This is a genomic window from Variovorax sp. YR266, assembly GCF_900107295.1.
Lineage (GTDB): Bacteria > Pseudomonadota > Gammaproteobacteria > Burkholderiales > Burkholderiaceae_C > Variovorax.
On the sequence record NZ_FNPM01000013.1, the window covers coordinates 98,693 to 193,696 of the forward strand.

The following is a 95,004-nucleotide window of genomic DNA, read 5'->3' on the forward strand; positions in this document are numbered from 1 at the left end:
GGGGGGGGGGGGGGGGGGGGGGGGGGGGGGGGGGGGCGGTCAACAACCTCGCACAGTCCTGAAAACTCAGATTCAACCGGCTCGGCCGGAATTGCGAGAATCTCTTTTTGTTGGATTCCGCCGCTCTTTGACCCGAGGGGGGTTTAGGGGGTCAATTTTCGGCGGCAATCAACATGCCACCAAAGCTGATCGACAGACCGACGCCTATGAACTGCATCGTTGACATCAAAATTCACTAGTCGCGAAGAGAAATATTTAATTTCACGGTATTTTTCTGGATTGGCCCGGAAAAATTTCATTAAATATTTTCAAAACATTCCAAACGAACGCGACCTCAGCATCTTGACCATCCAATGGCTCGATTTGATAACGTCCTTCCGGAAAACTCACATATTGACCTGCATCAAGAATAATCGAAACTCCGTCATCAACTCCAAATCCGCATTTACATTTTCCGCGTAACACGAAGAGTAGTCCTGCGCGAACTGCACCGGGAGGTAGCACCTCACTGCTTCGATATTTTTTCGAACTTACTCGATACTCAGGCGGAGGAAAATCAACTCTAATTAAATCCTCAGAAATCTCCTGACCGAGTCCTTTCCAATTTAATACTTCGTAGTTATTCATATTTCTCCTTCAGTCTCCATTTGGAGGGAATTTAATACCAACTCTCTCAAAAGCGGCACGAGCCATTTGATCGGAAGTCTCAGTTTGTTTTTTCGTCGCCCCATTCAAGAAATGCCCCGAATGAGGATTCATAATTGTTCCAAAATAAAATCCTTTGAATCCAGAAATATCGGCCTCTCCCGCGGAAACAACTGGCTTTCCACCGGACAAAACGGCATGCGATATTTCAAATCCATTTATCGTGTGCGGTGCCAGGAAAATATTTCCATCTACAGTGACTACAAATTTTATCTTTCCTTGATTTACAACGGATTCAAAAGAAGGGTCACTCGGCGATATTGGCTTTACACCAGCAGTATTTGCGGCAGCTATCTCGGCTCGAAGCCTCTCCGGGAGTTGATTGCCAAAGACGGGTTGTCCCGAATTTGACTGACTCATCACGATGTTCGGCCCTGCCGGACCGTTGTTCGGTGTTGTCAGCGAGCCGCCATAGTTCGGGATTCCCCCCTCTCCATACCCTCCACTCGCGATGTCCGCATTTTGGTTCGCCTGAGCAATCCGGCCACCACCCGTGGTTGCGTCTATACGTGGCGGCGTTGTCGTGTTACCTGTGTGGGACGGTCCATAGTCCGGCAGCGGGCTGGTGTTGCCCGTATTGGAGGTGGCTGGCCTTTGCGTACCAATAAACCAGTCGTAGGTGCTTTTGACACCTTCAACCATCCCCCGACTCATTACCTCGGCAACTGCCGAGGCGTTGACCGTACGGTCGTTCCATTCGGGGTGTTCGGCGTGCGTCGATTGCACCTTGGCATCGATGGCCACAGCCGCTCCGGCCAGGAGCACAGAGTTGCGACAGAGCGCGACTGTTGCGCAAGCGGCGGCGCCACGAGCGACGGCTTGTGTGAAATTGTTCGCCGCTGCATTGCCGGCCGCCTGGCTGCCGATGTTGATCTGGCTCGCATTACCGCCCGCGATGGCCGCAGCGAGACCACCAAACATGCTGGCAAAGGCCGCCGTGTCGGACCGCAACCCCTCAGTCAGCACATTACGGCCATCGTTGTGCGCGATAGCGCTGGCTTCGCCCACCACCGCCCCGAGTGCCCCACTGCCGCAGCCGTTGCTGGCGCGGGCCGCTTCGACTGCACAGCCCGCAATGGCATGCGCCACGTAGTTGCTGAAGTCGCCGACCGGGAATTGCTTCCCTATCGCGACGGCACCCTGCGCGGCCACCGTGTCAAGGATGGCGTTCTTGAGGCCGTCCTTGAGACTGTCCTCCAGGCTGCCCCCATTGATCGCGGTGCCAATCACCGCACGGGCCGCGCCAGCCTTCAAGTTCTGTCCAAGCTGAGTGAAGAACTCCTGGCTGCCGGCACCCGCCGTCGGCAAGCCCGTCGGATTGAGATCGAGCCCGCCGAGTACGCCCCCTGTGATGATGGCCGTCAACAGGCTCTTTACATTGGCACTGCTTCCCAGGTCATGCAGAGCCTTGCCAATGTCGCCTTGGTTGTTGATCACCGCCACCCCTGCCTGACTGGCCAGCGCGGTCAACCCCGCCGTGACCGCGCCGCTGACCACCACGGCCGTGGTTCCGGTTGCGCCCACGCCTGATGCAACGGAGCCACCCACCCCCGAGGCCGCTCCCGCCGTGAAGTACGCCACGACGAGGGTCACCACCGCAGCACCCTCGGGTGTCAGGCCTTGCTTGTCGTAGTTCCAGTTCTTGTGGACTTCATCGACTCTCTGCCAATCGACCTTGTCGCTGAGCTTCGGATCGTTGGTCAACTGATCCACCCAGCCCATGCCCGGCTGTTTGGAGAGCTGCTCGATACTGTCCCGAGCACCGAGGCCGACCTGTACACGGCTCGCCGTGACAGACAACTTTCCTGCATTGATCAGGTTGTAGTTGGTCGTCTGATCGGTGGTCCCCTTGTCCCGGGAAACTTGGTACACCAAGTCGCGTCCCTGACTGGTGGTACGCATCGCCTCTTCGGTTGTCTGCGTCCCCATCAACCACATATCCGCGGCCAAGCTCAGCTTTCCCGGAGTGTTGATGGCCGTCCCCCTCAAAGCCAGCGTATCGTCGGCAGCGATACTGACGTTCGCGCCGCTGATGTTGGTTCGGGTCAAGGTCGTGACATCGACCTCGGTCGCCGTTGTCTCTCGCGCTTTGATCCCCTTGCCGACGTCCTTGAGAATCGCGGCGCTGCCGAAGTCGTACCAAGCGTTCTGGCTACCGGTTGTCCCGATTACCGACTGTCTGTTCATGGCCGCCTGGATGACCACGTTGCCGCCTTTGATCGCGACATCCTTGGCTGCATCTACCTGCACGCCCTGGAGGAAGACGCTGCTGTTTCCCTGCAGCAGGATGCCTCCGTTGCTGCTGGGCGCGGCGGTGTCGGAGCTGATCTCGCTGCCTGTGGCTGTCGCTCTTCCGGAGGGCATCACAAACCCCATGGCGGCACCGAGTGCGCTGATCCCTCTCTTCTGTTGACTCAGTTGATAGCCGGCGTTTGAGGTATTTCGTCCCTCGACAATCGTTAGATTGCCTTGCGCTATCACGGCAACGCCGTCCTTGCCGCTGAGGCTGGACCCGATGACGTTGATGTCGTTCTTCGCGCCAAGAGAGACAAGTCCGCCAGAGAACTTGCTGCCCACACTCGTCATCGCGTCGAAGCTGCGAAAGAGGTTGTTGTTTTTGCGACTGAAGGTTTTCTTGTCCGTCCATTGCGCGGAGTAACTGCCAGTAGCTCTGGTCTCGCCCGCCTCGATATTGATGTCGCGATCCGCGTGCACGGCCAGCAGGCTCTTGCCGGCATCCACAATAGCCTGCCGCGCGTTGACGTCACGCCCAGCCTTCAGCACCGTAGTGCCGTTCGTGGAAATGGTGCTCCCGAGCTCCTGTGAATTGGCCATCACCATCGACGTGCTCACACTGGAACCCAACATCACCCGCGTCTCGGTCACTGTTCCCAGGTTGATGTCGTTCTTCGCCGTGATCGAGGTGTAGCCGCCAGTGCCTTGATTGGAGATGATCCCGCCGATCAGATTCACATCGCGGCCTGCACTGGCAACCAGTGTGCCGCCCGGGTTCGTCACATAGAGGCCAGCGATACGGTCCGCGTTTTTGTTGGACCCATCGGTCTGGGTTGTGCTGCGAATGTTGATGTCGCGGCCGGCCGTCAAGGCAGCGACGTCGCCAGCCGTGATGCTTCCTCCGATGTTGTTGAGGTCGGTCCTGGCGTGAATGGCCAGGTCGCCACCCGCGATGCGTCCGCCGAGGTTGTTTACGTTGTCCTTGTCGATCCTGACCAGCGTGCGCCCGGCGATGGTGCCTGTATTCATGAGGTTGCCGTCGCCCTTGATGACGGTGGCATCGGCGCTCAGCAGCGCGCCCGAACCGTCGATGTCGCCGGGCCGTAAACGCGCGTACAGCTGCGGCGCCAGCACGTTCCGGGTGCTTCCGTCGGGCAGCGTCACGGTCTGTTCCACCAGCCAGACGATGTCGCTGGTGAGCTGGGCCATCTGGGCCTCCGACAGGCCAATGCCGGGGCGCAAGCCGTACTGCCCGGCAAAGGTTGCCCCGTTGTTCATGAGTGCCGTGTACTGCTCTTCGTCGCTGTAGTAGCCACCCAGGTAGCGATAGCCCGTGAGCTGTGCGACCTGCTCGCGAATGAGCTTTTGCTCGTAGAAGCCGTCGCCCAGGCGCTTGAGGGTGTTGTTGGGGTCGAGGCCAAGGCCGCTGAGCAGGTAGTCGCTGCTGAGCCAGTTGCGATAGTTGGCAAAGCGCGGGTCGGTCTCGACAAGATAGCCTTGTGGGCCGCCATTCAGGTTGAACAGGCTGGCCCGTGGGATGTCAACGCGAGGGGCGCTGGTGCGCACGACCATCGGGATGACTTGGCTGGCACCGACGCCGGGGTTGCTGCGGCCATCGGTTTTCACAACCGCACCGACGTTGGCCGGCACTTCGACGATGGTGACATTGCCGTTGCCGCCGTTCGCTCCGCTGGCGGGCTTGCCTGCGTCGTAACCCCGGGTGGCGTTGAGGCCGCCGGTTTTCTCGTAGGTACCGACGTCCTTGCTCACTCTCGACACGGGTTCGATGATGTCGGGTTCCCGTTTGGTGGCGCGCCAATGCACGATGGAGCCCGTCTGCGTCGTGACCTCGCCTTGCAATGCCTCGTTCCTGATGCCGGGCGCCGTCAGCACGCCGCCGGCTGTGATCCGGCTGTCACGGTTCAGCCCACCACCGTTGAGGGCCATGTCCCTGCCGGCGACGATGTCTGCGGGATCTGCATCGATGGCCGTGTCTGTCGTCGTGACGACGGTTTTGTCCCACAGGCCCCAGACATGGCCGTTGGCGGACCTCCAGCCGCCGTCGGGGTTGCGTATCGCGAGATTGGGCTTGCCCGGTGTGTAGGCAACATCTTCCGGCTTGAAGTGGCCGATACCCTCTACGCCGATGGTTCTGGAGAACTGCCTGGTCGTCGTCTGCGGCCCGAGCCTGATGTGCGTGTCGAGGTTGTCGATCTGTCCCATCGAGATGGTCATGCCGCCCAACGACTCGATGCGCGCGCTCAGGTTGCTCAGGACACCGCCGCTCGTCGTGGCTTCGCGGTTCCCGTCGAGCTTGCCGCCGATGCTCATGGCCTTGGTGCCCACGCCGCCGCTGAAGATCAGCGCGTGTTCGCGGTTGCTGACAGTGTTGGCGCCGATGTTCAGCGTCTCGCGCGCCGCGATGGTCCCGGCCCTGGTCACGCCGCCGACAGTCTCGGCGTAGTTGTCGAGCGTGCCGGACGCGACAGACACGGCGCTGCCGTATATGCGGCCCGCGCCGACGTTGTTCAGCGCGCCTGAGTCGATTTGCGTCGATCCCTGGCTGTCGATCAAGCCTCGATTGGTCAACGTTGTCGCGGCGTTGACGATGGTGTCGGCTCCCGACATCTCGGCGCCGGCGGTGTTGTCGACGCTGCTTCCGCCCACCGTGAGCGTTCTTCCTGCCAGCAGCTTCGTGTTGTTCGTGAACTTGCCGGCGGTGAGGTAGCTCAGGTTGCCATTGACGCCGATGCTTGCGTTGTTCGTGACGTCCTGCACAAGTGCAATGCCCAGGTCGTTGGCGGAAATGATCTGACCATCGCCGCTGAAAGACTTTGCGTTCAGGAACACGCCGCCTGTGCCACTGCGCATCTTGCCGTCTGCACCAAGAGCGGCGGGCTGGCCGCCCATGAGTACGCCATCGGTGTTCGTGAAGGCCTGGGTATCAGCCGTCAAAGCCCCCTTCGATCCGACGGAGCCCGCCACATTCTTGACGTCGCCTGTTTTCAGGTCGAGCGTGCCGCCGCTCACGATGCCTCCGGCCAGGTCTGCGGGTTGGGTCCGGTAGCCGGCCGCATTGGTGTTGGTCAGGACCTGGCTGTTCGTGTCGATGTGCAGCGAACCGCCCGACTGGATCAAGCCTGCATCGTTGTTTAGTGCTCCCGACCTGAGCACGACTGCTTCCATCGCGGCCATGGTGCCCTTGGCACTGTTGTCCAGTTCGCCTCCGCGGGTGTCGACCGACAGCGAAGTTCCGAAGACCTTGCCGCCCCGATTGCTCAACGAACCGGCATCGACGGTGATCTGCTTTGCGACGGTTCGGCCGTTGTCTTGTGCGAAGCCATCGCTCAGGTCGACAACCAGTGCGCCATTGCCGGTGATCTGGCCGCCCGCTCCGTTGTAGCTGCCGCCCGTCATGCGCAAGGTACCTGCACCCGCATGCTCGATCTTGCCGCCCACGCTGCTGAGCGTGGCCGCGCTCAGGCTCAAGTCGTGGCTGTTGCCGGCGATGCGCCCGCCATCGTTGTTCAAGGTGCCGGAGACGGCCACGGTGGTCGCATCGGCCCCCGTCTGCAAGATCTCGCCGCCATGGGTGTTTGCGATGCTCGAGGCCTGCAGGTGGAGCCGGCCAGCGTTGAGCGCACCGGCGTCGTTGACCAGGGTCTGGCCTGCCCGGGCATTGGCAACGATGCTCAGGGTGCCCGGCGTCAGTACCTTTGCCTTGTCGCTGGTGCTGACGTCGCCCTGCGTCGCCGTGATGGCGATGTTCGCCGCGCTAGTCTGGCTCTTCGACAGGTCGATGCTGGCGCCCTGCAACGCTGCATTGCCGGCAGCGAGGTTCATTCCATTCGCAGTCAACATGCCTGATGCCGTGACGCTCAGGTCGCCAGCGGCGCCCAGCTTGCTGTCGTTCAGCACGCCGGCACCGAGCACGCTGGCACTGCCCGACGCGAGGCTGCCGGCGCTAATTGCAGTGTTGCGGCCCGCGGTAATGCGGCCGTCGTTGACGAGCGCGCCGGCAACCGCGAGCGTGGCGTCGTTGCCGACGCGAATCATTCCACTGGTACCGATCGATCCCGCCTTCATGGAAAGATCCGCCGCCGCGCCGATCGCGCCGCCCGTATTGGCCAGCCGATCGGCGACATCGAGCTGCACACCCGCATTGACGGACTGGACGCTGCCCTTGCTGCTGTCTAGTGCAGTAGAGTCGATCGTCAGGTCCTGGTTGGCGACCAGCGTGCCGGCGCCGTTGTTCACCGTCTTCGCCACGTGGGCCGTCAAGCTACCTGCGGCCGAGACGGTCCCGTGCGTGTTGTCTGCATTACCACCGACCGTGAGGCTCACATCGCTGCCGCTGGTGAGCGTGCCATCCACGTTGATCAGATCGCCACCCGTGGCGATGTGCAGGCTACCCGCATTCAGCTTGCCGCCCGTGTTGTCGAACCGGCCGACGTTCGCACCGAAGCTCTGGCTGACGTTGAGCGTGCCGCCGGCGTTGCTGAAGCTGGAACCGGACACGGCCATGGTGGCCACGTTGAGCGTACCGCCCGCGTTGTTGATCTGCGGGGTCTTGAGCGTGATGGGGCCACCCGCGTAGATGCGCCCGCCGTCGTTCTGGATCGTGTCGGCGGCGGTGATGGTGCCGGGGGATGGCGGGACATAGGACGGGACCTGCGATGCGCCAACGCTGGCAGCATCTGCGCTCGGATTGGATGGATTCGAGGCGGCCGCCGTGCCACCGGTGCTTGCCGTACCGCCCGCGCCGGTTGTTGGTGTCAAAGGCTCCTCGCCGATCACACCGCCGTTCGTGTTGCTCAACACCGGTGAATCGATCGTGAGGCCGGCCATGCTGGTCTGCCGGATGGTGCCGCCGCGGTTGTCGATGCCCGCGCTGCTGTCGAGCTCGACCCTCGGCCCCTCGAACGTCCCTGTGTTCTCCAGTCGCCCTTGCGCCGTCACGACAAGACCGCCTGCACCCGCACCGACGTTGCCCGCATTGCGCACGCCAAGCCCCGCCTCGGTGCCGATGAGAGTGATTTTCTGGGCGTACATGCCGCCCAGCGCAGCGACATCGAGCGCGAAAGCAGGTGAGGGCCCAGTGCCTGCAACGGGTGTGACGCTGCCATGATCGGCGCTGACGTTGTTGGCACCCGTGACCACCTTGAGCTCGCTCGCCCAGATGCCCGCGTTGACCTGCACGGCCCGCGCAAGGATCGCCGCGTAGTCCGTCCTGCTTGCATCGAGCCCCGCGCCTTCGATGCCGACGGTGCCGTTGCGTACGAGGAAACTGTCGAGCCCACCCGACGCATTGAACTGCGGCACGCCTGTGGTCAGTGTTGCTCGCGATGCGTTGATGAATCCGCCGCCATTGACGGAGATGCCCGCCGGATTGGCAATGATCACCTCTGCCCGCGGTCCACCCACCTCCACATAGCCACGCAACTGCGTCGGGTTGCCACCATTGATTTCATTGAGGATGACGCGCGCAGGGCCCCCGGCCAGCCACGGGTTGCCCTGAACGATTCCGCCGAGCTGCGTCTGCACATTCACGCGGCTGTTGTTGAGAACGGCGCCATTGCGCATCACGTCGAACTGGTTGTAGACGTTGCGGCTCACGCCCGCAGCCGAAGGCGTCTGGATGTTGATGAGCGGCACGCCGTTGGGTGCCACCAACACGGTCGGTCGAAGATTGCCCGGGACGTTGGGCGCGCCGACTATTTGCGCGCGAACGGTTCCTGCAACCAGCACACCGAAGAGCGCTACTGCGGCCGCGGTACTTCCTGCGGCCTTGGGCGTGCCCTTGGAGGCGCCCTTGCCGATACTGGCCGCCGTTTCCTGAACCACCATGCGCATGCCGCGCGCGGCGTTGAAGATGATCCGGTAAAGATGCTTGTTCATTTTTTCTCCCTGGTGGCTCGGAAACCCAAACTCGAATCAAGGCCGGCGATAACCATCGCAATACGGTCACCCCGGCCCCGAAATCACGACCTCAAGCGCAGCGGAATTTCGCGACGCCCATGTACCGCGCGCCGGAAGGGAGCGTTGCCGCATAGCCCACCGCAATCGCATAGGCATTGCTGCCGTGATCACCCAACGTGATGCCGGCGCCCGGGCCAGCACTGAGGAAGCTGCCCGTAACCGCCGTGCTGGAAGGCGACTTGACCTTGGTGTCGAAATTCACCGTGCCGATGGCATCGCCGACCGTCACCTTCACAGCGCCCGTGACGGCTGCACCCTCGCTGCCGAATGCCAGGGTGGAAGACCCGGTTGCGGCACCGCTGTTGACTGCGGTCCCACTGCCGCCGCCCACATACGTGGGGCTGGTGAAGACGCCGGCGTCGCTGGTGGTGTTTCCGCTTGCAGGCAGCGCCTTCAGCTCGTTCAGGGCGACGTAGTGGTACGCGCGGTTGTCCGCCCCCGTCAGGGTCTCCGCGCCCGAGTTGCGCGTGACCATGCCGACGGCCCAGCGGCCGATTGCGAAGTTCGCATCGCCGTTGATTTCCTTCGTCGCGCTCGATCCCGTCAGCATGTTGTCGTTCAGGCGGGTCATCGCACCGCTGGCTGCCTGCTCGCTTTGCGACAGGACGCCGAACGACTGGGCGCCGACACCGAGCAGCAGATGGCGCGCGCGATCGCCGCGAGCGAACGGTGCCGATACGGAACCAGAGTCCGCATTTGCGGGAGCTGGGTCGGCCGAACCAGCCGCCCCCGATGCAGCGCCGAGCGGGGCGGCGGCCATTGGCGCGCCACCACCACCGCCGCCGCTGCTTCCACCGCACGCGTGAAGCAGGCCAAGTGACAGCAATGAGAGCGAAAGGAGAATCTTGTTTTTCATGAATCTTGTGTGATCTGTCGATTGGATTTACGGGGTGTGATGTCGGTCTTTCCCTGGTGGTGCGCCCTCCTCAAAAACTGAAGTTGAGGTTGCACCCCGTCGCTACATTGGCCGTGCGATATCCCTCGGGCTTGCTGATCGGTGCGCCGATGAAGACGTCGTAGTTCAGCCCCTTCCATGCCCCACGTACGCCGATCACGCCGCCCGCCAGGTGATTGCCCAACAGCCACTCGACCGACCTGCTGCCCACATGGCCGTAGTCGATGCCGACATAGAGCTCGGCCCCGCTCGGCCCCACAGCCCAACCGATGTCGTTGCGCAGCAACCAGCCCCGCTCGCCGAGCAGGCTGGTCTCGCCGTCGAAGCCGCGCACTGTGTAGCGCCCGCCAATGCCGAAGCGGTCCTGTGACGTGAGCTGGGTTTGGTTCCACTGCGCACGCCACTGGCCTGCGTAGCGCAGTCTCTGCTCGCCGAGCTTGAAAGGCGCGTTGAGGCTCACGTCGGCCGTCATGAGCCGAAAGCGGCTAGTGCCTTCGTCGAAAGCCTCCTCAGGTGCTCGCTTGGCACCGAAGGCACCGGTGCCCTGGCGGAACGCGAAAGTGCCATCCAGCGTGGCCTCTCCGATGAACTCCTTGTGGCTCAGGCTGGCCTCCCAGCCGCCGGCAACGCGATGCTGGTTCTCGATCTGGGTGTCGTCGATGAAGCTGCGTGACTCGCGCCGCAAGGCGCGGATCGCGAAAGTGGTCTTGCGGCGCTGGTCGCGGTGGATCAGGCGCAAAAGCTTGACCTCGGCGTTGTTGGTCTTGCCAGCGTAGATGTAGTCTTGATTCAAGCCGGCCACGGTCTGCTGGTACTGGCTGTTCGATGCAGTGAAGCCCAGCAGCCAGTAGCCCCAAGGCAGCGAGTAGTGGACGGTCTGGCCCTCGGTGCCGCGGCGCGGGTCGCCCAGGACATGCCCGTCGATGCTGTGGTTGGCGTTGACGTAGAAAAGGTCGTTGAAGCCGAAAAGGTTGTCGGCCGAGACGGTGGCGCCAGCCTGGTACTTGCCTGTGGGCTCGGTGCCGCTGTCGTCGGCGCTCAACGTGCCGCGAAGCATCCGGGCCTGCACGTACTTGACGACGAGGTCGCTATCGCCGGGACGGGCATCGGGCGCAATCGAGGGCTCGATCTTGATGTCGGCTTCGGCGGTGGGCGCACGCTTGAGGTTCTCCAGGCCCTGCTCGATATCGCGCAGGTTGAGCAGATCGCCAGCGCGGGCAGGGATCGCGCCCAGGAGCAGGAGACGGTTGCTGCCGAAGCGAATGCTCGAATCGGGTGTGGCGCGGATGGCTGCGATACGCCCCGGAACCAGGGTGAATGTCAGGGTGCCAGTAGCCAGATCTTGCGGCGCAGCCAGCACGCGGGTAGTGACGAAGCCCCTGGCGATGACCGCCTGCTGGAGGCGACCCATGACGACGTTGACGCCCTGCGTGTCCAGGCAGCGGCCGAGGGGGTCGTCGTTCGCCTCGGGGCCGGCGGCAGCATCCAGCGCCCACTGGAAATCTGCTGAACGCTCTCCCGCAAGCACGAGACGATCAATACGAAAGCATGGGGACTCTGCCTCGGGCACACGGCCTGACTCGATCTTCGGCGCCTCCTGCAGACGGCTGTCGACCGACTTCTCTTGCTGCTCACGCAAGGCACGCTCACGCTCTTGCTGACGCAGTTGCTCGACAAAGGGATCGGGAGCCGAAGGGTTGGCCTGCGCGAAGGCGCCTGACGATGCACCCAACAGCAGGCAGGCAACAGGCATGGCGCGCAACAATTGCGGTGCGCGAGAGCGTGGAAAAGAGAGCATGAAAATCCGGACGAATGCAACGAGGAATACGCTGCGGGCGCGGATTTTCATGCGGTGTTTGGCTGCACATATGTGGCCAAACGTGACTTAGAGAATTCTTGAAATTTCCGTTAGATATGCAACACCGTTGCATTTATTTTTGGCATCGAAGTTAACAAGAATCAGCCTCTTGTTATCGAAGTCGCACGGCCGAACACCCACGGCCGCCAATCACATTCACCCTATCGCGACTCGCGAAGCTTCAATTGCCGTTGAGTTGCCCATCGGCATAGAGCACACCGCGCGGCGCGCGGCACAGCCCCCAGAAACGCAAGCCGCAGAGCTCGGCCATGCGCACCCCCATCGAGGTTGGCGCAGAAATGGTCGCCATCGCAGCGATGCCCAGGCGCGCGCACTTGCGCACGAGCTCGTGACTGCCTCGGCTGGACATCAGCACGAAGCCCGGTTCTTCGAGGCGCCCTGCCAGCGCGAGCCTGCCGAGCAGCTTGTCGAGCGCGTTGTGGCGGCCGACGTCTTCCATCAGGTCGGTGAGTTCGCCGTCAACCGTGGCCCATGCTGCGGCATGGATCGCGCCGGCTTCGGCGTTGAGGACTTGGCGCGGCGACATGGCTGCGAAGGCGCGCAGCACTGTCACCAGGTCGACGCGTTCGATCCAGTCGCGTTGCGGCACGCGCTGCGGCGAGAGATCGAGCCCCGCGAAGCTCTCGACGCCGCACACTCCGCAGCCGGTACGGCCGGCAAGGCTGCGGCGGCGGTCTTTCAGGCGTTCAAAGCTGCGGGTGGAAATTTCAAGCTGCACCTCGATGCCGGGCATGCCTTCGGGCAATCCGGCATCGGAGGCGTCGACCGTATGCACTTCGATGCCGCGGCAATCGGCGGCGGTATCGAGGATGCCTTCGCTCAGCGCGAAGCCGAGCGCGAAGGCTTCGAGGTCTTGCGGCGTGGCCATCATCACCGCGTGCGAGACGCCGTTGAACACCAGCGCGACCGGCACCTCGGCCGCCAGGGTGTCGTCGCGCACCACGCCTTCGGGCCCAACGCCGCGCTCGCCGAAGACGTGCACGGCATGCCGGGAGAGCGGTGGCAGGGTGTCTTCGGAATCGGCGAGGTCTGGCTGCGACATGGTGGCTCCGGGTGGGCCTGCCATTGTCGGCTCAGTCGCCCATTTCGTCTTCAGGGGGCAGCGTTTGCACCTGTGCCCGTCCGGGCTCCTGGAGGTGTGCGACCCAGCGGCCGTCCTGCTGCTCCACGCGCACCCAGCCGGGGCCGCGCACGCCGCCGATGGCCGCATCGCCCATCAGCGTGAGCCGGCGCATCAGCACACTTGCGCCCTGCCCGAGCCGTTTGCCGAGGCGTGGCAGCGAAACGCCGGCATCATCCGGTGCCTGCGCGAGCATGCGCAGGATTGCCACGGAAAGGTCGTCCTGGAGCAAGGCGCTCATCTGATCGCCTGCGCAGCGGCCCGGTGGCTCATGCAGCCACCATCCCGTCCGCCTGGTCCTCCGCCAGCTTCTGGATCGGCAGCTCGTGCGGCACCAGCACCACGGGAATCGACTTGGAGGTCGGCGTGCCCGCGTTCTCGGCCACCGACGACAGCGGCACCAGCGGATTGGTCTCGGGGTAGTAGGCCGCGATGTTGCCGCGCGGAATGTCGTAGGCCACCAGCTTGAAGCGGTCGGCGCGGCGCTCCTGGCCGTCGTTCCACACGGTCTGGATGTCGACCCAGTCGCCGTCCTTCATGCCGAGCTTGTGGATGTCTTCCTTGTTGATGAACACCACGCGGCGCTGGCCGAACACGCCGCGGTAGCGGTCGTCCATGCCGTAGATGGTGGTGTTGTACTGGTCGTGCGAACGCGTGGTCAGCAGCGTGAAGACGATGGTGTCGCCCTTCTTCGCGAAGCGCGCGCGGGCGCGGTGCGAATGGGTGTCCAGCGGCACGGCGTGCGTGAAGAACACGGCCTTCTTCGACGCGGTGTTCCACACGCGCTCGCTTGCGGTGTTGCGCAGGCGGAAGCCACCGGGGTGCGCCACGCGCGTGTTGAAGTCCTTGAAGTCGTCGAACACGGCTTCGATCTTGTCGCGGATGCGTGCGTAGTCTTCAATGAGCCACAGCCACGGCGTCTTGCTGCGCGCGCCGATGGTGGCGGCCGCAAGCTGCGCCACGATGGCCGGCTCCGACAGCAGGTGCTGCGACGCAGGCGGGTTGATGCCCATCGAGATGTGCACCATGCTCATCGAGTCTTCCACCGTCACGCCCTGCGGGCCGGCAGCCTGCATGTCGATCTCGGTGCGGCCCAGGCAAGGCAGTATCAGCGCCTCGCGCCCGTGGACCACGTGGCTGCGGTTGAGCTTGGTGGTCACGTGCACCGTCAGGTCGCACTGCTGCAGCGCCTTCCAGGTCTGGTAGGTGTCGGGCGTGGCGGCCGCAAAGTTGCCGCCGAGCGCGAAGAACACCTTGCCCTTGCCCTCGAGCATGAGCCGGATGGCCTCGACCGTGTCGACGCCGTTCTGCCGCGGCGGCTCGAAGTCGAACACCTTCTGCAGGCGGTCGAGCAGCGCTGCCGGCGGCTTTTCCCAGATGCCCATGGTGCGGTCGCCCTGCACGTTGCTGTGGCCGCGCACCGGGCATGCACCCGCGCCTTCGCGGCCCATGTGGCCGCACAGCATGAGCCAGTTGCCGATCATCTGGATGGTGGCGACCGAATGCTGGTGCTGCGTGATGCCCATGCCCCAGCAGGCGATGACCCGCTTGGCGCCCAGGTACACATCGGCCGCGGCGCGGATCTGCGCTTCGCTCAGGCCCGACTCCTGCACCAGGATGTCCCACGACTCGGCGCGCAGGTCAGCCGCCAGCGCCTCGAAGCCAGTGGTGTGCGTGGCGATGAATTCATGGTCGAGCACCGAAGGCTCGCCGCGCGCGACCGCTTCGTCTTCGCGCTCGATGACGTGCTTCATCATCCCCTTGATGACGGAGAAGTCGCCGCCCACGCGCAGCTGGAAGTAGTGCGTGCTGATGGGCGTGGAGCCCATGGTCGCCATCTCGAGCTTGTCCTGCGGGTCGGCAAAGCGCTCCAGTCCGCGCTCGCGCAGCGGGTTGAAGCTCACGATGCGCGCGCCGCGCCTGGAAGCCGAGCGCAACTCGCCGAGCATGCGCGGATGGTTGGTGCCGGGGTTCTGGCCGAAGATGAAGATCGCGTCGGCCTTCTCGAAGTCGTCGAGCGTGACCGTGCCCTTGCCCACGCCGAACTGCGGACGCATGCCGCTGCCGCTGGGCTCGTGGCACATGTTCGAGCAATCGGGAAAATTGTTGGTGCCGTACTCGCGCACGAACAGCTGGTACAGAAAGGCCGCCTCGTTGCTCGCGCGGCCCGAGGTATAGAAGATGGCCTGGTTCGGGTCGGGCAGCGCGTTCAGATGCTTCGCGATGCGCGCGAAGGCATCGTCCCATTCGATGGGCACGTATTTGTCGCTGGTCGCGTCGTAGGCCATGGGGTGCGTGAGGCGGCCCTGGTCTTCGAGCCAGAAGTCGCTTTGCTCGGCGAGTTCGGCCACGGTGTGCTTGGCGAACAGCTCGGGGCCGGCGCGGCGCGCGGTGGCTTCGGCGGCCACAGCCTTGACGCCGTTCTCGCAGAACTCGAAGGTCGAGGCGTGGTTGCGGTCAGGCCAGGCGCAGCCGGGGCAGTCGAAACCGTCGGGCTGGTTGGCCGAGAGCAGCGTCTTCGCGCCCTTGATGGGAATGTCCTGCCGCAGCAGCGCGGTCGTCACGCTGCGCAGTGCGCCCCAACCGCCCGCAGGGCCCTTGTAAAACTCGATCTTCTGCTCACTGCTCATGCCGGCGAGTGTTCGCCGCGGGCCTGCAGAGCGTCAAATTGAATCGGGACATGCGGCGATTCAAAAAGGAAATGAAGCGAGATCTCAGGCGCCTCGCGTGTCCTGCATCAGCAGCCCGCGCAGCTTGCTGCGCAGCGGCGTCTCTTCAACAGCCTGCACGCCAGCGATATCGCGCAGCGCAAAGTCACGGCTTTCTGCGTTGTGCAGGTCGATCTCGCGCACCACCTGCCCATCCTTGTAGACGAAGGCCACGTCGGCCAGCGCGAGCACGTCCTCGATGTCGTGCGTGATCATCAGCACCGGAATGCCCCACTGCCTGCGCACCTGCGCGAGCTCGTTGCGCAATTCCGCGCGCAGCATGGGGTTGAGCGCGGCAAAGGGCTCGTCGAGCAGCAGCACCTGCGGCTCGCAGGCCAACGCGCGCGCGAGCGCCACGCGCTGCTGCTGGCCGCCTGACAGGTTCTGCGGCCGGCTGTCGGCCAATGCCGCGAGGCCGAAGCTTTCGAGCAGGGCGTGCACGCGTTCGGCGTCTTTCGCGGCCGGCTTGCGGCGGTGCCATGCGGTCAGCCCGAAGGCCACGTTCTCGCGCACGCTCAGATGCGGGAACAGCGCGTAGTCCTGGAACAGGTAGCCGATGCGCCGCGCCGGCGCGGGCACGTCGATGCCCTGGGCCGAGTCGTACAGCGTGCGGCCGTCGAGCCGCACGTGGCCCGCCGAAGGATGCAGCAGGCCGGCAATGGCCTGCAAGGTCAGCGACTTGCCCGCGCCCGACGGGCCGTAGAGCGCGGCAAAGGGCACGTCCGTCGCGAAACGCACCGCCAGATCGAAGCGCCGACGGCCGTCGGCCACCGTGAGCTTCAGATCGACATCGATCATGGCTTGCCGAATCCGTAGCGCGTGAGCACTTCCTGCGCGGCAGGCGTCGAGAGGAAGGCGATGAAGTCGCCGGCCAGCGCTTTCTGCTTGCTCTCGGCGACCACGGCGATGGGGTAGGTCACGGGTGTGTGGCCGGTGGGCGTGAAGGCGATCTTCACCTTGTCGCCGGCCACGGCTGCGTCGGTGCGGTAGACGAAACCGGCCTCGACTTCGCCACGGCTCACGTAGTCGAGCACCTGGCGCACGCTGTCGGCCTGCACGAACTTGGGTTCGAGCGTGGTCCAGAGGTTGGCGTTGTCCAGCACCTGCTTGGTGTAGCGGCCGACCGGCACGGTGGCGACCTTGCCGACGGCGATCTTCTTCACGTTGGCGCCGCCCAGGTCCTGCAGCGTCTTGAGGCCCACGCCTTCCTTGGCGGGCTCGATCAGCACCAGGCTGTTGGTGACGAAGTCCTTGCGCGTGGCGGCGTCGATCGCCTTCTGCTCGACGCCGCGGTTCATCGTTTCCTGGTCGGCGCTGGCGAACACGTCCACCGGTGCGCCCTGGCCGATCTGCTGCAGCAGTACGCCCGAGGCCGCGAAATTAAAACGCACCGTGGCACCCGCCTTGGCCGCCTCGAACTTGGGGCCGATTTCCTTGAATGCGTCGGTCAGGCTGGCAGCGGCGGACACGGTGATCTGCTGGGCGCTAGCGGCCAGCGGCAGGGCGAGTGCAAGAACCAACGACAGAAGGCGCAACGGACGCATGGGCAACTCCAGATTATTGAAAATGAAATCAGCGAAGAGAGAAGAAACGGTTCGACAGCACCAGCACGGTGATCGACAGCAGCGAAGTCACGATGACCAGCAGCAGCGCAAGGTCGTCGTGCCCTGCCTGCACCGCGTCATAGATGGCCATCGAAAGCGTCTGCGTCTGCTTGGGGATGGAGCCGGCCACCATCAGCGACGCGCCGAATTCGCCCATGGCGCGCGCAAACGCGAGCAGCGTGCCGGCCAGGATGCCGGGCCAGGCAAGCGGCAGCGTGACGCGCAGGAAAACCGAAAACGGCGACTGCCGCAGCGTGCTGGCCGCCGCTTCGAGCGAACGGTCGACGCCCGAGAACGCCGCGCTGGCCGACTTGAGCACCAGCGGCAGCGCAACCACGGCCGAGGCCACCACGGCGCCGTGCCAACTGAAGATGATGGTGTAGTCGAGGTGCTCGCGCAGCCACGCGCCCAGCGGGCTGCGGCGCCCGGCCGCCACAAGAATCGCGTAGCCGATCACCGTGGGCGGCAGCACCAGCGGCAACATGAACACAGCCTCGATCACGGTGGCGCCGAAGAACTTCTTGCGTGCGAACACCCAGCCCAGCGCCACGCCGACGATCAGTGCCAGCAGGGTCGCCACGGCGGCGACCTTGAGCGACAGCACCAGCGGAAACCAGTCGGTCGAAGCGATGAGCGAGTTCGTCGTGTTCATGAAAATACGGCGAGATTGTTACACGATGAGCCCTAAGGTTCTCACGGGGGTGCGCAAAGCCATGAGTCTTCATATACTGAGGAATACAGCGTAGGAGACATCCCACCCATGCGCCCTTCCATCCACGACACCGTTGTTCGCTCGATCTCCGGCCGGCCGGAGCTTCGCCACCATGTGACGCAGGTGCAGGAATGGCGCATCGAGCGCGCCATGGATGCAGAGGGCTTCGTGCTGTCCATCACCGGCCCCGACGGCGCGAGCCAGTCCTTCTTCGTGGCAACGGCCGACGCCGGCGACATCGGCGAGGTGCTGCGCCGCCAGGCGGTGTGGGTCGACCACCGGGAGCAGTGACGCGCATGTGGAGGCACATGACGGGTGCGGAGCGCATCCTCGAAGTTTTGCTGACGCGGCGCTCGGTGTCGCCGCGTCGCCTGCAGCCGCCCGGCCCCAACCCCGATGAACTCGACGCGATCCTCCAGGCCGGCCTGCGCGCGCCCGACCATGGCGGCCTGCATCCGTGGCGCGTGATCGAGTTCCGCCCGCAGAACCGCGAAGCGCTGGCCTGGTGCTTCGAGCAGGAAAAACTGCGGCGCGATCCGCTGGCCAGCCCCGCCGACCTGAAGCGCGCACGCGAACATGCCACTCGGCCGCCGCTGCTGCTGGGCTTCGTGGTGTCGCCGCGCGAACGCAGCAAGATCCCGGCGCGCGAACAGTGGCTGAGCGCGGGCGCGGCGCTCGGCAATCTGCTGAGCGCCGCGCACCAGCTGGGCTATGGCGCCATCGTGCTGAGCGGCGAACGCTGCTTCGACGAGACGCTGGCACGACAGGTGGGCGTGCTGCCGGGCGAATACCTCGCGGGCTTCATCAGCGTGGGCAGCATCGGCGAGGCGCCGCCGCAGGTGCGCGAGGTGCTGTCGCAGAGCGTGTGGTCGTGCTGGCAAGGCTGGCAGGACCCGCCGGAAAACGCTCCGCCCGATCAGCCCATCCTGCCGTCGGAGCGGGTGCGCGGCAGTTGATCGAGCCTGGCGCCGAACCAGCCGATGCGATCGGTCTCGCGCACGTCGAACTTCGGCACATAGGGCTTGATGTCGAGCACGGGCGTGCCGTCCATCATGTCGTTGCCGCTGAAGTGCAGCGTCGTGCCCTCCACCGAGGTGAGCCGCACGATCGACAGGCCCAGCCGGTTCGGCCTTGCGGGCGCGCGCGTGGCGAAGACGCCGTGCGATGCGTCGTCCAGAAAGGGCACCACCTCCAGCCGCTCGTGCGCGCACTGGTGCAGGTGGGTGACGAGGATCAGGTAGTCGAAGCCTTCGATGTCGCGCAGGCCCGGCGCGAACTCGGCGAACACTTCGACGCGCCCCGTTTCTTCGGGTGCGCCGGCCGTCTGGATCGGCATGCCGGTGGCCTCTGTGAAGCGGCTGCGCACCAGGCCGACCGGGCGGCAGACGACATCGGCGGCCTCGGAGCTCATGGCGCCAGCAGGCGCGTCAGCGCACGAATGTCGGCCGCCGTGGCAAGGCGCGCCGCGTTCTCGATGGCCCGGTAGTGCTTGACGATCTCCTCGCCCACCGGCGTCAGCGCCGTGCCGCCGCCGCGCGAGCCGCCGGCGGCGGTGTTCACGGCCGGCGAGGCCAGCGACTGGTTCATCTCGTCGATCAGCATCCAGGCCCGGCGATACGACATGCCCAGCAGTCGGGCGGCCGCCGAGATCGAGCCGGTCTCGGCCACGGCTTCGAGCACGGCGATCTTGCCGGGGCCGATGGCGATGGTGTCGTCCCGGTAGACGCGCAGACGGAACTGGACTTTGGATTTCATGTTGGCGCCAAGCGTAAACCAATGCGGGCCGCCATTGTCCGCCCGCGGTGGGCGGCCGTCGCTATGCAAGAATGAATACGACGCTACCCGCCCTGGGAAAACGAGGAGTTCCTGTGAAAGATCGCGCGCTATTCCTGTCCACGCCCCGGCTGCGCCGCGCTGCCGCCATGGCAGCCATCACGGCATTGACAGCTCTCGCAGGTTGCGCCGGCAGCCCGCCACAGGCAGCCGCCATGGCGCCGCATGCCGCGCACGCTACGGCCGCCACCAACGAAGGCATCTCGCCCTCCTTCACTGTCTCAGGTGCCGTCGGCAAGCGCGCCACCTTCGACCTCGCAGCCCTGCAGGCTCAGCCCGCCGTCACGCTGACTGTCGGCAGCAACACCTACACCGGCGTGAGCCTGTGGACCCTGCTGAACGATGCGTCGGTCGGCCTCAAGCCGGACACCGCGGTGCGCAACCCGGTGCTCTCGATGTATGCGGTGGTGGTCGGCAGCGACGGCTACCGTGCGGTGGTCTCGCTCGCGGAGATCGCACCCGAATCCGGCAACCGCATGGCGCTGGTTGCCTACAGCCTGAACGGCACGCCGCTGGGTCGCAACGGCATGGCGCGGCTGGTGGTGGCCGGCGATGTGAAGCCGGGCCGTTCGGTGGCCCGGCTGGCGGCGATCGAAGTGTTCGCCGCACAGCCCTCGGGCCGCTGATCGCTCGGAGGATCAGCCGAAGAACTTGGCCGCGCTGATCAGGGTCTTGTAGACACCCCAGGCCAGCGGAATACCCACCGCCACCCAGGCCAGCGCCACCACCGCCGGGCTCACCGTATCGGCACGGCCCGAGCCGCTGCCCACTTCGGCCGCCGAGGCCTTCTCGTGCGCCAGCTTCTTCTCGATGGCCAGTTCGTCGTCGGTCATGAAGTGCTTGTCGGCCACCGGACGCACCAGCAGGTTGGCGATGAAGCCGATCACCAGCATGCCCACCAGGATGTACATGGTCTGGTTGTAGACCTGCTCGCGCGGCAGGCCCAGGCCCAGCTGGTATTCGCGCATGTAGTTCACGACCACCGGGCCGAGGATGCCGGCCGTGGCCCACGCCGTGAGCAGGCGGCCGTGGATGGCGCCCACGAACTGCGTGCCGAACAGGTCGGCCAGGTAGGCCGGCACCGTGGCGAAGCCGCCGCCGTACATCGACACGATCACGCAGCAGGCGCCCACGAACAGCAGCTTGCTGCCCGCGCCGGCCGACGAGGGAATGCTCGCGTACAGGATGCCGCCGAGCACGAAGAACACCGTGTAGGTGAGCTTGCGGCCCAGCTTGTCCGACAGGCTGGCCCACACGAAGCGCCCGCCGATGTTGAACAGTGACAGCAGCGCCGTGAAGCCGCCCGCCACCACTGCGATGGCCGCGAGCTGGGTCTTGTCGAGCTGGCCGTACTTGGCCGGCAGGTCGATCAGCGCGCCGCCGAACACTTCCTGCAGCATGGGCGAAGCCATGCCGATCACGCCGATGCCGGCGCTCACGTTCATGCACAGCACCAGCCACACGAGCCAGAACTGCGGAATGCCCCAGACCTTTTTCACGTGCACGTGGCGCTGCGTGATCATGGTGTTGGTGGTCTGCGCCGGGGGCGGGGTCCAGCCTTCAGGCTTCCAGCCCGAGGGCGGCACGCGGTAACCCAGCGCGCCGGCCATCATGAACACGAAGTAGCCGAGCGCCATGACCACGAAGGTCTGCATCACGCCCACGTCGGTGGCGGTGCTGAAGCGCTTCATCAGGTCGACCGCCAGCGGCGAACCGATCATCGCGCCGCCGCCGAAGCCCATGATGGCCATGCCGGTCGCCATGCCGCGGCGATCGGGGAACCACTTGATCAGCGTGCTCACCGGCGAGATGTAGCCCAGCCCCAGGCCGATGCCGCCGATCACGCCCGAGCCGAGGATCATCAGCCAGAACTGGTGCAGGTGGATGCCCACCGCCGACAGCAGCATGCCGCCGCACCAGCAAATCGCCGACACCACACCGGCCTTGCGCGGGCCCGCGCGTTCGAGCCAGCCGCCCCACAGGGCCGCCGAGCAGCCGAGGAAGACGAAGAACAGGGTGTACATCCAGCCGAGCGTGGCCACGCGCCAGTCGCAATTGGTGGCGAAGAGCTCGGCGAAGAAGCTCATGTCCTTGGCGCAAGCTTGTGCGCCGGTGCCGGCAGTGCCGAGCGCCTTCGACAGCGGCAGCCAGAACACCGAGAAGCCGTACGCCATGCCAATGCACAGATGAATGGCCAATGCAGCCGGCGGAACCAGCCAGCGATTGAAGCCGGGGCCCGCGATGATGCGTTCTTTTTCCAGGAAGCCGGGTTGCGTCTGCGCCCCTCCCCCAACGACGCGTTCTCCATCGAGAACGCCTGCAGATGAACCTGCCATATTTCTCCTTGTTCGCCGGATGTGTAAGTTATTGCTAATCCGGGTCGCGGAGTGTGAGCTAACGGTTAAATCTCCGTCAAATTCGATCAGGGCATGGCCTGATTCAATAACTAAATGATTAGGCCTTTGGTTCCTGTCATTTGCCGAGCGCACCGCTGTGCTGCTGCAACTGCTCCTGCCACTCAGGCGTCTGCAGGAAAGCCAGCGCCGCTTCGAGCGCGCGCGAGGCGCGCACGCCGTCCTGCGTCATGAAGCCGATGGGCGTACGCACGTCCGGCGCCATCAGCGGCAGCGCTTCCAGCTCACGATGGCTTCGCACGGCCGCGACCATGCCGCCGGGCAGCACGCTGTTGACCGTGCCCGCGCTCACCGCCAGCGCCAGCGCGAGCACCGAATTGGTCTCGATGGCGGGCATCACAGGCACGCCGGCTTCGCGCAGCGCCTGGTCGACGATGGCGCGGTTGTGCATGTCGGACGTGAGCAGGCACAGCGGCAGCTTGCCCGCCTCGGCCCACGAGATGGGCTCGCCGATGCGCAGTTCATCGGTCGAGGCCTTTTTAGCGCGGCGCAGCAGGAAGTAGTGCTCGATGCTCTGCGGCCAGGCCGTGAGCTTGATGCCGGGCAGGTGCATGCGCTCGGTGTAGCCCAGCGCGAGGTCGATCGACAGGCTTTCGAGCCCCGTCTCCAGGTCTTGCGAACTCATCGACAGCACGGCCGGCACGATGCCCGGGTGCCGCTGCTGCAGCATGGCCGCAAAGCGCGAGAGCATCGGTATCGCCGTGGGCACTGCGGCCATGCGCAGGCGGCCGTGCGGGTTGTCCACGTCGCTGCGCAGTTCCTGCAGCAGCACTTCGTTGTCGCGCAGCATGCGTTGCGCCGTGGCGAGCACGCGCTCGCCCTCGTGCGTGAGGCCGACATACACGCGGGCGCGCTTGACGATGACGACGCCGAACTCGGTCTCCAGCGCACGCAGTGCATTCGACAGCGCAGGCTGCGTGATGTGGCAGGCCTGCGCCGCGCGGCCGAAGTGCTTGTGCTCGTTCAGCGCTACCAGATAGCGCATCGAGGCGAGCAGGTTCATCGAGACGCCGTTCCTCAGGTGTTCTTGCTGATCGAGATCGTCGGAAACTTCGCCGAAAAGTCCTTGGCCTTCTCCGCAATGCCGACGGCCACTCGACGTGCAACCGCCTTGTAGATGCCTGCCACGTCCCCTTCAGGATCAGACACCACAGTAGGCGCCCCACTGTCGGCCTGTAGACGGATCTTGATGTCCAGCGGCAGCGCGCCGAGGTATTCCATCTGATATTCAGCCGCCATCTTCTTGCCGCCGTCCGCGCCGAAGATGTGTTCGGCATGGCCGCAGTTCGAGCAGATGTGCACCGCCATGTTCTCGACGATGCCCAGGATCGGCACGCCGACCTTCTCGAACATCTTGATGCCCTTCTTGGCGTCGAGCAGCGCGATGTCCTGCGGCGTGGTGACGATCACCGCGCCCGTCATCGGCACGCGCTGGCTCAGCGTGAGCTGGATGTCGCCGGTGCCCGGGGGCATGTCGACGATGAGGTAGTCGAGGTCTTTCCAGTTGGTCTGGCGCAGCAGCTGCTCCAGCGCCTGCGTGGCCATGGGGCCGCGCCAGATCATGGCCTGGTCCTGGTCGACCAGGAAGCCGATGGACATCACCTGCACGCCGTGGCGCTCCATGGGCTCCATGGTCTTGCCGTCGGCGCTGTCGGGGCGGCCTTCGATGCCCATCATCATGGGCTGGCTCGGGCCGTAGATGTCGGCGTCGAGCAGGCCGACCGTGGCGCCCTCGGACGCCAGCGCCAGCGCCAGGTTGGCCGCCGTGGTGCTCTTGCCCACGCCGCCCTTGCCCGAGGCCACCGCGATGATGTTCTTGACGTTGGGCATCAGCTGCACGCCGCGCTGCACCGCATGGCTGATGACCTTGGTGACGATGTTGACCGACACGTTCTCCACGCCCGGCACCGCCTTGGCGGCAGCCACCAGCGCCTTGCGGATGGCCGCGTGCTGGCTCTTCGCCGGGTAGCCGAGTTCGAGGTCGAACGAGACGTCGCCCTCCGAGACCTGGAGGTTCTTGAGCGACCGGGTCGCCACGAATTGCTTGCCGGTGTTAGGGTCCGCGACGGCCTTGAGCGCGTCCATGAGCCCATCTGGGGTGAGTGCCATTGATCTAACTCCTGAATGGCGGGTAGTCTAGTGCGCTCTCCGAGCCAGCATCGAACAGCCTCCCAATAACCAAAAATGCCAGAGACAAGCCCCGTCGCCACCGGCCTCCTGCTCACCGGGGGCGGCGCCCGGGCTGCCTACCAGGTGGGCGTGCTGGAGGCCATTGCCGAGATCCGGCGCTCTGTCGGCCCTGCCGCCGGCACGGGCAACCCCTTCCAGGTCATCACCGGCACCTCGGCCGGCGCCATCAACGCAGCCGTGCTGGCCTGCGGCTGCGACAACTTCGACCACGTGGTGGCACACATCGCCGAGGTCTGGGGCCAGTTCCGCGCCGAACAGGTGTACCGCGCCGATTCGCTTTCGGTGATTGGCAGCGGCGCGCGCTGGCGCATGCTGCTCGGGCTCGGGCGCTTCGCGGCCAACTGGATGCGCATCAAGCCGAAGTCGCTGCTCGACAACACGCCGCTGGCCGAGCTGCTGCAACGCATGGTGCCGCTCGAGCGGCTGCCGCAGCTCATGAAGGAAGGCCACCTGCAGGCGCTGGCCGTGACGGCTTCGAGCTACAGCTCGGGCGAGCACGTCACTTTCTTCGAGGCGGCCGTGCCGATGGAGCCATGGGTGCGCTCGCAGCGCCTGTCGGTGCGCGACCGCATCACGCACACCCACCTGCTGGCGTCGTCGGCCATTCCCTTCGTGTTCCCGGCCACGGCCTTGCCGATGCAGGGGCACACCGAGTACTTCGGCGACGGCTCGATGCGCCAGTCGGCGCCCATCGCGGCAGCCATTCACCTGGGCGCGCAGCGCATCGTGGTGATCGGCGCGGGCCGCATGCACGAGCCGCGCGACGCCGATGCGCCCAACACCCACAGCGGCTATCCGACGATGGCGCAGATTGCGGGCCATGCGCTGTCGAGCATTTTTCTCGATGCGCTGGCGGTGGACATCGAGCGGCTGCGCCGCATCAACCACACGCTGGGGCTGATTCCCGAAGAGGCGCGCGCGGCGAGCGCGCTGCGCCCGCTCGACCTGCTGGTGATCTCGCCGTCGGAGCGCCTCGACGTGATCGCGGCGCGCCACGTCGAGGCCCTGCCCGGCGCGGTGCGGCATCTGCTGGGCGGCTCGAAGGTGGCGGCCGATGTGAAGGGCGGCGCGCTCGCGAGCTACCTGCTGTTCGAGTCGGGCTACACGCGCGAGCTGATGGCGCTGGGGCGCGCCGATGCGATGAAGCAGCGCGACGAGGTGCTGCGCTTTTTCGGCTGGAACGTGGCCTGAGGGGTCTGGCCGCTCAGGTGGCGGCCTGCTCGACCATGCCCTCGCGCGCCAACCACTGCCGCTGCGCCGCGACGACCTCCTCGCCTGATCGCCCCGTCAATGCGCGATACACACCGGGCGCGGTCGCGCCTTCGGTGCTGATCAGCAGCACGCGTGCATCGGGGCCCAATCCCGAGGTATCTCGGGCCGCGGGGCCGGCTGCCAGCACCTGCAACGCCGCCAGGCCGGCCGCGCCGGATTCACCGCTCAGCACGGGTACGTCGCCCGCCTCGCCGCTCGCGAGCGTGCGCATCGCCTGCTCGGCCTGCGCGTCGGTCACGGTCATGAACAGGTCGACGGCCGGTTGAAGAAAGCGCCATGCGAGCGGCGAGGTTTCGCCGCAGGCCAGCCCCGCCATCACCGAATCGACCGAGCCCGTTGCGCGATCGGGCCGGCCGCTGCGCGCGCTTTGCAGCAGGCAGTCGGCCTGCTCGGGCTCCACCACGATGAAGGTCGGCCGCGCCGCACCGTAGCGCTCCCAGAAATGGCTGACGACGCCCGCGGCCAGCCCACCCACGCCGCCCTGCACGATGACGTGGGTGAACGGGCATGGCGCACCGGCTGCAACGTCTTCGAGCAGCTCGTCGGCCAGGATGCCGTAGCCCTGCATCACATCGCGCGGCACCTCTTCGTAGCCGTCGTAGGAGGTGTCCGAAACCACCTCCCAGCCATTGACGCGGGCAAGGCGCGCGGCCTCCTCGACCGACTCGTCGTAGTTGCCGGCGATGCACACGATCTCCGCGCCGAGCGCGGCAATCGGCGTTTCGCGCTCCTCGCTGACCTGGGCATGCAGCACGATGACGCAGCGGCAGCCAATGCTCTGCGCAGCCGCAGCGAGCGCGCGGCCGTGGTTGCCGTCGGTGGCGCTGACGACCACGAAGTCGCGCAGCGCCGCTGCATGCCTGCCCGCCAGAAGCTCCGCGGGCGTCCATCCGCGGTCGGGCCATCGGCGCAGCACGAGCCGCAGCAGCGCAATGGGCGCGCCCAGCACCTTGAAGCTGCCGAGCGCCGAGCGCTTGGATTCGTCCTTGACGACCACCTGGCCGATGCCCAGCTGCGCCGCCAGCCGGGGCAGCGGCCATGCCGGCGTGGGGTGCGGCGCGAGCCGGTTCCAGTGCGACAGCCACTGCCGGCTCTCCTGGCCGCGCGCGATGTTCATCACCTCGCTCAACGATTCGTCATAAGCGCTACGCCGCGCCTGGGGGTTGGTGAACAGCATGCCGGTCAGTCTCTTGTTTCGTTGTGCCGGGGAAGGCGCAGGCGGACGATCTCCGCGAAATAGCGGGCGCCCGTTGCGAGCACCTCGTCGTTGAAGTCGTAGCTTCCGTTGTGCAGCGGCGTGCCGCCCGGCTCGCCTTCGGCGCCGTTGCCCAGGAACACGAAGGCGCCGGGCACGACTTTCAGGAACGCGCCGAAGTCTTCCGAAATCATCATCGGCGCCACGTTGGCATCGACGTTCTCGGCACCCACGATAGCCGTGGCGGCGGCAACCGCCGTTGGCACGCATTCGGCCCAGTTCACGGTGGGCGCGAACTCGTGCGTGTAGCTGAATTCGCATTCGGCACCATGCATGCGGCAGATGCCTTCGCTGATCTCGCGCATGCGCTTGGCCAGCATCTGCTGCACCGCCGGGTCGTAGCTGCGCGTGTCGCCCTTGATAACGACGTTCGACGGAATTGCATTGCGGATGCCGTCGGTGATGAACTCGGTGCACGAAACCACCGCCTGCGCGCCCGGGTCGAGCGTGCGCGAAACGATGCTCTGCAGCGCCAGCACGATCTGCGCACCGATGACGATCGGGTCAATGCCCATGTGCGGCCGCGCGGCATGCGTGCCGCGGCCCTTCACATGGATCACGAAGTTGTCTTCGCTCGCCATGAGGCCGCCCGTGCGCGTGGCGATGGTGCCGGCGCGCATGCCGGGCATGTTGTGCAGGCCGTAGATCTCGTCGACCGGAAAGCGATCGAACAGGCCGTCGTCCATCATCGCCTTCGCGCCGCGGCCGTGCTCCTCTGCCGGCTGGAAGATGAAGCGCACGGTGCCGTCGAAGTCCTGCCGCTCGCGCAGCAGCTGCGCCGCGCCGAGGATGATCGACATGTGGCCGTCGTGGCCGCAGGCGTGCATCTTGCCGGGCGTGCCAGAAGCGTAGGCGCGGTCGGTGGGCAGCTCGGTGATGTTGAGCGCGTCCATCTCGGCGCGCAGGCCGATCACGCCCTTGCCGCTGCCCACCTTCAGGTTGGCCACGAGGCCGGTGCCGCCGATGCCGGTGTGCACGTCGAGGCCCAGCGCCCTCAGCACCCGGGTGACGAAGGCCGAGGTTTTCGCTTCCTCGAAGCCGGTTTCGGGAATGGCGTGCAGTTGCCGCCGCCAGCCGGTGAGCGTTTCGCGCAGGGGTGCATCGGTGAGGTTCATGACGAGATGCTATTGACAATGCGGCGGTATGGGCGCGCAAAATCATCGCCTTCGACGCAACGTTTTTGCGTCACTTCCCACTTCATGACGCCGCTCGACACCCTCGACCTTCGCCTGCTGGAGCTGATCCAGGCGGACAGCCGCATGCCGCAGAGCGAACTGGGCGAGCGCGTGCACCTGTCGACCGCAGCCGTCAACCGGCGGCTCAAACGCATGCGCGACGAGGGCGTGATCCAGCGCTACGGTGCGGTGCTGTCGCCCGCCGCGCTGGGCCACCCGCTGACCATCGTGGCGGAAGTGGAAACGGAGAGCGAGCAGATCGAACTGCTCGACGCAATGAAGCAGAGCTTCAGAGACTGCCCGCAGGTGCAGCAGTGCTACTACGTGACGGGCGAGTGGGACTTCATCCTCGTCTTCGTGGTGCGCGACATGGCGCAATACACGGCGCTGACCCGGCAGCTTTTCTTCCAGAGCAACAACGTGAAGCGCTTTCGCACGCTGGTCACGATGGATGCGGTGAAGCTCAGCCTTGATGTACCTGTTGCCTCGGGCTGATCGCAATCCTTCCCGGCATCAGCATCGACCGCAACAGCAGCGCCATCACGCAGACGATGGGCCCCAGCGCCAGCAGCCGGCCGGGCTCGAACGCCAGCCCAGCCGCCGCGCCGACCGCGCAGCCGATCTTGATCCAGCGCGAGACCGCATCCCAACCACGCCGGTGCGTCACGGCAAACCCGATCAGCGCGGCCCAGCCCAACAGCCCGCCGAACACAGAGAAGACCCAGCTGAGCAGGTAATACGCCGTGTCCATGTCCCGGAACGCGAGTGCCGTGCCCAGGCCCTCCCAGGTATGGCGATGGCCCTCGAAAAAGAAGAAGCCGGTGGCTGACGCGGCCCACCAGAAAAACGCGTAGAGGCTCGCGACGCCCGCCACGAGGGCAAGACACGCAAGCGCGCGCCGGGTGATGTCGTCGAAGGGCATGTGGTCGCGCCACGCTGCGGTGTGTCCGATGGGTCCGTTGTCCATGGCTGGTGCTCCATTGATGTGTGCAATGGGGGCCGAAGTTAGACACCGAATGTGCGGGCCGCGTGAAGCCCGCGTGAAGTGGTGCGATCAACCCTCTTCGGAAATCCCCAGCTCGGAACACACACGCCCGAGCAGCGCCTTCAGCGACGCCACCTCGGCTTCGAGCCGCGCCACATTGGCTTTCAGCGCCGCGACCTCGCCCAGCGACACGTCGTGCGCGGCATAAGGCACATCGGAGGGCCCAGCCACCTCTTCCGCCGGCGCACCGCTCAGCAGATGCGCCCAGCGGCTCTCGCGCGCACCGGGCAAGCGCGCCAGCTTCACCACCAGCGCACCGGCCGGTCGTTCCGCGAGCTCATTCAAAAAGCCTTCGACCGACGAGATGTCGGCGAAGTTGTGCATGCGGTCGCAGGCGATGCGCAATTCGCCCGCCGTCTGCGGCCCGCGCAGCATCAGCACGGTGAGCAGGATGACCGACTGCGACGGGATGCGCAGCACGCGGTCGATGTTGTGCTCGTAGCGGAAGGCGCGCCCGCCGCTGGTTTCCGCGACGAGGCTGTAGCCCTTCAGGCTGTCGATGGCGGCCTGCACCTGCGACTCGGCGAGTTCGAGCACGGGGTTTCGGCTGGTCTTCTGGTTGCAGCCCGACAGCAGGGAATTGAGCGTGAGCGGGTAGCTGTCGGGCACGGTGCGCTGCTTTTCGGCCAGCACGCCGAGGACACGGGTTTCGAGAAGGGACAGAACGGGCAGCGGTGTGGTGGACATGGCTCGGGGATCGATGATGAAACGCAGAAGGCAGGCAGGCGCCGCACTCAGGGCGACGCGACGCCAAGGATAGGCCCCAGCTCCCGCACGAAATCGCTTCTGTGCAGCGCCGTCGAATGCAGTGCCGAAACCGTGCCGTCGAGATACAGCGCGTCCCGGCAGTGGAGCACATCGCGGAAGTAGAGCGCGAACTCGTAGAAATTCACCGGCGTCTCGCTGATGACGAAGATCGCCGTGTGACCGATCACACCGACGCCGTTGCGGATCTTGCGCGAATCGGAATGGGGAATGAAAGCGGGGTGCACGACGCCGCGGCGCAGCAGCAGCGGGCCCGACTGCGTGGCGAGGCGTACGCCCTGCGCCAGCGCCAGGTATTCCGACGACTCGACCACGCGCGGCCCCATGTCCGACACGAGGAACACACCGTTGGGCTTGAGGAAGAAATTGCCGGCACCGTCGGCCAGGTTGAGCGGTGCCTCTTCGCGGCCATTGCGCACCAGCAAGCCGACCGGGGAAAAGTCCTCGTGATACATGCCGGCGTTCACCGCGAAGCCCAGTTGGCGGTGACGCTCCTTCAGCCAGGCATCGAGCCGGTCGAAGCGCTTGAACGGCACGCCCGCGTCGTCGCGCAGGAACAGTTCGAGCCGCTCGGTACGCAGGTCGACCTTCACCACGGTGAAGCGCGGGTCGGCCGCAGCGAAGCCTGCGAACAACAGAGCCCCCAGGAGCAGCAGAAGCCTTCTCATGCAGCGCCCGCGAGCCCCGCTCCGGTCAACCGCCGTTGATGCGGCCGACCAGCGCCTTCGTGAACGCCGCCGTGCCCGCCGTGCCACCGAGGTCGCCCGTGCGCACCTTGTCGATGTTCAGCGTCTCGTCAATGGCCGTGCGCAGGCGCGTGGCCAGTTCGGGCAGCTTCACGTGGTCGAGCATCAGCGCGGCCGCCAGCAGCAGTGCGGTGGGGTTGGCAATGCCCTTGCCGGCGATGTCGGGCGCGGAGCCGTGCACCGCCTCGAAGATCGCGGCGTCGGCGCCGATGTTGGCGCCGGGCGCCATGCCAAGGCCACCGACCAGGCCCGCCACGAGGTCGGACAGGATGTCGCCGAACAGGTTGGTGGTGACCAGCATGTCGAACTGCCAGGGGTTGAGCACCAGCTTCATCGCGCAGGCGTCGATGATGACCGTGTCGAGCTCGAACTTGCCCTTGTACTTCTTCTCGTAGAGGTCCAGGCCGGTCTCCAGGAAGATGCCCGTGAGCGCCTTCATGATGTTGGCCTTGTGCACGATCGTGACCTTCTTGCGGCCCGTGGCCACCGCCGTCTCGAAGGCGTATTCGAGCAGGCGGCGGCTGCCCTGGCGGGTGTTGATGCCAGTGGCCATGGCCACGGCGTGCGGGTCGCCGTCGATGGGCACGTAGTGCTCGTGGCCGATGTAGAGGCCTTCGAGGTTCTCGCGCACGACGACCAGGTCGATCTTGTCGAAGCGGCCGCCGGGAATGATGGTGCGCGCGGGGCGCAGGTTGGCGTACAGCTGGAATTCCTCGCGCAGCCGCACGTTCGATGAGCGATACCCACCGCCCGAAGGGGTTTCGAGCGGGCCCTTCAGGGCCAGGCGGGTGCGGCGGATGCTGTCCAGCGTGGCTTGCGGCAGCGGATCGCCCGACGCCTTGACGCCGCCCAGGCCGGCGATCTGCGTGTCCCAGGTGAAGGGTGCCTTCAGCGCATCGAGCGCGGCCAGCGTGGCGTCGACGATTTCGGGGCCGATGCCGTCGCCGGGGATCAGGGTTGCGGGAATGGAGGGGGTGGTCATCGGCTGCGTCTCGCTTTCTGTATCGGGGGCTGGAGCATACGTCGCGCGCGAGACAGTGCCGAGCGCCCCCACGCTCAAGGCACCTTCTGCTTGAGGTGTTTGTGGTACGCGAAGGTGCCGATGACGCCCTGTACGTAGAAATAGAGGAAGAGCAGCGAAGTGAACACGTTGCCACCGCTGATACCGCCGATGCGCATCATCAGGAACTTGGAATAAATGAAGTAGAGCAGCATCAGTACCGCGCAAACACGACTCTTCCTGTAGATTCCGAAGGACAGCCCCAGGATCACCGCGACGTCCAGCAGTTGCGCGAGACCGAAGCCGAGCAGGCTCGTCCCCGAAACCGCGATCAGAACGAAGATGAGCGTCACCGCCGCCGAAACCAGGCCGGCGCCCCAGGCAAGACGGATCTTCTTGCGTATGGCATCTGGCACTTGCGGCGCGACGACAGGCATCAGCACTTCCGCGGTCGGTGGGGCAAAGCGATCGTCAGACATGGTCTTCTTCCTCCCTGTTTGTCGCCTCGACTTTATCGGCCGGGCAATTCCTCGTCCACCAGCGTCATGCGGTCCACGACGCGGCCCGGCACAAGCAGGGCACCGGGCGCGATCACCGCATTGGCGCCGATGCGCGCCCCATCTCCGACGAGCGCACCGAACTTGTCGCAGCCCGTGCCTTGCAGCGAGCCGCCCTCGCCGCTTCGCACGAGGATCTGCTTGTCGGCACGCTCGTTGCGGTGGTTGCAGATGATGCTGCCGGCTTCCATGTTGACGCCCGCGCCGATCACCGAGTCGCCGACGAAGTTGAAGTGCGCGAGCGCCGTGCCCTCGAACACGAAGGACAATTTCAGCTCCACGCCCGGCCCGATGGTGCAGCGGGCGTCGACCCAGTTGCCGCCCCGCAGGTAGGCGCCGGCGGCCACGAAGCAGTCCGCCCCGAGGATCAGCGGGCCCTTGAGCACCGCGCCCGGCTCGACCCGGGCGCTGCGGTGAACGGCGACTTCGCCCTCGACGACGTAGTCGCCGGCGGGCAGCCCGGCCAGCAACCGGCGCACGATTTCAGGGGCGCGCGGCGGCAGTTCCCAGGGCAGCGAGGCAGCCCATGGCGCCATAGGCGAACCGGTGAATCCGGCGATATAGGCGGCGAGTTCGATGGCGTGCGTCATGGGGTCGATGCTGCCATCGAACACCTCCCGGGACGCCGCCACCTAAAATGCCCGGTTCCCGTCAGTCAGTCCAGTCAGCCACTCCCGAAAGCGCCCTTCCCGATGTCCGCCCCGCGCAAGCTCTTCGTCACCACCGCCCTGCCGTATGCCAACGGCAAGTTCCATATCGGCCACATGATGGAGTACATCCAGGCCGACATCTGGGTGCGGAACCAGCGAATGAATGGCGCCGACGTCAACTTCGTCTGTGCCGACGACGCGCACGGCGCGGCCATCACCATCGCGGCCGACAAGGCCGGCGTGACGCCGCAGGCCTTCGTGGCCGAGATCGCCGCGGGCCGCAAGCCGTATCTCGACGGCTACTACATCTCCTTCGACAACTGGCACTCGACCGATGCGCCCGAGAACCACCAGCTGGCGCAGGACATCTACCGCGACCTGCGCGCCAACGGCCTGATTGCTACCAAGAGCGTCGAGCAGTTCTACGACCCCGCAAAGGGCATGTTCCTGGCCGACCGCTTCATCAAGGGCGAGTGCCCCAACTGCCATTCGAAGGACCAGTACGGCGACAACTGCGAGGTGTGCGGCGCCGTGTACGCGCCCACCGAGCTGATCAACCCCTACTCGGCCCTGTCCGGTGCCAAGCCCGAACTGCGCAGCTCGGAGCACTTCTTCTTCAAGCTCTCCGACCCACGCTGCGAGGCCTACCTGAAGGAATGGACCGCCGCCGCGGGCCATGTGCAGCCCGAGGTGCAGAACAAGATCCGCGAATGGCTCTACAAGGACGACGAAGGCAAGGGCGGCCTCGGCGACTGGGACATCAGCCGCGACGCGCCCTACTTCGGCATCGAGATTCCCGATGCGCCGGGCAAGTACTTCTACGTGTGGCTCGATGCGCCCGTGGGCTACCTGGCTTCGCTGAAGAACCTGCTCGACAAGCGCTGCATCGAACTCGGCGGCGACGGCATCTCGTACACCGAGTACATGGCCGACCCCGACCTGGAGCAGGTGCACTTCATCGGCAAGGACATCATCACCTTCCACACGTTGTTCTGGCCCGCGATGCTGCACTTCAGCGGCCGCAAGGCGCCCGACGCCGTCTACGTGCACGGCCACCTCACGGTGAGCGGCGAGAAGATGAGCAAGAGCCGCGGCACCGGCATCGACCCGCTCAAGTACCTGTCGATCGGACTCGATCCCGAATGGCTGCGCTACTACATCGCCGCCAAGCTCAACGGCCGCAACGAGGACATCGACTTCAATCCCGAGGACTTCGTCGCGCGCGTCAACAGCGACCTCGTGGGCAAGTACATCAACATCGCGAGCCGCGCCGCTGGCTTCATCGGCAAGCGCTTCGAGGGCAAGCTGGGCGAGGTGTCGGCCGACGGCGACGCGCTGCTGTTCGCGCTGCGCGATGCAGCGCCGCAGCTGCACTCTCTGTACGACGGCCGCGACTACGCCCGCGCGCTGCGCGAGGTGATGGCGCTGGCCGACAAGGTGAACGAATACGTCGACCAGAACAAGCCCTGGGAACTGGCCAAGAAGGAAGGCGCCGAGGCGCGGCTGCACGACGTGTGCACCGTGTGCATCGAGGCCTTCCGCCTGCTCACGCTGTACCTGAAGCCGGTGCTGCCGGCGCTGGCTGTGAACGTCGAGGCCTTCCTGAAGATTTCGCCGCTGGTCTGGGCGGACGCCGCGCAGTCACTGCCCGCGGGCCACGCCATCGGTGAGTACAAGCACCTGATGCAGCGCGCCGACGCCAAGCTGGTCGACAAGCTGTTCGACGCACCCGAGCCCGCACCGGTTGCAGCCGCGGCGGAAGAAGCGCTGCCGGGCGGCGAAGCCATCGCGCCCACCATCACCATCGACGACTTCGCGAAGATCGACCTGCGCATCGCGAAGATCGTGGCCTGCGAGAAGGTCGAGGGCTCGACCAAGCTGCTGCGCCTGACGCTCGACGCGGGCGAGGGCAAGACCCGCAACGTGTTCAGCGGCATCGCATCGGCCTACCAGCCCGAGCAACTCGTGGGCAAGCTCACGGTGCTGGTCGCCAACCTCGCGCCGCGCAAGATGAAGTTCGGCGTCAGCGAAGGCATGGTTCTGGCTGCGAGCCATGGCGACGAAAAGGCCCACCCGGGCATCCATGTGCTCGAGCCGTGGCCGGGCGCGACGCCGGGCATGCGCGTTCGCTGAAAGAGAAGAAGAAAAAGAAAAACAGGTCCGGCCGGGCGACTGGCCGGGCTAGCCGAACTTGTTGTTCAGCACGAGGTCGGCAAACACCTTGCCGCCCACCGAGATGTGGTCGCGCATCGCCTCCGCGGCGTTGTCCGCGTGGCCCTTCAGGATCCACTCCACCACCCGTTCGTGCTCCCGCTGTGAAGCGGCCAGGCGCCCGGGTTTCTCGAACATCCGCCCCCTGTAAGCCGCGATGCGCAGGCGCACCGTCTGCGCCTGCTCGACGATGAACGGATTGCCGCTGGCACGGTAGATCACGTCGTGCAGCACGGCGTTGGCCTGCTGGTAGGCCTCCGCGTCGTTCGCCTCCGCCTGCGCGGCGGTGCCGGCCAGCGCGCGCAGCAACTCGTCGCGCAACGCCGGGCCGATGCGCAACGCCGCCAGCCGCGCCAGCACGCCTTCAAGCTCGCCCAGCGCTTCCATCATCGCGACCAGTTCGTTCGCCCGCAGCTGGCGCACGTAGATGCCGGTGCGCGGAACGATGTCGACCAGGCCGCGCGCACTCAGCAGCAGCAGCGCCTCGCGCACCGGCGTGCGCGAGGTGTTGAAGCTCAGCGCCAGCGCCTTTTCGTCGATGGGCATGCCGGGCGACAGCGTGCCTTGCTGGATGTCTTTTTCGAGCCGGCCACGGATCTGGTCCTGCAGGCTGGGGGTGTCGAGGGTTTTCGCGGGTTGCATGGGAATCGCGATATTAGCTAACCTTACAGATATATCAATTCAGTCATTTGGTACATCAATGCTCCCAACACTCCACATCGAAGGCCCGGTCGCCTTCCTGACGCTGCGCCGCCCGCAGGCCGCGAACAAGCTCGTTCCGGAGGACCTGCCCGAGCTGGTTCGCCTCGTGGAGACGGTGAATCGCTCACCTGAAGTGCTGGTGCTGGTCCTCCGGTCCGAGGGCAAGTACTTTTGCAGCGGCTACGATATATCAGAGGTGGCCTCCAGCAGCCAGACCGAGGGGCGCAGCTTCGGGGACATGGTCGATGCGCTCGAAAACTGCCGCGCCGTCACCATCGCGGCGGTGCATGGCGGCGTCTTCGGCGGCGCCACCGACCTGGTGCTGGCCTGCGACTTCCGCGTGGGCGTGCGCGGCGCCGAGATGTTCATGCCCGCCGCCCGGCTCGGCCTGCACTACTACCAGAGCGGCATGGAGCGCTATGTGTCGCGGCTCGGGCTGGACACGGCCAAGCGGCTCTTTTTGACCGCCGAAAAGCTCGACGGCCCCGCCATGCGCGACTGCGGCTTTCTCACGCAACTGGTCGACGACGCACAGGCGCTCGACGCCGAAGTACTGCGCCTGCGCACCACGCTCGCCGGCATGGCACCGCTGGCGCTGCTCGGCATGAAGAAGCACCTGAACCAGATTGCGCGCGGCAGTGCCGACGCCGCTTCGATCCAGCGCGAAGTGGAGCGCACCGTCGCTTCCGAAGACCTGGCCGAGGGCGGCCGTGCCTGGCGCGAGAAGCGCCTGCCGGTCTTCAAGGGCCGCTGACCGGGCGCCGCCCTCCCCATCGATACGACAAGAAACCGGAGACAAAGACATGAAGCAACAACTTCGCGCCGTTTCATTCGCCGCCGCGGCGCTGCTGGCTTCGGCCGGCGCCCTGGCGGACAGCTACCCCACGCGGCCGATCACGCTGGTGGTGGGCTTTCCCGCCGGCGGCGGGGCCGACACGGTGGCACGCATCGTCAGCGACAAGATGGCCAAGCTGCTGGGGCAGCCGGTGATCATCGACAACAAGCCCGGCGCGGGCACCACCATCGCGTCGGACCAGGTGGCGCGCGCGGCGCCCGACGGCTACACGCTGCTGCTGGGCAGCGCCAACCTATACGGCAGCGACAAGCTGCTCTACAAAGCCGTGAAGTACGACGGCGCGAAGAGCTTCGTGCCCATCTCGCGCTGGAGCTCGGCCCCGATGCTGCTCGCCGTCAACAAGGACGTGAGCGCAAAGACCGTGCAGGCACTGATTGCCGAAGCGCGGCAGAACCCGGGCAAGCTGGCCTATTCGTCGTCGGGCACCGGCGTGGTGACCCACCTTGCGGGCCTGTCGTTCGAAAAGGCGGCCGGCGTGACGATGCTGCATGTGCCCTACAAGGGCGGCGCCCCGTCGATCCAGGCAGTTGCCGCGGGTGATGTGCAACTGACCTTCGGCACGCCGCCGTCGGTATTGCCGATGGCCCAGGGCCAGAAGCTGCGCGTGCTGGCCGTGACCTCAGGCCAGCGCTCGCCGCTCTTTCCCGATGTGCCGAGCATTGCCGAGGCCGGCGTGAAGGGCTACGACTACACCTTCTGGTTCGGCCTGTTCGCACCGGCCGGCCTGCCGCCTGAAATGGCGCAGAAGCTGTTCGACGCCAGCGTGGCGGCACTGAACGACCCCGACGTGAAGGCGCGGATGGAAAAGTCGGGCAACGAATCGGCGCCATCGAAATCGCTCGCCGAGTTCCGCAGTTGGGCCACGGCCGAAGGCGCGAAATCGAAGGAACTCACCGAGCGCTCGGGCGCGACCGTCGAATGATGCCGGGCACTTCTTCCAACGCGTCCGCAGCCACGGCGGGCCCGCTGCACGGCTTTACCGTCATCGACCTGACGCGCGTGCTCGCGGGCCCGTACTGCACGCTGCTGCTTGCCGACCTGGGCGCGCGCGTCATCAAGGTGGAGCAGCCGGGGCTGGGCGACGATGCCCGCCAGATCGGCCCGTTCGTCGAGGGCGACTCGGCCTACTTCATGTCGGTCAACCGCAACAAGGAGTCGATTGCGCTGGACCTGAAGGCGCCGGCCGACCGGGCGGTTTTCGAGTCGTTGCTGGCCACGGCCGACGTGCTGGTCGAAAACTTCCGACCCGGCACGATGGAAAAGCTGGGCTACGACTGGCCGACGCTGCATGCGCGCTTTCCGAAACTGGTGTTCACCTCGGTCTCGGGCTTCGGACAGACGGGGCCTTACAGCAGGCGCCCCGCCTACGACATGGTGGTGCAGGCGATGGGCGGAATCATGAGCCTGACCGGCCACCCCGGCGCGCCGCCGACGCGCGTGGGCGTCTCGATCGGCGACCTGGGCGCGGGCCTGTATGCGGCCATCGGCACGCAGGCCGCATTGCTGCAGCGCGGGCGCACCGGCCTGGGAGACAGGGTCGACGTGGCGATGCTCGACTGCCAGGTCGCGCTGCTCGAGAACGCGATCTCGCGCATGGAGGCCGATGGCCGCGCGCCGGGGCCCATCGGCTCGCGGCACCCGTCGATCACGCCCTTCGACGTGTTCCGTGCTTCCGACGGCTGGTTCGTGATCGCGGCGGGCAACGACGCGCTGTTCCAGCGCCTGTGCACGGTGCTGGAATTGCCGGCACTGCAGGACGACGAGCGCTTTGCCACCAACCCCGGGCGCTGCCAGCACCACGAGGTGCTGAAGCAGTTGCTCGAAGAGCGCCTGGCGTCGGCGACTTGCGCGCACTGGCAGGCGCTGCTGATGCAGCACAACATTCCCACGGGCGGCTACAACGACGTGGCCGCGGTGGTGAACGACCCGCAGGTGCAGGCGCGCGAGATGCTGGTGCAGGTGCGCACGCAGAGCGGCCGGCCGCTCACGGTGGCGGGCAACCCGGTGCACGTGGGTGGCCACCGCACGCAGGTGCTGCGGCAGCCGCCACGGCTGGACCAGGACCGCGAAGCGATTCTTGCGGAGCTGGCGCAACCCTGACGACGGAAGGCCGCGGCCTGCGCCCGCTCAGTCCGCGGCGAGCCCCAATCGGGCGACATGCGGCGGCGTGTGCAGCGCCTTCTCCTTGCGCACGAACGCGGACCGCAATGCGCGGTGCGGCTCGCTGGCATCGAAGAAATTGCGGCGCATGTGCGCCAGTTCTTCATCGCGGTACTGCTGCAGCGGCTTTGCGGCTTCGTCTTGCGCGCGCGCCGCCTGCTTCTTCGCGATGCGCGCGGCCAGGTCCGGCGAGGCGGCCAGTTGCGCGGCCAGCCGCGTCACTTCATCGCCCAACTCTTCCGGCGCGGCCTGCAGCACGCGCTCGGCCATGCCGAGTTCGACGGCGCGCCTGGCGCTCACGGGCAGGGCCGATTGGGTCAAACGCTGCGCCTCGGCGGCGCCGACGCGGCGCGGCAGGGTGTAAGTCCAGTATTCGGAGCCGTGCAGGCCCATCAGCGTGTAGTGCGGGTTGAGCACGGCGCCGTCGCGGCACCACACTTCGTCGGCCGCCAGCGCGAGCATCACGCCGCCAGCCGCCGCATTGCCGCCGAGCGCCGACACGGTGAGCCGGTCGGTGGTGCTCAGCACCGCCTCGACCAGGTCGTTCATCGCGTGGATGTTGGCCCACGACTCCTCGGCCGGGTCGTCGGCCGCCTCGATCACGTTGAGGTGGATGCCGTTGGAGAAAAAATCGCGCAGGCCGCCCAGCACCAGCACCGAGGTCGGACGGGTGCAGGCGAAGCGATAGGCCTGCAGCAGCCGGCGGCACTGCACGGTGCTCATCGCGCCGCCTGGGAATGAAAAGTTCAGCACGCCGACCGCGCCATGCTCGCTGTAGCGGATGTCGGACCAGGTGCGGCGTCCGGCCGGCAACTGCAGCGGTGCTGGCACCTCCGGCACTTCGAAGGGCAGCAGCTCGCCGAGCGCCTGCACGGCCGGCAGCTTGTAGCTGGGCAGCCGTGAGCCGGGCTCGCGCCAGGGGCGCAGTTGCGCGATCCATACCGCGCCGTCGACGGTGGCTCGGCAGACGGCACCGGCGCGGGTGGCGATCAGTTCGCCGGGCTTGTTGCCGCGCAGTTCGTCTTCGGGATGGCCGCCGTGCAGGTACCACTGCGCGCCCAGTAGTTCGTCGAGCACGCCGGGCTGCGAATCGGCCGCGCGCAACTGGCGCAGCACAAACTCGGTCGTGTCGGTCGCCCAGTCGATGCGGCGCTGCGCCTGCTTCATGAAGGGCCGCCAGCCGGCGGCAAGGGCTGCGGTCTTCTGCTTCTGGGGCTTGTACTTGCCCGAGGCGAAGCGCTCCACCGCCAGCAGCACCGCGTCGAGTGCGGCGTCGGCCACCTCGCCGCGGTAGAGGTCGCTCTTGCCGGCCAGCGGCGGCACCTTCAGCGGCGACCATGCCCAGACATCGCCCGCATCCATTTCGGCCACGGCCTCGAGCACGGTGACGCCCCAGCTTTCGAAGCCGCCCTGCAGCGTCCAGTCGAGCGACGAAGGCCCCCGGTCGCCCGGCGGGCCGGGATGCACGATCAGGCAGGTGTGGGCGGTCCAGATGTCCTGGGGAATGGCGGTGGTCAGCATCGGCGCCACGATGAGCTGGGGCGAATGCAGCCGCACGGCTTCGCGCAGGGCCAAGTCATTGCCGAGCGCCAGCTCCACCCCGACGGTGTGGCCGCGGTCCTGGAGTTCGGCGAGAACCCGTTGCGTCAGGCTGTTGAACGCGCTTGCGACAAGCAGGATGTGCATCGGACGGACCTCGGTAATTTCGGTGACCAAATGTCAATGAATGTCAAAAATGTATCGGGATCCTTTGTTCCGGATAAGTTGAGCGAAAGTTCGCATCGGCATGACCCACCCGTCTGCGGCCTGCCGCACGGCAGGGGGCAGTCCACAATGAACGACTCATGCATTCCCCGCTGAACCTCACCCGCTTCCGCCCACGCCTGATGGACGCGCTCGCGGGATACGACCGCGAGCGCTTCTTCAAGGACCTGGGCGCGGGCGCCACGGTCGGCATCGTCGCGCTGCCGCTGGCCATGGCCTTTGCCATCGCCTCGGGGCTCAAGCCCGAGGCGGGCATCTGGACGGCGATCATCGCGGGCTTCCTGATCTCGCTGCTGGGCGGCTCGGCGGTGCAGATCGGCGGGCCGGCGGGGGCGTTCATCGTGATCGTCTACGGCATCGTCGAGCGCTACGGCGTGGCGAACCTGCTGATTGCCACCGCGTGCGCGGGCGTGCTGCTGTTCATGGCGGGGTTGTTCGGGCTGGGGCGGCTGGTGCGCTTCGTGCCGCTGTCGATCGTGGTGGGCTTCACCAATGGCATCGCGGTGCTGATCCTGCTGTCGCAGCTCAAAGACCTGCTCGGGCTGACGGTGGCGAAGATGCCGGCCGACGTGTTCTCGCAGCTGCATGCAATGGCATTGCAGATCGGCACCTTCAACCCCTATGCGTTCGCGCTCGGCATTGCCTGCGTGGCGGGGCTGCTGCTGTGGCCGCTATTGCTAAGCAGTGACTCGAAGGTGGGCACCGCGGTGCTGCGCGTCGCTGGCCGGGTGGCGCGCACGCGCGCCGTGCAGGTGGGCTCGCGCATGCCGGGGCCCATCGTGGCGCTGGTCACGCTCACGCTGGTGTCATGGGGCTTCGAGCTGCCGGTGGAAACCATCGGCACGCGCTTCGGCGGCATTCCTGAAGGCGTGCCGGCCTTCGCGCTGCCCGATTTTTCGTGGGAGACGGTGAAGCAGCTCGTGACGCCCACGCTCACCATCGCGCTGCTCGGCGCCATCGAGTCGCTGCTGTGCGCGCGCGTGTCCGACCAGCTCAGCGGCCAGCCGCGCCACGACCCCAACCAGGAGTTGATGGCACAGGGCATCGCGAACATCGTCACGCCCTTCTTCGGCGGCATGCCGGCCACCGGCACCATCGCGCGCACCGTGACCAACATCCGCTCGGGCGGCACCTCGCCGATCGCGGGCATCGTGCATGCGATCACGCTGCTGGCGGTGGTGCTGCTGGCCGCGCCGCTGGCGCGCCACGTGCCGCTCGCGGTGCTGGCGGGCATTCTGGTGTTCGTGGGCCTGAACATGGGCGAATGGCGAGAGTTCACGCCCACGCAGTTGCGGCATTTCAGCCGGCACTACCGGCTGCTGATGCTGGGCACCTTCTTCCTCACCGTGGTGTTCGACCTGACGGTGGCGGTGCAGGTTGGCATCGTGCTGGCTTGTGCGCTCTTCATCCGGCGCATGAACGGACTGTTCAGCGTCGAACTGGTCACGCTGCAGCCGCCAGTGCTCACCTACAGCCTCTACGGCGCGCTGTTCTTCGGCGCGGCGGCCAAGCTCGACGAGGCGGTGAATGCCGCCGAGCGCGCGCCGCGCGGCATGACGGTGGTGCTGGACGCCACGCACCTGATCTACATCGACGCCACCGGTGTCGATGCGCTGCGGCAACTGCACCGGGCGGTGCTGGCACGCGACGGGTTGCTGCGCATCGAGTCGTTGCAGCCGCAGCCGCTCGAGGTGCTGGTGCGTTCGGGCTTTGCCGAGGAATTGACGACGGGCCAGCCCGGCGCGTCGCACGGCGCGTAGCCGCTAAGGAAGCTACGGGGCTTCGGTACCCCGGTCAGGCGAAGAGCCGCTGCGCACCACGCGCTGGTCGTCGTTCAGCGTGGCGGTGAAGACCATGGCCGAGTTCGGCGGCTGCACCCAGCGCCATTCCCATTCGGTCTCGCGCTTGAGCGCATAGGGCGTGACCTTGGCGGGCTTGCCCAGCATCTTGCGCAGGTCTTCCATCATCATGCCGGGCTGCACCTTGGCGAAGTTCTCGGGCGTGAGCACCTGGCGCAGCGCGCTCATCTTGCCGTCGGCACCGATGGTGATCATGTAGTTCTTCTGGCCCGCCGGCTGGCGGTTGTACTCGAACACCCGGCCACCGCCGGGGGCGTCCCAGACGTTCTCGGGCTGGCCGAAACGGGCCCGCACGTCGGCCTCTGTGGACACACCCTCTTCAAGCTCGGAGATGTTCTTCGAGTCGCATCCCACGAGAGCCATCACCGCCGCCAGAAACCCTGTTGCCATGCCGATCTGCCATCCTCGCCGTTGCTTCATGCCGTCCCCGGTAAAATTCGCGTCATAAAGGTCCAGTCTATGTCCATCTTCCGCCGCCCCCACTACACCTCCGAGATCACGAACTTCATCGAGGAGATGAAGGAAAAGAAGCCAACGTTGGAAGCCGAACAGCGCGCCGGCCGCGCCCTCCTCTGGGACAAGCACCTCGACCGCAGCCTGCTGGAGGAGTACAGCGAAGCCCGCGTTCCGATGCAGCCGTACGTCTACCAGACCCAGGCCAAGTAATTCCCCGATGCCGATTTCCCGATGCCGATTTGGCAGCACGCTCCCGTCCGCATTGCGCTGGTCGCTATTGAAACGATAGCAAAAGCCCAATGAAGAGCGACGAGGACAACGGCACGCTGGTGGTCGACATGCCCGACGTGGTCGACCAGGTCGCGCTCGCGAGGCTCTATGGCGAGCCGCTGTTCGCGATGCCGAAGGACCTGTACATCCCGCCCGAGGCGCTGCAGGTGTTCCTGGAGGCCTTCGAAGGCCCGCTGGACTTGCTGCTCTACCTGATCCGCAAGCAGAACTTCAACATCCTCGACATCCCGATGGCGGGGCTCACGCGGCAGTACCTGAGCTACGTCGACGAGATCCGCCAGACCAACCTCGAACTCGCGGCCGAATATCTGCTGATGGCCGCGATGCTGATCGAGATCAAGTCGCGCATGCTGCTGCCGCCCAAGAAGGTGGCCGACGGCGAAGAGGCCGAAGACCCGCGCGCCGAGCTCGTGCGCCGCCTGCTCGAATACGAGCAGACCAAGCTGCAGGCCGCCGCCCTCAGCGCCACGCCCACGTACGGACGCGACTTCTGGAAGGCGCAGGTCTACATCGAGCAGTCGCTGAAGCCGCGCTTCCCCGACGTGGACGTGGTCGAGCTGCGCGATGCGTGGGCCGACATCATGAAGCGCGCCAAGCTCGTGCAGCACCACAAGATCTCGCGCGAAGAGCTCAACGTGCGCGAGCACATGAGCATCGTGCTGCGCCACCTGCAGGGGCAGCGCTTCGTTGAATTCGAGAAGCTGTTCGACGTGTCGCGCGGTACGCCCGTGCTCATCGTCACCTTCATCGCGATGCTGGAGCTCGCGAAGGAAACGCTGATCGAAATCACGCAGGCCGAGGCCTTCGCCCCTATCTACGTCAGATTGGCTTATTCGCCAGCCTGACCCAACCGGTCCCCATATCCAGTGACTTCCGTCGTGCGCGACTTCGACGTCTTGATCGTCGGCAGCGGTCTGGCCGGCCTCTCGGCCGCGCTGCACCTGGCGCCCACGCACCGCGTGGCCGTGCTGACCAAGCGCGCGCTGAACGACGGCTCCAGCGCCTGGGCGCAAGGCGGCATCGCGGCCGTGCTGGCGGCGGGCGACAGCTTCGATGCCCACGTGGAAGACACGCTGGTGGCCGGCGCCGGCCTGTGCGACCCCGAGGCCACGCGCTTCGTGGTCGAGCACGCACCCGAGGCCATCGGCTGGCTGCGCGAGCTGGGCGTGCCCTTTTCCGAGGAAGACGGCGGCCTGCACCTGACGCGCGAAGGCGGCCACAGCCAGCGCCGCATCGTGCACGTGACCGACGCCACCGGCGCGGCAGTGCAGCAGGTGCTGATCGAGCGGGTGCGGCGCACGCCGAACATCACGCTGTTCGAGCATCACACGCTGGTCGACCTGATCACCGGGCCCAAGATCGGGCTCGATGACCCGGCCTGCCAGGGCCTCTACGCGCTGGACGACGAGACCGACGAGGTGCTGGCCTTCCGCGCGCCGCACACCATCTTGGCCACCGGCGGTGCGGGCAAGGTGTACCTGTACACCACCAACCCCGACACCGCCACCGGCGACGGCATTGCCGCCGCGTGGCGCGCGGGCTGCCGGGTGTCGAACATGGAGTTCATCCAGTTCCACCCGACCTGCCTGTATCACCCGCATGCAAAGTCTTTCCTGATCAGCGAGGCGGTGCGCGGCGAAGGCGGGCTGCTCAAGCTTCCCGACGGAACCCGCTTCATGCCGAAGCACGACGAGCGCGCCGAACTCGCGCCGCGCGACGTGGTGGCCCGCGCGATCGACTTCGAGATGAAGAAGCATGGCCTCGACTGCGTGCACCTCGACATCTCGCACCAGCCGGCAGCGTTCCTGAAGGAACACTTCCCCAATATCCTCGCGCGCTGCCTGGAGTTGGGCATCGACATCACGCGCGAGCCCATTCCCGTGGTGCCGGCCGCGCACTACACCTGCGGCGGCGTGCTCAGCGACCTGAACGGGCGCACCGACATCCCGGGCCTCTACGCCATCGGCGAGACCGCCTGCACCGGCCTGCACGGCGCCAACCGCCTGGCCAGCAACTCGCTGGTCGAGTGCATGGTGTTCGCACGCGCCGCTGCTGGCGCCATTGCCGCGGCTCCAGCACGCGAGCGCGCCGAGTTGCCCGCCTGGGACGACAGCCGCGTCACCGACGCCGATGAAGCCGTGGTCATCTCGCACAACTGGGACGAGCTGCGCCGCTTCATGTGGGACTACGTCGGCATCGTGCGCACCAACAAGCGCCTGGAGCGCGCGAGCCACCGCATCGCGCTACTGCAAGCCGAGATCCAGGAGTTCTATGCGAACTTCCACGTCACGCGCGACCTGCTCGAACTGCGCAACCTGGTGCAGGTGGCCGAGCTGATCGTTCGTTCCGCGCAGGCCCGCCACGAGAGCCGTGGCCTGCATTTCAGCCGCGACTATCCTTCGCTCGCCGAGCCCACCGCACCCACGGTGCTGGTGCCGCCGGACGACCGATAGCCCCACCCGCTTCGTTTTCTTCACTCAAGGATGCCCGGCCACCGACGCCCGCAGGGAGAAACCCAACCATGTCGAACACCACGCCCCCAATCACCGACACGCCGCCCGCTTCGCCCTACGGCACGCTGCCGCCGGCCTCCCCGCCTGCCTCGCGCAAGCCCGTGAGCCTGCCGCGCCTGGCCGACATGCATGCGCGCGGCGAGAAGATCGCGATGCTCACGGCCTACGACGCCACCTTCGCGGCCATGGCCGACACCGCGGGCATCGACTGCCTGCTGGTCGGCGATTCGCTCGGCATGGTCTGCCAGGGCCTGAACAGCACGGTGGGCGTGAGCCTGGACACCATGCGCTATCACACCGACAGCGTCTCGCGCGGCCTACGCCGCGTGCAGGGCACGACCTGGCTGATTGCCGACCTGCCCTTCGGCAGCTACCAGGAATCGCGCGAACAGGCGCTGCGCAGCGCCACGGTGCTGATGCAGGCCGGCGCCCACATGGTCAAGCTCGAAGGCGGCGGCTGGACCACCGACACGGTGCGCTTCCTGGTCGAGCGCGGCATCCCGGTGTGCGCCCACCTCGGCCTGACGCCGCAGACGGTGCATGCACTGGGCGGCTACCGCGTGCAAGGCAAGGGCGACGCCGCCGGCGCGCTGCTGAAGCAGCAGGCCCACGCGCTGCAGGACGCGGGCGCCGCAATGCTGGTGCTCGAAATGGTGCCGGCCGCGCTGGCTGCCGAGCTCACGGCCGAGCTGAAGCACTGCGCCACCATCGGCATCGGCGCCGGCAAGGCCACCGCCGGGCAGGTGCTGGTGTTGCACGACATGCTTGGCATCAACCTCGGGAAGATGCCGAAGTTCGTGCGCAACTTCATGGCCGACGCGCCGGGCGTGCTGCCCGCCCTCAAGGCCTACGTGCAGGCCGTCAAGGACGGCAGCTTCCCCGACGACCGACTCCACGCCTGGTAAGGAAGGAAACCCTCATGTACATCGCACACACCATCGCCGAACTTCGCGACCACCTGGCCGCCTTCAAGCGCCCCGCCTTCGTCCCCACCATGGGCAACCTGCACGACGGCCACCTGGCCCTGGTGAAGCAGGCCAAGCCACTGGGCGACGTGACGGTGGCCAGCATCTTCGTGAACCGCCTGCAGTTCCTGCCGCACGAAGACTTCGACACCTACCCGCGCACCTGGGACAGCGACTGCGAGAAGCTGCGCACCGCCGGCTGCAACGTGCTGTTCGCGCCCGACGAGAAGGCGCTCTACCCCGAGCCGCAGACCTGCAAGGTGCACCCCGACCCGGCGCTGGCCGACATCCTCGAAGGGCATTTCCGCCCCGGCTTTTTCATCGGCGTGTGCACGGTGGTGATGAAGCTCTTCCAGTGCGTGCAGCCGCGCGTGGCCGTGTTCGGCAAGAAGGACTACCAGCAGCTGATGATGATCCGGCACATGGTGCGGCAGTTCGCGCTGCCCATCGAGATCGTGGGCAGCGAGACCTTCCGCGCCGACGACGGCCTCGCGCTGTCGTCGCGCAACGGCTACCTGAGCGAAAGCGAACGCGCCGAGGCCGTGCAGCTGTCGAAGGCGCTGAAAGCGATGGCCGAGGCGGTGCGCGCGGGCGAGCGCGACCTGGCCGCGATCGAAGCGCGGGCCATGCAGATGCTCACGCAACGCGGCTGGCAGCCGGACTATCTTGTGCTGCGGCGCCGCGCCGACCTGCAGGCACCGGCCGCGGGTGAACCGCTCGTGGCGCTGGCTGCTGCACGCCTGGGCAGCACGCGGCTGATCGACAACCTCGAGATCGACACACCGGCCTCATGACTTACAGCGTCAAAGAAATCTTCTACACCCTGCAAGGCGAAGGCGGCCAGGCGGGCATGCCGGCCGTGTTCTGTCGCTTTGCAGGCTGCAACCTCTGGACGGGCCGCGAGGAAGATCGAGCCTCCGCCGTCTGCCGTTTCTGCGACACCGACTTCGTGGGCACCGACGGCACGCTGGGCGGCAAATTCAAGACCGCCGACCTGCTTGCCGACACCATCGCCGCGCAATGGCCAGCCGTAGATGCCGACCATCGTCTCGTGGTTCTGACCGGCGGCGAGCCGTTGCTGCAGGTAGACGCCGCGCTGGTCGACGCGCTGCACGCGCGGCGCTTCCGCATCGCAGTCGAGAGCAACGGCACGGTCGAGGCACCCGAAGGCATCGACTGGCTGTGCATCAGCCCCAAGGCCGGCGCGACATGGGTGCAGCAGCGCGGCCAGGAGTTGAAGCTGGTGTGGCCGCAGACCGAGTTCGACCTCGACACGATGGCGCGCACAGGCGAGTTCACGCACCGCTTCCTGCAGCCGATGGACGGGCCCGACCGGGTCGCGAACACCGAGCTTTGCATTGCCGAATGCATGAAGCAGCCGGTTTGGCGCCTGAGCGTGCAGACGCACAAGATCACCGGGATCCGCTGAGACTGCGGCCCTTTTTCCTCTGAGTTTCTTTTTTGACGATGCGATTCACCATCAGCCAACGCTTTTTCTTCGACGCCGCCCACACACTGAAGCGCGAGATCGAAGTCGAAGGCAGCCGCCGTATCCACGGCCACACGTACCACGCGGAGGTGTGGCTTGCAGGGGAGCGCGATCCAGTGACGGGGATGGTGATCGACCTGGGGTTGCTGCGTCGGCGGCTGGAAGATGTGCGCGAGAAGCTCGACCATCACCTGCTGGATGACGTGCCGGGGCTGCATCCGCCGACGCTGGAGAACCTGTGCGTGTTCATTGCGGATGCGCTGCCGGACTTGCGGCCCTCGCTGGCCCGCGTGCGTGTGTGGCGCGAGGCGCTGGGCGACAGCTGCACCGTGGACTTCTAGGTTCCCCCCAGAGCGGGAAGGAGCAAGACAGGGTCAGGCGGCGCCGATGCCTGCTACCAAGCTGCCGGGCGCCTGCCCGTTCTTCAGCCCGGCAGTAAACGCCAGCATCCGGTCGATCGGCACGCGCGCCCGCAGCCCCAGCACCGGGTCGACATGGATCTCGCCCGCGCCGGTCTCCAGCGCATTCGCCAGCTCGACCAGCCCGTTCATCGCCATCCACGGGCAATGCGCGCAGCTCTTGCAGGTGCCGCCGTTGCCGGCCGTGGGCGCCTCGATGAAGGTCTTGCCGGGGTTCAGCGTGCGCAGCTTGTGCAGCATGCCGCTGTCGGTGGCAACGATGAATTCGCTGGCATCCATGCGCTGTGCCGCGTTCAGGATGGCCGAGGTGGAGCCCACCGCGTCTGCCAGCGCAATCACGTCAGACGGAGACTCCGGGTGCACCAGCACCTTCGCCTTCGGATGCTCCTTCATGAGCAGTTCGAGTTCCAGCGCCTTGAACTCGTCGTGCACGATGCAGGCGCCGTTCCAGCTGACCATGTCCGCGCCGGTCTGGCGCTGGATGTAGTCGCCCAGGTGGCGGTCGGGGCCCCAGAGAATCTTCTGCCCCGCCGCGTGCAGCGCGTTCACCACGTCGAGCGCGCAGCTGGAGGTGACCAGCCAGTCGGCGCGCGCCTTCACGGCCGCGCTGGTGTTGGCGTAGACGACCACGGTGCGGTCGGGGTGCTGGTCGCAGAAGGCGCTGAACTGCTCGACCGGGCAGCCCAAGTCGAGCGAGCAGTTCGCGTCGAGGTCGGGCATCAGCACGCGCTTTTCGGGCGAGAGGATCTTCGAGGTCTCGCCCATGAAGCGCACGCCCGACACCACCAGCGTCTGCGCGGCGTGGTCGCGGCCGAAGCGCGCCATTTCGAGCGAATCGCTCACGATGCCGCCGGTTTCCTCGGCAAGGTCCTGCAGGTCGGGGTGCACGTAGAAGTGCGACACCATCACCGCGTTGCGTTCGCGCAGCAGGCGGCGGATGCGCTCCTTCAACGCGATGCGCTCGTCGGGCGAAGGCTCGGCCGGCACTCGGGCCCAGGCATGGCGCGTGTCGCAGACGGCGCCGGCCTTTGCGGCGGGCTGCTCGTAGTCGACGTCGATGACCGGAGACGACATGGGCGGATCAGCCTTCCTGGAAACGCATCGAGTAGTCGATGGCTTTGACATCCTTGGTCAATGCGCCGACCGAAATACGGTCTACACCGGTTTCGGCCAGTGCGCGCAGACCGTCCAGTGTGACGCCGCCGGATATCTCCAGCACGGCCTTGCGGTCTTCACCGGCTTCGTCGTTGATGCGCACGGCCTCGCGCAGCGTGGGCAGGTCCATGTTGTCGAGCAGCACCATGCGCGCGCCGGCTTCCAGCGCTTCGCGCAGCTGCGTCAGCGTTTCGACCTCGACTTCGACGAAGGCGGCTTGCGAGGCAACCGGCGCCACCGCGCGCAGGGCCGCGGCCACACCACCGGCTGCGGCGATATGGTTTTCCTTGATGAGCACCGCGTCGTACAGGCCGATGCGGTGGTTCAGGCCACCGCCGGTGCGCACCGCGTACTTCTGCGCGAGGCGCAGGCCCGGAATGGTCTTGCGGGTGTCGACGATGCGGGCGCGCGTGCCGCGCACGGCGTCGGCGTAGAGGGCGGTCTTGGTGGCGACCGCGCTCAGCAACTGCAGGAAGTTGAGCGAGGTGCGCTCGGCCATCAGCAGCGCGCGGGCGGCGCCTTCGATTTCGAGCACGGTCTGGTCGGCCGCGCAGCGTTCGCCTTCGGCACACAGCCAGTGGATGCGCACTTGCGGATCGAGCTGCCGCAGCGTGGCCTCGACCCAGGGCGCGCCGCACACAACAGCGGATTCGCGCGCCAGCACGCGGGCGCGGGCGGTGCGGGCCGGGTCGACCAGCGACGCGGTGAGGTCGCCGTCGGCGACGTCTTCCTGCAATGCGCGGGTGGCATCGGACAGGGCCAGCGCGGCCACGGCCGACGCTGAAAAATCAAAGCGAAGGCTCATGGCTCTTTGTCTCTGCATTTTTTTATTAAGAGGAATGGCGAGGAGAAGCCGCAGCGCCGGGCGGCACGGATTCCGGCACCGGGTCGCGGCCGGTCAGGGCGGCCACCGCGTCTTGCGGGCTCACGCGGCCGTCGAGCAAGGCGACCACGCCTTCGGCGATCGGCATCTCGATGCCGAGGCCACGCGCGCGCTGCACCACGGTGCGGGCGCAGTACACGCCTTCGGCCACGTGGCCCAGCGAATCGACCGCCTGCGCCAGCGTGCGGCCCTGGGCCAGCAGCAGGCCGACCTTGCGGTTGCGCGACAGGTCGCCGGTGGAAGTCAGCACCAGGTCGCCCAGGCCCGAAAGGCCCATGAAGGTTTCGGCGCGGGCGCCCAGCGCGAGGCCGAAGCGCGTCATTTCTGCGAGGCCCCGGGTGATGAGCGCCGCGCGGGCGTTGAGCCCGAGCGCGAGGCCGTCGCACAGGCCGGTGGCGATGGCCAGCACGTTCTTCACCGCGCCGCCCACTTCCACGCCCACGATGTCCTCGTTGGCGTAGACGCGCAGCGCGGGGCCGTGGAAGGCGTCGACCAGCGTGTCGCGCACGGCGGCATGCGGGCTGGCGGCCACCAGCGCGGTCGGGCGCCCTTCGGCGACCTCCTGCGCGAAGCTGGGGCCGCTGAGCACGCCCGCTCTCAAATCAGGAGCAACCTGCGTCCATATTTCGTGGGCGAGCAGGCCGAAGGATGCGGGTGAGGCGTCAAGTGCGGGCTCAACGCCCTTGCACAGCCACGCCACCGCCGCAGTAGTGCCACGCAGTGCAATGAGCTGTTCACGCAGGGCAGCCATGGGGGTGGCCACGATGACGAGGTCGGCGCCGGCCTGCGCCTGGCCGATGTCGCCCGCGCGCACGGCGAGCGAGGCCGGCAGTGCCAGCCCGGGCAGGTAGCGGGTGTTTTCACGCGCGGCCGACATGGCGTCGGCCTGGGCGGCATCGCGCGCCCAGAGCGTGACCTCGTGGCGAGCCGCCGCGTTGACAGCGACTGCCGTGCCCCAGGCACCGGCGCCATGAACGCAGATCTTCATCGGCGTTGGCGACATCGAGGGCGTTGGGCGCTGCTTACTGCGCCAGGGTCGGCGCAGCCTGGCCGGCGGCCTGCGCCTGCTGCTGCTCGTACATCGCCTGGAAGTTGATTTCGGCGAGGTGCACGGGCGGGAAGCCGCCGCGCTGGATCACGTCGGCCACGTTGCCGCGCAGGTACGGGTAGACGATCTGAGGGCAGGCGATGCCCAGGATGGCGCCCATCTGCTCTTCCGGCAGGTGACGGATTTCGAAGATGCCGGCCTGCTTGGCTTCGACCAGGAACACGGTCTTGTCGCCGATCTTGGTCTGCACGGTGGCCGACACGGTGATCTCGAAGATGCCGTCGGTCACGGGCTGGGCGTCCACGCCGAGCTGGATGTCGACGGTGGGCTGCTCCTGCTCCAGCAGGATCGCGGGCGAATTGGGCTGTTCGAGCGACAGGTCCTTGAGGTAGACGCGCTGGATCTGGAAAACGGGATCTTGGGCTTGCTGGTCGGCCATGGCTGAACTTTCGAGGATCAAAACAATGCCCGCCGGGGAGAGGTTCCCGCAGCGGGCTGCAGATGGATGAGCGAACGATTATCGCCCGGCGACCGCGCCACTTCCGTGACGCCGGTTGCTTTGTGTTTCAGGCGCTCTGCAGCAGGGGCACGAGGCCGCCGCGGCTGTCGAGGGCCATCAGGTCGTCGCAGCCACCCACGTGGGTGTCGCCGATGAAGATCTGCGGCACCGTGCGGCGCTGGGTGATTTCCATCATGGTGTTGCGGGCCTGGGGGTCGGTGTCGATGCGGATCTCTTCGATCTGCTCGACGCCCTTGGACTTCAGGATTTGCTTCGCACGCGTGCAGTAGGGGCAAACGGCGGTGGTGTACATCTTGACTGCTTGCATACGCTCTATCTCGGGGAGATTTCAGGCCTTTTCAACGGGCAGGTTAGCGTCTTTCCAGGCTTTCAGCCCGCCGGCCACGGCTTGGGCCTGCTCGTAGCCCAGCTTCTTGGCCATGGCCACGGCGCGCTGGGCGCGGGCGCCGGTGGCGCACACCAGCAGCAGCGGCACGGTCTTGTTCTTGACCGCGCCGGTGAGCTTTTCCTCGAGCTGGTTCAGGGGAATGTTCTTGGCGCCGATCATGTGGCCGGTGGCGAATTCTTCCGCCTCGCGCACATCGACAAGCACCGCACGCTCGCGGTTGATGAGCTGCACGGCACCCTGCGCCGTGAGCGTTCCGCCGCCCGCCCCCCGCACCAGCGGCCAGGCCAGCATGGCTCCCGAGCTGAGCGCGATCAGGATCAGCATCCAGTTCGCGGTGACGAATTCGATCAATTTCACGGGGGTTCCTTGAATGGCAAACCGGGGATTTTAGAATGCGAGGTTTCGCAAGCGCAGCCAAAGGCCTCCCACATGCACAAACTGGTATTGATCCGTCACGGCGAATCCACCTGGAATCTCGAAAACCGCTTCACCGGATGGACCGACGTGGACCTGACCGAGACCGGCGTGGAGCAGGCCAAGCAGGCCGGCCGGCTGCTCAAGGCCGAAGGTTACGACTTCGACGTCGCCTACACGAGCGTGCTCAAGCGCGCCACCCGCACCCTGTGGCACACGCTCGACGAACTCGACCGCACCTGGCTGCCCGTGGTCCATTCCTGGCGCCTGAACGAGCGCCACTACGGCGGCCTGCAAGGCCTGAACAAGGCCGAAACCGCCAAGAAATACGGCGACGAGCAGGTGCTGGTCTGGCGCCGCAGCTACGGCACCCCGCCCCCGCCCCTGGAAGCCGACGACCCGCGCAGCGAGCGCGGCGACGTGCGATACGCCAAGCTGGCGCCCGAACAGATTCCGCTGACCGAGTGCCTGAAAGACACGGTGGCGCGCGTGCTGCCCTTCTGGAACGAGTCGATGGCGCCTGCCATCCGCACCGGTCGCCGCCTGGTCGTGGCGGCCCACGGCAACTCGATCCGGGCGCTGGTGAAGTACCTCGACGGCATCTCCGACGACGCCATCGTCGGCCTGAACATCCCGAACGGCATTCCGCTGGTCTACGAGCTCGACGACGACCTCAAGCCCCTGCGCCACTACTATCTCGGCGATGCCGCAGCCGCCGAAAAGGCAGCCGCAGCGGTGGCATCGCAAGGCAAGGGCTGAAAAGACCGGTAAAGACCGCCCTGAAAGCCCCTGCCCGGCGCTCCATCCGTGGAACCCCGGCAAACAAATTGCTTCCAAGCTGTGTATATTGATTCGACAGCCGCCGACAAGGACAACCACTCATGATGGGCCAGAAACTGAAGATCACCGGCTGGGTCGCCGCCGGCGCCGTAGCAGGCGTCCTGACCACCGTCTCGTTGCAGACAGTCGCACGCGGTTCGCTTGCGCCACTGCCGCTCGAGGAATTGCAGCAGCTCGCTGCCGTCTTCGGCATGGTCAAGAGCGACTACGTCGAGCCGGTCGACGAGAAAAAGCTCATCTCCGACGCCATTTCGGGCATGGTTGCCGGCCTCGATCCGCATTCCCAGTACTTCGACAAGAAGTCCTTCAAGGAATTCAGGGAAGGCACCACCGGCCGCTTCGTCGGCGTGGGCATCGAGATTTCGCAGGAAGACGGCCTCATCAAGGTCGTCTCGCCCATCGAAGGCTCCCCTGCTTTCCGCGCCGGCCTGAAGCCCAATGACCTGATCACCAAGATCGACGACACCGCCGTGCGCGGCCTGTCGCTGAACGAGGCGGTCAAGCGCATGCGCGGCGAAGCCAACACCAAGGTGCTGCTGACCATCTTCCGCAAGGACGAGAGCCGCACCTTCCCGGTGACGATCACGCGCGAAGAAATCCGTACGCAGTCGGTCCGCGGCAAGATGATGGAACCCGGCTATGGCTGGATCCGCCTGTCGCAGTTCCAGGAGCGCACCGTCGACGACTTCGTCAAGAAGATCGACGACCTGTACAAGGAAGACCCGAACCTCAAGGGCCTGGTGCTCGACCTGCGCAACGACCCGGGCGGCCTGCTCGACGCGGCGGTGGCGGTGTCGTCGGCCTTCCTGCCCGAGAACGTCACGGTGGTCACCACCGACGGCCAGTTGGCCGAAAGCAAGTCGGTCTACAAGGCTGCGCCGGAGTTCTACCAGCGCCGTTCGGGCAGCGACCCGCTGCGCAGCCTGCCGGCCGCGCTCAAGAGCGTGCCGCTGGTGGTGCTGGTGAACGAAGGCTCGGCCTCGGCCAGCGAAATCGTGGCCGGTGCTCTGCAAGACCACAAGCGCGCCACCATCATGGGCAGCCAGACCTTCGGCAAGGGCTCGGTGCAGACGGTGCGCCCGCTCGGCCCCGACACCGGCCTGAAGATCACCACGGCGCGCTACTACACGCCGAGCGGCACCTCGATCCAGGCCAAGGGCATCGTGCCCAACGTGCTGATCGACGAAAGCGCCGAAGGCAGCCCGTTTGCCGCCCTGCGCATGCGCGAGGCCGACCTCGAGAAGCACCTGGCCAGCGGCCAGGGCCCCGAAGTCAAGGACCCGGAACGCGAAAAGGCCCGCGACGAAGCCCGCAAGCGCCTCGAGGAAGAAGCCAAGAAGCCGCCGCAGGACCGCAAGGTACCCGAGTTCGGCACCGACAAGGACTTCCCGCTGGTGCAGGCGCTCAACCGCCTGAAGGGCCAGCCGGTGCTGGTCAGCAAGACGCAGATCATCGTCGACAACAAGGAAGAGAAGAAAGAGAACTGAGAGCCGGTGGCGCATGGAAGATAGCCAGCTGCTGCGCTATTCGCGCCACATCCTTCTCGAGGAGTTCGGCATCGACGGGCAGGAGCGCGTCAGTGCGGGACGGGTTCTCGTCATAGGCGCCGGCGGACTGGGTTCGCCGGTGGCTCTGTACCTTGCGGCGGCGGGGGTCGGCCACGTCGTGCTGGTCGACGACGACGAGGTCGATCTCACCAATCTCCAGCGCCAGGTCGCCCACACCCACGCGCGTGTGGGCCTCGCCAAGGTCGAATCCGCCGCGCAGGCCATGCGCGACATCAACCCCGACATCGCCATCGAAACCCACGCCCTGCGCGCCGACGAGGCGCTGCTGTCGCGCCTGGCCGCGCAGGCCGACGTGGTGGTCGACTGTTGCGACAACTTCGCCACCCGACAGGCCGTCAACCGCGCCTGCGTGGCTCACGCCAAGCCGCTGGTGGCGGGCGCGGCAATCCGTTTCGATGGCCAGCTGAGCGTGTACGACACCCGCGACGCCGCCTCACCCTGCTATGCCTGCCTGTTCCCGCCCGATGCGGATTTCGAGGAAACGCGCTGTGCGGTGCTTGGAGTGTTCGGCCCCGTGGTCGGAACCATCGGCACGCTGCAGGCCAGCGAGGCGCTGAAGCTGCTGGCCGGCATCGGCCCGTCGCTGGCGGGCAAGCTGTTGATGTTCGACGGGCGCAGCACCTCTTTCGACACGCTGCGCGTGGCGCGCGACCCGCACTGCAGCGTCTGCGCGCAGCGCCCTCCTCTTCTTCCCGTCTAGGGCTGCTTTGCGCCCTTTGCGCGGGCAGCGCCGTTGGCGGCCGCCCCGGCCGTGGGCTTGTTGGCCTGCGCCAGCACGCCCTTGCAATCGGAATCCACGCCCGGGCCGGGCTCGATGGTCGCGGCCAGCGCCAGCAGCGGATTGATGGCGCCCAGCGCCAGCGCAGCCAGCCCGCGCCCCGCCAGGGGAACGACCTCCACGCCGCCCTTCGGATCGCCGAAGGTGCCGCTCACCACCAGCGGCGTACGAATCGACAGGATGCTCTTGCTCTTGGGCTCCGGCCGGACCACGAAATCGAGCCCCTCGGTCGCCAGGTTGGCCTGGCCGGTAGCGATGAATACGGCGTTGGTCGTGTCCACCACGAGCGTGCGCCCGGTCATCAGCCCCTTGTTCACGTCGAAGGCCAGGGCCGCGCAGCGCAGCTCGACGTTGCGGTCACCGCGCAGCATGAACTTGATGATGTCGCCGCCCACCAGCGTCGCGAACACCGGCAGCAGGTTGCCGAACTGGCCGCGCCCCGAAATGACCGCCACGTCGCCCGACGCGCCTCCCAGCCAGTTGGCCACGGTGCTGCCCGAGCCCGACAGGTTGATGCGCCCGTCCAGCCGGCCCACGCTGTTGCCCGTGGTCTCGAGCTTGGGGAACAGGCGGGCCAGCTGCATCGCCCGCACGTCGAGCGAGGCGCGGATGTCCGCCGGGTTCTTCGAGGCGTCGATGCGGATCGCACCGCTCAGTTTGCCGCCGGCCACACCCAGGTCGAGTGGGTCGAGCGTGAGCACGCCGTTGGCCAGCTTGACCTGCACGCTGCCGCTGTCCAGCGGAACGTCGCGCACGTTCCGGATGCGGTCTGCCGTGTATTTCACGTCGGCGTTCATGGCGCGCAGGCGTTCGAAGTCGAGCGGCGCCGTGGGCAGCACCTTGCCGCCAGGGCGCTTGACCTGGGTGATGGTCGGCGGCGGAGCCACTCCTTCCACGGTGGCGGCAGTGCGCGCCGTGGGCGGCAGGCCGATCAGCGGGCCGAGGTCGTCCATGTCCATCACGCGCGAGCGCAGGTCGCCCGCCAGATGTGGCAGCTGGCCGGCCTGGTCGAAGCGCATGTCGCCGGCGATGTCGGACAGGCCCAGCCTGCCCTTGAGGCCGGTGGCTTGCCACAGCTTGCCGCGCTTGCCCAGGCTGCCGCTCAGGGCGTAGGGCGAGGTCTGCGGCAGCGCGATGCCCAGCAGCGGGAACAGGGCGCCAAGCGTCTGGCCCTTGATTTCGAACTTCGCGTCGATGCCGTCGAGCCCCGACAGTTCGGCCACCGTGCCGGCCGCCTTCAGCTGGGTCTGCCCGGCGGCCGCGTTGATCTCCATCGGAAACGGCGGCGCACCCGCGGCGTTGATCTGCAGCACGTTGCCGGTGCGTCCGCTGGCGGTCAGCGGCTGCCCCTTGTAGCGACCCTTGATGCGGTAGCTGAGCGGCATCTCGCCGCGGCTGCTGTCGTAGCTCAGGTCGGCGTGCAGGTCGACCCCCAGGTGCTTGGCCAGGAAGTCGACCGCGCCGGTGTCGACCTGCATCAGGCCGATGCTGGGCACGGTGCCACCATCGGAGGTGTCCTTGCCGAGCGCCCAGGTGCGGCGCCCGTCCGCCTCCATCTGCAGGCCCAGCGTGGGCGAGAAGAGCGCGAGCCGCGGAATGATGATCTTGCTGGCGATCAGCGGCCAGATGCGGATGTCGAACTCGGCGCGATCCGCCTTGACCAGGTAAGGGTCGCGCGCCCACGAGGGGTTGGCGAACTCGATGCCGTCGAACTTGACCGTGGCCTGCTGCCAGCCAAGGCCCACGTCGAGCCGGCGCGTGATCTCGAACTTGCGCCCGGTCTTCTCACTGACATAGCGGTTGACCGGCTCGCGCAGCATGTCCCAGGGAAAGAAGGCAAGCCCGATGACCAGCGCCGCGAACAGCAGCACGACGCCGGCCACCAGCTTCTGCCAGAGCGGTCGGTTGCGCAGGATGTTCGTTGCGTTCGTTGCCATGGGTCCTTGTAACTCGAATGATCGCGCCGCCCGGGTCGGCGATGGGCCGCAGAAACCGTGAGGCATTGCCTACGAATGCACCTTGCAGGCTTCGACGGATGCACGCGTCGGACCTCGCCTACAAGAGCCACGCGCCGAAGCTTGCATGATCTGCCACCGCAACGCCTCAAAGTCCATGCTGGCAGGCATTTGCACCAGAGAGGCGCTGCAAATGCGTCTGCCAACCTCAGAGGAAGCGCGGTTCGGCATGGATTCCAGATTGCAGACCTACGTCGTCGAAGACAACCTCACGATCCGTGAAAACCTCATTGGCACGCTGGAAGAACTCACCTCCACCACGGTCGTCGGCTTTGCCGAAACCGAAAGCGGCGCACGCGCATGGCTGCTCGGCCACGATGGCGAGTGGGACCTCGTCATCGTCGATCTCTTTCTCAAACAGGGCAGCGGTCTGGGCGTGCTCCAGGCCTGCCAGTCGCGCAAGCCGCTGCAGAAGGTGGTGGTGCTCAGCAACTATGCGACGCCCGACATCCGGCGGCGCTGCGCCGAGTTCGGGGTCGACGCGGTGTTCGACAAGTCGAACGAAATCGACGCGCTGGTCGACTTCTGCATCATGCAGGCCAAGGCCTTGCACCCCGTGCCCGGGGCTCCCGGGGCGGGTTGAGGAAGAAGCCGCGTTGGGCCCCCTCCCCACTCTTTCCGCTCCCAGGCCGATCTCAGTCGATCAGCTTGTTCTTCAGCGCGTAGTAGGTGAGGTCGCTGTTGGAGGAGAGGTTCATCTTCTCCATCAGGCGCGTGCGGTAGGTGCTCACGGTCTTCACCGACAGCGACAGCGTCTTGGCGATGTCTCCGGCGGTCTCGCCCTTGGCGAGCTTCAGGAACACCTGGAACTCGCGCTCCGAGAGCTGCTCGTGCGGCGCGGCGTCGTCCTTGCGATCGAGCTGGCGGGCCAGCAATTCGGCCACTGCGGGCGTGATGTAGCGACGGCCCAGCGAGATGGTGCGGATGGCGTTGACGATCTCGATGGGATCGCACTCCTTGTTGAGGTAGCCGCTCGCGCCCTGGCGGATCAGGTTCATCGCGTAGTGCTCTTCGGGGTATCCGCTCAATATGAGGATGCCCACGTCCGGCGCCTTGGCGCGGATCATGGCGAGCGCATCGATACCGCTTTGACCGGGCATCGAAAGGTCCATGACCAGAACGTCCAGCTCCGTGGTGCGCACCAGCTCGATTGCCTCTCGGCCGCTGGCTGCTTCACCCGCCACGCGCAGGTCCACGTGCTCGGAGAAGAACTGCCGGAGGCCCGATCGCACGATGGCGTGGTCGTCCACAATTCCGATTTTGATCATCTGTTACTTTCTTCGTTGTGTTGCGGACATGCGGGTCGCAACATACCGGGTCCCTGATTGTTATCAATTATTCACGAACTTGCGTAGTACGCAGCCTCGAAAGTTTCATGCACTGGTTAGCCCCTCCAAGAATGGCCGTGAGCCTGCTGCTCGCGGCGCTGGCTGCGCTGGCCCTCGTCGGCATCAACGAGGCCGGCTACCGGCAGTCGAGCCGCGCCCTCGCCGACATCGACGAGGCGCAGCAGATGCGGGGCGCGCTCAACCAGATCCTGCAGAACATGCTGGATGCCGAGACCGGCCAGAGAGGCTACCTGCTGACCGGCGAGGCGAACTACCGAAAACCCTATGACGACGCGGTCAAGCAGGTCGACGGCCAGCTCGCGACCCTGCGCCGGCTGTACGCCGGCCGTCCGGCCGAACTCACCCAGCTGGCCGAGTTGTCGAAGCACGTGCTGCGCAAGGTGGCCGAGATGGACATGAGCGTGCGGCTGCGCCAGGACGGCAAGGAAGACGCCTGGAAGTTCGTCATCACGACCGACGTGGGCCGCGAGGAGATGGACTCCATCCGCGCGACGGCGGGCGAGCTGGTGAAGATCAGCAACGTCACCCTGCACCAGAGCCAGGAGCAGGTGCTGCGCTCGCTGCAGCTGGCGCGCATCGGCACCGCCATCGTGGCGCTGGCCGCGCTGTTCGCCTTCTTCCTGTACCTGCGCCAGACGCATGCGCTGCACTCCATCGGCGAGCGCCAGCAGGAGGCCCTGCAACGCGAGCGCAATGCGCTGGAAGACGAAGTACGCGAGCGCACCGCCTCGCTGGCCGAACTGGCCACCCACCTGCAGGACGTGCGCGAGACCGAGCGCGGCTATCTCGCGCGCGAGCTGCACGACGAACTGGGCTCTCTGCTCACCGCCGCCAAGCTGGACGTGGCGCGTCTGAAGTCGCGGCTGGCGGACTCGCCCGACGCGATCCAGCGGCTGCAGCACCTGACCGACCTGCTCAACAGCGGCATCGCGCTCAAGCGCCGCATCATCGAAGACCTGCGGCCGTCGTCGCTCTCCAACCTGGGGCTGGTCGCCTCGCTGGAGATCCTGGGGCGCGAGTTCGGGGAACGCTCGGGCCTGCAGATCGAGATGGCGCTGGAGCCGGTAACCATGGACGAGTCGCGCCAGCTCACCATCTATCGCATGGTCCAGGAAAGCCTCACCAACATCAGCAAGTACGCCGAGGCCAGCGAAGCCACCATCGTGCTGAAGAACTACGACAACCACGTCATCGTGGAAGTGGCCGACAACGGCAAGGGCTTCGACACGCAGCGCATGCGCCCGTCGACGCATGGCCTCGCGGGCATGCGGCACCGGGTGGAGGCAGCGCGCGGCAAGCTCACGGTCTCCTCGACGCCGGGCAAGGGCACCCGACTGAGCGCCATGCTCCCCGTCGTCAAGCCGGCCTGAGCTGCCTGCAGGAGCGGCACTTCTGCACGCGCGGGCGCAGAGCGACTCGGCCATCTCCTACGCACCCCGCCCCTGGCCGCTGACAGGTCGGGGGCATGCCCCCACTTAAGGTTGCACCCATGCCATCCGAAGCCTCTGCGCGAGGTTGCGGATGCGATGGTTTTTCATAACGACGAGGCAAGCCTCGAAGGAGTTCCACATGCTGCATTACGCCGTGGTGTTTCTGGTCATCGCCCTGATCGCGGCCCTGTTCGGGTTCGGCGGCATCGCCGCCAGCGCGGTGGGCATTGCCAAGATCCTTTTCGTGATCTTCGCGATCCTCGCGATTGCGAGCTTCCTTGCCGGCTTGCTTCGACGCAAGTAGCGTCGTTACGATCAACAGGCTTGCGCATTTCATTTTTCCGGAAAGGACCTCACATGAACACGACGACCAAGACTCCCTCGCAACTCGCCGACGACGTGCGCCAGACCGCGCGTGAAGCGGTCGAAACCACCCGCGCCTACGCACAGAACGCGGTGAATGCGGCGGGCGAAAAGGTCCGCGACCTGCAACGCGATGCCGAACCGGGTGTCGAGCAGCTCGCAGCCCGCGTGCAGCAAGCCGTTCAGCGCGGCCTGGACGCCGCGTCCACCACCAGCGCGCGTGCGCAGCGCCGCATCGAACAGGCTGCCGACGTCACCGGCCGCTACATCTCCGACCAACCTGTGCGCTCCGTGCTGCTGGCTGCAGCCGCCGGCGCAGCCATCACGGCACTCATCGTGCTGGCCAGCCGCCGCAGCCGGGACGACTATTGATTCGCCGCTGAATTCCCGTCGCTGCACCGGTTCCCGGCACCATGCTTCATCCGATTTTTTCCACGGTGCTCGGGCATCCGGATCTCGTTGCTGAACATCTCGCCAACTACGCCGCCCTCGTCCGCCAGGAATCCGCGCAGGCGGGGCGCGGCCTCGTCGCCCGGCTCGTGGCGGCCTTGCTGGCGGTGGCCAGCGCCACGCTGGCCCTCGGGCTCATAGGCGTGGCCGTGCTGCTCGGCGTGATGCACGGCAGCTTTCACTGGGTGCTGGTGGCCGTGCCGGCCGTGGCCGTGGTGATCGCGGCCATCTGCGCGTGGTATGCGACACGGCCCGTGCCGGGCCACGGTTTCGACGACCTGCGCTCGCAGCTCGACGCCGACCTGCAGGCCTTGCGCGACACCGGAGCCCGCCATGGCCAGCGCTGAACGTCATCTCCTCACCCCGCAGCAGCGCCTGGCCCTCTCGCGCCGCGCGCTTGTGCGGCAGCTGAACGACGGCGCGGACGCACCCGACAACGACGATCTGGAATACGCGCAGCACGAAGCCTCGGCTGCGCCGCCGGATGACCAGCACCCGCGCAACCCGCGAGGAGAAAGAGGAAGAAGAGAAGGAGGAGGAAGAAACAACGTGTGGCTCGGTGTGGGCCGCAGCGTGGTGGAACGCTGGTGGCGCCGGCACCCCGCGCATGCGGTCGGCCAGCTGGCGCGTCCGCTGCTCGAGCACTACGCGCGCAAGGAGCCGGCCAAGCTGATGGCCGCCGCCGCGGCCACCGGCGCGGTGCTGGTGCTCGTCAGGCCATGGCGACTGCTGTCGGCCACGGCCGTGCTGGCGGCGGTGCTGAAGACATCCGACGTGGCTGACCTGGTCAACACGTTGATGCAGAAGACCCCAAGCCCCCCACGAAAGGACCCTCCATGAAAGCCGATGTTTCCTCCAAGACCAACGGACACAAGCACCTGGTGCTCGACCAGGGCGGCCTCGATGCCGCGCGCAAGAGCCTCGACGACGGCGCCGTCACCCCCAGCTACGGCCCCTGGCGCGACGACGTCGTCCAGTTGCTGAACGACGCGCTGGCCACCGAGCTGGTCTGCGTGCTGCGCTACAAGCGCCACTACTTCACCGCCAACGGCGTCGAATCGCCCGCCATCGCCGACGAGTTCCTGGTGCATGCCAACGAAGAGTCGGGCCATGCCGACCGCATTGCCGAGCGCATCGTGCAGCTCGGCGGCGAACCCGACTTCGCGCCCTCGCACCTGCTGGAGCGCAGCCATGCGGCATACGACGAGTCGACCGACCTGCAATCGATGGTGCGCGCCAACCTGATCGCGGAGCGCATCGCAGTGGAGTCGTATCGCCAGATGATCGCGCTGATCGGCGACAAGGACCCGACCACGCGCCGCATGCTCGAAGACATCCTCTCGGACGAGGAAGAGCATGCCGACGAGTTGAAGGACTGGCTCGGTCACTGAACTGAACCAATCAGGGGCTGCGTGCCCCGCCCATGAAAAAGCCCGGTAGAACCGGGCTTTTTCATGGGTGAACGAGTAAAGCTCGCCAAGGCGATCAATCAGCCCTTCACTTCGAGCTGGTTGCTTACCGACGTCACGCCCTGCACGCCCTTGGCGATCTCTTCGGCACGCGCCTTGGCTGCCGCCGTGGGTGCCGGGCCCTTCAGGCTCACCGCGCCGGCCTTGGTGTCGACGTTGATCTTGATCGCGCTCAGGTCCGGATCCTTGGCCAGGCCCGCGGACACGGAAGCCGTGATGGCGGCATCGTTCACCGTCGCGCTCATCGCCGCGCCGGCATCCTTGGCCGCTTCCTTGGCATTGGCCATGCCTTCCTTCACCTCAGCAGTGGTGCTGGACGACTCGACCTTGGCCGTGGCGTCCTTGACAGCCTGGCCGGTCTTGGCGGCCGCGGTATCGGCGGCCTGCTCGGTTTTTGCCACCGCGCTGTCGAGCTTCTCGCCCGCGGTGCGGTTGTCGGATTTGTCGCAGGCGGCCAGCGTCAGCGCTGCGCCGGCCACGAGCACGGCAAGCCACGCGCGCGAATGCGGCATGGCGATGTATTGATTCGATTTGTTCATGGGAATCCTCCAGTCACTCACGGAGATGGAAAAGGGCTGCGGGGTGTGCCCGCCGCCCTGTTCGGTCACAACTTGTCGGCGCCCGACTTGATCGCGTCCTTGGCCTTTTCCTTGACGTCGCCGTAGGTCTTCTGCACCTTGCCGGCGGCTTGGTCGGCAATGCCCTCGCCCTCGAGCTTTTCGTTGCCGACGACCTTGCCGGTGACTTCCTTCAGCTTGCCCTTGGCTTCCTCGACGCGGCCTGCCACTTGGTCCTTGTTCATGTCGCTTCCTTCCTGTTCGGGTAGTGAAATCCGTGGGCCGGAATGACCCACTGATTTCAATCTAGGCCCCGGCCGGTGACGGCGAATGCCGACGGAAGCCCGAAGCGGTGTAGGACAACAAGGCTCAGGCGGTGACGATCCATCCTTCAAGCGGGTCGACGCTTTCCGGCAGGCCGTGGCCCGGACCGGGGCTGCCGGCGCGCTGCAGGCCCCAGGCCGCCTGCAGGAGGCACAGCACTGCGTCGATATCGTCGCCGCGGGCATCGGCCAGCAGTTCGGCGCGCTGCGGCTTGGTGATGGAGAGTCGCAGGCCGAGGCGAGTCGTGCCCGCTTCGAGCGCGGCCAGCAGGTCGGCGCGTGCGGCGTGCCGCTCGGGCGTCTGCTTCTGCAGGTCGTCGCTCTTGTAGCTGCGGCGCCCGATCAGCTCGCGCGCCAGCAGGCCGGGGTAGGCCTCCAGCGCAATACGGTCGGCACCGCTGCCTGCGTGCAGGCCTGGAATGTGCGCACCGGCTGCCAGCAGGCGCGGCACGCCCGCATGAAGCATGTAGGCCACTGGCGGGTTGACCCATTTCATCGAAGGACTGGAGCCCGCAGGCCCGTCCGTCGCACGGTGCGCGAACTTGCAGCCGACCGGGCGCGCCGCGCAGAACGCAGCGAAGGTCTCGCGGATTTCGGCACGGCTCAGGCTGGCGTAGTGGGCCATCAGCGGCTTCCACTGCAGCGGCCATCGCAGATGCTCGACGAGTTCGCGCGGCAGGCTGAACGGAAAGTCGAAACCACCGGTCCAGGACGGCGTGGTGCACAGCCATTCGCCCCACGCCTGGAGCGTCGCGAAGCGCTGCAGGCTGGTCAGCCTGACGCGGTCGGCACCGGCCAGTTCTCCGACAGCGATCACGATCGGCTTGCGTGCCGTCGGCGCGCTGGAGAAGTCGCAGCCGAACAGCACCATCGCCTCAGCCCATCGCGAGCGCCACCACCCCGGCGGCGATGAACAGCGCGCCGAGCAGCCGCAGCAGCCGGTCGCCTTCGCGCAGCAAGTGGCCGCCGATCAACGCGGCGAACAGCATCGACACCTCGCGCGCCGGCGCGACGTGCGAGATCGGCGCCTGCTGCACCGCGTACAGCACCAGCACATACGACACCGGGCTGACCGCCGCCACCAGCAGCGCGTACTTCCACTGCTCGCGCCACATGCGCGCGGTGGTCGCACGGTCCTTCAGCGCGACAGGCGCCAGCAGCACCATGCGCACGAGATTGCCGAAGTAGTCGAGCAGGATCGGCGACATCGCGAGGAACTTGACCGCGTAGCTGTCGGTCACGGTGTACGCCGCGATGAAGCCACCGGTCAGCACGCCGTAGCGGATGCCCTTGTGCACGCGCTCGCGCTGCGCCGGGTCATGCGCCTTGCGCCACAGCTTGGGCCCGCCGGCAACGAGGAACACGCCGCCCACCACGCCAGCGATGCCTGCCACGCCAACCAGGCTGATCTTCTCGCCCAGGAAAAGCACCGCCACCAGCGACGACAGCAGCGGCCCCGAACCGCGCGCGAGCGGGTAGACCACGGTGAGGTCCGACTTGCGATAGCCGCGCAGCAGCACGATGAAATAGAAGATATGCAGCACGCCGCTGAGCACGACGAAGCCCCACTCCGTCACGCCCCAGCCGGGCACTACGTTCCAGCCCAGCGTGATGCCCACGGGCGCCCAGATGAGCATGTTGAACACGCTGGTCTGGAAGCTGAAGCGCGCATCACCGTTCGCCTTCTTGGCGGCGATGTTCCAGCCTGCGTGAACGATCCCGGCGAGCAGGATCAGCGCGAATGCGGAGAGCGGCACCCCTGCCGGACTAGTGACGGCCGACGATGGCGGCGGTGGCCATCAGCTCTTCGAGCAGCGCCAGCGAAACCTTGCCCGACACCGCGTACGGGTTGAGCTCGGGCTTTTCGGAGTACTTCAGCAGCGTCGATGCGTTGAGCTTCGACAGGTTGACCTGCCCCATCGTCCAGCCGCCGAAGCGGCGCTCGGAAATCTCTTCGTAGTGCAGCAGCACCACGTCCTTGTGGCGCGCATCGCGCTGGATGTGGCCGTAGAGCTCGCTGATGGCCATGCGGCCACCCTCGATGGCTTGCAGGAAGGTGCCGGCACCGTAGCAGAGGATGCCGGTGATGCCGCAGGTCGTGTTGTGCGTGCGCGATTGCGCAAGGATCGCCTCGATGGCCTCGGGGCTGGTGTCGACGGCGCGGCTGGCGTAGAGAAGTCGGACCAGCATGGCTCAGCTCTTTCTTGGCAGGAGGGAGAGGAATTCGCGGCGCAGGCTCGGGTCTTTGAGGAACACGCCGCGCATCACGGAGTTGATCATCTTGCTGTCCATTTCCTTCACGCCGCGCCAAGCCATGCAGAAATGCTCGGCTTCCATGACCAGCGCGAGGCCGTCGGGCTGCGTCTTTTCCTGGATCAGGTCGGCCAGCTGCACCACGGCTTCTTCCTGGATCTGGGGACGGCCCATGACCCACTCGGCCAGGCGCGCGTACTTCGACAGGCCGATCACGTTGGTGTGCTCGTTGGGCATCACGCCGATCCAGAGCTTGCCGATGATCGGGCAGAAGTGATGCGAGCAGGCGCTGCGCACGGTGATCGGCCCGACGATCATCAGCTCGTTCAGATGCTCGGCGTTGGGAAACTCGGTGAGCGAGGGCGGCGCCACGTAGCGGCCGCGGAACACCTCGTTCAGGTACATCTTGGCGACGCGGCGCGCAGTGTTGTCGGTGTTGTGGTCGTTCTCGACGTCGATGACCAGGCTCTGGAGCACGCCCTTCATCTTGACCTCGACCTCGTCGAGCAAGGCCTCCAGCTCGCCGGGCTCGATGAACTCGGCGATGTTGTCGTTGGCGTTGAAGCGCTTGCGCGCCGCGGTGAGGCGCTCACGGATCTTCACGGAGACGGGCGTACCCTCGTCATCGTCGTTTCGATCGGGGCGCGGGTCGACGTCGGTTTTCCTCAGCATGGCGGGGATCGTACCAGTGAATGGCTCCAGACATTCGGGCCCGCAACGCCCGTCCCTTCTTGGAGCAATGCTATCAATTGAGGAGCGTGAAATCGGCCACCAGCGGCAGGTGGTCGGACATGCGAGCCCAGATGGGGCCGCGCGGCACCGTGCAGGCCAGCGGCTCCAGCCTGCGTCCGTAGACGAAGTCGAGCTGCGCCACCGGCAGGCGCGAGGGGTAAGTGAGCGTGCGCGGACCGCGCAGGTCGCTGGTGTCACGCAGGCCCATGGCGTTCATGGCGTAGCGCATGCGCGCGCCCCAGTCGTTGAAGTCGCCTGCCACCACAACGGCCTCGTCGGGCGGCACCTCGCGGTCGATGAACTCGCGCAGACGGGCAATCTGCCGAACCCGGCTGCCCTTGATGAGCCCGAGGTGCACCACGATGGTGTGCACCCGCCGGCCCTCCACGTCGATCACCACGTGCAACAGCCCGCGCTGTTCGAAACGGTGGTCGGAAATGTCCTGATGGTTGATTCGCAGCACCGGCCAGCGCGTGAGCAGCGCATTGCCGTGCTCGCCGTGGCGCGTGACGGCATTGGTCTCGTAGACGGCTGTGTAGCCCTCGGGCGCGAGGAAATCGGCCTGCGGCAGCTCGGGCCAGCGCGCGAAACGGGCGGCCGCCTGCCGGTTCATCTTGCGCACTTCCTGCAGGCAGACGATGTCGGCGTCGAGTTGCTCGATGGCGTGGCCGAGGTTGTGGATTTCAAGCCGCCGTGCGGGTCCGATGCCTTGAACACCCTTGTGGATGTTGTAGGTCGCGACCCGGAGGTTCTGCGTTGCTGCTACTGCTGCTGCCGGCTGGTTCATCGCGCAAATTCTGGCAGCAACAGAATGGCTTCGGCATTCGATGGGGAAAAGCAGGCATCTGCCGCTTCGTGGTACGGCAGCCAGCGCCAGTCGGTGTGCTCGCGCGGGTCTAGCGTGGGCGTGATGCGTTCGGGCACGCACAGGCCGAACAGGTGCTCGGTGTTGTGGGTGATACCGGGCGCGTAGCGGGCGCGCCAGCGGGGGTAGATCTCGTAGACGTTGCGCAGCTGCCAGTCGACCAGTTGCGAGGCCAGCGCCGTGCCTTCGCCGCACTGGATGCCGGTTTCCTCGGCCACCTCGCGCGCCGCGGTGAGCGCGAGCGGCTCATCGGCCGCGTCCTTGCTGCCCGTGACCGACTGCCAGAAGTCGGTCTCGGCATCCGCACGCCGGATCAGCAGCACATCGAGCGCCGGCGTGTGGATCACGACCAGCACCGACTCCGGGATCTTCCAGGGTCGAGGGCTGGTCGTCATGAGAGCCTCAGAGCATCAGGCAGCTTGAGGCGTGTTGCGCAGCTTGATGTGCAGCTCGCGCAGTTGCTTCTCGTCGACCGGGCTCGGCGCCTGCGTCAGCAGGTCTTGCGCGCGCTGGGTCTTGGGGAAGGCGATCACGTCGCGGATCGACTCGGCGCCGGTCATGAGCATGACGAGGCGGTCCAGGCCGATGGCAATGCCGCCGTGCGGCGGCGCGCCGTACTGCAGCGCGTCCAGCAGGAAGCCGAACTTCAGCTGCGCGTCTTCGGCGCTGATCTTCAGCGCGCGGAACACCTTGCTCTGCACTTCCTCGCGGTGGATACGCACCGAGCCGCCGCCCATTTCAATGCCGTTGAGCACCATGTCGTAGGCCTTGGCAATGCACTTCTCGGGAGCCGTGTCCATGAGGTCTTCATGGCCGTCCTTCGGCGCGGTGAACGGATGGTGCACGGCGCTCCAGCGCTGGCCTTCCTCGTCGAACTCGAACATCGGGAAGTCCACCACCCACAGCGGCGCCCAACGGTCCTCGAACAGGCCCGCCTTCTTGCCGAAGGCGCTGTGGCCGATCTTGACGCGCAGTGCGCCGATAGCGTCGTTGACGACCTTTTCCTTGTCAGCGCCGAAGAACAGGATGTCGCCGTTGCGGGCACCCGTGCGGGCGATGATCTCGGCCAACGTGCTGTCGTCGAGGTTCTTCACGATCGGGCTCTGCAGGCCTTCGCGGCCAGCTTGAGCGTCGTTGACCTTGATATAGGCCAGGCCCTTGGCACCATAGATCTTGACGAACTCCTGGTACGCATCGATCTCGCCGCGCGACAGGCCGCCCTCGGCGCCGCCGCCGGGCACGCGCAGCGCCACCACGCGGCCACCGGTCATGGTGGCGGCATTCGAGAACACCTTGAACTCGACGCGCTTCATCAGCTCCGTCAGTTCGGTGAATTCGAGCTTCACGCGCAGGTCGGGCTTGTCCGAGCCGTACTTGAACATTGCGTCGGCATACGTCATGGTCGGGAACACCGGCAGGTCGATGCCAGCGGCGTTACGGAAAACGTTGCGGATCATGCCTTCGAACATCTCGCGGATTTCCTCTTCGGCGAGGAACGAGGTCTCGATGTCGATCTGCGTGAATTCGGGCTGGCGGTCGGCGCGCAGGTCTTCGTCGCGGAAGCACTTCACGATCTGGTAGTAGCGGTCGTAGCCGGCCACCATCAACAGCTGCTTGAACAGCTGGGGCGACTGCGGCAGCGCGAAGAAGCTGCCGTCGTGCACGCGGCTGGGCACGAGGTAGTCGCGCGCGCCTTCGGGCGTGGACTTGCCGAGCATCGGCGTCTCGATGTCGATGAAGCCGTTGGCATCGAGGAACTTGCGCGTTTCCATCGTCACCTTGTAGCGCAGCATCATGTTGCGCTGCATGGCCGGGCGGCGCAGGTCGAGCACGCGGTGCGTGAGGCGGGTGGTTTCCGACAGGTTGTCGTCGTCCAGCAGGAACGGAGGCGTGACCGAGGGGTTCAGCACCTTCAGTTCGTGGCACAGCACTTCGATCTTGCCGCTCTTGAGCTGGTCGTTGGTCGTGCCTTCGGGACGTGCGCGCACCAGGCCGGTGATCTGCACGCAGAACTCGTTGCGCAAGTTCTCGGCCACGGCGAAGGTGGAGGCGCGATCGGGGTCGCACACCACCTGCACGTAGCCTTCGCGGTCACGCACGTCGATGAAGATCACGCCGCCGTGGTCGCGACGACGGTTGACCCAGCCGCACAGGGTGACGGTTTGGCCCAGCAGGGCTTCGGTCACGAGACCGCAATAGTGAGTACGCATGGCCATAGGAATCCATTCCGGCGCCTTGTCGGCGCGTTCGTTTTTTATGAGTTGGAAGATTTCACCGCCACCGTGGTGGGGCCGCCTGGAACGACCACCCCCATCGAGACGATGTACTTGAGCGCTTCGTCCACGCTCATCTTCAGTTCGATGCAATCGCTGCGCTTGAGCATCACGAAGTAGCCGCCCGTGGGGTTGGGCGTGGTCGGCACGTAGACGCTGAGGAATTCCTCTTCGCCGAGGTGTTCAGCGACTTCGTTGCCGGGCGCACCGGTGACGAAGGCGATGGTCCACACGCCTTCGCGCGGCCACTGCACCAGCACCGCGGTGCGAAAGGCATTGCCGTTCTCGGAGAACAGCGTGTCCGACACCTGCTTGACGCTGGAGTAGATCGAGCGGACCACCGGAATGCGGCGCACCACGGCATCGCCCCAGCCGAGCAGGCGCTTGCCGACGAAGTTGCTGGCGGTGGCGCCCACCACCAGCAGGATCGCCAGCGTAAGCAGCACGCCCAGGCCGCGCACCTTGTGGTCGCTGAGCCAGACCTGCCATTGCTCAGGCAGCAGCCACAGCGTTTGGTCGAGCGTGCCGATGATCCAGTTCAGCACGCCGAGCGTGATGACCAGCGGCACGATGACCAGCAGGCCGGACAGCAACCATTTGCGCAGGGCGAGCATGGTGATCGATCAGTCGCCGCTCTTGGCGGCAGCAGCCGGCGCGGGGGCCGGTGCCGCGGGCGCCGGAGCGGGGCTCGGCGTGGCGGCGGAAGAGGAAGATTCGGTGGACTTGGCACCGTCACTCGACACGGGCGCCGTGGCAGGCTCGGCCTTCTTGCCGCCGCCCTCACGGAAATCGGTCACGTACCAGCCCGAGCCCTTGAGCTGGAAGCCGGCGGCCGTGACCTGTTTTTCGAATGCGCTCGCACCGCACGCCGGACACACCGTCAGGGGCGCGTCGGACATCTTTTGCAGGGCGTCTTTGGCAAAGCCGCAGGCGCTGCACTTGTAGGCGTAGATGGGCATGGGAAATGAGGTCAAAAAGCGGCGCAGCTGCCGCTCGCAAAGCCCTCGATTATAGGGGCGCCCCTGCCAAAGGGCGCCCAGCCCGACCGCCGAGCCCGGGCTTCAGGCTGGCTCGGTGGCCAGCGGGCGGTGCGGCGTGTGAGTGTTCGCCAACCATTGCGGCAGCAGCGAGCCGGCCACCATGCCCACGAACGAGCACAGCACGCCCGCCAGTTGGGCCGGGAACGCGCTGCCCCAGGGCATCCAAAGGAACAGCAGCCACACGCCGATGCCCAGGACGATCGAGGCGACTGCCCCCTGGGTGCTGGCGCGGCGCCAGTACAGGCCGCACACCAGCGGCACGAAGGCCCCCACCAGCGGCACCTGGTAGGCACCCGACACCAATTCGTAGATCGGGGTGCCCTGCATGCGAATGGCGTAGGCCAGCACGGCGGCGCTGAACAGCAGCACTGTGATGCGCATCGTCATGAGGTTCTGGCGGTCGGTGCCGGCCGGGCGGAACTGGCGCCAGATGTTCTCGGTGAAGGTGACGCTGGGGGCCAGCAGCGTGGCCGAGGCGGTCGACTTGATGGCCGACAGCAGCGCACCAAAAAACAGCACCTGCATCACGAACGGCATCTTCTGGAGCACCAGCGTGGGCAGCACCTTCTGCGGATCTTCCTTCAGCAGCGTGGCGGTCTGCTCCGGCATGATCAGCAACGCACTGGCCACCAGGAACATCGGCACGAAGGCAAACAGGATGTACGCCACGCCGCCGATCACCGGGCCGCGCTGGGCCGCCTTGACGCTGTTGGCCGACATCACGCGCTGGAACACGTCCTGCTGCGGAATCGAGCCAAGCATCATGGTGATGGCAGCCGCGAAGAAGAACACCATGTCATGCCAGCTCGGCTCGGGCCAGAACTTGAAGAGGTCCTTGCTCACGGCAAAGGCCACCACCTTGTCGGCGCCGCCGGCCATGTTGCCCGCGAACACCGCGATGACGGCCAGGCCAGCCACCAGGATGATCATCTGCATGAAGTCGGTCACCGCCACCGACCACATGCCGCCGAACAGCGTGTAGGCCAGGATCGAGACCACCCCGATCACCATGCCCACCGGAATGCTGATGGCGTCGCCCGACAGCAGGTTGAACACCAGCCCCAGCGCCGTGACCTGCGCCGACACCCAGCCCAGGTAGCTCAGCATGATGATCAGCGAGCAGGCCACTTCCACCGTACGGCCGTAGCGCTCGCGGTAGTAGTCGCTGATGGTCAGCAGTGTCATGCGGTAGAGCTTGCCCGCGAAGAACAGGCCCACCAGGATCAGGCAGGTGCCCGCGCCGAATGGGTCCTCGACCACGCCGTTGAGCCCGCCCTCGATGAACTTGGCCGGGATGCCGAGCACCGTTTCGGAGCCGAACCATGTGGCAAAGGTGGTCGTGACGATCATGAAGAGCGGCAGGTGCCGCCCGGCAATGGCGAAGTCGGTGGTGTTTTTCACCCGCTTGGCGGCATAGAGGCCGATTGCGATGGTGACCAGCAGATAGACGATGACCAGCGTCAACAACACGGCGGAAACTCCTCTAGAACAAGCGCACGCGCACCAGCAATTGCATGGCGAGCAACCCCAATACAAAACCTATGCCACCGTAGACGATGGTCTGGAGCAACCGGTTGGTGCGCTTCTGCTCGGCCAGCAGTTCAAGCAGCTCGCGGCGGTTGTCGGAGGGGCGATTTTCCAGGAAATCGTGCAGCAATCGAGGAAGCTGGGGCAGCAGCTTGGCGTATCGCGGCGCCTCGGCCTTGAGCTGCTGCAGCAGCTTCTTGGGGCCGATCTGGTCGACCATCCACTTCTCGAGGAAAGGCTTGGCTGTGGCCCAGAGGTCGAGTTCTGGGTCGATGTTGCGACCCAGGCCCTCGATGTTGAGCAGCGTCTTCTGCAGCAGCACCAGCTGCGGCTGGATCTCGACGTGGAAGCGGCGCGAGGTCTGGAACAGGCGCATCAGCACCATGCCCAGCGAAATCTCCTTCAGCGGCCGGTCGAAGTACGGCTCGCACACAGTGCGAATGGCACCCTCCAGTTCGTCGATGCGGGTGCCCACCGGCACCCAGCCGCTTTCGAGGTGCAGTTCGGCCACGCGCTTGTAGTCACGCCGGAAGAAGGCCACGAAGTTCTGCGCGAGGTATTCCTTGTCCGACTCGGTCAGCGTGCCGATGATCCCGAAGTCCAGCGAGATGTAGCGCCCGAAGGTCTCGGGCTCCAGGCTCACCTGGATGTTGCCGGGGTGCATGTCGGCGTGGAAAAAGCCATCGCGGAACACCTGCGTGAAGAAGATCGTGACGCCGTCGCGCGCCAGCTTGGGAATGTCGACGCCGGCCGCGCGCAGGCGGTCCATCTGCGCGATGGGCACGCCCTTCATGCGCTCCATCACGATGACCTCGGGATGGCAGAAGTCCCAGAACATCTCGGGGATCAGCACCAGGTCGAGTTCGGCCATGTTGCGGCGCAGCTGGGCGGCGTTGGCGGCCTCGCGCACCAGGTCGAGCTCGTCGTGCAGGTACTTGTCGAACTCGCCGACCACCTCGCGCGGCTTCAAGCGCTTGCCGTCGGCCGAGAGGTTCTCGAGCCAGCCGGCCATCATGGCCATCAGCGCCAGGTCTTTCTCGATCACGCCGCGCATGTTGGGGCGCAGCACCTTGACCGCCACTTCGCGCACATCGCCCTGGTTGGTGCGGATGGTCGCGAAATGCACCTGCGCGATCGACGCGCTGGCAATGGGCGTTTCGTCGAACTGCACGAACACGTCGCCCACCGGGCGGCGGAATGCGCGTTCGATGGTGGCAATGGCCACCGCCGACGGGAACGGCGGCACGCGGTCCTGCAAAAAGGCCAGCTCGTCGGCGATGTCGGGCGGCAGCAGGTCGCGCCGTGTCGACAGCACCTGGCCGAACTTCACGAAGATGGGGCCGAGGCGCTCGAGCGCCTCGCGCAGCCGCTGGCCGCGCGGCGCGTCGAGGTTGCGCCCGATCGAAACGACACGCGCCACAACGAGCAGCCAGGGCTTCCGGAAGCTCGTGAGCACGAGCTCGTCGAGGCCGTAGCGCAGCGCGACCCAGACGATGAACAGTCCGCGGTAGAAGCGCCTCATTCGGCCGTGCTCGCCGAGCCGGCCGTCGAGCCGCCAGCCTTGGCCGTGCGGTCGCCGACGAACTGGCGCAGCGCGCCCACGACACGCCGCACGCCGTTGCCCAGAGTGTGCGCAGGCACGTCGCCGATCACGCGGGCTAGGTCGTCCTCGACGTCCCAGCGCACATGGTCGACCAGCCAGTTGACCTCGGCCGCCAGTTGTACGTCGCCGATGATCTGAACGGCCGGCTTGTCGCCGCGCAGCGTGGCGCGGGCGATGTCGAAGGGGGAATCGTCGGTGACGGTGAGTGTGAGCTCGGGCACCGAACCGGCAGGGGCCAGGTCGAGCAATCCGGCCGGCGTGGCCACCAGCTCCATGGTCACGAAGCGCCACTGGAAGCGCACCACCCGCCCCTGCTGGCGCAGCAGCCGCTGCTGGGCCTCGGGCTCCTGCTGCAGCACATGGTTCAGGAACAGGACCGCGCGGTGCTGGATCTCGTGAACGGCCCAGTCCGGCGGCTGCAGGCGCTCGCCGATGCGGTTGAAGAGGTCGCCGAGAAAAGAAAATGGGGACGATGGTGTGGCCATGTCCCCATTATCCCGTCACTGTAGCGCCCCGCGACTCATGGACCGCATGCCCTTTTCCAGAAACACCGCAGAACCGGCTTTGCCGGGCTGCTGGTGTGCCCCCGGCAGGGGGTAGGAGAAGCGACACGAAGTGCGCGAAGCCTGGGGGCGAGCCTTTATTTACTGCAGCGCTTGCACGCCAGCCACCAGCCAGCCGCTGTTGCCGCTGGTCGGCTTGGTCATGTTCCACACTTCGCGGAACGGACCCGGGCCGGCCGAGGCGTCTTCGCGGATCATGCCGGAGAACTCCACGCTGGCCATGTAGGCGTCGGGCAGCTCTTCGATGCCCAGCAACTTGGCGTCGAGCATCACGACTTCGGTCTTGTTCGAGGCACCGCCGGTGTGGCTGGCCCGGTCGGCCAGCTGCGCGCGGATCTCGTCGACCATGCCGTCGGTCATCATCGAACGCAGCATCGACACGTCGGCGCGGTCCCATGCGTCCTGCAGCGTCACGAAGTTGCGCTTGGCTGCGCCGAGGAAGCCGTCGATGTCGAAGCCCGCGGGAATGCCCCAGGACTGCGAACCGGCGAGTGCCGAACCGATCATGCTGCCACCGGCCGCGGCGCCCGCTGCCGAGAGGCTGCTGCCGTGAGGGGCTTCGTTTGCAGGCGCGGCGTCGAAGGCCGCTGCATTGCGCTCCCACGGACGTGCCGAGGCGTCGTTACCCACGTTGGCCGGGCTGTACTGCACCGGTGCGCTGGCATTGGCGGGGCTGCCGCCCGCGCCCTGGAACGCGAAGCCGCCCTGGCGATTGCCGGCAGGTTGCGAGCGCGACTTGATCATGCGCCACACCACCACGCCGGCCAGCACGAGCAGGCCGATCAGCAGGATGTTGCCGAAGCCGGCACCGAGGCCGAGCGAGCTTGCGAGCCATGCGAGGCCAAGGCCAGCGGCCAGACCGCCGAGCATCGCGCCCCACGGACGTTTCGGTGCAGCGGCGGCGGGTGCGGGCGTTGCGGGCTTCGCCGCCGCCGCGTTGGTCGCACTCTGCTGCGAAGGCGCGCTGGGCGATGCGGACTCGCGCTGCGTCACGTTGGACGACTGGCGCCCCACCGACTTGCCACCGCCCATGCGAGCAGCCTCGGCCTGGACACTGCCCAGCACCAATGCAGCTGCCAAAAACAAAGAACCCAAACTCTTCATGTCGTCTCCTCTTGAGCGAAAGATTCGCTTCATCAACATTTGATTCCAACATGGAGGGCGGCGATGCCACCCGTCATGTTGTGATAGTCCACATGTCCGAAACCGCCCTCTTTCATGAGGGTCTTGAGCTCCTCTTGCGAGGGGTGCATCCGGATCGATTCGGCGAGATAGCGATAGCTCGCGTCGTCGCCGGCCACGAGCTTGCCCAGGCGGGGCAGCACGTTGAAGGAGTACCAGTCATAGGCCTTTGCGAGCGGCTTCGCGACCTTCGAGAATTCGAGCACCAGCAACTTGCCGCGCGGCTTGATCACGCGGTTCATTTCCTTGAGCGCGATGTCCTTGTGCGTCATGTTGCGCAGGCCGAAGGCCACCGTGACAACGTCGAAGTGGTTATCCGGAAAAGGCAGTTTCTCGGCGTCGCAGACCATGGTGGGCAGCACCACGCCGGCATCGAGCAGGCGGTCTCGACCAGTGCGCAGCATGGCCTCGTTGATGTCGGTGTGAACCACTTGCCCGCTGGCGCCGACCTTCTTTGCGAAGGCCAGCGCGAGGTCGCCGGTGCCGCCCGCGATGTCGAGCACGCGCGAGCCTTCGCCCACGTTCGCGACCATCACGGTGTACGCCTTCCAGGCGCGGTGCAGGCCGGCCGACATCAGGTCGTTCATGACGTCGTAGCGCGAGGCAACTGAATCGAAGACACCGCGAACGCGGCGGGCCTTCTCGCTTTCGTCGACTGTTTCGAAGCCGAAGTGTGTGGTACTCATGCAACCGATGTTAGGCCGGAAGCCTTCACATCAAGCCGACGACCCCGCGCGCACGGCGGGCATTTGTTGCTTTTTTCGTCCCGCCCTTCCTGGGGGTAGGGCTATCTTTTCAATAGCGCGGCGCGGATTTCAGGCGAATTCGCGCGCTCAGTGGCTGCCGCAGGCGTGGCCGCTCTTGTCGATCATCGGCGTGTCGCGGTCGACGCCCGCTTCGAGCAGGCGGCGCTCGTAGGTGGCCCACAGCTCGGCCTGCTTCTCGCCCAGTTCGTAGAGCAGGTCCCACGAGTAGATGCCCGTGTTGTGGCCGTCGCTGAAGGTCGGCTGCACGGCGTAGTTGCCGACCGCTTCGAGGTCGACGAGTTCGACCTCGCGCTTGCCCGTCTGAAGGATTTCCTGGCCCGGGCCGTGGCCCTGCACTTCGGCCGACGGCGAGTAGATGCGCATCAGCTCGAAAGGGATTCGAAAGGTCGCGCCATCGGAGAAGCCCACTTCGAGCACGCGCGACTGGCCGTGCACGGTGATCGATTGCGGCGTCGGTGCGCCCGGTTTCAAGCCTGCCATCAGAAACTCCTGTTGCCCAAGCGTTCGATCATCGCAGCCTCGAGGGCTGGCAGGCGCTCGGCGATATCCGCTTCCTGCGCCGCATTGCGTTCGCGCTGCACCGGCGCCCACACCGAGCCCGGGAAATGGCTGTCGTCGGCGAAGCGCGCGATCACGTGCCAGTGCAGATGCGCCACCATGTTGCCGAGCGCCGCGAGGTTGATCTTGGCCGGCTTAAGATGCTCGCGCAGGCACCGCTCGACGACCGCCACTGCTTCCATGCACAGCGTGCGGTCCGCTGCATCAAGGTCTGAGAACTCCGCCGCATGGTCACGCCACACCACGCGATAGAAAGCCGGAAAGCCGGCCTCTTCCGCATGGATGACGCGCAGCTTCGCGCCCTCGAACACGAGGCGGCCACCCGGCCCCTCGCACAGCACGCAGCCCTGTACCCTCGTCACACCAGCACCCGCTCGATCCCGCCCTGATTGGCTGCGGCCACATAGGTCGGCATCCAGTCGGCACCGAGGATCTTGTTGGCCATCTCGACCACGATGTAGTCGGCTTCGAGCAGGCCGTTGTTCAGGTCGTTGCCGTAGCGCGAGAGGCCTTGCAGGCAGCTCGGGCAACTGGTGAGGATCTTCACGTTGTCCTGTGAGCCGACCTTGCCGGAGTCGCGCAGCGCGGCTTCACCCTTCTTCAGCTCTTCTTCCTTGCGGAAGCGGATCTGCGTCGAGATGTCGGGCCGCGACACGCCCAGCGTGCCCGATTCGCCGCAGCAGCGGTCGTTCTTGAGCACGTTGTCACCGACCAGCGCCTTCACGGTCTTCATCGGGTCCTGCAGCTTCATCGGCGAATGGCAGGGATCGTGGTACAGGTAGCCGCCACCGCCCGCATCGGCAAGCGTGATGCCCTTTTCGAGCAGGTACTCGTGGATGTCGATGATCCGGCAGCCCGGGAAGATCTTGTCGAACTGGTAGCCCTGCAGCTGGTCGTAGCAGGTACCGCAGCTCACCACCACCGTCTTGATGTCGAGATAGTTGAGCGTGTTGGCTACGCGGTGGAAGAGCACGCGGTTGTCCGTGATCATCTTCTCGGCCTTGTCGAACTGGCCGCTGCCGCGCTGCGGATAGCCACAGCACAGGTAGCCCGGCGGCAGCACGGTTTGCACGCCCGCGTGCCAGAGCATCGCCTGCGTGGCGAGGCCGACCTGCGAGAACAGCCGCTCCGAACCGCAGCCCGGAAAGTAGAAGACGGCCTCTGTCTCGGAGGTGGTCGCCTTCGGGTTGCGGATGATCGGCACGTAGTCGGCATCCTCGATGTCGAGCAGCGCACGCGCCGTCTTCTTCGGCAGGTTGCCCGGCATCTTCTTGTTGATGAAGTGGATCACCTGCTCCTTGATCGGCGCCGGACCCAGCGTGGCTGGCGGTGCGGCCGTCTGCTTCTTCGCGAGGCCGCGCAGCAGGTCGTTGGCCATGCGCTGCGCCTTGAAGCCGATGCCCACCATGCCCGCACGCACCGCCTTGATGGTCTGCGGATTGGTGGCGTTCAGGAAGAACATCGCAGCAGCGTTGCCAGGACGGAAGCTCTTCTGGCCCATCTTGCGCAGCAGGTTGCGCATGTTCATCGACACGTCGCCGAAGTCGATCTTCACGGGGCACGGCGTGAGGCACTTGTGGCACACGGTGCAGTGGTCGGCCACGTCCTCGAACTCTTCCCAGTGCTTGATGCTGATGCCGCGCCGGGTCTGCTCTTCGTAGAGGAAGGCCTCCACCAGCAGCGAGGTCGCGAGGATCTTGTTGCGCGGGCTGTAGAGCAGGTTGGCACGCGGCACGTGCGTGGCGCACACAGGCTTGCACTTGCCGCAGCGCAGGCAGTCCTTCACGCTGTCGGCAATGGCGCCGATGTCGCTCTGCTGCATGATCAGCGACTCATGGCCCATGAGGCCGAAGCTCGGCGTGTAGGCGTTGGTCAGGTCGGCGTGCAGCGTCTGCGCCTCGCCGGCAGGCGCGCGCAGCAGCTTGCCCTTGTTGAAGCGGCCTTCGGGGTCGACCCTGGCCTTGTATTCGGTGAACGGGCGCAGCTCTTCGTCGCTCAGGAATTCGAGCTTGGTGATGCCGATGCCGTGCTCGCCCGAGATCACGCCGTCGAGGCTGCGCGCCAGCGCCATGATGCGCACCACCGCGGCATGCGCGGTCTGCAGCATGTCGTAGTTGTCGCTGTTGACGGGGATGTTGGTGTGCACGTTGCCGTCGCCCGCGTGCATGTGCAGCGCGACCCACACGCGGCCCTTGAGCACTCGCTTGTGGATGGCCGTGCACTCGGCCAGGATCGGCGCGAACTCGGCGCCCGAGAAAATCTCCTGCAGCGGCTGGCGCAGCTGCGTCTTCCAGCTCGCACGCAGGCTGTGGTCCTGCAGCTGCGGGAACAGCGCATCGACGTTCTGCAGCCAGCCAGCCCAGAGCGTGCGCACTTCCTGCACCAGCGCCACGGCCTGTGCCACGCGGTCTTCGAGCAGCTCGGCCGCTGGAATCTCGTGCGCATCGTCGGTCTTGCCCAGCGGCAGGTTGCCACGCATGAGAAAGGCTTCGAGCTCGTCGGTGAGCGCGAGCTTGTTCTGCAGCGACAGCTCGATGTTGATGCGCTCGATGCCGTCGCTGTACTCGGCCATGCGCGGCAGCGGAATCACCACGTCTTCGTTGATCTTGAAGGCGTTGGTGTGCTTGCTGATGGCGGCCGTGCGCTTGCGGTCGAGCCAGAACTTCTTGCGCGCCTCGGGGCTGATGGCGATGAAGCCTTCGCCGCTGCGCGAGTTGGCGATCCGCACCACCTCGGAGGTGACGCGGGCCACCGCATCGGCATCGTCGCCGGCGATGTCGCCGAACAGCACCATCTTCGGCAGGCCGCCGTGCTTCTTCGACTTGGTGGCGTAGCCCACCGCCTTGAGGTAGCGGTCGTCCAGGTGCTCGAGGCCGGCCAGCAGCACGCCCGAGCGTTTCTGCTCGGCGAACATGAAGTCCTTGATCTCGACGATGCTGGGCACCGCGTCCTTGGCGTTGCCGAAGAATTCGAGGCACACGGTGCGCGTGTGCGAGGGCATCTTGTGCACCACCCAGCGGCAGCTGGTGATGAGGCCGTCGCAGCCTTCCTTCTGGATGCCCGGCAGGCCCGAGAGGAACTTGTCGGTCACGTCCTTGCCCAGGCCTTCCTTGCGGAAGGTGCGGCCAGGGATGTCGAGGCGCTCGGTGCGCAGCTTGGTCTTGCCGTCGGCAGCGTAGTACTGCAGCTCGAACACGGCGCTCTCGGCGTCGTGGATCTTGCCGAGGTTGTGGCCGATGCGCGTGACTTCGAGCCATTCGGCCTGCGGCGTGACCATGCGCCACGAGGCGAGGTTGTCGAGCGCCGTGCCCCATAGCACGGCCTTCTTGCCGCCGGCGTTCATGGCGACGTTGCCGCCGACGCACGAGGCCTCGGCCGACGTCGGATCGACCGCGAACACGAAGCCTGAGCGCTCGGCCGCATCGGCCACGCGCTGGGTGACCACTCCGGCTTCGGTCCAGATGGTGGGCACGGGGTCGGCCAGGCCGGGCAGCGAGACGTGCTCGACCTCGGTCATAGCCTCGAGCTTCTCGGTGTTGATGACGACGCTGTTCCAGGTCAGTGGGATGGCGCCGCCGGTGTAGCCGGTGCCGCCTCCGCGCGGAATGATGGTCAGGCCCAGCTCGATGCAGCCTTTCACCAGCAGCGCCATCTCGACCTCGGTGTCGGGGCACAGCACGACGAAGGGGTACTCCACGCGCCAGTCGGTGGCATCGGTGACGTGCGACACGCGAGAGAGGCCGTCGAACTTGATGTTGTCCTTGGCCGTGAGCCGGCCCAGCACGCGCGTGGCCTTGCGGCGCAGGGCGGCGACGTCGCGGAACTTGGTGTCGAAGGCGGCCACCGCCTCGCCCACGAGGCCGGTGAGTTCGCCCACGAGCTGGTCGCGCGGCAGGTCGCTGTCGGGGGTGCGGCGCTTTTGCACCTCGGTCAGGCGGTGCCTGAGGGCATCGACCAGCTGGCCGCGGCGGCGCGGATTGTCGAGCAGGTCGTCGACGAGGTACGGATTGCGCTGCACCACCCAGATGTCGCCGAGCACTTCATAGAGCATGCGGGCCGATCGGCCGGTGCGGCGCTCGGCGCGCAAGGTCTGGAGCAGTTCCCAGCCGCGTTCGCCCAGCAGGCGAATCACGATCTCGCGATCGGAGAAGCTGGTGTAGTTGTACGGGATCTCGCGCAGTCGGACAGGCTCTGCGGCCTGTGCCAACAGCGTGTTCAACGCAGTCGGAGCATTCATCGGGTGGGGCGCCTCGGCCGGGCGCTGCGCGCCCATAGCCGGGCTGGGGATTTTAGGGCAGCGCCTGGGGACTTGCCTCGTGACGGTTGCTACGGCCTTGTGCTAAGCATGGCTCCCGGAGGGCTCCCCGCCCCTTCTCAAGGAAACTCAGAACAGCACGCGGCTGCGAATCGTCCCGCCCACCTTTGCCAGTTTCTCCAGCGCCAGGTCCGAGGATGCCGCGTCGATGTCCATCACCACATAGCCGATCCTCTCGTTCGTCTGCAGGAACTGCGAGGAGATGTTGATCTGGTTGTCCGAAAAGATCTTGTTGATCTCGGACAGCACCCCCGGCACGTTCCGGTGGACGTGCAGCAGCCGGTGCTTGCCAGGGTGCGCAGGCAGCGCCACTTCAGGGAAGTTGACGGAAGACGTCGAAGTGCCGTTGTCGCTGTACTTGACCAGCTTTTCCGCCACTTCCAGCCCGATGTTGGCCTGCGCCTCCATCGTCGAGCCGCCGATGTGCGGCGTGAGGATCACGTTGTCGAGGCCTCGCAGCGGCGACTGGAACTCGTCCTTGTTGCTGCGCGGCTCCACCGGAAACACGTCGATGGCGGCGCCCAGCAGCTTCTTCGCCTTCAGGGCCTCGGCCAGCGAGTCGATCTCGACCACCGTGCCGCGCGAGGCGTTGATCAGGATGGCGCCGGGCTTCATGGCCGCGATCTCGGCCGCGCCGATCATCCATTGCGTGGCCTGCGTCTCGGGCACGTGCAGCGTCACGATGTCGCTCTGGGCCAGCAACTGGTGCAGCTCGCGCACCTGGCGCGCATTGCCCAGCGGCAGCTTGGTGACCACGTCGAAGAAGGCCACGTGCATGCCCAGCGCCTCGGCCAGCACCGACAGTTGCGCGCCGATGGAGCCGTAGCCCACGATGCCCAGCGTCTTGCCGCGGATTTCAAACGCGTTGTCGGCCGACTTGAGCCAGCCGCCGCGGTGCGCCACCGCACTCTTCTCGGGCACGCCGCGCAGCAGCAGGATGGCTTCGGCCAGCACCAGTTCGGCCACCGAGCGGGTGTTGGAATACGGGGCATTGAACACCGCCACGCCGTGCTCGCGGGCAGCTTCGAGGTCGACCTGGTTGGTGCCGATGCAAAAGCACCCGGCGGCCACCAGCTTGTGGGCGGCGGCGAACACCTCGGCCGTCAGCTGGGTGCGCGAGCGGATACCCAGGAAATGCACGTCGGCGATCTTCGCCTTGAGCTCGGCGTCGGGCAGCGCGCCCGGCAGCGACTCGATGTTGGTGTAGCCGGCGGCGCGCAACACCTCCACGGCCGAGGGGTGAATGCCTTCGAGCAAGAGGAACTTGATCCTGCTTTTGTCGAGGGAGGTTTTGCTGCTCATGGCGCTCTCGCAGAAGTCCCGGCCGTGGCGACAGGCTAGGCCAAAAAAGGGAGGGCGATGCTAGCATGGTGCGGCGCAGCAAGCAGGGCCGCAGCCCGCCCCGGGCCTGATGCAAACAGGGCCAAAGGGGTTTCCCCGATTGGAAGCAACCCGCGCTCCATGCGCCAATGTGACGCGGCTGTGTCATGCACATGCCCTAGCATCCGCGCTTTCCATTTTTCCCTTCAGGAGTCTTCATGCGATTCAAGACGCTTGCGCTGGCATCGGCGTTGGCCGCCACGCTGTTCAACGTGGCACAGGCCCAGACCGAGATCCAGTGGTGGCATTCCATGACCGCCGTCAACAACGAGTGGGTCAACGATCTGGCCAAGCAGTTCAACGAGAGCCAGAAGGAATACAAGGTCATCCCGACCTTCAAGGGCACGTACGACGAATCGATGACGGCTTCCATCGCGGCCTTCCGCGCCGGCAACGCACCGCACATCCTGCAGGTGTTCGAAGTGGGCACCGCCACCATGATGGCCAGCAAGGGCGCCATCGTGCCGGTCGGCCAGGTCATGAAGGACGCGGGCGAGAAGTTCGACCCGGCCGCCTACATCCCTGCCGTGGCCGGTTACTACACCGCCCCCAATGGCCAGATGCTGAGCTTCCCGTTCAACAGCTCGACCACCATCTTCTATTTCAACAAGGACGCCTTCAAGGCTGCCGGCCTGCCCACCGACAAGGCGCCGTCGACCTGGCCCGAGGTGGTTGCCGCCGCCGCCAAGCTCAAGGCCAGCGGCCACAAGTGCCCGTTCACCACGGCCTGGCAGAACTGGACGCAGGTGGAGAGCTTCTCGGCCTGGCACAACGTGGAATTCGCCAGCAAGGCCAACGGCCTGCAGGGCCTGGACGCGCGCCTGAAGGTGAACTCGCCGCTGCACCAGCGCCACATCGAGAACCTGGCCAGCATGGCCAAGCAGGGCCTGTTCATCTACAAGGGCCGCGGCAACGTGCCCGAAGCCTCGTTCGTGTCGGGCGAGTGCGCCATGATCAACACCTCTTCGGGCTTCTACGGCAACGTGGCCAAGAACGCCAAGTTCGCCTACGGCCTGGCGCCCCTGCCCTACTACCCGGACGTGCCGGGCGCACCGCAGAACACCGTGATCGGCGGTGCCAGCCTGTGGGTCATGTCGGGCAAGAAGCCGGCCGAATACAAGGGCGTGGCCAAGTTCTTCAGCTTCATCTCGACGCCTGAAGTGCAGTCCGCCAGCCACAAGCGCACGGGCTACCTGCCCGTGACCACCGCTTCGTACAAGCTCACCGAAGAGTCGGGCTTCTACAAGCAGAACCCCGGCACCGACGTGGCCGTGACGCAGATGATCCGCAAGGTCACTGACAAGAGCCGCGGCATCCGCCTGGGCAACTACGTGCAGATTCGCGCCATCGAGGACGAAGAGCTCGAACAGGTCTGGAACGGCAAGAAGACGGCCAAGGAAGCCCTTGACGCCATCGTGACCCGCGGCAACGAGCAGCTGGAACGCTTCCAGAAGGCAAACAAGAGCTGACGATTGACGACCGGGCCCCTCGTGTCCGGCTAATATCGCCCGCCCCCGCTCACTCTTCTACAAGAGTGGGCGCGGCGGGATTTTTTACGTAGAGGGTTCATGGAAAAACGCGTCTTCTTTCGCTCGGGCTGGCTGCCCTGGCTGCTGCTGGCACCCCAGATGGCGGTGATCCTCGTGTTTTTCTTCTGGCCGGCGGGGCAGGCCATCCTGCAATCGCTGCAGCAGCAGGATGCGTTCGGCACATCGGTCGAGTTCGTCGGGCTGCAGAACTTCAAGGAGCTGTTCCACGACCCGGCCTACGCCGAGTCGTTCAAGACCACCGCCGTTTTCTCGGTGCTGGTGGCCGGCATCGGCATCAGCCTGTCACTGGCGCTCGCCGTGTTCGCCGACCGCATCGTTCGCGGCGGCATGTTCTACAAGACCATGCTGATCCTGCCGTACGCGGTGGCTCCCGCCGTGGCGGCCGTGCTGTGGGTCTTCATGTTCTCGCCGTCGCTGGGCGTGGTGGCCTATGCACTCGGCAAGATCGGCATCGACTGGAACCATCTGCTCAATTCGCGGCACGCCATGACGCTGATCGTCATGGCGGCTGTGTGGAAGCAGATTTCCTACAACTTCCTGTTCTTCCTGGCCGGCCTGCAGTCCATTCCGAAATCGCTGATCGAGGCCGCAGCCATCGATGGCGCGCGCCCGTGGCGCCGGTTCTGGACCGTGCAGTTCCCGCTGCTGTCGCCCACCACGTTCTTCCTGCTGGTGATGAACGTGGTCTACGCCTTCTTCGACACCTTCGCCATCGTCCACGCCGCCACCGAGGGCGGCCCCGGCAAGGACACCGAAATCCTCGTCTACAAGGTCTATCACGACGGCTTCAAGGCACTGGACCTTGGCGGCTCGGCCGCACAGTCGGTGGTGCTGATGGTGATCGTCATCGCGCTGACCATCGTGCAGTTCCGCTACGTCGAAAAGAAGGTGCAGTACTGACATGGTTGAAAAACGAAGCACCCAGGGCATCCTGGCCCACGTGGTGATGATCCTGGGGGTCATCATCGTCGCCTTCCCCATCTACCTTGCGTTCGTGGCGTCCACCCACACCGCGCAGGAGATCGTGCAGAGGCCCATGCCGCTGCTTCCAGGCAGCCACATGCTGGACAGCTACAAGGCCGCGCTCTTCGGCCGCGCCACCAGCGCCGGATCGAACGCGCCGGTCGCGCACATGATGTGGGTGAGCCTGGTGACGGCCATGGTCATTGCCATCGGCAAGATCTCGATCTCGCTGCTGTCGGCCTTCGCCATCGTCTACTTCCGCTTTCCGTTCAAGAAGATCTGCTTCTGGGCCATCTTCGTGACGCTGATGCTGCCGGTGGAAGTGCGCATCCTGCCCACCTACAAGGTGCTGTCGGACCTGAGCCTGCTGAACTCGTACGCGGGCCTCACGGTGCCGCTGATCGCGTCGGCCACGGCCACCTTCCTGTTCCGCCAGTTCTTCCTGACGGTGCCCGAGGAGCTCACCGAGGCCTCGCGCATGGATGGCGCCGGTCCGATGCGCTTCTTCTTCGATGTGCTGCTGCCGCTGTCGAAGACTTCGATCGCCGCGCTGTTCGTGATCCAGTTCATCTACGGCTGGAACCAGTACCTCTGGCCGCTCCTGGCGGTCACCAACGAAGACATGTACCCCATCGTCGTCGGCATCAAGCGGCTGATTGCCGGCGGCGATGGCCAGAACGAATGGAACGTCGTGATGGCCACCGCCATCCTAGCCATGCTGCCGCCCGCGCTGGTGGTGGTGCTGATGCAAAAGTGGTTCGTCAAGGGCCTCGTGGACACTGAAAAATAAGTTATGGCTGCTCTCTCCCTACGCAACGTCATCAAGCGCTACGGCCACGGGCCGAAAGCCAACCAGGTCATCCACGGCGTGAGCGCCGAGATCGCCGACCATGAATTCATCGTCATCGTCGGCCCCTCGGGCTGCGGCAAGTCCACGCTGCTGCGCATGGTGGCGGGCCTGGAGGAAGTCTCGGCCGGCGAGATCGCCATCGGCAACAAGGTGGTGAACCAGCTCGAACCCTCCGAGCGCGACATCGCCATGGTGTTCCAGAACTACGCGCTGTACCCGCACATGAGCGTGTTCGCAAACATGGCCTATGGCCTGAAGATCGCCAAGGTGCCGGTCGACGAGATCAAGGTGCGCGTCGACAAGGCCGCGAAGATCCTCGAGCTCGGCCACCTGCTGGAACGCAAGCCGCGCGAACTCTCCGGCGGCCAGCGCCAGCGCGTGGCCATGGGCCGCGCCATCGTGCGCCAGCCACAGGTGTTCCTGTTCGACGAGCCGCTGTCGAACCTCGACGCCAAGCTGCGCGCGCAGACGCGCCTCGAAATCCAGAAGCTGCACCGCGAGCTCGGCATCACTTCGCTGTTCGTCACGCACGACCAGGTCGAGGCCATGACGCTGGCGCAACGCATCATCGTGATGAACGGCGGCGTGATGGACCAGTTCGCCACGCCCGAAGAGGTGTACTCGCGCCCCGCCACCACCTTCGTGGCGAGCTTCATCGGCTCTCCTCCGATGAACCTGCTGCGGCACGCGCCGGGCGTGCGCCCGGGCCAGATCCTGGGCATTCGCCCCGAGCACCTGAAGCTCGACGAAAGCGGCTGGACGGTGCAGGTCGAGCAGGTCGAACTGCTGGGCGCCGAGCGCCTGGTGTACGGCCGCATCGGCGACGAGCAGATCATCATGCGCACCGACGAAGGCGACCATCCGCCGGTCGCGGGCGACACAGTGAAGATCGCGGCGCGCGAAGACAAGCTGCACTGGTTCGACGCCGGTTCGGGCAAGCGCGCAGACTGAACGATGGCCTTGTCGACACCCTGGCCGTATCTCCGCTGGGTCGCGCATCGCGGCGCCGGCAAGCTGGCACCCGAAAACACGCTTGCGGCCTTCAAGCTCGGCGCCTCGCACGGCTACCGCATGTTCGAGTGCGACGCCAAGCTCAGCGCCGACGGCGTGGTCTTCCTCATGCACGACGCCACGCTCGGCCGCACCACCAGCGGCCACGGCATCGGCGGCGCGCAGCCCTGGAGCGCGCTGGCGCAGCTCGACGCGGGCGGCTGGCACTCGCGCGCCTACGCGGGCGAGCCGCTGCCCACGTTGGAGAACATCGCGCGCTTCTGCCTGGCCAACGGGCACCTGCTCAACATCGAGATCAAGCCGACGCCCGGCGTCGAGCGCGAAACCGGTGAAGTGGTGGCGCGCGAGACCGCCCGCCTGTGGCAGGGCGCGGCCGTGCCACCGCTGCTCACGTCCTTCCAGGTCGAATCGCTCAAAGGCGCGCAGGCGGTGCAGCCCGAGCTGCCGCGCGGCCTGCTGCTCGACACGCTGTGGAACGGCTGGCTCGAGGCCGCGCAGCAGCTGGACTGCGTGGCCATCGTCTGCAACCACGCGCTGTGGGACGCGGCGGTGGTGGCACAAGTGCACGGCGCAGGCCTGCGCGCACTGAGCTACACGGTGAACGACGAGTGGGCTGCGCAGCGGCTGATCGACCTGGGCACCGACGGCATCATCACCGACAGGGTGGACCTGTTCAGCCCCGCCGGCTGAAGCTGCGCGGCTGAGGCCGCACCTACGCACTTACTTCTTACCGGCCCTTACGAAATGGCGGCTTCTATGATGCGGCCATGAGTTGGACCCTACGCTTCGCGAGCTTCTGCTTCGCAGCCCTGTGCATGTGCGGCGGCGCCTCGGCGCAGCCAGACCTCGGCGGCAACGCCAACAGTGCTGCCGCGGCCGCAGCAGCCCCCGCCCCCACAGTGGCCGAACTGCGCGAGCAGTTCACCAAGCTCAGCACCGCCGCCGAGACCGACGAGGACGCGCGCAAGCTGCTCGCGCAGATCAACGACATCGGCACCCAGGCCGACAAGTTCGTCACCGCGCGCACCGGCGAGCTTGCCGATCTGAACGCCCGGCTCGGCGAGCTCGGCAACCCGCCCGCCGCTGGCGCCACCGAAGACCCCGACATCACCCGCCAGCGCGCGCGCCTGACCAAGGAGCGCAACGCACTCGACGCCGACATCCGCCTTGCGCGCCTGCTGTCGGTCGACGTACGGCAGCGCGGCACCGAGCTGGTCACGCAGCGCCGGGCGCTGTTCGAGGCGCAGCTCACCGAGCGCGCGGCCTCGCCGCTGACCGCCGAGTTCTGGAACGACCTGCGCGAGGCCTGGCCCGACGACCAGGCACGGCTGAAGGCGATGGTGTCCTCGGTGAACGACGGCCTGGTGGCGGCGACCCAGCCCGAAACGCGCCTGCAGGTGATCGCGGCCCTGGTCGGGGCGCTGCTGCTCGCGGTGTTCGGCAACTGGGCGGCCGAAGTCCTGCTCGCCCGGCTGGCCGCGCGCGTCCTGCCGGCGGGGCGGCTGCGGCGTTCGGTGCTGGTGATCGGCATCGTCGCGAGCCATGTGCTGCTCGTGGCCGTGGCCGCGCACGGCTTCGTCGAGGTGCTGAAAGAGTTCGCCACCTGGGAGCCGCAGGCGCGCAAGGTGCTCAATTCGACGGCCCAGGCGCTGGTGTTCATGGCCTTCGTGATCGGGCTGGGCCGCGGGCTGCTGGCCACGCGCCGGCCCTCGTGGCGCCTGCCGCCGATTCCCGACGCCATGGCCACGCGGCTCGCCGCCCTGCCCTGGCTGGTGGCGCTGGTGGCCGCGCTGGCATGGACCCCGGCGGAGGTCAACGCGCTGATCGACGCGAGCTTCGCGGCGGTAGTGGCCACGCACGTGCTCACGGCGCTGGTGCTGACGGCGCTGGTCGCCACGGTGCTCTATGTCGTGAAGCCGCTGCGCGCCGATGCGGCCGAGGCCGGCCTGCCCGAGCGGCCGATGTGGGTCGGCCTGCTGGTGGCGCTGATCGGCGCGCTGATGATCGCGATCTGGGTGCTGGTGGCTGTCGGCTACGTGGCGCTGGCGAGCTTTTTGGCCTCGCAGCTCACCTGGAGCGGCATCGTGGCTGCCGCCTTCTACGTGCTGTTCAAGTTCGCGGACGACGTGTTCATGGCCACGGTGTCGTCGCGCGCCGCCTTCGGCCAGCGGCTGCAGAAGAGCTTCAACCTTGCGCCGCAGACGCTGGACCAGGTCGCCACGGTGCTGTCGGCGCTGAGCCGGGTGGCGCTGTTCTTCTACATGTTGATAGCGCTGGCCGCGCCGCTGGGCACGGGGCCGGGCGAGGTGTTCCAGCGCAGCGGCAAGTTCGGCACCGGCGTGAAGGTGGGCGAGTTCCAGCTGGTGCCGGGAGCGATCCTGAGCGCGATCGCGGTGGCGGTGGTGGGTTTCGTCGTGCTGCGGATCTTCAAGCGCTGGCTCGAAAGAGCCTACCTGCCGAACACGAAGTTCGAGCCGGGCATGCAAAGCTCCATCACCACGCTGCTGGGCTATGTGGGCGGCATCCTGGTGGTGGCGTTTGCGCTTTCCGCACTGGGCATCGGCATCGAGCGCATCGCGTGGGTGGCGAGTGCGCTGTCGGTGGGTATCGGCTTCGGCCTGCAGGCGATCGTGCAGAACTTCATCTCGGGGCTGATCCTGCTGGCCGAGCAGCCGGTGAAGGTGGGCGACTGGGTGGTGCTGGGTACGGCCGAGGGCGACGTGCGGCGCATCAACGTGCGCGCCACCGAGATCCAGCTGGGCGACCGCTCGACGCTGATCGTGCCGAACTCGGAGTTCATCACCAAGACCGTGCGCAACATGACGCTGGCCAACGCCGAGGGACGCGTGCTGATCCGCCTGCCGATGCCGTTGACCACCGACGCCCAGCGCGTGCGCGATCTGATCCTCGCGGCCTGCAAGGCGCACGAAGGCGTGCTGGAAACCCCGGCGCCGTCGCTCACGCTCGAGGGTATCGAGAACGGGTTGCTGATCTTCCAGGCGATCGCCTATGTGGCGAGCCCCCGGCTCGCGGGCGGCGTGCGCAGCGACCTGCTGTTCGTGATCCTCGACGAACTGAAGAAGGCCTCGCTGCCGCTGGCCGTGCCGACGATGGTGATGACGGCTACCGCGCCGGAAGCGCTCGCGACGCCCTCCGTGCCTTCGTCGCCCGCCTCGCCGATTCCGGGCATGCCGAGCTGATCACTCCAGCAGTCATTCCAGCGGCAGCGCCGTGGTGAATTTGACTTCGTTGAGGCACACGCTCGAACGCACCGCCGACACGCCGGGCATGTGCATCAGCGTGTGCATCAGGAACTGCGAGAGCGCCTCCAGGTCTTGCGCGACGACCTTGAGCACGTAGTCGAAGTCGCCCGTCACCGAGTAGCACTCCAGGATCTGCTTCAGGTCGGCGATCAGGTCCTGGAACTTGGGCAGTTCGTCAACATGGCCGCGCGCCATGGTCACGTGGATGAAGGCGATCACGCCCAGCCCGATGTGGCGCGCGTTCAGCCGCGCCGCGTAGCCGTTGATGAGCCCCAGTTCTTCCAGCCGCCTGTGGCGCCGCAGGCACTGCGCCGGCGAGAGATTGGCCACCTCGGCCAGTTCGAGGTTGGATGCACGGCCATGCACCTGCAGGTGCTCAAGAATCCTCCGGTCGATCCGGTCGAGTTCGATCTCATGCAATTTCTTCTCCCAACGCACCAAATTCATGCAATTTTATGGCGCAAAGCGGGGTAAGCCCGAGCCGTTCATGCACCTTAATTGTGCAAAGTACGATCTAGACTCCGAGGCGCCCGGGACGCATGCCGCGATCCAGGGCCGCTGAATTCCCCGCCACCGGCGCCCGCCGGCGGCTTCAGATGCATCCACACCCCCCACCCGGAGACCCTTTCCCGTGAAAAACGCTTTGCTTCGCACACCCTTCAGCGCAGTGGCCCTGGCCCTCGGCATGCTGGCCGCCGCGCCTTCGTTCGCGGCCGACACCAAGTCGGTGGCCGTGACCGCCATCGTCGAGCACCCGGCGCTGGACGCCGTGCGCGACGGCGTGAAGGCCGAGCTGAAGGCGGCCGGCTACGAAGAAGGCAAAAACCTCAAGTTCACTTACCAGAGCGCGCAGGGCAACGTGGGCACCGCAGCCCAGATCGCCCGCAAATACGTGGGCGATGCGCCCGATGCGATCGTCGCCATCGCCACGCCGTCGGCGCAGGCCGTGGTGGCCGCCACCAAGACGATTCCGGTGGTGTATTCGGCAATCACCGACCCGGTGGCCGCCAAGCTGGTGAAGAACTGGGAGCCCTCGGGCACCAACGTGACGGGCGTGTCGGACCTGTCGCCGCTGGAAAAGCACGTCGGCCTCATCAAGCAGGTGGTGCCGAACGCCAAGCGCATCGGCGTGATCTACAGCCCCGGCGAAGCCAACTCGGTGGCCATCGTTGCCTCCCTGAAGAAGGCCGCCGCCGACGCCGGCATGACCGTGGTCGAAGCCGCCGCCGCCCGCACGGTGGACGTGCCGACCGCCGCCCAGAGCCTGGTCGGCAAGGCCGACGTGATCTACACGCCCACCGACAACAACGTGGTCTCGGCCTTCGAAGGCATCGTGAAGGTGGCGCAGCAGGCCAAGCTGCCGGTGGTGGCAGCCGACACGGCCACCGTCGAGCGCGGCGCCGTTGCTGCCCTGGGCCTGAACTACAGCGACATCGGCCGCCAGACCGGCAAGATCGTGGTGCGCATCCTCAAGGGTGAAAAGCCCGGCACGATCGCCTCGCAGACCAGCACCAACTTCGAGCTGGTGGTGAACCCCGGCGCAGCCAAGCTGCAGGGCGTGACGCTGTCCGAATCGCTGCTGAAGACCGCCAAGGTCGTGAGCACGAAGTAAGCACCCGAGTCTTTTTCTCTCATGTCGCTCATCGCTTCGCTGGGCGCCATCGAGATCGGTCTGATATTCGGACTGGTCGCGCTGGGCGTCTTCATGTCGTTTCGCATCATCAATTTTCCCGACCTCACGGTGGACGGCAGCTTTCCGCTGGGCGCCGCCGTGGCCGCGACGCTGATCGTCGCGGGCTGGAACCCGGTGGCCGCCACCGCGGTGGCCTGCGTGGCCGGCGCCGTCTCGGGCTGGGTCACGGCCTGGCTCAACGTGAAGCTGAAGATCATGCAGTTGCTCGCGAGCATCCTGGTGATGATCGCGCTGTACTCCATCAACCTGCGCGTAATGGGCAAGCCCAACGTGGCGCTCATCACCGAACCGACTGTGTTCAGCATGGTCGACTTCGGCGGCATGCCCGAGCAGTGGGCCAAGCCGCTGTTGCTGCTGCTGATCGTGATCGTCGCGAAGATCCTGGTCGACATGTTCTTCGCTTCTGAAGCCGGCCTGGCGATGCGCGCCACGGGCGGCAACGCGCGCATGGCGCGGGCCCAGGGCATCTCGACCGACTTCCACACCATGGCAGGCCTGGCGCTGTCGAACGCGCTGGTGGCGCTGGCCGGCGCGCTGTTCGCCCAGAGCCAGGGCACGGCCGACATCTCGATGGGCGTGGGCACGATCGTGATCGGTCTGGCCGCGGTGATCATCGGCGAGACGCTGCTGCCCGCGCGCAGCATGGTCATCACCACCCTGGCGTGCGTGCTGGGTGCGCTGCTGTATCGCTTTTTCATCGCGATGGCGCTGAACACCGACTTCATGGGCCTGCAGGCGCAAGACCTGAACCTGGTGACTGCCGTGCTGGTGGCGTTCGCGCTTCTGGTGCCAGCCTACAAGCGCAAGCTGGGCGGGCTTTTCAAGGGGAAGAACTGATGCTGCGCGCCCAACAACTCGAGATGACCTTCAACCCGGGCACGCCGATCGAGAACCGCGTGCTGCGCGGCCTGAGCCTGGAAATTCCGACCGGCCAGTTCGTCACCGTGATCGGCTCGAACGGCGCAGGCAAGTCGACCTTTCTGAATGCGGTGAGCGGCGACCTGATCGTCGACAAAGGCAGCATCGAGATCGACGGCAAGAACGTGACCCGCTTGAACGCCTGGCAGCGCTCGGGCATGGTGGCCCGCGTGTTCCAGGACCCGATGGCCGGCACCTGCGAGGCGCTGACCATCGAGGAGAACATGGCGCTCGCCTGGAAGCGCGGCGAGCGCCGGGCCTTCGGCTTTGCGCTCAACCGCAACCTGCGCGAGCTGTTCCGCGAGAAGCTGTCGATCCTGAAGCTGGGGCTGGAGAACCGGCTGGCCGACCGCATCGGGCTGCTCTCGGGCGGGCAGCGGCAGGCGGTGAGCCTGCTGATGGCCTCGCTCAAGCCCTCGCGCATCCTGCTGCTGGACGAGCACACGGCCGCGCTGGACCCGAAAACTGCCGCCTTCGTGCTGGAACTGACCGCCAGGATCGTCGAAGGCAGCCAGCTCACCGCGATGATGGTGACGCACAGCATGCGCCAGGCACTGGACTACGGCTCGCGCACGGTGATGCTGCACGAGGGCCAGGTGATCCTCGACGTGGCCGGGCCGGAGCGCTCGGGGCTCGATGTGCCCGACCTGCTGCGCATGTTCGAGCAGACACGCGGCGAAAAACTGGACGACGACAAGCTGCTGCTGGCCTGATGGTGTCGGACGCCCCCTTCGTGCGCGGCATGCGCGCCGACGACCTCGACGCCGTGCTCGCGATCCAGCTCGCCTGCTATGGCGCGGGGTTCGTGGAGGACGGCGCGCTGATCGCCCGGCGGCTCGCTGCCGCGCCGCATACGGGCTGGGTGGCCGAGCATGAAGGCGGCGTGCGGGCCTATCTGGCCGGGTATCCATCGGTAGTCGGCAAGCTCACTCCGCTGCATGGGGAGTTCGAAGTGGCCGAACAGCCCGATTCGCTATACCTGCACGATCTGGCTGTGCACCCGGACGCCTCGGGCCTGGGGCTGGGGCCCTTGCTGGTACGCCATGCCTGGGCTCACGCGGCACGGGCCGGCTGGCGGCATTCGACGCTGGTGTCGGTGCAATCCTCGGTGGGTTTCTGGCTGCGCCAGGGCTATGCGGCCACGCAGCCCGCCGGCACCGGGCAGCAGGCCCGGCTCGCCACCTACCCCGGCGAGTCGGCCTACATGATCCGCCGGCTCGGCTGACTGGTTGTCAGCGGCGCCAGCCGCGCATCGCCAGCCACTGGACAGTACCGCAAACCACCACGAGCGCGGCGTAGGTCACCATCGCTCCGTCACGCCCGAACACCGCGAGGCCGGCAACCGATACACCCACGCCGGCCGCAAAGGTCAGCGCCCACTGCACCCACCAGCGCGAGACGCCGGCGCGGTTGCCGCCCAGGAACCGCCCGGCAAAGGCCAGCACCAGGGCCAGGAAGGCCGCGGGTGCTACAAAATTAAGCAGGTGATTCAAGAGGGCCAGCAGGTCCATCGGGAGGGGTTGCACACGTGCCGGAACATGCGCGGAAGGTTATGGCTGTCATAGGGAAAGCCATTTGTCCTTCCGCAAGCCTCGTGCGGCTGCTGATTTTATAATCACGGCCATGTCAGTCTGGGCTCTCGGCTTGAACCACACGACCGCGCCGCTCGATCTGCGCGGTCGTTTCGCGTTCGCGCTCGACCAGATAGCCCCCACGCTGCAGAG

93 protein-coding genes are annotated in these 95,004 nt (G+C 66.3%); 37 read left to right on the top strand and 56 right to left on the bottom strand.

The annotated features are described in order from the left end of the window. Nucleotides 1-261: 261 nt before the first annotated feature. The 10 genes from BLW48_RS35110 to modB all read right to left on the bottom strand — a co-directional run bounded on the left by BLW48_RS35110 (nucleotide 262) and on the right by modB (nucleotide 17,777). The gene (locus BLW48_RS35110) at nucleotides 262-627 is read right to left on the bottom strand and encodes a cupin domain-containing protein (RefSeq protein ID WP_143047795.1); all 366 of its coding nucleotides are present in this window, start codon (nucleotides 625-627) and stop codon (nucleotides 262-264) included. A gap of 9 nt (nucleotides 628-636) precedes the next feature. Continuing rightward, nucleotides 637-8,838 carry a two-partner secretion domain-containing protein gene (locus BLW48_RS27770; protein WP_093178667.1) on the bottom strand — a complete coding sequence of 2,734 codons (8,202 nt, stop codon included), beginning with the start codon at nucleotides 8,836-8,838 and terminating at the stop codon, nucleotides 637-639. A gap of 91 nt (nucleotides 8,839-8,929) precedes the next feature. Then, nucleotides 8,930-9,775, bottom strand: a complete 846-nt coding sequence (locus BLW48_RS27775) for a hypothetical protein (RefSeq protein ID WP_143047796.1) — start codon at nucleotides 9,773-9,775, stop codon at nucleotides 8,930-8,932. Nucleotides 9,776-9,845: 70 nt separating this feature from the next. Next, entirely contained in the window at nucleotides 9,846-11,567 is a 1,722-nt protein-coding gene (locus BLW48_RS27780; RefSeq protein ID WP_093178669.1) for a ShlB/FhaC/HecB family hemolysin secretion/activation protein, read from the bottom strand. Between the two features lie 286 nt (nucleotides 11,568-11,853). After that, a complete protein-coding gene (gene fdhD / locus BLW48_RS27785; RefSeq protein ID WP_093178670.1) occupies nucleotides 11,854-12,735 on the bottom strand; it encodes a formate dehydrogenase accessory sulfurtransferase FdhD in 882 nt (293 codons plus the stop codon). A gap of 31 nt (nucleotides 12,736-12,766) precedes the next feature. Further along, nucleotides 12,767-13,054, bottom strand: a complete 288-nt coding sequence (locus BLW48_RS27790; RefSeq protein WP_093058009.1) for a hypothetical protein — start codon at nucleotides 13,052-13,054, stop codon at nucleotides 12,767-12,769. Between the two features lie 28 nt (nucleotides 13,055-13,082). Beyond that, nucleotides 13,083-15,443 (bottom strand): FdhF/YdeP family oxidoreductase, encoded by a 2,361-nt coding sequence (locus BLW48_RS27795; RefSeq protein WP_093178671.1) that lies wholly within the window; start codon nucleotides 15,441-15,443, stop codon nucleotides 13,083-13,085. An 84-nt stretch (nucleotides 15,444-15,527) separates the two neighbouring features. After that, the gene (locus tag BLW48_RS27800) at nucleotides 15,528-16,319 is read right to left on the bottom strand and encodes an ABC transporter ATP-binding protein (protein WP_093178672.1); all 792 of its coding nucleotides are present in this window, start codon (nucleotides 16,317-16,319) and stop codon (nucleotides 15,528-15,530) included. After that, on the bottom strand, nucleotides 16,316-17,065 hold the full coding sequence (modA, locus tag BLW48_RS27805; RefSeq protein ID WP_093178673.1) for a molybdate ABC transporter substrate-binding protein: 750 nt from the start codon (nucleotides 17,063-17,065) through the stop codon (nucleotides 16,316-16,318). The genes BLW48_RS27800 and modA overlap by 4 nt, the downstream gene beginning before the upstream one ends. Before the next feature lie 28 nt (nucleotides 17,066-17,093). Beyond that, nucleotides 17,094-17,777 carry a molybdate ABC transporter permease subunit gene (modB, locus tag BLW48_RS27810; protein WP_093077391.1) on the bottom strand — a complete coding sequence of 228 codons (684 nt, stop codon included), beginning with the start codon at nucleotides 17,775-17,777 and terminating at the stop codon, nucleotides 17,094-17,096. Between the two features lie 108 nt (nucleotides 17,778-17,885). On the opposite strand from modB, the gene BLW48_RS27815 reads away from it, so the two are divergent. After that, on the top strand, nucleotides 17,886-18,128 hold the full coding sequence (locus tag BLW48_RS27815) for a hypothetical protein (RefSeq protein ID WP_093077393.1): 243 nt from the start codon (nucleotides 17,886-17,888) through the stop codon (nucleotides 18,126-18,128). 17 nt (nucleotides 18,129-18,145) lie between these two features. After that, on the top strand, nucleotides 18,146-18,793 hold the full coding sequence (locus BLW48_RS27820; RefSeq protein ID WP_256330956.1) for a nitroreductase family protein: 648 nt from the start codon (nucleotides 18,146-18,148) through the stop codon (nucleotides 18,791-18,793). Here BLW48_RS27820 and tsaA read toward each other — a convergent pair. Together tsaA and BLW48_RS27830 are read right to left on the bottom strand one after the other, a co-directional pair. Further along, the gene (tsaA, locus tag BLW48_RS27825) at nucleotides 18,754-19,248 is read right to left on the bottom strand and encodes a tRNA (N6-threonylcarbamoyladenosine(37)-N6)-methyltransferase TrmO (RefSeq protein WP_093178675.1); all 495 of its coding nucleotides are present in this window, start codon (nucleotides 19,246-19,248) and stop codon (nucleotides 18,754-18,756) included. The two genes, BLW48_RS27820 and tsaA, sit on opposite strands and share 40 nt — an antisense overlap. After that, entirely contained in the window at nucleotides 19,245-19,592 is a 348-nt protein-coding gene (locus tag BLW48_RS27830; protein WP_093058016.1) for a winged helix-turn-helix domain-containing protein, read from the bottom strand. Before BLW48_RS27830 ends, tsaA begins: the two co-directional genes overlap by 4 nt. 113 nt (nucleotides 19,593-19,705) lie before the next feature. Between BLW48_RS27830 and BLW48_RS27835 the strand changes: the two genes are divergently transcribed. Further along, nucleotides 19,706-20,296 (top strand): molybdopterin-binding protein, encoded by a 591-nt coding sequence (locus tag BLW48_RS27835; RefSeq protein ID WP_177142430.1) that lies wholly within the window; start codon nucleotides 19,706-19,708, stop codon nucleotides 20,294-20,296. A gap of 12 nt (nucleotides 20,297-20,308) precedes the next feature. On the opposite strand, the gene BLW48_RS27840 is transcribed toward BLW48_RS27835, so the two are convergent. The 3 genes from BLW48_RS27840 to apbC form a co-directional block, all read right to left on the bottom strand. Further along, nucleotides 20,309-22,006, bottom strand: a complete 1,698-nt coding sequence (locus BLW48_RS27840) for an OFA family MFS transporter (protein WP_093178679.1) — start codon at nucleotides 22,004-22,006, stop codon at nucleotides 20,309-20,311. Nucleotides 22,007-22,142: 136 nt separating this feature from the next. After that, nucleotides 22,143-23,087, bottom strand: coding sequence for a LysR family transcriptional regulator (locus BLW48_RS27845; protein ID WP_093077400.1), 945 nt, complete (start codon nucleotides 23,085-23,087; stop codon nucleotides 22,143-22,145). 14 nt (nucleotides 23,088-23,101) lie between these two features. Beyond that, nucleotides 23,102-24,193, bottom strand: a complete 1,092-nt coding sequence (gene apbC, locus BLW48_RS27850; RefSeq protein ID WP_093077402.1) for an iron-sulfur cluster carrier protein ApbC — start codon at nucleotides 24,191-24,193, stop codon at nucleotides 23,102-23,104. Between the two features lie 75 nt (nucleotides 24,194-24,268). Here apbC and BLW48_RS27855 point away from each other — a divergent pair, with 75 nt between their 5' ends. Next, a complete protein-coding gene (locus BLW48_RS27855) occupies nucleotides 24,269-25,465 on the top strand; it encodes a patatin-like phospholipase family protein (protein WP_093178681.1) in 1,197 nt (398 codons plus the stop codon). A gap of 13 nt (nucleotides 25,466-25,478) precedes the next feature. Here the strand turns inward: BLW48_RS27855 and BLW48_RS27860 are convergent, their stop codons facing one another. Both BLW48_RS27860 and BLW48_RS27865 read right to left on the bottom strand, forming a co-directional pair. Continuing rightward, entirely contained in the window at nucleotides 25,479-26,723 is a 1,245-nt protein-coding gene (locus BLW48_RS27860) for a diaminopropionate ammonia-lyase (RefSeq protein ID WP_093178682.1), read from the bottom strand. Nucleotides 26,724-26,728: 5 nt separating this feature from the next. Next, nucleotides 26,729-27,916 (bottom strand): M20 aminoacylase family protein, encoded by a 1,188-nt coding sequence (locus tag BLW48_RS27865; RefSeq protein WP_093178684.1) that lies wholly within the window; start codon nucleotides 27,914-27,916, stop codon nucleotides 26,729-26,731. Nucleotides 27,917-28,000: 84 nt separating this feature from the next. On the opposite strand from BLW48_RS27865, the gene BLW48_RS27870 reads away from it, so the two are divergent. Next, nucleotides 28,001-28,471, top strand: coding sequence for an Lrp/AsnC family transcriptional regulator (locus BLW48_RS27870; protein ID WP_093077408.1), 471 nt, complete (start codon nucleotides 28,001-28,003; stop codon nucleotides 28,469-28,471). Here BLW48_RS27870 and BLW48_RS27875 read toward each other — a convergent pair. The 6 genes from BLW48_RS27875 to BLW48_RS27900 form a co-directional block, all read right to left on the bottom strand. Beyond that, nucleotides 28,440-28,943 (bottom strand): hypothetical protein, encoded by a 504-nt coding sequence (locus BLW48_RS27875; protein WP_093178686.1) that lies wholly within the window; start codon nucleotides 28,941-28,943, stop codon nucleotides 28,440-28,442. The genes BLW48_RS27870 and BLW48_RS27875 overlap by 32 nt on opposite strands. 87 nt (nucleotides 28,944-29,030) lie before the next feature. Beyond that, a complete protein-coding gene (locus BLW48_RS27880) occupies nucleotides 29,031-29,708 on the bottom strand; it encodes a YceH family protein (RefSeq protein WP_093058026.1) in 678 nt (225 codons plus the stop codon). A gap of 47 nt (nucleotides 29,709-29,755) precedes the next feature. Then, nucleotides 29,756-30,454 carry a phosphodiester glycosidase family protein gene (locus tag BLW48_RS27885; protein ID WP_093178688.1) on the bottom strand — a complete coding sequence of 233 codons (699 nt, stop codon included), beginning with the start codon at nucleotides 30,452-30,454 and terminating at the stop codon, nucleotides 29,756-29,758. 25 nt (nucleotides 30,455-30,479) lie between these two features. After that, nucleotides 30,480-31,514, bottom strand: a complete 1,035-nt coding sequence (locus BLW48_RS27890) for an isocitrate/isopropylmalate dehydrogenase family protein (RefSeq protein ID WP_093178690.1) — start codon at nucleotides 31,512-31,514, stop codon at nucleotides 30,480-30,482. Nucleotides 31,515-31,588: 74 nt separating this feature from the next. Next, entirely contained in the window at nucleotides 31,589-32,011 is a 423-nt protein-coding gene (locus BLW48_RS27895; RefSeq protein ID WP_093077415.1) for a hypothetical protein, read from the bottom strand. Nucleotides 32,012-32,043: 32 nt separating this feature from the next. Further along, on the bottom strand, nucleotides 32,044-32,679 hold the full coding sequence (locus tag BLW48_RS27900; RefSeq protein ID WP_093178747.1) for an LbetaH domain-containing protein: 636 nt from the start codon (nucleotides 32,677-32,679) through the stop codon (nucleotides 32,044-32,046). A 102-nt stretch (nucleotides 32,680-32,781) separates the two neighbouring features. Here BLW48_RS27900 and metG point away from each other — a divergent pair, with 102 nt between their 5' ends. Further along, a complete protein-coding gene (metG, locus tag BLW48_RS27905; RefSeq protein WP_093178691.1) occupies nucleotides 32,782-34,872 on the top strand; it encodes a methionine--tRNA ligase in 2,091 nt (696 codons plus the stop codon). A gap of 48 nt (nucleotides 34,873-34,920) precedes the next feature. Here metG and BLW48_RS27910 read toward each other — a convergent pair whose 3' ends face one another. After that, nucleotides 34,921-35,592, bottom strand: a complete 672-nt coding sequence (locus BLW48_RS27910) for a GntR family transcriptional regulator (RefSeq protein ID WP_093058031.1) — start codon at nucleotides 35,590-35,592, stop codon at nucleotides 34,921-34,923. 58 nt (nucleotides 35,593-35,650) lie between these two features. Here BLW48_RS27910 and BLW48_RS27915 point away from each other — a divergent pair, with 58 nt between their 5' ends. Genes BLW48_RS27915 through BLW48_RS27925 form a run of 3 tightly spaced genes read left to right on the top strand, consistent with a single transcriptional unit; the run spans nucleotide 35,651 to nucleotide 38,608 of the window. Beyond that, complete coding sequence (locus BLW48_RS27915) at nucleotides 35,651-36,406, top strand: enoyl-CoA hydratase/isomerase family protein (RefSeq protein WP_093178693.1); 756 nt, start codon at nucleotides 35,651-35,653, stop codon at nucleotides 36,404-36,406. 49 nt (nucleotides 36,407-36,455) lie between these two features. Beyond that, nucleotides 36,456-37,430, top strand: coding sequence for a Bug family tripartite tricarboxylate transporter substrate binding protein (locus BLW48_RS27920; RefSeq protein ID WP_093178695.1), 975 nt, complete (start codon nucleotides 36,456-36,458; stop codon nucleotides 37,428-37,430). Further along, on the top strand, nucleotides 37,430-38,608 hold the full coding sequence (locus tag BLW48_RS27925) for a CaiB/BaiF CoA transferase family protein (RefSeq protein ID WP_093178749.1): 1,179 nt from the start codon (nucleotides 37,430-37,432) through the stop codon (nucleotides 38,606-38,608). Before BLW48_RS27920 ends, BLW48_RS27925 begins: the two co-directional genes overlap by 1 nt. A gap of 27 nt (nucleotides 38,609-38,635) precedes the next feature. Here BLW48_RS27925 and BLW48_RS27930 read toward each other — a convergent pair whose 3' ends face one another. Beyond that, nucleotides 38,636-40,354, bottom strand: coding sequence for an enoyl-CoA hydratase-related protein (locus BLW48_RS27930; RefSeq protein WP_093178697.1), 1,719 nt, complete (start codon nucleotides 40,352-40,354; stop codon nucleotides 38,636-38,638). Between the two features lie 158 nt (nucleotides 40,355-40,512). Here BLW48_RS27930 and BLW48_RS27935 point away from each other — a divergent pair, with 158 nt between their 5' ends. Continuing rightward, nucleotides 40,513-42,192 (top strand): SulP family inorganic anion transporter, encoded by a 1,680-nt coding sequence (locus BLW48_RS27935; protein WP_093178699.1) that lies wholly within the window; start codon nucleotides 40,513-40,515, stop codon nucleotides 42,190-42,192. Between the two features lie 12 nt (nucleotides 42,193-42,204). Here the strand turns inward: BLW48_RS27935 and BLW48_RS27940 are convergent, their stop codons facing one another. Continuing rightward, nucleotides 42,205-42,681: an outer membrane protein assembly factor BamE gene (locus tag BLW48_RS27940; protein WP_093178701.1), complete on the bottom strand. Its 477-nt coding sequence runs from the start codon at nucleotides 42,679-42,681 to the stop codon at nucleotides 42,205-42,207. A gap of 69 nt (nucleotides 42,682-42,750) precedes the next feature. On the opposite strand from BLW48_RS27940, the gene BLW48_RS27945 reads away from it, so the two are divergent. From BLW48_RS27945 to BLW48_RS27975, 7 genes are all read left to right on the top strand, one after another. Further along, a complete protein-coding gene (locus BLW48_RS27945) occupies nucleotides 42,751-42,957 on the top strand; it encodes a DUF3460 family protein (RefSeq protein WP_093058036.1) in 207 nt (68 codons plus the stop codon). A gap of 89 nt (nucleotides 42,958-43,046) precedes the next feature. Then, the gene (locus BLW48_RS27950; protein WP_093058037.1) at nucleotides 43,047-43,883 is read left to right on the top strand and encodes a segregation and condensation protein A; all 837 of its coding nucleotides are present in this window, start codon (nucleotides 43,047-43,049) and stop codon (nucleotides 43,881-43,883) included. A gap of 33 nt (nucleotides 43,884-43,916) precedes the next feature. Next, nucleotides 43,917-45,491 carry an L-aspartate oxidase gene (gene nadB, locus BLW48_RS27955; protein WP_177142433.1) on the top strand — a complete coding sequence of 525 codons (1,575 nt, stop codon included), beginning with the start codon at nucleotides 43,917-43,919 and terminating at the stop codon, nucleotides 45,489-45,491. Nucleotides 45,492-45,559: 68 nt separating this feature from the next. Beyond that, nucleotides 45,560-46,456: a 3-methyl-2-oxobutanoate hydroxymethyltransferase gene (gene panB / locus BLW48_RS27960; RefSeq protein WP_093178705.1), complete on the top strand. Its 897-nt coding sequence runs from the start codon at nucleotides 45,560-45,562 to the stop codon at nucleotides 46,454-46,456. Between the two features lie 14 nt (nucleotides 46,457-46,470). Next, a complete protein-coding gene (panC, locus tag BLW48_RS27965; protein WP_093178706.1) occupies nucleotides 46,471-47,310 on the top strand; it encodes a pantoate--beta-alanine ligase in 840 nt (279 codons plus the stop codon). Beyond that, complete coding sequence (queE, locus tag BLW48_RS27970) at nucleotides 47,307-47,945, top strand: 7-carboxy-7-deazaguanine synthase (protein ID WP_093178708.1); 639 nt, start codon at nucleotides 47,307-47,309, stop codon at nucleotides 47,943-47,945. Before panC ends, queE begins: the two co-directional genes overlap by 4 nt. A gap of 38 nt (nucleotides 47,946-47,983) precedes the next feature. Continuing rightward, nucleotides 47,984-48,346 carry a 6-carboxytetrahydropterin synthase gene (locus tag BLW48_RS27975; RefSeq protein WP_093077429.1) on the top strand — a complete coding sequence of 121 codons (363 nt, stop codon included), beginning with the start codon at nucleotides 47,984-47,986 and terminating at the stop codon, nucleotides 48,344-48,346. 33 nt (nucleotides 48,347-48,379) lie between these two features. On the opposite strand, the gene nadA is transcribed toward BLW48_RS27975, so the two are convergent. The 6 genes from nadA to BLW48_RS28005 all read right to left on the bottom strand — a co-directional run bounded on the left by nadA (nucleotide 48,380) and on the right by BLW48_RS28005 (nucleotide 52,742). Then, the gene (gene nadA, locus BLW48_RS27980; RefSeq protein WP_093178710.1) at nucleotides 48,380-49,498 is read right to left on the bottom strand and encodes a quinolinate synthase NadA; all 1,119 of its coding nucleotides are present in this window, start codon (nucleotides 49,496-49,498) and stop codon (nucleotides 48,380-48,382) included. 7 nt (nucleotides 49,499-49,505) lie between these two features. Beyond that, nucleotides 49,506-50,384, bottom strand: coding sequence for a carboxylating nicotinate-nucleotide diphosphorylase (gene nadC, locus BLW48_RS27985; protein ID WP_093178711.1), 879 nt, complete (start codon nucleotides 50,382-50,384; stop codon nucleotides 49,506-49,508). 25 nt (nucleotides 50,385-50,409) lie between these two features. Next, nucleotides 50,410-51,450 (bottom strand): NAD(P)H-dependent glycerol-3-phosphate dehydrogenase, encoded by a 1,041-nt coding sequence (locus BLW48_RS27990; RefSeq protein WP_093178713.1) that lies wholly within the window; start codon nucleotides 51,448-51,450, stop codon nucleotides 50,410-50,412. 34 nt (nucleotides 51,451-51,484) lie between these two features. Continuing rightward, nucleotides 51,485-51,949, bottom strand: a complete 465-nt coding sequence (secB, locus tag BLW48_RS27995; RefSeq protein ID WP_093058046.1) for a protein-export chaperone SecB — start codon at nucleotides 51,947-51,949, stop codon at nucleotides 51,485-51,487. Between the two features lie 127 nt (nucleotides 51,950-52,076). Continuing rightward, nucleotides 52,077-52,337, bottom strand: a complete 261-nt coding sequence (gene grxC / locus BLW48_RS28000; protein ID WP_093058047.1) for a glutaredoxin 3 — start codon at nucleotides 52,335-52,337, stop codon at nucleotides 52,077-52,079. 21 nt (nucleotides 52,338-52,358) lie between these two features. Beyond that, nucleotides 52,359-52,742, bottom strand: a complete 384-nt coding sequence (locus BLW48_RS28005; protein WP_371127403.1) for a rhodanese-like domain-containing protein — start codon at nucleotides 52,740-52,742, stop codon at nucleotides 52,359-52,361. A 105-nt stretch (nucleotides 52,743-52,847) separates the two neighbouring features. Between BLW48_RS28005 and gpmA the strand changes: the two genes are divergently transcribed. The 3 genes from gpmA to BLW48_RS28020 all read left to right on the top strand — a co-directional run bounded on the left by gpmA (nucleotide 52,848) and on the right by BLW48_RS28020 (nucleotide 55,940). After that, nucleotides 52,848-53,591 (top strand): 2,3-diphosphoglycerate-dependent phosphoglycerate mutase, encoded by a 744-nt coding sequence (gene gpmA, locus BLW48_RS28010; protein WP_093178714.1) that lies wholly within the window; start codon nucleotides 52,848-52,850, stop codon nucleotides 53,589-53,591. 125 nt (nucleotides 53,592-53,716) lie between these two features. Continuing rightward, the gene (locus BLW48_RS28015) at nucleotides 53,717-55,159 is read left to right on the top strand and encodes a S41 family peptidase (RefSeq protein WP_093058069.1); all 1,443 of its coding nucleotides are present in this window, start codon (nucleotides 53,717-53,719) and stop codon (nucleotides 55,157-55,159) included. Between the two features lie 13 nt (nucleotides 55,160-55,172). Next, the gene (locus BLW48_RS28020; RefSeq protein WP_093178716.1) at nucleotides 55,173-55,940 is read left to right on the top strand and encodes a HesA/MoeB/ThiF family protein; all 768 of its coding nucleotides are present in this window, start codon (nucleotides 55,173-55,175) and stop codon (nucleotides 55,938-55,940) included. On the opposite strand, the gene BLW48_RS28025 is transcribed toward BLW48_RS28020, so the two are convergent. Further along, entirely contained in the window at nucleotides 55,937-57,955 is a 2,019-nt protein-coding gene (locus BLW48_RS28025) for an AsmA family protein (protein ID WP_093178717.1), read from the bottom strand. The two genes, BLW48_RS28020 and BLW48_RS28025, sit on opposite strands and share 4 nt — an antisense overlap. 247 nt (nucleotides 57,956-58,202) lie before the next feature. Here BLW48_RS28025 and BLW48_RS28030 point away from each other — a divergent pair, with 247 nt between their 5' ends. Continuing rightward, on the top strand, nucleotides 58,203-58,616 hold the full coding sequence (locus BLW48_RS28030) for a response regulator (protein ID WP_093178719.1): 414 nt from the start codon (nucleotides 58,203-58,205) through the stop codon (nucleotides 58,614-58,616). Nucleotides 58,617-58,668: 52 nt separating this feature from the next. On the opposite strand, the gene BLW48_RS28035 is transcribed toward BLW48_RS28030, so the two are convergent. Then, nucleotides 58,669-59,301, bottom strand: coding sequence for a response regulator (locus BLW48_RS28035; protein WP_007837167.1), 633 nt, complete (start codon nucleotides 59,299-59,301; stop codon nucleotides 58,669-58,671). Between the two features lie 131 nt (nucleotides 59,302-59,432). Here BLW48_RS28035 and BLW48_RS28040 point away from each other — a divergent pair, with 131 nt between their 5' ends. The 6 genes from BLW48_RS28040 to BLW48_RS28065 all read left to right on the top strand — a co-directional run bounded on the left by BLW48_RS28040 (nucleotide 59,433) and on the right by BLW48_RS28065 (nucleotide 63,016). Next, entirely contained in the window at nucleotides 59,433-60,752 is a 1,320-nt protein-coding gene (locus tag BLW48_RS28040) for a CHASE3 domain-containing protein (protein WP_093178720.1), read from the top strand. Between the two features lie 199 nt (nucleotides 60,753-60,951). After that, nucleotides 60,952-61,116, top strand: coding sequence for a DUF1328 domain-containing protein (locus BLW48_RS28045; protein WP_007837165.1), 165 nt, complete (start codon nucleotides 60,952-60,954; stop codon nucleotides 61,114-61,116). Nucleotides 61,117-61,169: 53 nt separating this feature from the next. After that, the gene (locus BLW48_RS28050; RefSeq protein ID WP_093058053.1) at nucleotides 61,170-61,547 is read left to right on the top strand and encodes a hypothetical protein; all 378 of its coding nucleotides are present in this window, start codon (nucleotides 61,170-61,172) and stop codon (nucleotides 61,545-61,547) included. Nucleotides 61,548-61,588: 41 nt separating this feature from the next. Further along, nucleotides 61,589-61,972: a phage holin family protein gene (locus BLW48_RS28055; protein ID WP_093058054.1), complete on the top strand. Its 384-nt coding sequence runs from the start codon at nucleotides 61,589-61,591 to the stop codon at nucleotides 61,970-61,972. Further along, the gene (locus BLW48_RS28060; protein WP_093077438.1) at nucleotides 61,959-62,465 is read left to right on the top strand and encodes a hypothetical protein; all 507 of its coding nucleotides are present in this window, start codon (nucleotides 61,959-61,961) and stop codon (nucleotides 62,463-62,465) included. Before BLW48_RS28055 ends, BLW48_RS28060 begins: the two co-directional genes overlap by 14 nt. Further along, the gene (locus BLW48_RS28065) at nucleotides 62,462-63,016 is read left to right on the top strand and encodes a ferritin-like domain-containing protein (RefSeq protein ID WP_093058056.1); all 555 of its coding nucleotides are present in this window, start codon (nucleotides 62,462-62,464) and stop codon (nucleotides 63,014-63,016) included. The genes BLW48_RS28060 and BLW48_RS28065 overlap by 4 nt, the downstream gene beginning before the upstream one ends. A gap of 98 nt (nucleotides 63,017-63,114) precedes the next feature. On the opposite strand, the gene BLW48_RS28070 is transcribed toward BLW48_RS28065, so the two are convergent. From BLW48_RS28070 to serA, 20 genes are all read right to left on the bottom strand, one after another. Further along, entirely contained in the window at nucleotides 63,115-63,633 is a 519-nt protein-coding gene (locus BLW48_RS28070) for a BON domain-containing protein (protein ID WP_093178722.1), read from the bottom strand. A gap of 65 nt (nucleotides 63,634-63,698) precedes the next feature. Continuing rightward, a complete protein-coding gene (locus tag BLW48_RS28075; protein WP_093057487.1) occupies nucleotides 63,699-63,896 on the bottom strand; it encodes a CsbD family protein in 198 nt (65 codons plus the stop codon). A 124-nt stretch (nucleotides 63,897-64,020) separates the two neighbouring features. Beyond that, nucleotides 64,021-64,845, bottom strand: coding sequence for a DUF429 domain-containing protein (locus tag BLW48_RS28080; protein ID WP_093178723.1), 825 nt, complete (start codon nucleotides 64,843-64,845; stop codon nucleotides 64,021-64,023). A 4-nt stretch (nucleotides 64,846-64,849) separates the two neighbouring features. Next, a complete protein-coding gene (locus BLW48_RS28085) occupies nucleotides 64,850-65,731 on the bottom strand; it encodes an EamA family transporter (RefSeq protein WP_093178725.1) in 882 nt (293 codons plus the stop codon). Between the two features lie 10 nt (nucleotides 65,732-65,741). Next, nucleotides 65,742-66,164 (bottom strand): BLUF domain-containing protein, encoded by a 423-nt coding sequence (locus BLW48_RS28090; RefSeq protein WP_093057484.1) that lies wholly within the window; start codon nucleotides 66,162-66,164, stop codon nucleotides 65,742-65,744. Nucleotides 66,165-66,167: 3 nt separating this feature from the next. Beyond that, a complete protein-coding gene (gene folE, locus BLW48_RS28095) occupies nucleotides 66,168-66,899 on the bottom strand; it encodes a GTP cyclohydrolase I (protein ID WP_093057483.1) in 732 nt (243 codons plus the stop codon). A 73-nt stretch (nucleotides 66,900-66,972) separates the two neighbouring features. Then, nucleotides 66,973-67,746 carry an endonuclease/exonuclease/phosphatase family protein gene (locus BLW48_RS28100; RefSeq protein WP_093178726.1) on the bottom strand — a complete coding sequence of 258 codons (774 nt, stop codon included), beginning with the start codon at nucleotides 67,744-67,746 and terminating at the stop codon, nucleotides 66,973-66,975. After that, a complete protein-coding gene (gene nudB, locus BLW48_RS28105; RefSeq protein ID WP_093057481.1) occupies nucleotides 67,743-68,219 on the bottom strand; it encodes a dihydroneopterin triphosphate diphosphatase in 477 nt (158 codons plus the stop codon). Before nudB ends, BLW48_RS28100 begins: the two co-directional genes overlap by 4 nt. 15 nt (nucleotides 68,220-68,234) lie before the next feature. Next, a complete protein-coding gene (gene aspS / locus BLW48_RS28110; RefSeq protein ID WP_093178728.1) occupies nucleotides 68,235-70,040 on the bottom strand; it encodes an aspartate--tRNA ligase in 1,806 nt (601 codons plus the stop codon). A 38-nt stretch (nucleotides 70,041-70,078) separates the two neighbouring features. Next, nucleotides 70,079-70,711, bottom strand: a complete 633-nt coding sequence (locus BLW48_RS28115) for a DUF502 domain-containing protein (RefSeq protein ID WP_093057479.1) — start codon at nucleotides 70,709-70,711, stop codon at nucleotides 70,079-70,081. 9 nt (nucleotides 70,712-70,720) lie between these two features. Beyond that, nucleotides 70,721-71,056: an FmdB family zinc ribbon protein gene (locus tag BLW48_RS28120; protein ID WP_093077447.1), complete on the bottom strand. Its 336-nt coding sequence runs from the start codon at nucleotides 71,054-71,056 to the stop codon at nucleotides 70,721-70,723. Nucleotides 71,057-71,158: 102 nt separating this feature from the next. After that, complete coding sequence (locus tag BLW48_RS28125) at nucleotides 71,159-72,607, bottom strand: high affinity choline transporter 1 (RefSeq protein WP_093077449.1); 1,449 nt, start codon at nucleotides 72,605-72,607, stop codon at nucleotides 71,159-71,161. Between the two features lie 13 nt (nucleotides 72,608-72,620). Then, nucleotides 72,621-74,186, bottom strand: a complete 1,566-nt coding sequence (gene ubiB / locus BLW48_RS28130) for a ubiquinone biosynthesis regulatory protein kinase UbiB (protein ID WP_093077450.1) — start codon at nucleotides 74,184-74,186, stop codon at nucleotides 72,621-72,623. Next, nucleotides 74,183-74,752, bottom strand: a complete 570-nt coding sequence (locus BLW48_RS28135; RefSeq protein ID WP_093057475.1) for a ubiquinone biosynthesis accessory factor UbiJ — start codon at nucleotides 74,750-74,752, stop codon at nucleotides 74,183-74,185. The genes ubiB and BLW48_RS28135 overlap by 4 nt, the downstream gene beginning before the upstream one ends. 159 nt (nucleotides 74,753-74,911) lie before the next feature. Beyond that, nucleotides 74,912-75,934, bottom strand: coding sequence for a Tim44 domain-containing protein (locus BLW48_RS28140; protein ID WP_093178729.1), 1,023 nt, complete (start codon nucleotides 75,932-75,934; stop codon nucleotides 74,912-74,914). Between the two features lie 32 nt (nucleotides 75,935-75,966). Further along, nucleotides 75,967-76,698, bottom strand: coding sequence for a bifunctional demethylmenaquinone methyltransferase/2-methoxy-6-polyprenyl-1,4-benzoquinol methylase UbiE (gene ubiE / locus BLW48_RS28145; RefSeq protein ID WP_093057473.1), 732 nt, complete (start codon nucleotides 76,696-76,698; stop codon nucleotides 75,967-75,969). 147 nt (nucleotides 76,699-76,845) lie between these two features. Next, nucleotides 76,846-77,259 (bottom strand): gamma-butyrobetaine hydroxylase family protein, encoded by a 414-nt coding sequence (locus tag BLW48_RS28150; protein WP_093057472.1) that lies wholly within the window; start codon nucleotides 77,257-77,259, stop codon nucleotides 76,846-76,848. Further along, nucleotides 77,259-77,699 carry an HIT family protein gene (locus tag BLW48_RS28155; RefSeq protein WP_093178731.1) on the bottom strand — a complete coding sequence of 147 codons (441 nt, stop codon included), beginning with the start codon at nucleotides 77,697-77,699 and terminating at the stop codon, nucleotides 77,259-77,261. Before BLW48_RS28155 ends, BLW48_RS28150 begins: the two co-directional genes overlap by 1 nt. Beyond that, on the bottom strand, nucleotides 77,696-81,574 hold the full coding sequence (locus BLW48_RS28160; protein ID WP_093178750.1) for a DUF3683 domain-containing protein: 3,879 nt from the start codon (nucleotides 81,572-81,574) through the stop codon (nucleotides 77,696-77,698). The genes BLW48_RS28155 and BLW48_RS28160 overlap by 4 nt, the downstream gene beginning before the upstream one ends. 147 nt (nucleotides 81,575-81,721) lie before the next feature. After that, the gene (gene serA, locus BLW48_RS28165; RefSeq protein WP_093178732.1) at nucleotides 81,722-82,954 is read right to left on the bottom strand and encodes a phosphoglycerate dehydrogenase; all 1,233 of its coding nucleotides are present in this window, start codon (nucleotides 82,952-82,954) and stop codon (nucleotides 81,722-81,724) included. 236 nt (nucleotides 82,955-83,190) lie between these two features. Here serA and ugpB point away from each other — a divergent pair, with 236 nt between their 5' ends. The 6 genes from ugpB to BLW48_RS28195 all read left to right on the top strand — a co-directional run bounded on the left by ugpB (nucleotide 83,191) and on the right by BLW48_RS28195 (nucleotide 90,606). Continuing rightward, a complete protein-coding gene (gene ugpB, locus BLW48_RS28170) occupies nucleotides 83,191-84,501 on the top strand; it encodes a sn-glycerol-3-phosphate ABC transporter substrate-binding protein UgpB (protein WP_093057469.1) in 1,311 nt (436 codons plus the stop codon). Between the two features lie 99 nt (nucleotides 84,502-84,600). Next, nucleotides 84,601-85,482 carry a sn-glycerol-3-phosphate ABC transporter permease UgpA gene (gene ugpA / locus BLW48_RS28175; protein ID WP_093057468.1) on the top strand — a complete coding sequence of 294 codons (882 nt, stop codon included), beginning with the start codon at nucleotides 84,601-84,603 and terminating at the stop codon, nucleotides 85,480-85,482. 1 nt (nucleotide 85,483) lies between these two features. Beyond that, nucleotides 85,484-86,335, top strand: coding sequence for a sn-glycerol-3-phosphate ABC transporter permease UgpE (ugpE, locus tag BLW48_RS28180; protein ID WP_093057467.1), 852 nt, complete (start codon nucleotides 85,484-85,486; stop codon nucleotides 86,333-86,335). Between the two features lie 3 nt (nucleotides 86,336-86,338). Beyond that, nucleotides 86,339-87,346, top strand: coding sequence for a sn-glycerol-3-phosphate ABC transporter ATP-binding protein UgpC (gene ugpC / locus BLW48_RS28185; protein ID WP_093057466.1), 1,008 nt, complete (start codon nucleotides 86,339-86,341; stop codon nucleotides 87,344-87,346). A gap of 3 nt (nucleotides 87,347-87,349) precedes the next feature. Then, nucleotides 87,350-88,096: a glycerophosphodiester phosphodiesterase gene (gene ugpQ, locus BLW48_RS28190; RefSeq protein WP_093178734.1), complete on the top strand. Its 747-nt coding sequence runs from the start codon at nucleotides 87,350-87,352 to the stop codon at nucleotides 88,094-88,096. Between the two features lie 77 nt (nucleotides 88,097-88,173). After that, complete coding sequence (locus tag BLW48_RS28195) at nucleotides 88,174-90,606, top strand: DUF3772 domain-containing protein (protein ID WP_093178735.1); 2,433 nt, start codon at nucleotides 88,174-88,176, stop codon at nucleotides 90,604-90,606. Nucleotides 90,607-90,618: 12 nt separating this feature from the next. On the opposite strand, the gene BLW48_RS28200 is transcribed toward BLW48_RS28195, so the two are convergent. Continuing rightward, nucleotides 90,619-91,089, bottom strand: coding sequence for an Lrp/AsnC family transcriptional regulator (locus BLW48_RS28200; RefSeq protein WP_093057502.1), 471 nt, complete (start codon nucleotides 91,087-91,089; stop codon nucleotides 90,619-90,621). A 265-nt stretch (nucleotides 91,090-91,354) separates the two neighbouring features. On the opposite strand from BLW48_RS28200, the gene BLW48_RS28205 reads away from it, so the two are divergent. The 4 genes from BLW48_RS28205 to BLW48_RS28220 are packed head-to-tail and all read left to right on the top strand — an operon-like array spanning nucleotide 91,355 to nucleotide 94,505. Then, nucleotides 91,355-92,281 carry an ABC transporter substrate-binding protein gene (locus tag BLW48_RS28205; protein WP_093057501.1) on the top strand — a complete coding sequence of 309 codons (927 nt, stop codon included), beginning with the start codon at nucleotides 91,355-91,357 and terminating at the stop codon, nucleotides 92,279-92,281. A gap of 21 nt (nucleotides 92,282-92,302) precedes the next feature. Continuing rightward, a complete protein-coding gene (locus BLW48_RS28210) occupies nucleotides 92,303-93,199 on the top strand; it encodes an ABC transporter permease (protein ID WP_093057463.1) in 897 nt (298 codons plus the stop codon). Beyond that, entirely contained in the window at nucleotides 93,199-93,993 is a 795-nt protein-coding gene (locus BLW48_RS28215) for an ABC transporter ATP-binding protein (protein ID WP_093178737.1), read from the top strand. The genes BLW48_RS28210 and BLW48_RS28215 overlap by 1 nt, the downstream gene beginning before the upstream one ends. Next, entirely contained in the window at nucleotides 93,993-94,505 is a 513-nt protein-coding gene (locus BLW48_RS28220) for a GNAT family N-acetyltransferase (RefSeq protein WP_093178738.1), read from the top strand. Before BLW48_RS28215 ends, BLW48_RS28220 begins: the two co-directional genes overlap by 1 nt. 7 nt (nucleotides 94,506-94,512) lie before the next feature. On the opposite strand, the gene BLW48_RS28225 is transcribed toward BLW48_RS28220, so the two are convergent. Then, nucleotides 94,513-94,791, bottom strand: a complete 279-nt coding sequence (locus tag BLW48_RS28225) for a hypothetical protein (protein ID WP_093178740.1) — start codon at nucleotides 94,789-94,791, stop codon at nucleotides 94,513-94,515. Between the last annotated feature and the right edge of the window lie 213 nt (nucleotides 94,792-95,004).

Bases quoted from the DNA above. Each gene is read 5' to 3' on its own strand.
- BLW48_RS35110 (WP_143047795.1), bottom strand. From the start codon at position 627: ATGAATAACTACGAAGTATTAAATTGGAAAGGACTCGGTCAGGAGATT.
- BLW48_RS27770 (WP_093178667.1), bottom strand. From the start codon at position 8,838: ATGAACAAGCATCTTTACCGGATCATCTTCAACGCCGCGCGCGGCATG.
- BLW48_RS27775 (WP_143047796.1), bottom strand. From the start codon at position 9,775: ATGAAAAACAAGATTCTCCTTTCGCTCTCATTGCTGTCACTTGGCCTG.
- BLW48_RS27780 (WP_093178669.1), bottom strand. From the start codon at position 11,567: ATGCCTGTTGCCTGCCTGCTGTTGGGTGCATCGTCAGGCGCCTTCGCG.
- fdhD (WP_093178670.1), bottom strand. From the start codon at position 12,735: ATGTCGCAGCCAGACCTCGCCGATTCCGAAGACACCCTGCCACCGCTC.
- BLW48_RS27790 (WP_093058009.1), bottom strand. From the start codon at position 13,054: ATGAGCGCCTTGCTCCAGGACGACCTTTCCGTGGCAATCCTGCGCATG.
- BLW48_RS27795 (WP_093178671.1), bottom strand. From the start codon at position 15,443: ATGAGCAGTGAGCAGAAGATCGAGTTTTACAAGGGCCCTGCGGGCGGT.
- BLW48_RS27800 (WP_093178672.1), bottom strand. From the start codon at position 16,319: ATGATCGATGTCGATCTGAAGCTCACGGTGGCCGACGGCCGTCGGCGC.
- modA (WP_093178673.1), bottom strand. From the start codon at position 17,065: ATGCGTCCGTTGCGCCTTCTGTCGTTGGTTCTTGCACTCGCCCTGCCG.
- modB (WP_093077391.1), bottom strand. From the start codon at position 17,777: ATGAACACGACGAACTCGCTCATCGCTTCGACCGACTGGTTTCCGCTG.
- BLW48_RS27815 (WP_093077393.1), top strand. From the start codon at position 17,886: ATGCGCCCTTCCATCCACGACACCGTTGTTCGCTCGATCTCCGGCCGG.
- BLW48_RS27820 (WP_256330956.1), top strand. From the start codon at position 18,146: ATGACGGGTGCGGAGCGCATCCTCGAAGTTTTGCTGACGCGGCGCTCG.
- tsaA (WP_093178675.1), bottom strand. From the start codon at position 19,248: ATGAGCTCCGAGGCCGCCGATGTCGTCTGCCGCCCGGTCGGCCTGGTG.
- BLW48_RS27830 (WP_093058016.1), bottom strand. From the start codon at position 19,592: ATGAAATCCAAAGTCCAGTTCCGTCTGCGCGTCTACCGGGACGACACC.
- BLW48_RS27840 (WP_093178679.1), bottom strand. From the start codon at position 22,006: ATGGCAGGTTCATCTGCAGGCGTTCTCGATGGAGAACGCGTCGTTGGG.
- BLW48_RS27845 (WP_093077400.1), bottom strand. From the start codon at position 23,087: ATGAACCTGCTCGCCTCGATGCGCTATCTGGTAGCGCTGAACGAGCAC.
- apbC (WP_093077402.1), bottom strand. From the start codon at position 24,193: ATGGCACTCACCCCAGATGGGCTCATGGACGCGCTCAAGGCCGTCGCG.
- BLW48_RS27855 (WP_093178681.1), top strand. From the start codon at position 24,269: ATGCCAGAGACAAGCCCCGTCGCCACCGGCCTCCTGCTCACCGGGGGC.
- BLW48_RS27860 (WP_093178682.1), bottom strand. From the start codon at position 26,723: ATGCTGTTCACCAACCCCCAGGCGCGGCGTAGCGCTTATGACGAATCG.
- BLW48_RS27865 (WP_093178684.1), bottom strand. From the start codon at position 27,916: ATGAACCTCACCGATGCACCCCTGCGCGAAACGCTCACCGGCTGGCGG.
- BLW48_RS27870 (WP_093077408.1), top strand. From the start codon at position 28,001: ATGACGCCGCTCGACACCCTCGACCTTCGCCTGCTGGAGCTGATCCAG.
- BLW48_RS27875 (WP_093178686.1), bottom strand. From the start codon at position 28,943: ATGGACAACGGACCCATCGGACACACCGCAGCGTGGCGCGACCACATG.
- BLW48_RS27880 (WP_093058026.1), bottom strand. From the start codon at position 29,708: ATGTCCACCACACCGCTGCCCGTTCTGTCCCTTCTCGAAACCCGTGTC.
- BLW48_RS27885 (WP_093178688.1), bottom strand. From the start codon at position 30,454: ATGAGAAGGCTTCTGCTGCTCCTGGGGGCTCTGTTGTTCGCAGGCTTC.
- BLW48_RS27890 (WP_093178690.1), bottom strand. From the start codon at position 31,514: ATGACCACCCCCTCCATTCCCGCAACCCTGATCCCCGGCGACGGCATC.
- BLW48_RS27895 (WP_093077415.1), bottom strand. From the start codon at position 32,011: ATGTCTGACGATCGCTTTGCCCCACCGACCGCGGAAGTGCTGATGCCT.
- BLW48_RS27900 (WP_093178747.1), bottom strand. From the start codon at position 32,679: ATGACGCACGCCATCGAACTCGCCGCCTATATCGCCGGATTCACCGGT.
- metG (WP_093178691.1), top strand. From the start codon at position 32,782: ATGTCCGCCCCGCGCAAGCTCTTCGTCACCACCGCCCTGCCGTATGCC.
- BLW48_RS27910 (WP_093058031.1), bottom strand. From the start codon at position 35,592: ATGCAACCCGCGAAAACCCTCGACACCCCCAGCCTGCAGGACCAGATC.
- BLW48_RS27915 (WP_093178693.1), top strand. From the start codon at position 35,651: ATGCTCCCAACACTCCACATCGAAGGCCCGGTCGCCTTCCTGACGCTG.
- BLW48_RS27920 (WP_093178695.1), top strand. From the start codon at position 36,456: ATGAAGCAACAACTTCGCGCCGTTTCATTCGCCGCCGCGGCGCTGCTG.
- BLW48_RS27925 (WP_093178749.1), top strand. From the start codon at position 37,430: ATGCCGGGCACTTCTTCCAACGCGTCCGCAGCCACGGCGGGCCCGCTG.
- BLW48_RS27930 (WP_093178697.1), bottom strand. From the start codon at position 40,354: ATGCACATCCTGCTTGTCGCAAGCGCGTTCAACAGCCTGACGCAACGG.
- BLW48_RS27935 (WP_093178699.1), top strand. From the start codon at position 40,513: ATGCATTCCCCGCTGAACCTCACCCGCTTCCGCCCACGCCTGATGGAC.
- BLW48_RS27940 (WP_093178701.1), bottom strand. From the start codon at position 42,681: ATGGCAACAGGGTTTCTGGCGGCGGTGATGGCTCTCGTGGGATGCGAC.
- BLW48_RS27945 (WP_093058036.1), top strand. From the start codon at position 42,751: ATGTCCATCTTCCGCCGCCCCCACTACACCTCCGAGATCACGAACTTC.
- BLW48_RS27950 (WP_093058037.1), top strand. From the start codon at position 43,047: ATGAAGAGCGACGAGGACAACGGCACGCTGGTGGTCGACATGCCCGAC.
- panB (WP_093178705.1), top strand. From the start codon at position 45,560: ATGTCGAACACCACGCCCCCAATCACCGACACGCCGCCCGCTTCGCCC.
- panC (WP_093178706.1), top strand. From the start codon at position 46,471: ATGTACATCGCACACACCATCGCCGAACTTCGCGACCACCTGGCCGCC.
- queE (WP_093178708.1), top strand. From the start codon at position 47,307: ATGACTTACAGCGTCAAAGAAATCTTCTACACCCTGCAAGGCGAAGGC.
- BLW48_RS27975 (WP_093077429.1), top strand. From the start codon at position 47,984: ATGCGATTCACCATCAGCCAACGCTTTTTCTTCGACGCCGCCCACACA.
- nadA (WP_093178710.1), bottom strand. From the start codon at position 49,498: ATGTCGTCTCCGGTCATCGACGTCGACTACGAGCAGCCCGCCGCAAAG.
- nadC (WP_093178711.1), bottom strand. From the start codon at position 50,384: ATGAGCCTTCGCTTTGATTTTTCAGCGTCGGCCGTGGCCGCGCTGGCC.
- BLW48_RS27990 (WP_093178713.1), bottom strand. From the start codon at position 51,450: ATGAAGATCTGCGTTCATGGCGCCGGTGCCTGGGGCACGGCAGTCGCT.
- secB (WP_093058046.1), bottom strand. From the start codon at position 51,949: ATGGCCGACCAGCAAGCCCAAGATCCCGTTTTCCAGATCCAGCGCGTC.
- grxC (WP_093058047.1), bottom strand. From the start codon at position 52,337: ATGCAAGCAGTCAAGATGTACACCACCGCCGTTTGCCCCTACTGCACG.
- BLW48_RS28005 (WP_371127403.1), bottom strand. From the start codon at position 52,742: ATGCTGATCCTGATCGCGCTCAGCTCGGGAGCCATGCTGGCCTGGCCG.
- gpmA (WP_093178714.1), top strand. From the start codon at position 52,848: ATGCACAAACTGGTATTGATCCGTCACGGCGAATCCACCTGGAATCTC.
- BLW48_RS28015 (WP_093058069.1), top strand. From the start codon at position 53,717: ATGGGCCAGAAACTGAAGATCACCGGCTGGGTCGCCGCCGGCGCCGTA.
- BLW48_RS28020 (WP_093178716.1), top strand. From the start codon at position 55,173: ATGGAAGATAGCCAGCTGCTGCGCTATTCGCGCCACATCCTTCTCGAG.
- BLW48_RS28025 (WP_093178717.1), bottom strand. From the start codon at position 57,955: ATGGCAACGAACGCAACGAACATCCTGCGCAACCGACCGCTCTGGCAG.
- BLW48_RS28030 (WP_093178719.1), top strand. From the start codon at position 58,203: ATGGATTCCAGATTGCAGACCTACGTCGTCGAAGACAACCTCACGATC.
- BLW48_RS28035 (WP_007837167.1), bottom strand. From the start codon at position 59,301: ATGATCAAAATCGGAATTGTGGACGACCACGCCATCGTGCGATCGGGC.
- BLW48_RS28040 (WP_093178720.1), top strand. From the start codon at position 59,433: ATGGCCGTGAGCCTGCTGCTCGCGGCGCTGGCTGCGCTGGCCCTCGTC.
- BLW48_RS28045 (WP_007837165.1), top strand. From the start codon at position 60,952: ATGCTGCATTACGCCGTGGTGTTTCTGGTCATCGCCCTGATCGCGGCC.
- BLW48_RS28050 (WP_093058053.1), top strand. From the start codon at position 61,170: ATGAACACGACGACCAAGACTCCCTCGCAACTCGCCGACGACGTGCGC.
- BLW48_RS28055 (WP_093058054.1), top strand. From the start codon at position 61,589: ATGCTTCATCCGATTTTTTCCACGGTGCTCGGGCATCCGGATCTCGTT.
- BLW48_RS28060 (WP_093077438.1), top strand. From the start codon at position 61,959: ATGGCCAGCGCTGAACGTCATCTCCTCACCCCGCAGCAGCGCCTGGCC.
- BLW48_RS28065 (WP_093058056.1), top strand. From the start codon at position 62,462: ATGAAAGCCGATGTTTCCTCCAAGACCAACGGACACAAGCACCTGGTG.
- BLW48_RS28070 (WP_093178722.1), bottom strand. From the start codon at position 63,633: ATGAACAAATCGAATCAATACATCGCCATGCCGCATTCGCGCGCGTGG.
- BLW48_RS28075 (WP_093057487.1), bottom strand. From the start codon at position 63,896: ATGAACAAGGACCAAGTGGCAGGCCGCGTCGAGGAAGCCAAGGGCAAG.
- BLW48_RS28080 (WP_093178723.1), bottom strand. From the start codon at position 64,845: ATGGTGCTGTTCGGCTGCGACTTCTCCAGCGCGCCGACGGCACGCAAG.
- BLW48_RS28090 (WP_093057484.1), bottom strand. From the start codon at position 66,164: ATGCTGGTCCGACTTCTCTACGCCAGCCGCGCCGTCGACACCAGCCCC.
- folE (WP_093057483.1), bottom strand. From the start codon at position 66,899: ATGCTGAGGAAAACCGACGTCGACCCGCGCCCCGATCGAAACGACGAT.
- BLW48_RS28100 (WP_093178726.1), bottom strand. From the start codon at position 67,746: ATGAACCAGCCGGCAGCAGCAGTAGCAGCAACGCAGAACCTCCGGGTC.
- nudB (WP_093057481.1), bottom strand. From the start codon at position 68,219: ATGACGACCAGCCCTCGACCCTGGAAGATCCCGGAGTCGGTGCTGGTC.
- aspS (WP_093178728.1), bottom strand. From the start codon at position 70,040: ATGGCCATGCGTACTCACTATTGCGGTCTCGTGACCGAAGCCCTGCTG.
- BLW48_RS28115 (WP_093057479.1), bottom strand. From the start codon at position 70,711: ATGCTCGCCCTGCGCAAATGGTTGCTGTCCGGCCTGCTGGTCATCGTG.
- BLW48_RS28120 (WP_093077447.1), bottom strand. From the start codon at position 71,056: ATGCCCATCTACGCCTACAAGTGCAGCGCCTGCGGCTTTGCCAAAGAC.
- ubiB (WP_093077450.1), bottom strand. From the start codon at position 74,186: ATGAGGCGCTTCTACCGCGGACTGTTCATCGTCTGGGTCGCGCTGCGC.
- BLW48_RS28135 (WP_093057475.1), bottom strand. From the start codon at position 74,752: ATGGCCACACCATCGTCCCCATTTTCTTTTCTCGGCGACCTCTTCAAC.
- BLW48_RS28140 (WP_093178729.1), bottom strand. From the start codon at position 75,934: ATGAAGAGTTTGGGTTCTTTGTTTTTGGCAGCTGCATTGGTGCTGGGC.
- ubiE (WP_093057473.1), bottom strand. From the start codon at position 76,698: ATGAGTACCACACACTTCGGCTTCGAAACAGTCGACGAAAGCGAGAAG.
- BLW48_RS28150 (WP_093057472.1), bottom strand. From the start codon at position 77,259: ATGGCAGGCTTGAAACCGGGCGCACCGACGCCGCAATCGATCACCGTG.
- BLW48_RS28160 (WP_093178750.1), bottom strand. From the start codon at position 81,574: ATGAATGCTCCGACTGCGTTGAACACGCTGTTGGCACAGGCCGCAGAG.
- serA (WP_093178732.1), bottom strand. From the start codon at position 82,954: ATGAGCAGCAAAACCTCCCTCGACAAAAGCAGGATCAAGTTCCTCTTG.
- ugpB (WP_093057469.1), top strand. From the start codon at position 83,191: ATGCGATTCAAGACGCTTGCGCTGGCATCGGCGTTGGCCGCCACGCTG.
- ugpA (WP_093057468.1), top strand. From the start codon at position 84,601: ATGGAAAAACGCGTCTTCTTTCGCTCGGGCTGGCTGCCCTGGCTGCTG.
- ugpE (WP_093057467.1), top strand. From the start codon at position 85,484: ATGGTTGAAAAACGAAGCACCCAGGGCATCCTGGCCCACGTGGTGATG.
- ugpC (WP_093057466.1), top strand. From the start codon at position 86,339: ATGGCTGCTCTCTCCCTACGCAACGTCATCAAGCGCTACGGCCACGGG.
- ugpQ (WP_093178734.1), top strand. From the start codon at position 87,350: ATGGCCTTGTCGACACCCTGGCCGTATCTCCGCTGGGTCGCGCATCGC.
- BLW48_RS28195 (WP_093178735.1), top strand. From the start codon at position 88,174: ATGAGTTGGACCCTACGCTTCGCGAGCTTCTGCTTCGCAGCCCTGTGC.
- BLW48_RS28205 (WP_093057501.1), top strand. From the start codon at position 91,355: ATGCTGGCCGCCGCGCCTTCGTTCGCGGCCGACACCAAGTCGGTGGCC.
- BLW48_RS28210 (WP_093057463.1), top strand. From the start codon at position 92,303: ATGTCGCTCATCGCTTCGCTGGGCGCCATCGAGATCGGTCTGATATTC.
- BLW48_RS28215 (WP_093178737.1), top strand. From the start codon at position 93,199: ATGCTGCGCGCCCAACAACTCGAGATGACCTTCAACCCGGGCACGCCG.
- BLW48_RS28220 (WP_093178738.1), top strand. From the start codon at position 93,993: ATGGTGTCGGACGCCCCCTTCGTGCGCGGCATGCGCGCCGACGACCTC.
- BLW48_RS28225 (WP_093178740.1), bottom strand. From the start codon at position 94,791: ATGGACCTGCTGGCCCTCTTGAATCACCTGCTTAATTTTGTAGCACCC.